Consider the following 115,343-nt stretch of genomic DNA (forward strand, 5'->3'; position numbering starts at 1 on the left):
ATTAATAATGCAGTTGCTGAGCTCACTAAATTAGGAGCATTATGGTGCTCAGCTATCCAGTATCGATCATAATGTAATGCTTCAAGGTTTTGCGCTAGTTTAACCATATCTTTAATAGCATCTTTGTCATCTTGACCTTCACGAATAGGCACTAAGTTTAGTGCAGAGAGTCTTACATCTTTCATTTTATTATTTCCTCCTCGGTGTTTCTAATATAAAGAAGTATAACAGTCGTTTTAAAACTTGCGTAAAATATTGCTCACTGTTATACTATATCCAAATTAAAACGTTAGGTGGCTTAAATTAGGACAATGGATAAAACTCATAAGATAAACAAATTAGAAACTAAAGCAAATATAAAATTATGGGATATGTCTATGTCTTAAACAGGCTCGTTATTATTAATAACAGAATAAGTAATGTAATTTTACTGTTGACATGTCATATCCATGAAAGTGGGGAATTGGTATGTCTTTTTATTTTACAGAAAAGCCATTTGAAAGGTTCGGCAAGACATTAATAGAAGAGGTTAATTTAAGTGTTGAACCAGGTGAACATATAGCAATTGTTGGTGATAACGGGGTAGGTAAATCAACATTACTTAATGCAATTTACAATAAATATAATGATTCAACGTATTTGATGGATCAAGAATTATCGAAGTATAAAAATGCAACGGCAATAAATTATATTATGTCGTGGTATCCAGAATTATTAGATATTAAACTTGCTATGCAAACTGATTATGAAAAAATTGGTGACTATATAGAACTTAATGGATATGAAATAGAAGAACAAATCATTTTACAAGCAAAGCAATTAAATTTAGAAGAGTCAGATTTAGATAAACAAATGGGGCAGTTAAGCGGCGGACAACAAACCAAAGTAGCATTAGTTCGAGCAATGATTTCAGAAAAAAATTTAATATTGTTGGATGAACCAACAAATCACTTAGATAAACAAATGATTCATATTGTCGTGGATTATATAAAGCAAGCAAAGCAAAGTATATTATACGTGTCACATCATAGAGGATTTATCGACGAAACTGCAACGCACATTATTGAAATTACACCACAAGCTACAAAAAAATTTACGGGTAATTATAGTCAATATAAATCCATTATAGATGTTGAAAGAGAAACTCAAAAAAAGGTATACGAGAAAAAGCAAAAAGAAATAAAAGCATTGGAAGCAACCGTAGATAGAGTTAAAAATTGGCATAAAACTGCGAATCAATCTGCAAGTGTTCGTAATCCGTTAGAGCAAAAGCGTTTGAGTAAATTAGCTCAAAAGGCAAAGGTTAAAGAATCACAAATAAATCAAAAACTTGAAAAGATTAAAGTCCAACAGCCTAAGTCGGATGATCGTCACTTCCATTTTGAGAATCAAGATGCGCTAAATAAAAAGTATTTAATGCAATTATATGATTTTAGCATCACTATTGATGGTAAGAATATTTATCAAAATGCAAATTTCGAAATTAAAGATAATGAAAATATTATACTTACTGGCCCGAATGGTAGTGGCAAATCATTATTAATCTCAATTATCAAGCAGTCAATAATACCAGATGAGGGTGATATTTATATAACGCCTTCTCTAAAAATAGCTTATTTTGACCAAAAAAATGACAATTTAAATTATGACAGCACAGCATTAACTATGTTATTAAACATGGAAGGTATGGAACGTAGTCAAGCACAAACGATATTGGCGTCATTTGGATTTGATAACCAAAAAATAAACCTTCCAATTTCTCAATTATCTATGGGAGAGAAAAGTAGATTACAGTTTGTATTATTATATTTCTCAAATCCACATTTATTAATACTCGACGAACCAACCAATTACTTCGATATTGCTACGCAAGATTTAATATTACAGATGTTAAAGCAATTTGCAGGACAAGTAATGATTGTGACGCATGATGAATACTTGAAATCTCAAATTACAGCGACTCATTGGACAATTAAAGATAAAAAGTTAATGAATTTAACATTATCAGAGAAGCATTCACCCAATATGGTGGATGATACATTAAAATTATTAGATGATTATAAGTCGATAGATGAATTCGGACATTTTGAAACAGACAACTAGAAAATTTAATTAGATGGTGCTATCATTGGAACATTGATAAAAATTTAAGGAGTGTCAAACATGGAAGTATATGCAGACTACGCTGCAACAACCCCTGTAAAGCAGGAAGTAATCGATAAAATGATGGATATTTATACAGGTCATTATGGAAATCCTTCATCTATTCATAGTTTGGGACGAGATGCACGAAAGTATTTAGATGAATCACGTAGAAATGTAGCCAAGATACTTGGCGCTAAACCGAGTGAAGTTATATTTACAAGTGGTGCAACAGAATCTAATAATACTGCTATAAAGGGTATTGCATATCAGTTACGTGAGCAAGGGAATCATATTATTACGACAAAAATTGAACACCATTCTGTACTCCATGTATTTGAACAACTTGAGCACGAGGGATTTGATGTAACATATCTAGATGTGAATAAAGAGGGAATAGTACAATTAGATCAATTAAAGGAAGCATTGACGCCATCAACTATTCTCGTTTCTATAATGTTTGTAAATAATGAAGTGGGTACTGTTCAACCAATGTATGATATTGATGCAATTGTTGCAGAGTCTAATGCACTCCTCCATGTTGATACAGTTCAAGCAATTGGTCATCTAGATATCAAGTTTAATGAGTTTGATATTGCGGCTATGAGTATTACAGCACATAAATTCGGTGGTCCAAAGGGTGTGGGTGCATTATTACTAAAAGAAAACACACCAATTCAATATACACAATTAGGCGGTGACCAAGAAGCGAAAAGACGTGCTGGTACAGAAAATTTACCACAGATTGTAGGTTTTTCAGAGGCCTTAACATTAGCTGATACACAACGTGATACAAATAATGTGCATTTGTTGAATTTGAAAAACTTATTTTTAGTATCATTGCAAGAGCGGTCAATACCATTTGAATTTAATGGATCAATGACTGACTCGACAGGTCATATTGTTAATTTATACTTCCCTTTTATTGATGTAGAAACATTACTTACATTATTAGATTTATCGAATATATATGTATCTTCTGGTTCCGCATGTACTGCTGGAACTACTACGCCATCGCATGTACTAGTAGCGATGTTTGATACAGATGAACGAGCGAAACATTCAGTGAGATTTAGTTTTAATGAATTAACTACAGAGCAAGAAGTTAAATATATAGCTACAGAAATCCATAAAATATACCATAAATTCAAGGAGGAAATTTAGTTGTCAAATAAAGATACACGAGTTGTAGTCGGCATGTCAGGTGGCGTGGATAGTTCCGTTACTGCTCACATATTAAAAGAACAAGGTTATGATGTCATCGGCATTTTTATGAAGAATTGGGACGATACAGACGAAAATGGTTATTGTACTGCTACAGAAGATTATAATGATGTTATAGCTGTATGTAATCAAATTGGTATACCGTATTACGCGGTGAATTTTGAACAGGAATATTGGGATAAAGTATTCACATACTTTTTAGATGAATATAAAAAAGGACGTACACCCAATCCAGATGTTATGTGTAATAAAGAAATCAAATTCAAAGCATTTTTAGAACATGCATTGAAATTAGGTGCCGATTATGTAGCTACAGGTCATTATGCTAGAATTCGCCGTCACGAAGATGGACATGTAGAAATGCTTCGCGGTGTTGATAACAACAAAGATCAAACTTACTTCTTAAATCAATTATCTCAAGAACAATTGTCTCATGTCATGTTCCCTATTGGAGATATTGATAAAAAAGAAGTACGTAAAATTGCTGAAGAAGCGGGGCTTGCAACAGCTAAGAAAAAAGATTCTACTGGAATTTGTTTTATTGGTGAACGTAATTTCAAAGAATTTTTATCGCAATATTTACCTGCACAAGCTGGCGAAATGCGTACGCTATCAGGTGAAAAGGTTGGTATGCATGCTGGATTAATGTATTATACGATTGGTCAACGTCATGGCTTAGGTATTGGTGGAGATGGAGATCCATGGTTTGTTGTGGGCAAAAATTTAGACGACAATATTTTATATGTTGAACAAGGATTCCATCATGATGCATTATACAGTGATTATCTTATTGCTTCAGATGCATCATTTATCAATGCGGTTGATTTAGAAAAAGGATTTGCTTGTACTGCAAAATTCAGATATCGTCAAAAGGATACACAGGTCTTTGTAAGAAAAGAAAGTGAAAATGCTATTCGTGTGACCTTTGATGAACCAGTAAGAGCCATTACACCTGGACAAGCCGTTGTCTTTTATGATGGTGATGTATGTTTAGGCGGCGCTACTATTGATGATGTATTTAAAGAATCAGGTCAGTTAAGTTATGTAGTTTAATATATCAAATAGATTGGCAATGATTTAATATCGCTAGTATACTATGTAGAAGATAGTTTCTAGCGATTTCTTTTTGGCAATGTAAATATATTTATGATGCCGCAATGTTATAATAAAATCTCAGAAATGAGGGTTACAATGGAGCAAGAACAAATTTATGAATTAATTAAAGAAGGAAAAATTGAAGAGGCCTTAGCTGCGTTATTTAACAATATTGAGCAAGATCCACAACAAGTTGAAAATTATATTAACGCAGGCATATTAATTGCTGAAGCAGGGGAAGTTGAAAAAGCAGAAAAATTCTTCCAAAAGGCGATTACAATTGATCCTGAAAATGGAGCTATCTACTACAATTTAGGTAATGTATACTACAATGAAAGTAGATTTAAAGAAGCAATCAAGCTTTATCAGCAAGCGTTAAAATATAACATCGATAAGGTAGATACAAATTATATGATTGGCATGTCTTTCAATCATTTAGAAGCTTTTAAAGAAGCAATGCCATTCTTAATGACAGCTGCAGAATTAGATGAACGTCAAGATGTTGAGGTTCAATTTCAGTATGGGTTAGTGTTGTGCCATTTAGAAATGTTTGATGCTGCAATCAAACAATTAGAGCATGTTGTTTCTGTAGAACCTACACATACGGATGCGTTATACAATTTAGGTTTGGCGACATACATGCAAACGGAAGATACATCAAAGGCTATTGCTTATTTTGAACAAGCAGTTGCCGTAAATCCAGAACATTTAATGAGTCAACATGCAATAAAGACATTTAAAGCTATTGCAGAGGAGGAGTAATTATGGAGGACCCTACATTATTTAATCAATCAATGATTAAAGGCACAGTAGATGCTATACTTTTTCAAAATAAAGAAAATTTCTACACCGTCTTAAAGGTCGATACGATTGAAACAAATGAAAATTTTGATTCGATGCCTACAATTGTAGGGTTCTTTCCAGATATTGCTGAAGGAGACGTATATACCTTTAAAGGTCAAATAGTGACGCACGCAAAGTATGGTAAGCAATTAAAAGCAGAAACATTTGAAAAGGAATTACCACAAACGAAAGAAGCGATAATTAGTTACTTGTCGAGTGATTTATTTAAAGGTATCGGAAAAAAAACAGCGCAAAGTATTGTTAATAAACTAGGTGAAAATGCAATCAATGATATATTGAATGATCCAACCATTCTAGAAAATGTGCCTGGTTTACCAAAAAAGAAACAAAAGCAAATAGCTGAACAAATTGCGAGTAATCAGGAAACAGAGCAAATCATTATCAGGCTACATGATTTAGGCTTTGGTCCCAAATTAGCGATGTCTATTTATCAAGCTTATCTTGGTGAAACATTGACGATAGTTGAACAAAAACCTTATCAACTCGTTTACGATGTTAAAGGAATAGGTTTTAATAAGGCGGATACTTTAGCAAGAAACGTTGGAATACAATTCAATGATCCTGAACGATTGAAAGCTGGTGTGCTTTATGTTCTAGAGGAAGAATGTATCAAACAAGGACATACATACTTGCCAACACAAACTGTGTTAGATATGACCAGTGACATGTTGTCGAATCAACCACAAGAAATAATTAACCACGAACAATTAGAAGAAGTCATGCAACAACTTGTAGATGCAGATAAGTTAATACGTCAAGACACTGAAGTTGCAATACCAAGTTTGTATTATTCTGAATTAAAAAGTGTCCAAAACTTGTATCGTAATTTTACTTATACTAACAAATTAAAGGAAATTGAACAGTCAGATCTATTGTTAGAGATAGGTGAAATTGAAACGAGAAATGATGTTAATTATGCTGAGTCACAACGAGAAGCGTTACAAACTGCAATTAATTCTAAGGTAATGCTGTTAACAGGTGGTCCAGGTACAGGTAAGACTACAGTAATTAAAGGTATTGTAGAATTATATGCTGAAATACATGGGTTATCTCTAGATTATGACGACTATAAAAATGATGATTATCCAGTTGTATTAGGTGCGCCAACTGGAAGGGCATCGAAACGTCTAGCAGATGCAACAGGACTTGAAGCTATGACGATTCATCGTTTGATAGGTTGGAATCAAGATACCCAACCTGAAGATATCTTGGATAACGAGATATCAGCCAAATTAATCATTATAGATGAAATGTCAATGGTTGATACGTGGCTATTTCACCAATTTATGAATGCTGTACCAATAGATGCACAAATTGTACTCGTAGGCGATGAAGACCAATTGCCATCAGTAGGACCAGGACAAGTATTTAAGGATTTAATTGACTCAAAAGTGGTGCCACGTGTGAATTTAACTGAAGTTTATCGCCAGCAAGATGGTTCAAGTATCATTGAATTAGCACATCGTATGAAATTAAACGAACCTATTGATATAAGCCAACGTTATCACGATCGTAACTTTATTAATTGTAGTACTGAACAAATTCCCACTGTAGTCGAAAAGGTTGTGGGCAGTGCAGTGAAGAAAGGCTATGACATGAGTGATATTCAAGTATTAGCGCCTATGTATAAAGGGTCAGCCGGTATTAAAAAGCTCAATACAGTGTTGCAATCTATACTTAATCCTAAACAAAAAGATTCTAGAGAAATAGAATTTGGTGATGTGATATTTCGTAAAGGAGATAAAGTATTGCAACTTGTGAATAGACCTAGCGATAATATTTTTAATGGTGATATTGGTGTTGTTGTAGGTATATTTTGGGCAAAGGAAAATGCCTTGAATAAAGACGTCTTAGTCGTTGATTTTGAAGGAAATGAAATTACATTTTCAAGACAAGATTTAATGGAGTTAACACATGCTTATTGTACTTCTATTCATAAGTCACAAGGGTCTGAATTTCCAATCGTCATTATGCCTATGGTCAAACAATACTTTAGAATGTTACAAAAGCCTATATTATATACTGGATTAACAAGAGCTAAACAGTCTCTTGTATTTTTAGGAGATCCACAAGCCTTTGAAATAGGATTGAACACACATGGACAAGTGCGTTTGACTCAACTTTGTTCATTTTTAAAGGATTATTTCAATAATGAAGAAGCGGATACAGAAGCACAACAAATAAATGAATATGTAGATGCCGATACGATTTTAACTGAAACAACAATGTTTAAAATTGACCCAATGATTAATATGGGCCAAATTTCGCCTTATGATTTTATAGAAGATTGACAATAAGGCGGAAAATAAATACAATATAACTAACGTTGCATAAAGATGAGTAAATTATGTTAAACCCTATAGAGATGTACTGGTTGCTGAGAAGTACAGTTAACATAATTGAACGCTACTTTATGTCAGTAAACATAAGAACTAATTGAGTGATAAGTGAGAATTGGTGGATTTTGATGATGTGATGCCATGTAGTCCGATTGATAACATGACTAAATATTATTAATTTACTAATTACTTATAACTAGGGTGGTACCGCGAAACGTTCGTCCCTTTTATGAGGATGGGCGTTTTTTATTTGCTGATTTATAGTATTACTGGAATTGTGCAGAACATGAGATGAGATGGAGGATATTTAAGGATGAAAAATCTAAAAGCAAGTGAAATTAGACAAAGTTTTATAGATTATTTTGTTGAAAAAGGACATATGGTTGAACCATCAGCACCTTTAGTACCAATTGATGATGATTCGCTATTATGGATTAATTCAGGAGTAGCGACTTTAAAAAAATATTTCGATGGCCGTGAAACACCTAAAAAACCAAGGATTGTAAATTCTCAAAAAGCAATTCGAACAAATGATATTGAAAATGTAGGTTTCACTGCAAGACACCATACATTCTTTGAAATGCTTGGTAATTTTTCAATTGGGGACTACTTTAAACGTGAAGCAATTACATTTGCTTGGGAATTTTTAACAAGTGATAAATGGATGGCAATGGAGCCAGAAAAACTATATGTCACGATTCATCCTGAAGATACGGAAGCTTATGAAATTTGGAATGAAGAGATTGGTTTAGAGGAAAGTCGAATCATTCGTATTGAAGGAAATTTCTGGGATATTGGTGAAGGTCCTTCAGGTCCTAATACTGAGATTTTTTATGATAGAGGAGAGCAATTTGGTGCTAATGACCCAGCAGAGGAAATGTATCCAGGTGGAGAAAATGAGCGTTATCTTGAAGTATGGAATTTAGTATTTAGTGAGTTCAATCATAACAAAGATCACTCATATACGCCGTTACCAAATAAAAATATTGATACGGGTATGGGATTAGAACGTATGGCATCAATAGCTCAAAATGTTCGCACGAATTATGAAACAGATTTATTTATGCCAATTATTAATGAAGTTGAACAGATTTCAGGAAAAAAATATTTAGAAGTTGAAGCCAACGATGTAGCATTTAAAGTTATCGCTGACCATATTAGAACGATTGCCTTTGCCATTGCAGATGGTGCTTTGCCAGCAAATGAAGGTCGTGGATATGTATTACGACGTCTATTACGTCGTGCAGTGAGATTCAGTCAAACTTTAGATATCAATGAACCATTCATGTATCGTTTAGTGGATATTGTGGCTGAAATTATGGAACCGTATTATCCAAATGTTCTTGAAAAAGCTGATTTTATTAAACGTGTAATTAAATCTGAGGAAGAGCGTTTCCATGAAACATTAGAAGAAGGTTTAGCAATTTTAAATAATTTAGTTGCAAATGCAAAAGAAGGCAACCATCAGATAAGCGGTAAAGATGCATTTAAATTATATGATACTTATGGTTTCCCTATTGAACTAACTGAAGAAATTGCACTACAAGAACAATTGTCAGTAGATATGGAAACATTTGATGCAGAAATGCAACAACAAAGAGATAGAGCAAGACAAGCACGTCAAAACACGCAATCTATGCAAGTACAAAGTGAAGTATTGAAAAATATTACAACACAAAGTAACTTTGTCGGTTATGATGTAATGGAGCAAGCTACAACAATAACTGATATACTATTTGACGGTGCATTAGTTGAATCTGTAGAAGCAGGTCAAAGCATTCACTTTATTTTAGAGGAAACACCGTTTTATGCGGTAAGTGGTGGTCAAGTTGCTGATAAAGGTACAGTTGGCAATGAACACTTTGAAATAGCTGTAAACGAAGTAACAAAAACGCCAAATGGTCAAAATCTCCACAAAGGTGAAGTTCAATTTGGTCAAGTTACAAAAGGTAGTCCTGTAGAAGCTAAAGTAAATCAAAAAGCACGTTTAGCTATTGAGAAAAACCATAGCGCAACGCATTTATTACATGCTGCCTTGAAAGAAGTATTGGGAGATCATGTTAACCAAGCAGGTTCGTTAGTAGAAAGTGATCGACTACGCTTTGACTTTTCACATTTTGGACCAATGAATGATAATGAAATTGCTGAAGTTGAACGTCGAGTTAACGAAGAAATTTGGAATAGCATCAATGTAAACATTAAAGAGATGTCAATTTCAGATGCAAAAGCAATGGGTGCAATGGCTTTATTCGGAGAAAAATATGGAGACGTTGTTCGTGTAGTCGATATGTCACCGTATTCTATCGAATTATGCGGAGGAACACATGTTAACAATACATCAGAAATTGGGTTGTTTAAAATTGTTAGTGAGTCAGGTACTGGTGCTGGAGTTAGACGTATTGAAGCGTTGACTGGTAAAGGTGCGTTCCAATATTTAGAAGCAGTTCAAGAAAAATTCAATGCTGTTAAAGATCTTGTGAAAGTGAAATCTGACGATCAAGTGCTTGATAAAGTGCAGCAAATGCAAGTAGACGAAAAAGAACTAACGAAGCAATTAGAACAACGTAATAAAGAAATTACGTCACTAAAAATGGGTGATATCACAGATCAAGTTGAAGAAATTAATGGACTTAAGGTATTAGCTACAGAAGTTGAAGTTGCAAATGCAAAAGCTATTCGTGAAACGATGGATGATTTCAAATCGAAGTTACAAGATACGGTAATTATCTTAATTAGTAACGTTGATGGAAAGGTTTCTCTTATCGCCACTGTACCTAAAGAACTTACAGGAAAAATCAAAGCTGGTGATATTATTAAGAATATGGCTCCACAAGTTGGTGGTAAAGGTGGCGGTCGTCCAGATATGGCTCAAGGTGGCGGAACTGAACCTGAAAACATCACAGAATCATTACGTTTCATTAAAAATTATATTAAATCACTATAACTTAAAACCATTGTCATGTAGAATGTAACTAAAGTATAGAAATTATTTGCGCGATTTAAGGAGTGTTTAACAATGGAAAACTTTGATAAAACAATGAAATTCAATTATGATGAAATTCCTAAAGAAGATGTCAAAACAGTATTGCAAAATGTCTACAAAACGTTAGAAGAAAAAAACTATAATCCTGTAAATCAAATTGTAGGTTATCTCTTATCTGGAGATCCTGCCTATATTCCGCGTCACAATGAAGCTAGAAATCAAATCCGTCGTATAGATCGTGATGATATTATGGAAGAATTAGTTTCAAATTATTTAACTGAGAATGATAAGTAAGCAATGCTAAAGCATAAAATAATAGGATTAGATGTAGGAAGTAAAACTGTTGGTATAGCAATAAGTGATTTAATGGGTTGGACAGCCCAAGGGTTAGATACACTCCAAATAGATGAAGCAAATGGCGATTTAGGTATAGCAGCATTAGTGAAAATAATAGAAAAAGAAAAAGTAGGCTCTGTTGTAATTGGATTGCCAAAGAATATGAATAATTCTATTGGATTTCGAGGCGAGGCTTCGTTACAATACAAGGAGCAACTACAAGAAGCATTGCCATCATTAGAGATTATTATGTGGGATGAACGATTGAGTACGATGGCCGCTGAACGTTCTTTACTAGAGGCAGATGTTTCAAGACAGAAAAGAAAAAAAGTAATAGACAAAATGGCAGCAGTATTCATCTTGCAAGGTTATTTAGATTCTATTCAATAATAAAGGAGCGTTATACAATGACAGAACATAATCATGATGCAGAATTACAAATTAACAACGAAGAGGAATTATTAACTTTATACGATGAAGAAGGTAATGAAGTCTTATACCGTAAAGTTTTAGAATTCTATCATCCAGAATTTAAGAAAGAGTATGTGATTCTTGCAGAAGAAGGCGCAGAATCTGATGACGATGATTTAGTAGAATTAATCCCAATGATTAATGAAGCTGATGAAAATGGTGACGGTGGTAAATTCTTACCAGTAGAAACAGATGAAGAATGGGATATGATTGAAGAAATCGTCAATACAGAAATGGATGATCATGACCACGATCATGAACACTAAATGATAATCTGATTTATTTTAGTCTGAACGATGATAATTAAATTAGTATGAGATTGGAAATCATCTTCCTACTCTCGAAAGCAAGCGAGTCAATCCTTAATTGGGTTGACTCGCTTTTTAATTGTAGAAACATAATGTGTTATACATTTTCCTATAACTGGTTGTTAAGTGTAACATTGGGTGGGAAGCATTTAGATTAAGGCGGTTATGTTATGTCAAAATATAGCTAATATAGTTTAATTCTTTATTTTTCAAGAACTTTAAAACGCAAGATGAAAAACAAGGTTTGCATTAACTCAAAGTGGTAACACAAATAATCTATTAAAAGTCAGTTAATCAACAGTCATTCAAACAATTTACACTTATAATATTCGTTACTTTATGGTAAAATATATAAAGTTAAATTTAAGTGGGAAATGATATATGCATGATTGTAATTGAATATTAAATGATGAAATCAGTTTAATTGTTATTAAAAACAAACATGTTAATTTTGATATCTTAAAGTAATCAGTCAGTTTAGAGGACTGATTTATTTTATTGAGAATTAAAGGGAATCATTTTGCCATAAAGGAAGTTATTACAATGGATAAAAATCAGTTGTATTTATTAGAATTACACAAACAAACTGATTCAAGAATAGAATCATTAAGATCTTATGCTGAACAGAATAATGTTCCAATCGTTGATCGTTTAACATTAGATATGATCAAACAATTAATTAGAATACATCAACCACAACAGATATTGGAAATTGGCACAGCAATTGGTTATAGCTCAATGCAATTTGCATCAGTCTCATCTGATATTCATGTTACAACAATAGAACGAGATGAAGCTATGTTGTCACAAGCAAAGAACAACAGAACGACATTTGGTTTTAATACGCAAATAAGACAAATTGTGGGTAATGCATTGGAACAATTTGAACAGGTAAATGATAGAGTTTACGATATGATTTTTATCGATGCAGCTAAAGCACAATCACAAAAATTCTTCGAACTTTATACACCATTACTAAAAGAAGGCGGTATGGTTATAACAGATAATGTGTTATATCATGGTTTCGTTGCAGATATTGACATAGTTAGAAATCGCAATGTACGTCAAATGGTTAAGAAAGTCCAGTCTTACAATGAATGGTTGATGAATAATGAAAATTACACTACAAACTTTTTAAATATCGATGATGGTTTAGCAATATCAATTAAAGGAGCTTCAAAATGACTGAATTATTAGTTACTCCAAAATCTGTAGCACATATAAGTACGCTAATTGATAAGGGTGCAGATGCCTTTGTTATTGGTGAACAGAAATTTGGATTAAGACTTGCAGGTGAATTTAATAGAACAGATATGGAAGAAGCTGTAAAGTTAATCCATAAACATGGAAAAAAAGCATATGCCGCAGTAAATGGTATCTTTCACAATTACCACTTAAACGCATTAGAATCATACATAGCATTTTTACATGAAATTCAAGTTGATAGAATTATCTTTGGTGATCCAGCAGTAGTTATGTATGTTAAAGCGCAACAGAATCCGATTCCGCTAAACTGGGACGCAGAAGCACTTGTAACGAACCATTTCCAATGTAATTATTGGGGACAAAAGGGTGCTAAACGTGCACAGCTTGCGAGAGAATTAAGCTTAGAAGAAATTTTAAATATTAAAGCAAATACTAACGTTGAGGTTGAAGTACAAGTTCATGGTATGACGTGCATGTTCCAATCTAAACGTATGTTATTAGGCAATTATTATACATTTCAAGAGCGTCAAATGAAAATTCAGAGAAATAAAGAGGCGAATGAACTCTTATTATATGATGAAGAACGAGATAACAAATATCCTGTATATGAAGATTACAATGGTACACATATTATGTCGCCAAATGATATTTGCTTGATTGAAGAATTAGATTCACTGTTAGAAGCAGGAATTGACTCGTTGAAAATTGATGGTGTTTTACAAACTGAAGCATATATTAACGTGTGTACTGAACAATATAGAGAAGCAATCGATTTATATCATGAAGATCCTGAAGCATATGAAGATGAGAAGTTTATGCTAGTTGATCCTATTGAGGCAATTCAACCGGAACATCGTCCATTTGACGAAGGATTCTTATTTAAACAAACGGTTTACTAAGGAGGGCTTAAGAATGAAAGTTTTAGAAAAAGAAAATGCACAACAACTACCTAAAATAAAAAAGCCTGAACTTCTTGCCCCGGCTGGAAATTTAGAAAAATTAAAAATTGCGGTTCATTATGGTGCGGATGCGGTGTTTCTTGGTGGACAAGAATATGGCTTGAGATCAAATGCTGATAACTTTACGATGGAAGAAATCAAAGAGGGTGTTGAATTCGCGAATCGTTATGGAGCAAAAATCTATGTTACGACCAATATCATTGCACATGATGAAAATATTGAGGGGTTAGATGAATACCTCAGAGCACTTGAAAAAACAGGCGCAACTGGTATTATCGTGGCAGATCCATTAATTATTGAAACGTGTAAACGCGTTGCTCCAAAATTAGAAATTCATTTATCGACACAACAATCACTTTCGAACTATAAAGCGGTTGAATTTTGGAAAGAAGAAGGATTGGACCGTGTTGTGTTGGCTCGTGAAACAGGTGCCATGGAAATGCAAGAAATGAAAGATAAAGTTGACATTGAAATTGAGTCATTTATACATGGTGCAATGTGTATAGCTTATTCAGGTCGTTGTACATTAAGTAACCATATGACAGCACGTGATTCTAACCGTGGTGGTTGTTGTCAAAGTTGTCGTTGGGATTATGACTTGTTAGAGGTTGATGAAGATGGAGAATTAGATCTTTACTATGACGGTGAGGGTGAAGTTACACCATTTGCTATGAGTCCTAAAGATTTAAAGTTAATTGAATCTATACCTAATATGATGGATATTGGTGTTGACTCTTTAAAAATTGAAGGTAGAATGAAATCAATTCATTATATTGCGACAGTTGTGTCAGTATATAGAAAGGTTATTGACGCATATGCCGCAGATCCACAAAACTTTAAAATTAAACCTGAATGGTTAATTGAATTAGATAAATGTGCCAATAGAGACACTGCTTCAGCCTTTATTGAAGGGACACCTGGCTTTGAAGAACAAATGTTTGGTGAGCAAGGTTCAAAGAAATCGCCATTTGATTTTTGTGGTTTAGTATTAGATTATGATGAAACAACACATATTGCTACGGTTCAACAACGCAATAATTTTAAACCGGGCCAAGAAATTGAATTCTTTGGTCCAGAAATCGAAACATTTAGACAAGTTGTTGATAAGATATACGATGAAGAGGGTAATGAACTTGATGCTGCACGTCATCCATTGCAAATCGTGCAAATTAAAGTAGATCATCCAATTTATCCGAACAACATGATGAGAAAGGAAATTGGATAATGAAAAGTACGACAATTATTGGTATTGCTGGTGGCTCAGGTTCAGGTAAAACATCTGTAACAAATGAAATTATGAAAAATTTAGAAGGTCATAGTGTTGCATTATTAGCGCAAGACTATTACTATAAAGACCAATCGCATTTAACATTTGAAGAACGTTTGGAAACAAATTACGACCATCCATTTGCTTTCGATAACGATTTGCTAATCGAAAATTTAAATGACTTGCGTAATGGTAAACAAATTGAAGTACCTACGTATGATTACACAAATCATACGAGAAGCGATGAAACGATTGCATTTGAGCCAAAAGATGTTATTATCGTAGAAGGTATCTTTGCATTGGAAAATAAAACATTAAGAGACTTAATGGATGTTAAGATTTATGTCGATACAGATGCAGACTTACGTATTCTAAGAAGACTTTTACGTGATACAGAAGAAAGAGGTCGTACGATGGAGTCTGTAATTAATCAATATTTAAATGTGGTTCGACCAATGCATAATCAATTTATTGAACCGACAAAGAGATATGCAGATATTATTATTCCAGAAGGTGGAAGTAATAAAGTAGCTATCGATATAATGACAACAAAGATTCAAACATTAGTAAGTAAACAATAGTATGTATATGTAAAGGAAGATGACACTATGGAAAATCAAAAACAATATCCAATGACACAAGAAGGATTTGAGAAATTAGAACGTGAACTTGAAGAATTAAAAACAGTAAAACGTCCTGAAGTCGTTGAAAAAATTAAAGTAGCACGTTCTTTCGGTGATTTATCTGAGAACTCCGAGTATGATGCTGCGAAAGACGAGCAAGGATTTATCGAACAAGATATCCAACGTGTTGAACATATGTTAAGAAATGCGTTAATCATCGAAGATACTGGTGACAATAATCAAGTACAACTTGGTAAAACAGTTACATTTATCGAATTACCAGGTGATGAAGAAGAAAGTTATCAAATCGTTGGATCTGCAGAGGCAGATGCATTTAAAGGTAAAATCTCTAATGAATCACCAATGGCTAAAAGTTTAATTGGTAAAAAATTAGAAGACGAAGTACGTGTACCATTACCAAATGGTGGAGAAATTAACGTTAAGATCGTCAACATCAAATAATTATAATCAAAATACTGTCTAAACTATTACTCATGTTGATAAAAGTATGAGCATAACAGGTCACTATTTGATTGTATAACATATAGTTTCAGAACAAGAACGACTCTAACATGTTTATAATGAATCTGGAACTTAAATACGTAGCATTAAGCCCATCAAAGGTCTAAAATCTTTGATGGGCTTATTATTTATTTCAATAATCTGTAATTTTATTGCTCACTTACCAAGGTGCTCGATCGAAATCGGTCTCGACACGCATACTACGCTCACAGTCATTCGCAAACAATATGAAGTTCTAATATGTTATTACTAAAAAAGTAGACATATACTTATAATTAAATTCATTCCACTAAACTAAATTGACGAGGTGTCTTATGTATAAAAATTAGAATATGTCTCAATTCACTCACCTATGGAAACAGAAAGGCTTATCATTAAAAACGATAGCGCACACATTGTAAAGAGCATTTAGTAGAAATTATTTCAGACATTGAAGTCGGCGAAGTGAACTATTCCTATGGTGTTTCTTCTTATTATCCTAAAATGATGTTAAAAATCATCCCTTATATATATATAAATCCAAGCGATTTTCTCCAAATGCAAAATCGAAAGTGCTTTAACTGATCGCATTCGAATGATAATGGTTAGCACAAAAACAAACTCCTGCTTATAGAACAATTAATCCTTTTAAAGTGAACTCAATTGAGCATGATGACATGACTAAAAAACAATTATATTTTTAGTTACATATTGAAGTATTCTCATATGACTAAAGTGCTATAAATTACAAAATTGAATTTTAGTAAATATGAATAGGTTATTTAAGGTGGGATTTTACACTTTAGCAAGAAATATCTATACGACAGCTGTGCGATTTGGTAAATTATTACTAATAATAAACTTTATTTTCTAAATTTTCTAAAAGTAAAGATTATTACAGGTTTAAGTTATATGATTAGGATAGGTTATTAACAATTATAATTTTTTGTAATTAAACATATAACTTAAATTGATGATATAATTAAAATGTTAAGCGTACAATTAAATATTTTACAAAAACGAATTGTTAATAACATAAAGGGGAGAATGTTTTTGGAATTTAAATTAATTAACGAGCAAACAATTATGATTTACTTTGAAAATCAAATTGATCCTAAAACGTTCGCAAAGGTACAACATGTGTCTCAATATATTAAGGATAAACAACTTCAGTCAATAACTGAGATAATACCTTCTTATAGAGCAATTATGTTATATGTTGATACTAATATTTCAACGTTGAACGAAGTATTAAATGACTTGGATTTGGAACAATTGGATATAAGTTCAATAAATGAGCAACAATTAAGAAATAAGACGATTCATTTACCTGTACTATATGGAGGGGAATATGGTCAGGATATTGAAGAAGTTGCAACTTACAATGATTTAACAACAGAAGAGGTTGTCAAAATACATAGCAGCAATAAATATTTAATTTATATGCTAGGTTTCATGCCAGGGTTCCCATTTTTAGGAGGCTTAGATGCTAATTTGCATACACCTAGACGCAAAGAGCCAAGGACAAAGATAGAAGCTGGTTCGGTAGGTATCGCAAATAATCAGACTGGATTATATCCGAAGCAATCACCTGGAGGTTGGCAAATTATTGGTCGAACACCTATCAATGTATTTGATATTAATCGTGAACCGATGTGTTTGTATGAAGCAGGAGATTCGATTCAATTTTATTCAATTGATAAAGACACTTATCAACAAATTGAACAGGAACAAACACAAGATGATTTTAATATTGAAAAGTGGGTGAAGTTTGATTATGAGCATTAAAATATTAAAACCAGGATTATTTAGTACCGTCCAAGATAAAGGTCGAGTAGGTTATCAGGATCAAGGATTTTCGTCTGCGGGTGCATTAGATGATAATGCACTTCGATTAGGTCAAGCGTTATTGAACCATGAAGGACCAGCAATTGAATATACAGTAATTGGACCTACTATAGAATTTTTAGCAGATAATGCTATTGTTATGACGGGAGCCCGTTTTAACGTTACCTTAAATAGCGACAATATTGATCAGAATACAGTCATTAACGTGAAAAAAGGTGATGTTTTAGAAATCGGTCAAGTAACGAAAGGTGCTCGAGGCTATTTAAATTTTGCTAATCCATTACAATTACCTAAAATCGCAGGTAGCTATTCGACACACACAAGAAGTCAAATTGGTGGTTATCAAGGTAGAACGTTAAAAAAAGATGACGTATTAACAACAGAAAAAGTGAAGAATTATACAACGCGCATTGGTCTAAGTGCAAATTACAATGAAGAGATATTCGACCAACAGATTATCCATATCGTTGAAGGGCCTCAGATCGATGCATTTTCAGAAACATCAATAAATGCGCTTACATCATCTGTATTTAAAATATCAGAGCAATCAGACCGTATGGGTTATAGACTACAAGGTGATAGTATTCCACCAATATCGTCGGCCGATATTATTTCTGAACCTGTAGCACTAGGAAGTATCCAAGTACCAAATGATGGTAATCCAATTATTTTACTTAATGATAAACAAACAGTAGGTGGATATACAAAAATTGCAACAGTTTGTGCCATGGATTTACAAGTTCTTGCACAAAAACAACCTGGATCTGACATTCAATTTGAATGGATATCTGTTGAACAAGCAACTGAACAATTAAAAGAGAAAGAACATAAATTTCTTCAAGAGTTAACAAACATAGAGCAAAAGCCAATATATGATTTGAAGCAATTAAGACCAACAGCTTCAAGAATTAAAAATTTATTAAAAGGGGAATAATGATGAATTTTGAAAAAATAGAGCAATTAATAAAACTTGTTAAAGATAATGACATGAAGAAATTTAAATATAAAGATTATGAGCAAGAAATTGAATTTGATTTTACAGACAATCAGATTAATCAAAGTGCGGGAAATGCGGCCACTCAACCGCAGAGTTCAGATTCACAACAAAGTACAAATCAACAGCAAACAGCATCAGATGAAAGCGTTGACTATGTGAAAGCACCGATGGTCGGTACATTTTTCTTACAAGATGAAAAGGAACTTACAAATCCTTTAGTCAATGTAGGAGATGAAATCAAGAAAGGCGATACAATTGGTTATATTGAAGCAATGAAAGTCCTAAATGAAGTGACTAGCGATGTAGAAGGTGTGGTTGATGAAATTCTAGTATCACACGGAACTAATGTCGAATATGATCAAGCCATTATCAAAGTCAAATAAATTTCTGAAAGGGGCGTTTGCATTGTATCGTTGTTTAATTGCAAACAGAGGTGAAATTGCTGTACGCATCATCCGTGCATGTAGAGAATTAGGAATCGAGACAGTTGCTATTTATGCCAAAGGGGATGAATCCAGTCTACATGTCAGCTTAGCTGATCAAGCAATTTGTATTGGAGAAGCAAATCCGTTAGATAGTTATTTAAATCAAGATCGAATTATTAGCGCTGCAGAAATAACCGGCGCAAATGCAATTCATCCAGGTTATGGATTTTTATCAGAAAGTCCGTCTTTCGCTAAAAAAGTTGAAGAAAATGATATCTATTTTATCGGACCAACATATAAAACAATGGAATTAATGGGTGATAAAATCACCGCAAGACAAACCGTTGATCAAGCTGGAGTACCTATCATTCCTGGTTCAACAGATGATGTGAAAACTGTTGAAGAAGTAAAACATATAGCTGAAGAAATTGGTTATCCACTTGTGCTTAAGGCAGCGAGTGGTGGTGGTGGTAAAGGTATTCGCATAGTAAAAGAAGCATCTGAACTACCAAAACTGTTTAAAGAAGCTAAAAGTGAAGGGAAAAAATACTTTGATGACGATCGTATCTATGTAGAGGCATTTATTCCTGTTGCGAAACATGTTGAAGTACAAGTGCTAGGTGATGGTCAATTTAACTATATACATCTTGGAGAACGCGATTGTTCTGTTCAGCGAAAAAATCAAAAGTTAATTGAAGAATCGCCTTGTGCAGCATTAACTGAAGAAAAAAGAACTGCAATCTGTAATGATGCAGTAAAAGTTGCCAAAGCATCAAACTATCGTAGTGCGGGAACAATAGAATTTTTAGTGACCGAAGATAGTTATTATTTCATTGAAATGAACGCACGTATTCAAGTAGAACATACCGTTACAGAAATGCGTGCAAATAGAGACTTGTTGCAAGCACAACTTTACCTGATGCAACATAATGAGTTGCCATTTAATCAGTCTGAAGTGCAATTTGATGGGCACGTTATTGAAGCGCGTATTAATGCAGAGAACCCAGAAAAGCAATTCCAACCTTCACCAGGTAAAGTAAATGCATTACATTTACCACAAGGGTTTAACGTAAGAGTAGATAGTCTGTTATACCCAGGCTATACTGTGTCACCAAATTATGATTCATTGGTCGCGAAGGTAATTGTAAAGGCTGACAATCGTGACTTAGCAATTCATAAATTGAAAGTAACATTAGATGAAATGGTTATTGATGGATTTACAACTACAGCTGACTTTTTATATGGAGTACTTTCATATCCGTTATATGCTGAAGGTGATGCAAGAGATGTTGATATAAAATTCTTAGATAGACATCAAATTATCAAGGGGGAATCATAATGCAAATCGACTTAAATTGTGATTTAGGAGAGGCATTTGGTAATTACTCATTCGGTGGAGATACAGATATTATACCGTTAATTACTTCTGCTAACATCGCTTGTGGATTTCATGCAGGTGATCAACACGTAATGAATGAAACGATTAAACTAGCTAAAGCAAATCATATTGGTATAGGTGCTCATCCAGGTTTACCTGACTTACAAGGCTTTGGCAGAAGAAATATGGATTTAACACCAGATGAAGTTTATGACGTCGTAGTGTATCAACTTGGTGCATTAAATGGGTTCTGTAAAATTCATGATGTGCAATTAAATCATGTTAAACCACATGGCGCTTTATATCAAATGGGTGCTAGAAACAAAGAAATTGCTAATGCGATTGCCCAAGCAGTGTATGACTTTGATAAAACATTGATTTATGTAGGTTTGTCCAATACTTTATTGATTTCAGAAGCACAAGCAGTTGGATTGAAAACGGCTTCTGAAGTATTTGCTGACAGACGTTATGAAGATGATGGTCAGTTAGTAAGTAGGAAAGATAATGACGCCTTGATAACAGATACTGAAGAGGCTATCAATCAAGTATTGAGAATGGTAACTGAGCAAAAAGTAATTACAAAGAACAAAAATGAAATAGACATACAAGCAGATACAATTTGTGTCCATGGGGATGGCGCACATGCATTGGAATTCGTATCTCAAATCAGAGAGCGTTTAACGAAAGAAGGTATTTCTATTACCAAAATAGGGGGATAAACAAAATGGGAGATAAATTAAAGCCGAAAGCAACAGAGGAAAGTTTCACAAAAAATCATAAAAGGTTACTGTTAGGATCAGTATTTTTAATGGCGACATCTGCAATAGGGCCCGCTTTCTTAACTCAAACTGCAGTTTTTACAGCACAATTCACTGCAAGTTTTGCATTCGCCATTTTATTATCAATACTAATTGATATTGGTGCTCAAATTAATATTTGGAGAATATTAGTTGTTACTGGAAAACGTGGTCAAGAAGTTGCCAACGAAATTTTAGGAGGCCTTGGCACTTTCATTTCAATATTAATTGGTATTGGAGGACTTGCCTTTAATATTGGGAATATTGCTGGAGCTGGTTTAGGATTAAATGCAATTTTTGGAATAGACGTTAAAATTGGTGCGGCAATCACAGCAGTACTATCAATTGCGATTTTCATTAGTAAAAGTGGACAAAAAATAATGGATGTTGTAACAATGTTCTTAGGTGTATTAATGATTGCTGTAGTAGCGTTTGTTATGTTTAAAGCAAACCCACCATATTTAGAAGCAGCAACACATATGGTAATGCCAGAGCAACCACTTGCATTAGTGTTACCAATTATTACCTTAGTTGGTGGTACTGTAGGTGGATACATTACCTTTGCTGGTGCACACAGAATCTTAGATTCAGGTGTAGAAGGAAAATCATTTTTGCCGTTTGTTAATAAAGCTGCAGTAGCAGGGATTTTAACAACTGGTGTATTAAGAACACTATTATTCTTAGCGGTATTAGGTGTTGTGGTAACAGGTGTAACTTTAAACTCTGAGAACCCACCAGCATCAGTATTTGAACATGTGTTAGGCCCGATTGGTAGAAACATATTCGGTATTGTATTATTTGCTGCCGCTATGTCATCAGTGATTGGCTCTGCTTATACAAGTGCAACATTCTTGAAAACTTTACACAAATCTGTAAATAATAAAACAAATATTATTGTTATCACGTTTATTGTTGTATCTACACTCGTATTCTTGTTCTTAGGTAAGCCCGTTACATTATTAATTGTAGCAGGTGCGTTAAATGGTTTAATCTTACCAATAACATTAGGAACAATCCTTATCGCAAGTAAACGTAAATCTATCGTTGGTGACTATAAACACCCGACATGGATGCTCGTATTTGGTATTATTGCAGTCGTTGTTACGATTGTAACAGGGGTGTTCTCACTGCAAGGTTTAACAGAATTATGGGGATCTTAAGATTTCTATAATGCATTAGTTAATTATCAAACAAACTCTATGCAATACTTTCAAAAAATGGATTGCAGAGGGTTTGTTTAGAACTTATAGACTGTCGACATAAAACCTATGTTGACAGTTTTTTTATTATTGAAAATTTAGATTGTGCAAAAAATCGACTGTTTAATTACATTTATAATTAGCTCAAACATTTAACTATTTTATTTAATGTAGTATATTATAAAATGTATTGCTAAAATAGAATGTATTATATTTTATAGCTATGTTTTCAATAGTAAGGGATGTTTGAGATGGAAAGAATTATAGATTTTGTAATTGTACTTATTATTGGTATTGTACTCATATCATTAGTTTGTATGGCAATGGCAAGTGTGATGCCATTATTACGAATGACATGGCACAGTGTATATGAAACACCGAGAATGTCTTATGAGTTTCCTCGAAGATACTACTAATGTTAGGGAACTTTTAATGTTAAGTAATGTAATTTGAATGAATATTTGACCAGTTTGCAAAGATGGTCTATACTTTTTAAATTAATAAATTTTTCGAGGCAGATAAAAAATTGTTTTTATCTGTTTTTTACTGTAAAAAATAAATTCGATTATATTAATACTGTATGGAGATGAATGTGACTGAAATTGCATGAAATCAGCGGAAATATTGTATCTAAGATCGAGCTATGAATATAAATATGGTAGAATAGCAAAGGCTAGGATTTTAAGATGAGGTGAATTATAATGATAGGTATCATAGGTGCTATGGAAGAGGAAGTAGCAATCTTAAAAAATAAAATTAATGCATTAGAAGAAATAAAAATAGCGCATGTTATTTTTTATAAAGGACAATTAGAAGGTAAAGATATCGTTTTAACGCAAAGTGGAATTGGTAAAGTTAATGTTGCGATTTCTACAACGTTATTAATCGAACAGTTTAAACCCGATTTAATCATTAATACTGGTTCTGCAGGTGCATTAGACAAAGCGTTAAATGTTGGAGATGTCGTTGTAAGTGATCGTGTAATGTATCATGATGCAGATGCTAGAGCATTTGGATATGAATTGGGACAAATTCCACAAATGCCAGCAAGTTTCGATAGTGATAGTAATTTATTACAGAAGGCAACTGAGGCTATTAAAGAACAGCAATTAACTGCCAAGATTGGACTTATTGTCAGTGGTGATAGTTTTATTGGTACATTTGAACAACGTGCGACTATTAAGGAGAACTTTAAAGATGCATTGGCTGCAGAAATGGAAGCGACTGCAATAGCACAAACATGTTACCAGTTTAATTTACCATTTATTATCACGCGAGCGATTTCTGATTTAGCTGATGGAGATGCAGGTATTACTTTTGATGCATTTTTAGAAAAAGCAGCAATTTCATCAAGTGAAATTGTCGAACGTTTAATTAAATCTATATAAAAAGGTGAAAAGAAAATGGGTATGATAAAAAAATATTTTATGCCAAATGAATATGTACAATCAATATTCCAAATAGATATACAAAAACTTGCTGACTCAGGTATGAAAGGTATCATTACTGATTTAGATAACACACTTGTTGGTTGGGATGAAGCTGAACCAACAGATGCAGTTAAAAAATGGTTTAAAGATGTTAATGAAGCTGGTATGACGATTACAATAGTATCAAATAATAACGAACGTAGAGTAGCAAGCTTTTCAAAATCATTAGAAGTTGATTATATCTTTAAAGCTAGAAAACCTAGAGGTCGTGCTTTTAACCAAGCGGCACAATCAATGCAACTTGATCCTGCTGAAATTGTTGTTATTGGAGATCAAATGATGACTGATGTCTTTGGAGGAAATCGTCGAGGATTATTTACTATTATGGTAGTTCCGGTAAAACATACAGATGGTTTTATTACTAAATTCAACAGACTTGTCGAACGTCGTTTATTACAACATTTTAGAAAAAAAGGCTATATCACATGGGAGGAAAATTGATTGACTGAGACTGAATTATTAAAATGTATCGGTTGTGGTGCACCATTACAATCAGAAGATCCTGACGCACCTGGCTATGTACCAGAACATAATCTATTTCGCGAGGATGTTATATGTAAACGTTGCTTTAGATTGAAAAATTACAATGAAGTACAAGACGTGGGTTTAGACAGTGAGGACTTTTTAAATTTATTAAATGGTTTAGCTGATAAAAATGGCATAATTGTCAATGTGGTAGATGTATTTGACTTTGAAGGATCATTTATCAATGCTTTGAAAAGAATCGTAGGCAATAAGAAGATTATTTTAGCAGCTAATAAATTAGATTTATTACCAAAGCAAATTAATAAGCGTCGTGTTAAAGAATGGTTGAAAAAAACCGCAAGAAAATACGGCTTGGAAGCTGATGATGTTGTCCTTATTTCAGCGATGAAGAATGAAGGGATTGAAGAATTGTTAGAATCAATCAATAGTGTTCGTAAAAATGATGACGTTTATATCGTTGGAACGACAAATGTTGGGAAATCAACTTTGATTAATAAATTAATTGAACGTAGTGTAGGAGAAAAAGATGTCGTAACAACATCACGTTTCCCTGGTACAACTTTAGATATGATAGATATTCCATTAGATGAAACATCGTTCATGTTTGATACACCTGGTATTATTCAAGCGCATCAAATGACACACTTTGTGAGTGACAAAGAGCTTAAAACGATTATGCCGAAAAATGAAATTAAGCAGCGTGTTTATCAACTAAATGAAGATCAAACGTTATTCTTTGGTGGTTTAGCACGTATTGACTATGTAAGTGGTGGCAAACGTCCGTTAGTTTGTTATTTTTCAAATGAGTTAAATATACACAGAACCAAGACTGAAAAAGCAAATGAGCTATGGAAAAATCAAATTGGTTCATTATTAGCACCGCCGAATGATCCAAAGCAGTTTGATTTACAAAATATTAAAGCTGTACGTCTCGAAACGGGTAAAGAAAAGCGTGATGTGATGATTTCTGGACTTGGCTTTATCACAATTGATAAAGGTGCAAAGGTTATTGTCCGTGTACCTAAGAATGTTGATGTTATTTTAAGAAATTCAATTATGTAAGGGGGTAAATTATGAAATACGCGGTTATCGGAAATCCAATAGATCATTCATTATCACCTGCTATGCATAATGCGAATTTTGAAGCACTACATGATGAAGATGCATCTTATGAAGCAATTGATATACCCCAAGAAAAATTTCATTTAATTAAAGAAATAATAACTGAAAAGGGTATAGAAGCATTTAATGTTACAATTCCACATAAAGAAAATATCATTCCATATCTTGATGAAATTGATAGTCAATCTGAAACTGTAGGTGCAGTTAATACAGTCAAAATAGTGAATGATAAATGGATTGGTTATAACACTGATGGAATTGGGTATGTAACTGGATTAAAGCAAGTGTATCCCGATTTAGAGCATGCTTATATATTAATGCTTGGTGCTGGTGGTGCGAGTAAAGGAATTGCAAATGAACTAACTAAATATGTTCAACCAAAACTAACGGTTGCTAATAGAACGATGTCTCGATTTGATAATTGGAATTTAGATATAAATAAAATTTCACTGATTGATGCGGAATCTGCATTATCTGAATTTGACATTATTATAAATACGACCCCAGCGGGTATGAAAAGTAACAAAGAAATTCCAATAAATCTTGATAATTTAGCAGAACACACATTAGTAAGTGATATTGTTTATATTCCATTTAAAACACCGATATTAGAAAAAGCAGAAGAAAATGGCAATCCAATCCATAATGGTTTAGATATGTTTGTTTACCAAGGTGCTGAAAGTTTCAAGATTTGGACAGGAAAAATGCCTAATATTAAAGTTATGAAAGAAGCAGTATTAAAAAGGTTATAGAGGAGAATTTACAATGTTAACAGGTAAACAAAAAAGATTTTTAAGAAGTAAAGCTCATAATGTGGATCCAACTTTCCAAATAGGAAAATCTGGAATTAGTGACAATATGGTAACGCAAATAAAGGATACACTTGAAAATAGAGAATTGATTAAAATACATGTGTTACAAAATAATTTTGAAGATAAAAATGATTTGGCGCAGAGTTTAAGTGATGCAACTAAAAGTGAAATTGTACAAGTAATCGGGTCAATGATTGTATTATACAAAGAATCAACGGACAATAAACAAATTCAATTACCATAATGACAAAATCTATTGTAATCTACGGTGGGCAATTTAACCCGATTCATATAGCTCACATGGTTGTAGCTAGCGAAGTTAATCATGCGATAAAGCCAGATAAATTTATATTTTTACCAAGTTATATGTCGCCATTAAAAGTACAAGATGAATATTTAGATGCGAAATTTCGAGTTGAAATGATTAAGCGTACAATCGATGAACTCGGTTTCGGTGAAATATGTTTAGATGAAATAGAACGTAAAGGTCAAAGCTATACATTCGATACGATTTTGCAAATGTTGGAACGATATCCAACAGCAAAATTATATTTTGTAATTGGCACGGATCAGTATGATCAACTTGATAAATGGTATAGGATTGATGAACTAAAAGCCAAAATCACTTTTGTAATTGTTAATAGAGGCCAATCAACACAGGATGTTGAAGATGGTATGGTAGCAATTAATATTCCACGCATAGATATAAGTTCAACATTAATTAGGGAGAATGTGAAACGCAAGAACAATATTCAAGTACTTGTACCCTCAAGTGTAGAACATTATATACGAGAGGAAGGGTTATATGAAAATTGATCAAGCAATAGACATTGTAAAGGAAAAATTGCCGCAAAAGCGATTTGAGCATTCACTGAGAGTTGCAGAAACTGCTGTGAAACTAGCGGATATATATGACGGAGATAAAGATAGAGCAGAATTAGCAGGTATTTTACATGATTATTCAAAATATGATGATTTAGGTGAAATGTATCAAATTGTTACAAAACACAATCTAGATAGTAAATTATTAAGCTACGGTTCGGAAATTTTACACGGACCAGTATGCGCTGTTATTATGAAGGAAAAATATGGTGTATACGATGATGAAGTATTAAGTGCGATTGAATATCATACGACGGGTAGAGCACAAATGACAAAAACGGAAAAGCTTGTTTTTGTTGCTGATTACATTGAACCTGGACGTAAGACCCCAGGCGTTGAAGAAATTCGTGATTTAGCATACAATCAAGGTAGCTTAGATAAAACAATTTATGAAATATCTAAGCGCACTGTTATGTATTTGATTGGTAAAGATATCAATGTATTTGACGCGACGATTGCATGCTTGAATTATTACAATTATAGTGACGAAAGAGTAAAGGATGATTAAATGAATTCAGATCAATTATTAAACATTGCTGTCGAAGCAACTGAGAGTAAAAAAGCAGAAGATATAATTTCGTTAAAAATGCAAGGTATTAGTGATATGACGGATTACTTTGTAATATGCCATGGTAATAATGAACGACAAGTTCAATCAATTGCACGTGCTGTCAAAGAAGCGGCAAACGAGGCAGACATCGAAGTGAAACGTATGGAAGGTTTTAATGAAGCGAGATGGATTCTGATTGATTTAGCTGATGTTGTAATCCATGTATTCCATAAAGATGAAAGAGACTATTACAATATTGAGAAATTATATCAAGATGCACCGTTAGAAACATATGGACAGGCTGTTTATTAATTATGGTTCAATATGAAGAAATGAGTTTGTTCTATGATCAACTTACATTAGATCAACCCTATGATGCATGGTTAGATATTGTTCAAACGTATGCTAAAGATAACGCATCTATATTAGATATTGGTTGTGGAACAGGCAGTTTTACATCACTATTATCAACTTATAATGATGTCACGGGCATGGATTTAAGCGTTGATATGTTAGCGATGGCTTCACAAAAATCAACACATGTGAATTGGCTTGAAGGAGATATGACAGATTTTGATTTCAACAGACAATTTGACGTGATTACTATTTTTTGTGATTCATTAAATTATTTACAAGACCAAGAGGATGTTATTGCTACATTTCAACATGTGAATAAGCATTTAATGGCTGATGGCGTGTTAATGTTTGATGTTCATACGACTCACAAAATGGATACACTTTTTAATAATCAGAGTTACATTGATGAGTCAGAAGATATTTATTTAGGATGGGAAGCTGTACAAGGTGAGGAAAAACATAGCGTATGGCATGATATGTCATTCTTTATTAAAAAAGAGAATGGACAATACGAACGCTTTAATGAATCACATTATCAAAGAACCTATTCTAAAAATGAATACATTGATATGCTAAAGCAAACTGGATTTACTAAGATAAAAACATTTGTAGACTTTGATATAAATAATAAAGATGATGAAAACGGGCACCGCTTGTTTTTTATTGTAAAAAAATAAAGTAAAAACACTCCTTGATACGTGTAATGTATTGAGGAGTGATTTTTTATGCTACCAATAATAGAACACATTAAATCGTTTGTATTAAAATACCGCTATTTCTTAATTTGTATTTGTGTATTGTGCGTAATCATTATATTTTTATTATTGAGTAACTTTAATAATCAACAAGATATTGTTGAACATAAAGGAGATAACATTGAACATTTTGCATCAAATGATCTTCATAGCAATCAAACTAAAAGTTCAAATAAAGACAAATCAACTGATGCTAAACAAACTACGACTGTTTTTGTAGATTTAAAGGGTGCTGTTAAAAGACCGGATTTATATGAAATGAAAAGCACGGATCGGGTTAAGCAACTATTAGAAAAAGCAGGTGTTCAACGTGATGCTGATTTAAGTCAAATTAATCTTTCGGAAAAATTAGTAGATCAAAAGTTGATTTATATTCCCAAAAAAGGTGAAGTCTCACAACCTAATTTATCGAAATCACAAAATGAAAATAATGTAAATAAGTCAACAAAAACTGACAATACAAAGATTAACTTAAATCTTGCTTCGGAATCAGAATTACAAAACGTCCCTGGAATCGGTTCAAGTAAAGCTAAGGCTATTATTGAGTATAGAAATGAAAAGGGTGCTTTTACTACAGTTGAAGATTTAAAGAAAGTAAATGGGATTGGCGTAAAAACATTTGAAAAGTTACAAGAATATTTTATCGTATAGATTTTTGTTGAAATCTGTCATAATAGAAATAAATCTATAATAAAATCGACATTGGAGGAAACATCATGGATCGCATAAAATGGGAAGAATATTTTATGGCACAAAGTCATTTGTTAGCTTTAAGGTCAACATGTGAACGTTTATCGGTTGGGGCAACAATTGTAAAGGATAATCGTATAATAGCAGGTGGGTATAATGGATCAGTGTCAGGAGAAGTACATTGTATAGATGAAGGTTGTCTTATTCAAGACGGACATTGTATTAGAACAATACATGCAGAAATGAACGCTTTACTTCAATGTGCGAAGCAGGGCGTTTCTACTGAAGATGCAACAATATATGTTACTCATTTCCCTTGTTTGAATTGCACAAAATCAATAATCCAAGCAGGAATTAAGACTATTTACTATGCGGAAGACTATCACAACCATGAATATGCATTAAAGCTATTAGATCAATCTGGTATTATTTATAAAAAAATTCCGTTTAATCAGCATCATGTAGCTCAATATTTAGTCAATAAATCATAATTTGATATATTATGCTATAGCGTATTTAGTTGGCGTATTATGGCTACATGTTAAGTTGATTTCGGTATTTCTATTTTTAATTTTATTGTTTATTGCTATTAATAAGAAGTTCAGCATTTTTAAAATAGTTATACTTATATTGATACCATTTGCTAGCTTTATTTTATTTTACAATCATTATGTACATAGCAAAGCCGAACATTACCAAATGTCCAATAAAAAACTAGAACATGACCAAGTCACTTTTCTTGGACATTTGTCACTTGATAATAAAAAAGTGACTGGTAAGTTACGCTATGACAACAAAGAATTTAAATTTTCATATTTTAATAACAGTGAAATAAATCCGATAAAATCAAATAGCATTGTGAACAAGACTTGTCGTATTAATGCAGAAATAAAGCCATTCAAGCATCACCTTAATCATAAAGCGCATATCCTTATTAAAAAAATAGACTTAGCAAGTTGTTATACTTCAAAGAACAAAGTTGTGACCAGTTTGCTAGATAACCATAAATTATTTTTAGAACAGAGGTTATCTAAATTACACTTTAAAAATACAGATCGTATTTTAGCATTAATTACTGGTGATACTACCATTATTAATGAACATTATTTAGAGAAATTGAAGGAAACTGGTATTTATCATTTATCTGCTGTTAGTGGTACACATATTGCTATTTTGATATTTGTCATAAGTTTTGTGTTAAAGCGATTGAAAATACCAATAATATTAATTAAAGTTACATTGATTGTTGTCTTGACTGGCTATTTATTTTATACAAATTTTATTCCAAGTGCGACGAGAGCAATACTGACAGCAATCATTGTAATTAGCCTTCCTAAGCGTGTTATTGACAACTCAATGGACATATTAGGGCTTGCTTTTATCGTATTATCAACGGTCAATCCTTCTTATATTTATAATATTGGCTTTCAGTTTTCATTTTTTATCTCATTTTTAATTTTATTTTCACTCCCTCTTTTAAAAAAATTATCTTTTTTAACTTCACTATTCACCTTGACCACCATTGCCCAACTTGGTGGAATGATCATCAGTATATTTAACTTTAACCAAATTCAATGGATTGGTTTAATTTCGAACTTAATTTTTGTTCCTTTCTATAGTTTTATTTTCTTTCCCTTTATAATACTCATATTTATAACACTTCACTTGCCTTTCCAATTTAATTTTATCTCCACTGTATTCAATGCAATAGTAATAGTCCATGATGTTATGTTAGACATATTTTATAAGTTAAATCGATTCAAATGGTATGTAGCTGATTTAAATGAAATTACTAAATTAATAGTTATTATACTAGTTTTGATGACTATAATACTGTTGGTCAATAAACGGTTTAAATATATTATCATTACACTAACTTTACTTTGTTTTATATTATCGAATATTCCATTCCAAAAAACAGACCAATTAACTATGTTAGATGTTGGTCAAGGTGATGCGATCCTTTTTGAAACATCTAAGAATAAAAATATATTAATTGATACAGGGGGGAATATTAATCAAGCTCATTCAGAATATAATTATCAAATATCAAAATATAAAGTACTTCCAATATTTAAAAAAAGAGGAATATCCCAATTGGATTATGTTATTATTACGCACCCACATTTAGACCATATGGGCGAGTTACCTTATTTGATAGAGACAATTAATATAAAGCATATAATTATAGATAAAAAAAGTTTTACGCGTCAGCAGCTCTCGAAGTTGGAAATGCAATGTCATCAATATAAAATTCAGCTTTTAGATTTTCGTCAACACCCACATTTATTTTTTGGAGATGTATCTATTAATCTGATAGATACAATTATAGATAATTCAGTTGATTTAAATGAGCACTCAATTATTACTTACATACGCGTTAATGGACATAGTATATTGCTAATGGGTGATGCAACGTCAAATAACGAAAGTATATTTTTGCAAAACTATAACATTTCAAATGTCGATATTTTGAAGATAGGTCATCATGGAAGTAAGACAAGTTCGACCGCTGCTTTTATTGACAAGATACATCCTAAAGTGAGCTTAATTTCAGCAGGTAAAAATAATATGTATTATTTACCTAACAAAGAGGTGGTTGATAGATTGAATGCCATACATACAAATTTATTTCAGACCAGTGAATCAGGTAATGTCACAATAACGTTACATGATGAATTGAAAATTTATACTGATGTAATCAAATAAATATCACTAGTTAGTAGAAAATTGACATGATATAATATTGAAATGTGTAATGGATAAGAAAGGAAGCTATAAATGAGTGAAAATATCGTAACGATATATGGTGAAGTATCAGAATTAATAGAAAAGAAATCTGCCGAGTTAATTGACCAGTATTTACAGCAACCTAAAGATGATTTTAATTTCGTGAAATTCAACTTATATGAGACTGATTTATCAGCCATTATTGAAGAATCATTAACAATGCCTTTCTTTTCAGATAAAAAAGTAGTTCTTGTACAAAATGCTTACGTTTTTACTGGTGAAAAACCACCTAAAGATATGAGTCCGAATATTGAGCAATTAATCGAATTTATTGAAAAATATGACGGTGAAACATTAATCATTTTTGAGGTATATCAAGGGAAATTAGATGAACGAAAAAAATTAGTGAAAACGTTAAAGAAAAGTGCACAAATAAAAAAGATAGAGCAAATGTCAGAAGATGAAATTAAGCAATGGATAAAAAATGAATTGCATGAAAATTATAAAGACATAAAGCAAGATGCTTTAGATTTATTTATCGAGCTAACAGGTATTCAATTTAATATTGTTAAACAAGAAATTGGAAAATTAGTGCTGTTTTTAGAAGATAGGCCGACAATTAATAAACAAGATGTAGATCAAATAGTAAATAGAAGTTTGGAACAAAATGTATTTTTATTAACTGAATATATACAGAAGAATAATAAAGCCAAAGCGATACAATTAGTAAAAGATTTAATCGCTATGAAAGAAGAACCAATAAAATTGTTAGCATTAATTACTAGCAATTATAGGTTGTTTTACCAAAGTAAGATTTTAAGTCAAAAAGGCTATAGTGGACAGCAAATTGCTAAAACGATATCTGTGCATCCATATAGAGTGAAACTTGCATTGAATCAAGCTAGACATTATCAGCTTGAAAGTTTATTAAATATTATGGATAGTTGTGCTGAAACAGATTACAAATTGAAGTCATCTTATATGGATAAACAACTAATATTAGAATTATTTATCTTATCTTTGTAGTGACGATTAAATCAGTAATCATTTAAGTACGAAAATAATCTTGTTTAAAATAGAATATAAAAAAAGTTCAAGCCGAGGCTTGAACTTTTTATTATTTACCAGCTGTCATTAATGATGATTTGATACGAGCAGCTTTGTTTTTGTGGATTAAGTTGCTTTGTGCAGCTTTATCTACTTTTTTCAAAGCGAAACTTACTAAGTCAGCTTTGTTATCAGCGTTAGCTTCTGTAGCTGATTTAGCTCTCTTAACTGCTGTACGCATTTCATTTTTTTGAGAAATGTTACGCTCCTCAGCAGTGTGAGTTGTTTTAACACGTTTAATTGCAGATTTAATGTTTGGCATGTGTGTCACCTCCTAAAAGTGATCTTCGCTATCAAATTTAATTTGATTACAACAAGAAATATTTTATCAAAATGACGCAGTTTCTGCAATCATTTATTTAGCAAAGTGCATAAAATCCCTGTTTATAAATAAGTTATCTACAAATATATACTTTGTAAGTCATATCATATATGCTATAAGTAAGTGACGCAAGACGTATTACAAATTAAAGAATAAGCTCTATACCTATATGAAGTTTGCAATTGTAAGCTAAAAACGTTATTATATCAAAGAATGTCATACATATTTACGGGCTAGAATTATGAAAGTGAGAAGGATAATACATGGATAAACAAGAACGTTTAGATAGACGTAAAAATATAAGAAACTTTTCTATTATCGCACATATCGACCATGGTAAATCTACGTTAGCTGATAGGATTTTAGAAAATACTAAATCGGTTGAAACAAGAGAAATGCAAGATCAATTGCTTGATTCAATGGATTTAGAAAGAGAACGTGGAATCACAATAAAATTAAATGCAGTTAGGTTAAAGTATGAGGCTAAAGATGGCGAAACTTATACCTTTCATCTGATTGACACACCAGGACACGTCGATTTCACATATGAAGTGTCAAGGTCATTAGCTGCTTGTGAAGGGGCTATTTTAGTAGTTGATTCGGCACAAGGTATCGAAGCTCAAACACTTGCTAACGTGTATTTAGCATTAGATAATGATTTGGAATTACTACCTGTAATCAATAAAATTGATTTGCCTGCAGCTGAGCCTGAAAGAGTTAAACAAGAATTAGAAGATGTCATTGGTATTGATAAAGATGAAGTCGTACTAGCTAGTGCAAAATCAAATATTGGCATTGAGGATATTTTAGAAAAAATTGTCGAGGTCATTCCACCGCCTGAAGGTGACCCTGAAGCGCCGTTGAAAGCATTGATTTTTGATTCGGAATATGACCCATATAGAGGCGTGATATCTTCTATCCGAGTAATGGAGGGTGTTGTAAAAGCTGGTGACCGCATTAAGATGATGGCTACTGGTAAAGAGTTTGAAGTAACAGAAGTAGGTATTAACACACCTAAACAACTGCCGGTTGAAGAATTGACAGTTGGAGATGTTGGTTATATTATTGCAAGCATTAAAAATGTGGACGATTCTCGTGTTGGTGATACGATTACACATGCAGAAAGACCAGCCGCTAATGCCTTACAAGGTTATAAAAAAATGAATCCAATGGTATTCTGCGGACTATTCCCAATCGATAACAAAGATTACAATGATTTACGTGAAGCTTTAGAAAAATTACAGCTTAATGATGCTTCATTAGAATTCGAACCTGAATCTTCACAAGCATTAGGTTTTGGTTATCGAACAGGATTTTTAGGTATGTTACACATGGAAATTATCCAAGAACGAATAGAACGTGAATTTGGAATTGAGTTAATTGCGACAGCACCATCTGTTATTTATCAATGTATAATGAAATCTGGTGAAGAGGTTGCAGTTGATAATCCTGCGCATATGCCTGAAAGAGATAAAATAGATAAAATTTATGAACCATTTGTTAGAGCTACAATGATGGTTCCAAATGATTATGTTGGTGCTGTTATGGAATTATGCCAACGTAAACGAGGACAATTTGTAAATATGGAATATATGGATGATATTCGTGTGAATATTATTTATGAAATCCCATTATCTGAAGTGGTATTTGATTTCTTTGACCAACTTAAATCTAATACAAAAGGGTATGCTTCTTTTGATTATGAATTTATTGATAACAAAGAGAGCAATTTAGTGAAAATGGATATTTTATTAAACGGTGATAAAGTTGATGCTTTAAGCTTTATTGTTCACAAAGACTTTGCCTATGAAAGAGGTAAGGCATTAGTTGAAAAATTAAAAACACTAATTCCACGACAACAGTTTGAAGTTCCTGTTCAAGCTGCAGTAGGTCAAAAAATTGTTGCACGAACTAATATTAAATCAATGGGTAAAAATGTACTCTCAAAATGTTACGGCGGCGACATCAGTCGTAAGAGAAAATTATTAGAAAAGCAAAAAGCCGGTAAAGCAAAAATGAAAGCAGTAGGTAACGTAGAAATACCTCAAGACGCATTTTTAGCTGTTCTTAAGATGGACGAAGATTAATAATAGATAGATTGGGGCCTTAAATCCAAACGATTTATGCCCCAGTTTTTTGTGTTCTTCACATAAGCTTGATAAATGAAAGAAGGTGAGCGCGTTATGGACGTTAAAAGTGCATATATTCACATTCCTTTTTGTGTGAGAATATGTACATATTGTGATTTCAATAAGTATTATATTCAAAATCAACCCGTTGATACGTATATTGATTGTTTAATCAAAGAAATGGAAAACAGTGAAGTGCGGGAATTAGAAACTGTTTTTGTTGGTGGTGGAACGCCAACGGCACTAAATATGCAACAATTAGATAGATTGTTAAAAGCAATAACTTCTATTTTTACAATAAAAGGGGAATTTAGCTTTGAAGCAAATCCGGATGAACTAACATTAGAAAAGGTGCAATTGCTAAAAGATTACGGCGTTAATAGGTTGTCGATGGGGGTTCAAACGTTCAAGCCAGAACTGCTAGACATTTTAGGTCGTACTCATAAGACAGAGGATATCTATCAATCTGTAGAAAATGCAAGGTCAGTTGGTATTGAATCAATAAGTTTAGATTTAATGTATCATCTACCAAAGCAAACTTTAGAAGATTTTAAAGATAGCTTAGAACGTGCACTTGCTATGGATATTGATCATATTTCTAGTTATGGATTGATTTTAGAGCCGAAAACCCAGTTTTATAACATGTATCGAAAAGGTCAATTACAGGTTCCTAATGAAGATATAGGCGAAGAAATGTATGAGTATCTATTAGAAAGAATGTCGAAATCAGATATGCATCAATATGAGATTTCTAACTTTGGGAAACGTAATCATGAATCTGAACACAATAAAGTTTATTGGAAAAACGAGGGATACTATGGATTTGGTGCAGGGGCAAGTGGTTATGTCAATGGCGAACGCTATAACAATGTGAATCCTGTGAATCATTATATAAAAAAAATAGAAAATAATGAGCGTCCTTTATTAGATTCTACTTTTCCAACTCAAACTGAACAGATGGAAGAGGAAATGTTTTTAGGTTTAAGAATGAATAAAGGTGTTAGCAAACAAAGATTTAATGAAAAATTTGACCAACCTATAGAACAAGTCTATGGTCAAACGATTAAAGATTTAATTTCAAAAGATTTACTATTTGAAAAGGATGGATATATAGCCATGACAGAGCGAGGTAAGGTCATTGGCAATACCGTTTTTGAGTCTTTTTTATTAAATGTATAAAAAATAATGCTTTAACATTGACTTACTTTGACCAATTTGATAAATTATAATTAGCACTTGAAACAAAAGAGTGCTAATGAGGTGAAAGCATGATTAGTGATAGACAATTAAGCATTCTTAATGCAATTGTTGAAGATTATGTTGATTTAGGACATCCAATTGGTTCAAAGACTTTGATAGAACGACACAAGTTAAATGTAAGTCCTGCTACGATTAGAAATGAGATGAAATATCTAGAAGACTTACAGTTAATAGAAAAGACGCACAGTTCGTCTGGTCGTTCACCATCTGAGGTTGGGATAAGGTATTATGTGAATCAATTATTGCAACAAACATCTCATCAACAACAAACAAAAATCCAACGTTTAAACGAATTATTAGTTAGCAATCATTATGATATTTCATCAGCGTTAAGCGCATTTGCAGATGAATTGTCAGTTGCATCACAATATACAACGTTGGTAATGCGTCCAAATCATAAAAAAGATATTATTAATAATATTCACTTGATTCGTGCCAATGACTATTTGATTATTATGGTTGTTGTGTTTACATCAGGCCATGTTGAACATCTACATTTAGCATCTCAAGTTCCATTAACAAATGATGAGTTAACTAAAATTTCTAATTTTGTGAGTGAGAAGTATCAAGAATGGAACAAGACTGAATTTGAAAATGAATTAAATAGTTTTGTTAAGACAACGCTAGAAAAAGAATTTATCAAGGATATGCTAAATACAATAGAAGTTCATTTTGATGATCAAAGTAATGGCATTTTTATGGGTGGAAAGGTTAAACTAATTGATGCATTAAATGAAACAAATGTTTCGTCAATTCAACCTATCTTACAATATATCGAATCAAATAAAATCGCTCAATTACTTGATGATATGACCAATGCTTCAATAAATGTTAGAATCGGTCATGAAATTGAATCATCTTTGAGTGATATATCTATTGTCACAAGTGAATATCACATTGATGATAGATTGAAAGGGAAGATAGCAGTAATTGGACCGACAGCGATGAATTACCAAAATGTTATCAGATTGCTTAACACAATTTGGTGATTTTTTAAATATGTATTGGAGGGCAGACAATGACAGAAAAAAATGAATCAGTCTTTGATCAAACTGAGGAAAAAGACCAAACGACTAATGATGAACAGTCAGTGGAAAATGAATCAGTTAATCAAACTGATGAGTCAACAGAACAGGCACAAGAAAATCTGCAGGATGACAATACAGAAGATACGAATACAGATGTAGATCCTAAAGATGAAGAAATTCAACAATTGAAAAAAGATGTGCAAGAAAATGAAGAAAAATATTTAAGATTATATGCAGAATTCGAAAATTATAAACGTAGAATTCAAAAAGAAAATCAAACAATGAGAACTTATAAATCTCAAGATGTGCTAAACGATATTTTACCTACGTTGGATAATATCGAACGAGCATTACAAATAGATGGTGAAGATGAACAATTCAAAGCACTGAAAAAAGGTGTAGAAATGGTTCATGAAAGTTTATTAAATGCTTTAAATAATAATGGTTTAGAAAAAATTGAAACAGAAGGTCAAACATTTGATCCAAATGTACACCAAGCAGTAGTTCAAGATGATAATCCTGATTTTGAATCAGGGCAAATCACTCAAGAATTACAAAGTGGTTATAAATTGAAAGATAGAGTGTTAAGACCTTCAATGGTTAAAGTAAATCAATAATATTTGATGAAAATACCCAATTTTATAAACAAACAGGAGGAAATTTATTATGAGTAAAGTAATAGGTATCGACTTAGGTACAACAAATTCATGTGTTTCTATTTTAGAGGGTGACGAACCTAAAGTAATCCAAAATCCAGAAGGTGCTAGAACAACTCCATCAGTTGTAGCATTTAAAAATGGTGAGACACAAGTAGGTGAAGTTGCTAAGCGTCAAGCAATCACAAACCCTAACACTATTCAATCTATCAAACGTCATATGGGTACTGATTATAAAGTAGACGTAGAAGGTAAATCATATACACCACAAGAAATATCAGCTATGGTATTACAAAACCTTAAAAGTACAGCTGAAGATTATTTAGGTGAAAAAGTTGAAAAAGCAGTAATTACAGTTCCTGCATACTTTAATGATGGTGAACGTCAAGCGACTAAAGACGCTGGTAAAATTGCAGGTCTAGAAGTTGAGCGTATTATCAATGAACCAACAGCTGCAGCATTAGCTTATGGTTTAGATAAAACTGAAACTGATCAAAAAGTATTAGTATTTGACTTAGGTGGCGGTACTTTTGACGTATCTATCCTAGAATTAGGCGATGGCGTATTTGAAGTACTTTCAACTGCTGGTGACAATAAACTAGGTGGAGATGACTTTGACCAAGTTATCATTGATTATTTAGTATCTGAATTCAAAAAAGAAAATGGCGTAGATTTATCACAAGATAAAATGGCGTTACAACGTTTGAAAGACGCAGCTGAAAAAGCTAAAAAAGACTTATCAGGTGTATCTCAAACTCAAATTTCATTACCATTTATTTCAGCTGGTGAAAGTGGTCCATTACACTTAGAAATCAATTTAACTCGTTCTAAATTCGAAGAGTTAGCTGATTCATTAATTAAGCGTACAATGGAACCGACACGTCAAGCAATGAAAGATGCTGGCTTATCAAGCTCAGATATTGATGAAGTAATCTTAGTTGGTGGTTCTACAAGAATCCCAGCAGTACAAGAAGCAGTTAAAAAAGAAGTCGGAAAAGATCCGCACAAAGGTGTTAACCCAGACGAAGTAGTAGCAATGGGTGCTGCAATACAAGGTGGCGTTATCACTGGTGACGTTAAAGATGTTGTATTATTAGACGTTACACCATTATCATTAGGTATTGAAATTATGGGTGGACGTATGAATACACTTATCGAAAGAAATACAACAATACCAACATCTAAATCACAAGTTTACTCAACAGCTGCAGATAACCAACCAGCCGTTGATATCCACGTGCTACAAGGTGAAAGACCGATGGCATCAGATAATAAAACATTAGGTAGATTCCAATTAACGGACATTCCACCAGCTCCACGTGGCGTACCTCAAATCGAAGTTACATTTGATATCGATAAGAACGGTATCGTAAATGTTACTGCAAAAGATTTAGGTACAAATAAAGAACAAAATATTACAATTCAATCAAGTTCTTCACTTTCTGATGATGAAATCGATCGTATGGTTAAAGATGCTGAAGACAATGCAGAAGCAGACAAAAAACGTCGTGAAGAAAGTGATTTAAGAAACGAAGCAGATAGCTTAGTATTCCAAGTTGAAAAAACAATCACTGATTTAGGTGAAAATATCAGCGAAGAAGATAAAACAAATGCTGAAGAGAAAAAAGACGCATTGAAAACTGCTTTAGAAGGCGAAGATATTGAAGATATCAAAGCTAAAAAAGAAGAATTAGAAAAAGTAGTTCAAGAATTATCAGCAAAAGTTTATGAACAAGCTGCTCAAGCACAACAACAAGCTCAAGGTGAAAGCGCAAATGCTTCTAATGACAGTGATGTTGAAGATGCAGAATTCAAAGAAGTTAAAGATGACGAAGATAACAAAAAATAATATTAATCTTTAATACATTCTAGTGCATCATATTAACTAAATATGAGACAATTGCTTAGCCAAAATAAGTCAAAGTCAATTGAACATTGGCTTTGACTTTTTCTTTTTTGCTATAAGTGATTTAACTATAAAGTAAAAGGAGAGAGCATAGTGGCCAAAAGAGATTATTATGAAGTCTTAGGTGTTAGTAAAAGTGCTTCAAAAGATGAAATAAAAAAGGCTTATCGTAAACTATCTAAAAAATATCATCCTGATATTAATAAAGAAGAAGGTTCAGATGAGAAATTCAAAGAAATTTCTGAAGCTTATGAAGTCTTAAGTGATGAAAATAAACGTGCAAATTATGATCAATTTGGTCATGATGGTCCACAAGGTGGCTTTGGTGGCCAAGGATTTGGCGGTCAAGACTTCAGTGGCTTTGGTGGCGGCGGATTCGAAGATATCTTTAGTTCATTCTTCGGAGGCGGACGTCAACGTGATCCAAATGCACCTCGTAAAGGTGATGACCTTCAATATACAATGACTGTTACATTTGATGAAGCTGTCTTTGGTGCTGAAAAGGAAATCTCAATCCGCAAAGATGTAACATGTCACACATGTGACGGTGAAGGTGCGAAACCAGGTACAAATAAAAAAACATGTTCTTACTGTAATGGTGCTGGTCATGTATCAGTTGAACAAAACACAATCCTTGGTAGAGTGAGAACTGAAAAGGTTTGTCCAGTATGTAGTGGTTCAGGTCAAGAATTTGAAGAGCCTTGTCCAACATGTAATGGTAAAGGAACTGAAAATAAAAACGTGAAAATAAGCGTGAAAATTCCTGAAGGTGTAGACAATGAGCAACAAATTAGATTAGCAGGCGAAGGTGCACCGGGAGAAAATGGTGGACCACACGGTGATTTATACGTTGTGTTCAGAGTGAAACCATCAGAAATATTTGAACGTGACGGTGATGATATCTATCACTCTCTAAATGTTAGCTTTGCGCAAGCAGCATTAGGTGATGAAGTAAAAGTACCTACGTTAAATGGTCATGTTATGCTGACAATCCCTGCTGGTACGCAAACTGCAAAACAATTTAGATTAAAAGATAAAGGTGTTAAAAATGTGCACGGATATGGTCACGGGGATCTATTCGTAAATATCAATGTGGTGACACCTACAAAAATTAGTGAAAGACAAAAAGAATTGTTAAGAGAATTTGCAGAAATTAGTGGAGAAGAAATTGAAGAACAACCTTCTAATTTTAGAGATAAAGCTAAGAGATTCTTTAAAGGAGAATAATATATGAATTGGACCGAAATATCAATTACTGCAAATCATGAAGTGTCGCCTATAATAACAAATATTTTAGAAAATGCTGGATCTAACGGGGTAGTGATTGAAGATTCTAAAGATTTAAATCATGATTTTGAAGATAAATTTGGTGAAATCTATAATTTGAAAGCTGACGATTATCCTGAAAAGGGTGTTAGATTAAAAGCTTATTTTAATGATATTAAATTCACTGAAGCATTTAGAGAACAATTAATTGAAAAAATTACAGCGATAGAATCTTTAGATAAAGAACTCTTCAAATTTGAGGAACAATCACTACAAGAACAAGACTGGGAAAATGAATGGAAAAACTACTTCCACCCATTTCGTGCGTCTGAAAAGTTCACGATTGTTCCAAGCTGGGAGCAATATGATAAGGAAGACACTAACGAATTATGTATCGAGCTTGATCCAGGTATGGCGTTCGGTACGGGAGACCACCCAACGACAAGTATGTGTTTGAAAGCAATCGAACAATATGTATCTCCTGCGAATTCAGTAATTGATGTCGGTACTGGTTCTGGTATTCTCAGTATTGCAGCACATTTAATAGGTGCTAAGCGTATTAAGGCACTCGATGTCGATGATTTAGCAGTAAAAGTTGCTAAAGAAAATTTTGCAAAGAACAACTGTGAAAATTATATCGAAGCAATGCCTGGAAATTTATTGCATGATGAAACAGAAAAATTTGATATTGTAATCGCAAATATTTTAGCTCATATTATTGAAGAAATGATTGAAGATGCTTATAATACATTAAATGAAGATGGTTATTTCATTACTTCTGGTATAATTGAAGAAAAACATGAAGCTATCCTTGAACAAATGGAGCGTGTAGGTTTTAAAATTATTTCTATTGATCATGATAACAGTTGGGTATGTATCGTTGGTCAGAAAGTGAGCGAGTAATAATGCAGAGATACTTTATTAACCAAAACGCTGATGAAAATCAGCGTTTTTTTATTGAAGATAAAGGTGATATTCATCATATTGCAAATGTAATGCGTCATCAAGAAGGCAATCATATAATTGTGACATTTAATAATCAAAGTGCATATACTTGTAAGATTATTGCAATTAACATAGATTCTATTGAAGTTGAGAGAGTGGAAAAATTAAATATTGATACTGAGCTACCTCAAAAAATAACTATCTGTAGTGGGCTTATCAAAGCTGATAAATATGAATGGATGTTACAGAAAGCAACTGAATTAGGTGCCAATGACTTTATAGCTGTGGGTATGCAACGGTCAGTTGTCAAATTGACTGATAATAAAGTGGATAAGAAACTTGAACGTTGGCAAAAGATCATTAAAGAAGCAGCAGAGCAAAGCTATCGTCTAGTTATACCAGAAATACAGTATAAGTCGAATTTAAAACTAATATATGATATTATTAATGAATATGATTATGTACTGATTGCCTATGAAGATGCAGCAAAAGATGGGGAAGTTAGCAATTTTAAAAAGCTAGTGCAAAATTTCGAGTCTGGTGATCGTGTATTAGTCATTTTTGGACCAGAGGGCGGCCTTTCTACAGAAGAAGTACAATTGTTTGATACAAATGCTTCACAGATTGGGCTTGGTCCTAGAATTTTAAGAGCTGAAACAGCACCATTATATGTATTAAGTGCTGTAAGCTATCAAAAAGATTTGTTGGGGTGATATTTATGGCAACAGTTGCATTTCACACACTTGGTTGTAAAGTGAATCATTATGAAACTGAAGCGATTTGGCAATTATTTAAAGAAGCAAATTATGATAGAGTTGATTTCGAAACGAATGCGGATGTATTCGTTATCAATACTTGTACGGTTACCAATACAGGAGATAAGAAGAGTAGGCAGGTAATCAGACGTGCAATTAGACAAAATCCGGAAGCAGTGGTTTGTGTAACAGGTTGTTATGCACAAACATCACCTGCAGAAATCATGGATATTCCTGGTGTTGATATTGTGGTGGGGACACAGGATAGAACGAAATTAATCGGCTATATAGATGAATTTAAACAAGAGCGCCAACCAATTAATGGTGTTGGTAATATTATGAAAAATAGAACTTACGAAGAGTTAGAAGTACCATACTTTACTGATCGTACGCGTGCTTCACTTAAAATACAGGAAGGCTGTAATAATTTCTGTACGTTTTGTATTATTCCATGGGCAAGAGGATTAATGCGTTCTAGAGAACCTGAAAAAGTTGTTGCTCAAGCAACACAACTTGTTGAATCTGGATATAAAGAAATTGTATTAACAGGTATTCATACTGGTGGATATGGACAAGACTTAAAGAATTATAATTTAGCACAACTATTACGCGATTTAGAAACAGTCGATGGTTTAGAAAGAATTAGAATTTCTTCAATAGAGGCAAGTCAATTGACTGATGAAGTCATTGAAGTTATTGCTAATTCAAATAAAGTGGTTAGACACTTACACATCCCTCTGCAATCTGGATCTGATACTGTGCTTAAACGTATGAGAAGAAAGTATACAATGGCACATTTTTCAGAGCGTTTAACACGCTTGCATGAAGTGTTACCCGGTTTAGCAGTCACTAGTGATGTCATTGTTGGTTTCCCTGGTGAAACAGAAGAAGAATTCCAAGAAACTTATGATTTCATAGTAGATCATCATTTTTCTGAGTTACATGTATTTCCATATTCACCAAGAATTGGAACACCTGCAGCAAGAATGGATGATCAAATTGATGAAGAAGTAAAAAATGAACGTGTACATCGTCTTATCAACTTAAGTGATCAACTTGCTAAAACTTATGCTTCTAAATTCGATCAAGATGTCTTGGAAGTAATACCTGAAGAGGTAGGAGATGAACCAAACACATTGGTAGGTTATGCTGATAATTACATGAAAATTCAATTTGCTGGTGATGAAACATTAATTGGTCAATTGGTTAAAGTAAAAGTAACAAAACCTGATTATCCAATAAATACAGGTGAATTATTACGTGTCGTTGAGCATGCTACAAATAAATCTGATCAAACAGTATTAGTCTAAGGTCTTTGAACAGCTTAAACTAAACAAAATATAGAATATAATTAATAAATGGCCGGCGTATCATTGTATGAAACGTTCGTGCCATTTTTAAAATGTTAAATAAATTTATGCAAGATTGAATGAGAGTGTTAACTATTCATTAAAAATAAATAAGCTTTATTTGATAGAACGCTGTTATAAAAGCCTTTATCATTATATTTTTGCTAATAATAGTTTATTTTTAATATGAAATCACAGATTGTGAAAAGTTGTTAAAAGCTTGATTTGACGCGGTTTTATTGTATATTTAGATTTAAAGTCTATAAAGGAGAAAATTTCCTAATTGACCACATTAATCAGATATATTATACTAACTTATACATGGTTTAATACCATGTAAATGATAATAAAGTTTCGTTGATATTTGGAGGGAGGGAAATACACATGTCTAAAACAGTAGTCAAAAATAACGAATCACTTGAAGATGCTTTACGTCGTTTCAAACGCTCAGTTTCTAAAAGCGGTACGATTCAAGAAGTACGTAAACGTGAATTTTACGAAAAACCAAGCGTAAAACGTAAAAAGAAATCAGAAGCTGCACGTAAACGTAAATTCAAATAATTAATTGTTTCGTTGACTCCCTCAACACCAACATTAATTATAAACAAAGCCTTAGCTGATAATTCAGCTAAGGCTTTTTAATTTGTAGAAATAAATATGCCATGCAATATAAAACGATTGTTTTAATTTGTAAAAAATGATAGAAATACTAGCAATGTAATCAATTTTCAAAATAAATAGGCAATTTTATAATTCTAATATCACTTAAATATTAGAGAAAATAAAATAAAACTAAATATTATGATACTATCCCTATAATCACATAATAATTTCATGTATAATTAAGAGGAGAGCGAGGTGATAGAGTGTTGTCTTCGAGTAGTTTACATACTAACTTTTTAACAGCTTTTGCTGGAAATGGTAATTGGATGAATCATTTGGCAGATTGGATAGTTAATCCAGTGATTGCACTTATTTTGACGTGTATCATTTTTATGGGTTTTCTATATCAACTGTATTCTAAACGGATTAACTTAATAGGTATATTAGCTACTTTAGCTTTACTTATCTTCTTTTTAGGTTTTTTCATAAAAGGAGATGTGAATTTCTATTCCGTTATATTGTTTGGAATTGGCGTACTATTTGTAATCATTGAGTTGTTCGTTGTAGGTGCAATTATAGGTATTATTGGTATAACGCTTATTGTCTTAAGTATTGTCACATTAGGTGATAATTTAATTTTTATGATTGCAAATGTTGTTGTTGCACTTATATTATCAATCATTGAATGGGTGGTACTTGTGAAAATATTCAAACGAAATATTCCATTTTTAGAAAAAGTTGTATTGAAAGATTCTACAAATGCAGAGGCTGGGTACACTTCACACGAAGATCGCTCTTATTTAGTTGGCCAAACTGCGACTACGTCAACTGATTTAAGACCAGCAGGTATTATTACATACAATAATGAACGTATTGATGCAGTTTCTGACGGATCATTTATTTTACGAAATAAGCAGGTCAAGATATTGGAAGTTGAAGGTACGCGTGTTGTTGTAAGAGAAATTGAATCATAAAGGAGAGAAACCATGATCGGATTATTAATTATTGCAGTCATAGTTATAATTGCTTTACTGTTATTATTCTCATTTGTTCCGGTTGGACTATGGATTTCAGCTATAGCCGCAGGAGTTAAAGTAGGAATCGGCACACTTGTCGGTATGAGATTACGAAGGGTATCACCAAGAAAGGTTATTGCACCATTAATTAAGGCGCATAAAGCTGGATTACAATTAACTACGAATCAACTTGAATCACACTATTTAGCTGGTGGTAATGTTGATAGAGTAGTAGATGCAAACATAGCAGCACAAAGAGCAGATATCAATTTACCATTTGAACGTGGTGCGGCAATCGATTTAGCTGGTAGAGATGTGCTTGAAGCAGTACAAATGTCAGTAAATCCAAAGGTAATTGAAACTCCATTTATTGCCGGTGTTGCTATGAATGGTATCGAAGTTAAGGCCAAAGCACGTATTACAGTTCGCGCTAACATTGCACGACTTGTCGGTGGTGCTGGTGAAGAAACAATTATTGCCCGTGTTGGTGAAGGTATAGTGTCGACTATTGGTTCAAGTGAACACCATACACAAGTGCTTGAAAATCCTGATAACATTTCTAAAACTGTATTAAGTAAAGGTTTGGATTCTGGTACAGCATTTGAAATCTTATCTATCGATATTGCAGATGTAGATATCAGTAAGAACATTGGTGCAGATTTACAAACAGAACAAGCATTAGCAGATAAAAATATTGCTCAAGCTAAAGCAGAAGAACGTCGTGCCATGGCGGTTGCACAAGAGCAAGAAATGAAAGCTAAAGTACAAGAAATGCGTTCTAAAGTTGTTGAAGCTGAAGCTGAGGTACCACTAGCAATGGCAGAAGCCTTACGTGAAGGTAATTTAGGTGTCAGAGATTACTATAATCTAAAAAATATTGAAGCAGATACTGGCATGAGAAATTCAATTAATAAACGAACAAATCAAGAAGATGACGAATCACCGGATAAATAATTTAGGGGTGGTTAAATGAGTATAGGTATTATCATTTTTGTTATTTCCGTTATTGTTACGATTATTAGTGCTATTAATGACAATAGTCATAAGGAAAGACAAAAGCAACAAAGACCAACCCATGGCCAACCACAAACCAAAAATGGCCAACCGCAAAAGCGTGGTTTCCTTGAAGAAGTTGGAAAGGCCTTTAAAGAAATTGAAAAACAATTGAATGAAGAGCCGACGACAACAGGGCCTAGACCTCAACCTTCAAAACCATCGGAACCAAGTTCGGAAAAAATGGAAACACCACAACCAACAAGACCAACTACAGTATCATCTAATGAACAAAGTGAAACGGAAGCCGAGAAAGAGAAACGTACACAAAATCAAAAAGATGAACAGTTAAGAAAAGAATTAGAACAAACACTAATGGGTGATTTACAAGATGTTAAATCTGAATTAGATCGTGAGAATGAAAAGAAATTGCAGCGAACAGAACGTAAAGCACGCGCTATTATTGCTGATAAAAATTTATCTGAGCGAACAAAACGTTATCGCTTGAAACAGTTGATTTACTCTCATAAAATGCAAAGTTCTAATGTAAATGGTCAATTTCGATTTGATAACGATGAAGTGGTAAATGGAATTATATGGTCAGAAATATTAGAAAAACCTAAACAATTATAAGCAAGTATAAGCTAGGAAATCAAACTTAAATTATATAGCCCTTAAATGTAGTTTTAGACTTCATTTGAGGGCTTCTTTATCTTTAAATTCAAGGTGAATTAGTATAAAAAATCAATAAATAAACTAACGATAATCAGGCGAGATTTAAGCGAATTATTTTATTAATAAATAATGCTTGTAGTGAAAATTTTGGTCTACATTAATACGTTTAAATAGATTAGTAAAAATCAACCTAAAGTACATTTGAAATGGATAGCTGGTACTTAACAACAAGTGTTATTAATCTATGTTTACAAGTCGTTAATTTAATTATTGTTAAGTGATACAACGCATTTTATTAATGCTATTTATTAAAGCAAAATAAGTTGTTTTATATTTTATGATACCGTTGATACTGTAATATTAAATTAAATTTGTTGATATAACGTAAAGTTTCATACAAAGGTAAGCAATTTAAATCGCTTTGAAATGATATAAAGATAATTCATGATATAATTGAAATGTAATAATTAGGTTGAATAGATAGCTATATTACAATAGTTAAGATGATTTTTTGAAAAATTATTTTTGTATCTTAAAATCTAATAAGATAAAATAAGTGTAAACGACAATGTTTGAAAAGGAGCAACTATATGCCTGGAATTATTCAAATTGATGACATCAATGAAGCACAAGCACTCATTGGTAATAATGATGAACACCTTAAAGCAATTGAGGAAGGATTTGATGTCATTGTACATGCTCGAGGACAAGAAATTGCTGTGAGAGGTACACAAATTGAGCATGTAGAACAAGCTGAATCAGTACTAATTAATTTATTGAAAGTCATACAACAAGGTGTTTCAATTTCTTTGAAAGATGTCGAAGCAGCAATTAAAATGGCTAAAAAGGGTACGATTCAATACTTACTTGATTTATATGATGATGAAATTACTAAAGATGCATTCGGCAAGACAATTAGAGCCAAAACGATGGGGCAACGTCTATATGTTAATGCAATGCATCATAATGATTTAGTATTCGGTGTAGGACCAGCCGGAACAGGTAAAACATTTTTAGCAGTAGTTTATGCTGCTAAACAGTTAAGAAAAGGTAATGTGAAACGTATTGTTTTAACTAGACCTGCAGTTGAAGCAGGTGAATCTCTAGGTTTCTTACCAGGAGATTTAAAGGAGAAAGTCGATCCATACTTAAGACCATTATACGATGGCTTGAATACAGTACTTGGTAGAGAACAAACTGCAAGATTTATTGATAGAGGAATAATTGAAATTGCACCATTAGCATATATGCGAGGTCGTACATTGGATGATGCTTTCGTTATTTTAGATGAAGCGCAAAACACGACACACGCACAGATGAAAATGTTTTTAACACGATTAGGATTCGGTTCGAAGATGGTAGTTACGGGAGATCATACACAAATCGACTTACCAAAAGGTGTTAAAAGTGGCTTGAAAGAAGCGATTAATAAGTTAAAAGATGTTAAAGGTTTAAGTATTCATCATTTAGATCAAAGTGATGTTGTACGTCACCCACTTGTCAGTAAAATTATTGATAAATACGAAGGAGATGAATAAATGTTTACGATTGATTTTAATGATCATACAGACTTAGTTAAAGATGAATGGTATGAGCAAATTGATAAATTGCTTACATTTGCAAAAGAGCAGGAACAAATTGAAGGTGAAGCTGAATTATCAGTTACATTTGTAGATAAAGATGAAATACAAGAAATTAATAAAACATATCGAGATAAAGATAAAGTTACAGATGTAATTTCATTTGCTTTAGAAGAAGATGAACCAGAAATAACGGGTCTTGATATGCCACGTGTATTAGGAGATATTATTATCTGTACTGATGTTGCAAATGAACAAGCGGAAAGCTATGGTCACTCATTCGAAAGAGAACTAGGCTTTTTAGCATTACATGGATTCTTACATTTATTAGGATATGATCATATGAATGAAACAGATGAGCAAGAGATGTTCGGAAGACAAGATCAAATACTTAATGCCTATGGATTAACAAGAGATTAATTGTATGAAAAGGTTTAAATACGCTTTTCAAGGTATGATGATACTATTCAAAAAAGATTCCAAGTTCTTAATGCATGTGTTAGTAGGTATTGTCACAATTATTTGTGGATGGTTCTTTCAGATATCTACACTAGATTGGCTGATGATTGTTATTGCAATTGGACTGGTACTTGCTTTTGAAGCAATCAATACAGCAGTTGAATATGTTGTAGATTTAGTAACTACTGAATATGATCCGTTAGCTAAACATGCAAAGGATGTCGCTGCATTTAGTGTGATGTTAGCATCCATTGTAGCATTAGTAATAGGTTTAGTTGTTTTTCTACCTTATTTGTTCTGAAAGTAGTGCAATTCTATAAAAATTGTTTATACTTAGAGAGCATACGTTTTATCTATCAAAACAATTGTAGTTGAATAGGGGAGAACATAAAATGGCATATCAACCACATTATTTTACAGAAGTTAGAGAAGCACAATCGAGAGCTTATGTACCATATAGTAAGTTTAAGGTAGGCGCATTTTTAAAAACCAAAGACGGACAGTCTTTTTACGGAGCCAATGTAGAAAATGCAGCGTATCCTATGACAATTTGTGCAGAAAGATCAAGTTTAGTATCAGCAATTTCACAAGGATATCGACCTGGTGATTTTGAGTCGATAACAATTACAGTAGATGCAGATGAACCATCCTCGCCATGTGGTGCTTGTCGACAAGTGTTGAAGGAACTATGTGATGATGACATGCCAGTGTATATGACGAATCAAACTGGTAAAGTGATAGAATCAACTGTGGAACAATTATTACCCTTAGGGTTTTCTGGAAAGGATTTAAATTAATGGCAGAACATAAATCAGGTTTTATATCAATAATTGGGAGACCAAATGTAGGCAAATCTACCTTTGTAAACCGTGTAATCGGACACAAAATTGCAATTATGTCTGACAAAGCACAAACGACAAGAAATAAAATTCAAGGTGTTATGACTCAAGATGACGCGCAAATCATCTTCTTAGATACGCCAGGGATTCATAAACCAAAGCATAAATTAGGAGATTATATGATGAGTGTAGCCAAAAACACACTATCTGAAATTGATGCAATTATGTTTATGGTTAACGTTAATGAGGATATTGGTCGCGGTGATGAGTATATCATGGATATGCTAAAATCTATCAAAACGCCAGTGTTTTTAGTGTTAAATAAGATTGATTTAGTACATCCAGATCAATTAATGCCAAGAATTGAACAATATAAACAATATATGGATTTTACTGAAATTGTCCCGATTTCAGCTTTAGAAGGTCTAAATGTTGAGCACTTCTTAGACGTATTGAAGTCTTATTTGCCAGCTGGACCAAAATATTATCCAGATGATCAAATTTCGGATCATCCTGAACAATTCGTAGTCGGAGAATTAATTCGTGAGAAGATTTTACATTTAACTAGTGAAGAAATTCCTCATGCAATCGGGGTGAATGTTGATCGAATGATAAAAGAAGATGAGGATCGAGTTAGAATCGAAGCGACTATTTATGTGGAACGTGATTCTCAAAAAGGTATTGTAATTGGTAAAGGCGGTAAGAAATTAAAAGAAGTAGGTAAACGTGCGCGACAAGATATTGAAAGATTACTCGGATCTAAAGTTTATTTAGAATTATGGGTTAAGGTCCAAAAAGATTGGCGCAATAAGGTGAACTTTATACGACAAATGGGCTATCTAGAAGATCAAGATTAAATTTGAGAGTCGGTGAGCTGCGATGTTACTCAAACAAAAAGGCATAATAATAAAGGCAGTGGATTATGGCGAATCCGATAAAATTATAACCATTTTAAATGAGCACGGTGCCAAGGTTCCATTGATGGTTAGAAAAGCAAAAAAGAGTAGAAGTGGACTACAAGCTAATACACAATTATTTGTGTACGGCTTGTTTATTTATTCTAAATGGAAAGGTATGGGTACATTAAGTACGGTTGACGTTATAGAACAAAACTATCATTTGAGGTTAGATATTTATGAAAGTAGCTTTGCTAGTTTATGTACCGAAGTCATCGATCGTTCCTTTGAATATGAAGAAGTTTCACAATATAGTTATGATTTGTTGCACTTTGTTTTAGAAAAGATTAAAGCAGGTGTATCTGCGCAATTAATGTCAGTTATTGTTTTATTAAAATACATGAGAAAGTTTGGATTTAATGCGATTTTTGATCGATGTGTAGTAACGAATGACCCAGACCAATCTAAATTAGTTGCATATAGTTTCAAATTTGATGGCGCGATATCAAATACTGTTATTGATCGTGATCCTCATGCTTTACAGGTATCTAATAAAACATTGTATTTATTGGATATTTTACAGAAATTACCATTTAAACAAATGAGTTCGTTAAGTATTCATGCTGAGGTAGTTGATGAAATGTCGACACTTGTCATACTACTGTATAAAGAATATGCAGGCATGTATTTTAAAAGTCAAAAATTAATCAACCAATTACATAGATTAGATCATCTATCATAATATACGGGTATTAATTACATTTGTAGCTACAGAATATGATTAAACTTTTTAAAATAAATAGTAATATAAAAACCGGTTAGTTACTGATAAGTTCAGCAACCAGCCGGTTATTTATTATATTAAATTAACTAAAATTTTGTTTTTTCAGCTAAGAAAGCTTCTAATTCAGAAATTGGCATACGTACTTGTTCCATTGTATCACGGTCACGTACTGTAACTTGTTGATCTTCTAAAGAATCGAAATCAAATGTTATACAATATGGTGTACCGATTTCATCTTGTCTACGGTAACGTTTACCGATAGATTGAGATTCATCAAAGTCAATTGAGAAAGTAGCACTTAAATTCTCGAATACTTTAATTGCTTCGCCTGATAATTTTTTACTTAATGGTAAAACTGCAGCTTTATAAGGTGCTAAAGCAGGGTGGAAACGTAATACTGTTCTTGCATCTTTACTTCCTTCTACACCTTCTTCTTCATATGCATCACATAAGAAAGCAAGTGTAACACGGTCAGCACCTAATGAAGGCTCGATACAGTATGGAATATATTTTTCGCCAGTTTCTTGATCGTGATATTGGAAATCTTCACCAGAATGTTCGCTATGTTTTTTCAAGTCGAAATCTGTACGGCTAGCGATACCCCATAGTTCACCCCAACCAAATGGGAAGCGATATTCGATATCTGTTGTTGCATTTGAATAGTGTGATAACTCATCTTCATCATGGTCACGTAAACGTGTATTTGCTTCACTTAATTTTAAATCTTTTAACCATTGGCTTGCGAATGTCTTCCAATAATTTTGCCATTCAATTTCTTCACCTGGTTTACAGAAGAATTCTAATTCCATTTGTTCGAATTCACGAGTTCTGAAGATGAAGTTACCTGGAGTGATTTCATTTCTAAATGATTTACCAATTTGTCCGATACCGAATGGTAATTTTTTACGCATCGTACGTTGCACATTCTTATAGTTAACAAAGATACCTTGTGCTGTTTCAGGACGTAAAAATATTTCATTAGTTGAATCTTCAGTAACACCTTGGAAAGTCTTGAACATTAAATTGAATTGACGGATATCAGTCCAGTTTGCAGTACCACTGACTGGACAAACAATACCTTCTTCATCAATTATACGTTTCATTTCATCGAAGCTTAAACCATCAGCAACAAAGTTTTCGTCACCTTTTTCATTAGCCATATAATCTTCGATGATTTTATCTGCACGGTAACGGATTTTACTGTCTTTGTTATCAATCATTGGGTCATTAAAGTTACCCAAGTGACCTGAAGCTTCCCATGTTTTTGGATTCATAAGAATAGCAGCATCAATACCAACATTATATGGTGATTGAGTAATAAACTTTTGCCACCATGCTTTTTTCACATTATTTTTTAATTCGACACCTAGTGGACCGTAATCCCATGTGTTTGATAATCCACCATAAATGTCACTACCTGGAAAAACGAAACCTCTATGCTTCGCTAGTTGTACAATTGTTTCCATATCTTTTGCCATTTACAAAATACACTCCTTTTTTACATAAAAACGCCCCAAGACAAAGAAATAAGCCTACAGCTTAAATCCTTATCTTGGGACGAGTTAATCACTTTTAATCACATTAAAATAAATGTGTTCTTATACTAGATAATTGTTAACCCGCGGTTCCACCCAAATTAGTGTGTACACTCGCTTTTAACTATAATTTAATTGTAGCCATTAATCATTGTTAAGCTCTCACTATCCTTAACTCGCTTTAAATATAATTTTAATGTATTGCATGTTTATAAGCAAGTAAATAGATGTATTTGTAGCAATTAATAATAGTATGTATAATTAAGGAGAATGAATAAAGGGGTGAAGACCTATAGAACTGAGTAAGAGACAACAACAAATTGTTGAAATAGTGAAAAGTAACGGTCCAATTACAGGGGAGCATATCGCAGAGAGATTAAATTTAACAAGGGCAACTTTAAGACCTGACTTAGCTATATTAACAATGTCAGGAATCTTGGAAGCTAGACCAAGAGTAGGTTATTATTATTCTGGTAAACCAAAAAATAAATTAATTGCTGACGAATTAAAGCAATATATTGTAAAAGATTATGCATCTCATCCAGTAGTAGTGAAAAATGAGATGTCTATATATGATGCCATTTGTACTCTTTTTCTAGAAGATGTGAGTACATTATTTGTTATTAATAAAAATGGAGATTTCATAGGTGTATGTTCAAGAAAGGATCTACTTAGAGCATCTATGATAGGTGAAGATATTCATACTATGCCTGTAGATATTATCATGACACGTATGCCGAACCTTCATTTTGTATTAGAAGATGAACGTGTCATCCATGCAGCTAACTTAATGATTGAGAAGGAAATTGATTCTTTACCAATCGTAATGAAAAAAGATAACGGTAAATATGAAGTAAAAGGTAGAATTTCAAAAACAACTATAAATAAAATATTTGTATCATTATTTAATGAATAGGTGGTAGTAATCATGGAAAATATAAAGATAATTGTTGCATCTGATTCAGTAGGTGAAACAGCTGAACTCGTTGCTAGAGCATGTATTTCGCAATTTAATCCAAATCAATGCGACAGTGAAATACATAGGTATCCATATATAGAAGCATTGGAAAATGTTGATGAAGTTATTCAAGTTGCTCGAGATACAGAAGCAATAGTAGTATATACGTTAGTTAAACCAGAAATTAGAAAGTATATGGAAGCTAAATTAAAAGAATATGCAATTAAATCAGTTGATATTATGGGACCTTTGATGAATATCTTATTGGATAAAATCGATGAACAACCTTATTTTGAACCTGGTTTAGTACACAGATTAGATGAAGCATACTTTAAGAAAATTGATGCGATTGAATTCGCAGTTAAATATGACGATGGCAAGGATCCAAAAGGCTTACCAAAAGCAGATATAGTATTGTTAGGAATTTCGCGTACTTCAAAGACGCCTTTATCACAATATTTAGCACATAAGAGTTATAAAGTAATGAATATACCAATAGTCCCTGAAGTTACGCCACCAGATGACCTATTTCAAATAGATCCAGCTAAATGTATTGCTTTAAAGATAAGTGAAGAAAAGCTCAATAAAATACGTAAAGAGCGATTAAAGCAACTCGGATTAGGAGATAGTGCAAGATACGCAACAGAACAACGTATAGCAGAAGAATTGAATTATTTTCATGAATTAGTTGAGAGGATAGGCTGTCCAGTACTTGATGTTTCAGATAAAGCAATAGAAGAAACAGCAAATAATATAATCAGCATTATTGAGCAAAATAGTTTCAAAAATAATTAAAAACATTTATACTATTATAATTAATGTTTAATAGGTGATATATTTGCGAATTGATCAAGCAACAATAAATGAAATTAAAGATAAAACTGACATACTAGATTTAGTAAGTGAATATGTGAAATTAGAAAAGAGAGGACGCAATTACATTGGTTTGTGTCCTTTTCATGATGAAAAAACACCTTCCTTTACCGTTTCCGAAGATAAACAAATATGCCATTGTTTTGGTTGTAAAAAAGGTGGTAATGTCTTTCAATTCACACAAGAGATTAAAGGTCTTTCTTTTACCGAAGCTGTTAAAGAATTAGGCGAAAGGGTAAATATAAAGGTAGACACAGGTAGTTCAACCTATGAGGCTGCAGAAGGTCATCAAGTTGCGTCAGATGATTTGAAGATGATTGAAATGCACGAATTAATGCAAGAATATTATCATTATGCATTGAAGAAAACAGTCGAAGGTGAAGCGGCGCTTAATTATTTAAAGGAACGCGGGTTTACAGAGGATTTAATAGATAGTAGAAAAATAGGTTATGCACCGAACAATTCTCATTTTTGTCATGACTTTTTACAGAAGAAAGGTTACGATATACAACTTGCATATGAGGCTGGTTTATTATCAAGAAATGAAGAGAACTTCAGTTATTATGATAGATTTAGAGATAGAATTATGTTCCCGCTAACAAATGCTCAAGGGCGTACTGTTGGTTATTCAGGTAGAACATATACAAATCAAGAACCTAAATATTTAAACAGTCCAGAAACACCTATTTTCCAAAAGCGTAAATTGCTATATAACGTGGATAAGGCACGAAGAGCGATCAGAAAGATTGATGAGATTATATTATTAGAAGGATTTATGGATGTTATTAAATCTGATCAAGCTGGATTGAAACACGTTGTGGCAAGTATGGGTACTCAGATTTCTCAAGAGCATATCACATTTATCAAAAAACTAACGTCGAATGTAACTTTAATGTTTGATGGTGACTTTGCTGGTAGTGAAGCAACATTAAAAACAGGTCAAATGCTCTTACAACAAGGATTGAATGTCTTTGTAGTTCAATTACCTAAAGATATGGATCCTGATGAATACATTGGTAAACATGGGGCTGAAGCTTTTAATTATTATGTAGAGCATGAGAAGAAAGCATTTGTTCTGTACAAAGTTAATTTGCATCAAGCAGAAATCAACAATAATGACCTTGCATACGAACGATATTTAAAAGAAGTGACAATGGATATTTCTTATGTTAAATCAGCAATTCAACGTAAAAAGATATTGCAAGAAGTGTCAGAATTGTTTAAAGTTAGCATGGATAGTCTAATTAATGAAGTAGGACATCAACAAGACAATAGTCAGCCCCAATTTCACCAAGTACCGTCATTACCTCAATTTAATAATTTAACTAAACAGGAAAAGGCGGAACGGGCACTATTAAGACATTTTATGAACGATAAAGATGTTTTTCTTAATTATCATCAATCACTTCAAACTGAAGACTTTACAAATCAATTTTTTAAGCGTATATTTAATGTTTTACGTGAGTTTTACTCAGAAAATGATACGTTCAATATTAGTGATGTGTTACAATACGTCGATTCCAATGAAATTAAAGAAGCATTGATATCATTAGATAACTATATGATCAATGAAGAACCGTATGAGCATGAAATTGATGATTATTTAAACACTATAATATCTAATAGAAATGAAGAAACAATTGAATCACTTAATCATAAGCTCCGGGAGGCTTCTAAATTAGGTGATATGGAATTACAAAAATACTATTTAGAAAAGATTGTAAATTTCAATAAAAATAGAATGAGTTAAATCAAAAATGAATATATTTGTATATTAATGCTATTGACAACATGTATATTGAAGTATTATTCTAAATTAGTTTCATTAATTTTTGTCTTTATAATATTTTAATATCTAGTTGATATTATATTCGGGAGGCCATTTCATGTCTGGAAATAGAGTTAAAATAAAAAAACAAACCATTGATCCATCTTTAACAATAGAAGATGTAAAAAAACAATTAATTGAAAAAGGTAAAAAAGAAGGACATTTAAGTCATGAAGAAATTGCTGAAAAAATGCAAAACTTCGAAATGGATTCAGACCAAATGGATGAATTCTTTGATCAATTAACTGACAATGATATTAGTTTAGTTAATGAAAAAGACAGTTCTGATACTGATGAAAAGTTAAATCCAAATGATTTAAGTGCCCCTCCAGGAGTTAAAATAAATGACCCAGTCCGTATGTATTTAAAAGAAATTGGACGTGTGAATCTTTTAAGTGCACAAGAAGAGATTGAATTGGCTAAAAAAATCGAACAAGGCGATGAAATTGCAAAATCTCGTTTAGCAGAAGCTAACTTACGTCTTGTAGTAAGTATTGCTAAAAGATATGTAGGCCGTGGTATGTTATTCCTTGATTTGATTCAAGAAGGAAACATGGGCTTAATTAAAGCAGTAGAAAAGTTCGACTTCAGCAAAGGGTTTAAATTCTCGACATATGCAACTTGGTGGATTCGTCAAGCGATTACACGTGCTATCGCCGACCAGGCAAGAACGATTCGTATTCCTGTGCACATGGTTGAGACAATCAACAAATTAATTCGCGTACAAAGACAATTATTACAAGATTTAGGCCGTGATCCAGCTCCTGAAGAAATTGGTGAAGAAATGGATTTACCACCTGAAAAAGTAAGAGAAATCCTTAAAATTGCTCAAGAACCAGTATCTTTAGAAACGCCAATAGGTGAAGAAGATGACAGTCATTTAGGTGACTTCATTGAAGACCAAGAGGCGCAAAGTCCTTCTGATCATGCTGCTTATGAATTATTAAAAGAACAATTAGAAGATGTGTTAGATACATTGACTGACCGAGAAGAAAATGTATTACGACTACGTTTTGGTTTAGATGATGGTAGAACGCGTACATTAGAAGAAGTAGGTAAAGTCTTCGGTGTTACTCGAGAACGTATTCGTCAAATCGAGGCTAAAGCGCTTAGAAAATTAAGACATCCAAGTAGAAGTAAACGTTTGAAAGACTTTATGGACTAATTTTTCAGCTCTTTTGTACAAAGTACAAAAGAGCTTTTTACATATCATGTGAGGAGAAACAAGATGATTCCATTAAATCAAAGACTTAAGAATGTAAGTAAGTATATTATTGGAGATTTATTAGCAGATATTGGTTCTGATCATGCATATTTACCAATTTTTGCTATTGAAAATAACTTAACAAAACAGGCTATAGCTGGAGAGGTAATTAAAGGACCGTTTGAAGCTTCTCAAAGAAGTGTTGCTGAGCATCAACTTGGGAAAGTAATTGATATAAGATTAGGTGATGGTTTATCTGTATTAGAGGACTCAAATAACGTCACGACAGTGACAATCTGTGGCATGGGCGGACCTCTAATTGCTAAAATTTTAAATGAAGGTCAGTTCAAACTTAATAATAAACCACGTTTGGTGTTACAGAGTAATGTGCAATCTAGTGCAATCAGAAAGTTATTACCTAATTTAGGATATACAATTACCAATGAAGAAATTTTTGAAGAAAAAGGACATATATATGAAATAATTGTTGCAGATTTTAGTGAGCATCCAGGTACAATGACTGAGCAAGCATTAAAATTTGGCCCGGTATTATTGTTGAATAAAAATGAATACTTTTATAAAAAATGGCAACACGAAAAGGATGCATTATTAAAAATTAAAAGTAATTTGAATGAGCAACAACATGCAACTCGATTGGATGAGATTAATAAAGAAATTAATTTGATTAATGAGGTGTTATAAATGAAAATAAGTGATTTATTAAAGGTAATTAATAATCATGTACCATTTACAACAGCAGAGTCGTGGGACAATGTTGGTTTACTTATTGGTGATGAAAACGCTGAAATAACAAGTATTCTCACTGGACTGGATTGTACTGTTGATGTAGTTAATGAGGCTATTGAATTAGGCGCAAATACAATTATTTGTCATCATCCATTAATATTCAAAGGTTTAAAACAAATCAATGAACAAGATGGTTATGGAGCAATTATTCGTAAAATCATTCAAAATAACATTAATTTAATTGCTATGCATACAAATTTAGATGTTTATCCAAAAGGCGTAAATGCTATGTTAGGAGAAAAGTTAGGTTTACAAAATATGCGAATTTTAAACCCTGAAGTGATAACCTATTATAAGGTACAAGTTTTTATTCCTGAAGCAAATCTAACAGATTTTAAAAGTAAATTGAGTAAGTATGGTCTTGCTCAAGAAGGTGACTATGAATATTGTTTCTTTCAAAGTCAAGGAACTGGACAATTCAAACCAGTTAATGGTGCGAATCCTTATTTAGGTACGATGAATGAAATTGAATCAGTTAATGAAATGAAATTAGAATTTATGATTACAGAGCAGCAGCAACAGTTAGCAATAGATTTAATTAACCAATATCATCCATATGAAACCCCAGTATATGACTTAATTCAACTTACAAGAGAAGCTGATTATGGATTGGGCATGATTGGTAAACTTACTCAATCTTACAACGTGCCAGACTTTGTACAATATGTAAAAGAACAATTAAATATGCCGAGTGTACGCTTTATAGGCAATAACCACTCACATATTGAAACTGTAGCAATTATTGGTGGTTCAGGTATTGGATATGAATATTTAGCTGCTAGTAAAGGGGCAGATCTATTTATTACAGGAGATATTAAACATCACGATGCATTAGATGCGAAAATTGATGGCGTGAATTTACTTGATATTAACCATTATAGTGAATATGTTATGAAAGAGGGATTAAAAGCATTACTAATAAATTGGCTTGCAGAACAAGATCAAACAGTGAAAGTAAATGTATCCCAAATTAATACAGATCCGTTTACTTATTATTAAATAATGTCGATTTAATAAATAAGTTTAACTATAATTAGCTTGACGGTTATGGTATTTTCAATATTTATTTAATTTTGTTCAAAATTACTAACGAATGCTTTATAATAGAAAAGATGAAGATTTAAGGAGGCCAAGACATGGCGAATCACCCATTTGAAAATTTTAAGTTAGAACCAAGTCTGATTGATGCTGTGAAGGATTTGAATTTTGATCAACCAACTGAAATTCAAACAAGAGTAATTCCGAAGATAATAAAACAATCAAACTTGATAGGTCAATCGCAGACAGGTACTGGTAAATCACATGCCTTTTTACTACCTCTGTTGAATAATATAGACATTAATATAAATGAACCACAAGCGATTGTAGTAGCACCTACAAGAGAATTAGCTCAGCAACTATTTGACGTAGCGAGTCACTTAGCAAAGTTTAAAGATCAAGTGTCTGTTAAATTGTTTATTGGTGGTACTGATATCGAGAAAGATAAACAACGTGCTAAGAATCAACCACAATTAGTTATTGGGACACCTACACGTATTAATGATTTAGCAAAGCATGGTGACTTACATGTACATTTAGCGTCATATTTAGTTATCGATGAAGCAGATTTAATGATAGATTTAGGATTAATTGAAGAAGTAGATCATATTGCTACAAGATTAGACGAATCTGCACATATTGCAGTGTTTAGTGCGACGATTCCTAAATCATTACATCCATTTTTAAATAAATATTTAGAAAATCCTGAATTTGTTGAGATTGAACATACACAGAAAAATAAAAAGAATATTGAATTTTATCTAATTCCAACAAAAGGTGAAGATAAGGTAGAAAAAACATTACGTTTAATTGATATACTTAATCCATATTTAAGTATCGTCTTTTGTAATAGTAGAGAAAGTGCGGATGAGTTAGCTGCACAGTTAAATGCTTCTGGAATAAAAGTGGGTATGATTCACGGTGGTTTGACACCGAGAGAACGTAAACAACAAATGAAACGTATTCGTAATTTAGAATTTCAATATGTTATCGCGAGTGATTTGGCTTCGAGAGGTATTGATATTGAAGGCGTAAGCCATGTTATTAACTTCGATGTTCCAAATGATATTGATTTCTTTACACATAGAGTGGGTAGAACGGGTCGAGGTAATTATAAAGGTGTTGCCATAACACTATATAGTCCAAATGAAGAAGATAATATTAGTTTAATTGAACAGCAAGGTTATCATTTTGAAAATGTAGACATTAAAGATGGCGAACTTAAACCAATTAAGGCACATAATACACGTCAAACACGTAAGAATAAAGATGATCATTTAACAAATGAATTAAAGCATAAAGTTAAAAGAAATAAGAAAAAGGTTAAACCTGGTTATAAAAAGAAATTCAAACGTGATTTAGATCAATTAAAACAAAAAGAACGTAGACAACACAGTAAACAACAAAGAAGACAAGAAAGAAAAAATAGAAAGGGGTAATTCAACTTATGTTATTAGGCTCACATGTTTCTATGAATGGTAAAAAAATGTTACAAGGTTCAGCAGAAGAAGCGACTAAATTAGGTGAATCTACTTTCATGATTTATACAGGGGCTCCTCAGAATACACGTAGAAAGCCGATTGAAGAATTAAATATCGAAAAAGGCCATGAAGTGATGCGTGAAAATGGGTTGTCAAATATTGTAGTGCACGCACCTTATATAATCAACATTGCAAATACATTAAAACCTCATGTATTTGAGCTTGGAGTAGAGTTTTTACAAAGCGAGATCGAACGTACACAAGCTTTAGGTGCTAAGGATATTGTATTGCATCCAGGATCACATGTTGGCGAGGGAGCAGATGTTGGTATTAAGAAGATTATCGAAGGGTTAAATGAAGTACTTACCAATGATAATGATGTTCGAATCGCATTAGAAACGATGGCTGGGAAAGGTTCTGAAATTGGTCGTAGTTTTGAAGAAATCGCACGAATTATTGATGGTGTAAACCATAATGAAAGACTATCTGTATGCTTTGATACTTGTCATACCCATGATGCTGGCTATAATGTCAGAGAAGATTTCGATGGCGTTTTAAATGAATTTGATAAGATTATTGGTGTTGACCGCATTAAAGTTGTCCATGTGAATGACAGTAAAAATGATATTGGCGCACATAAAGATAGACATGAAAATATCGGTTTTGGTTATATTGGTTTCGATGCATTAAATTATGTAGTACATCATGAAACATTTAAAGATATTCCAAAAATTTTAGAAACACCATTTGTCGGTGAAGATAAAAAGAATAAACGACCACCATACAAACATGAAATTGAAATGTTGAAAAAACAACAATTTGATGCTGATTTAAAAAATAAAATAATGAGCGAATAAACAGATGAACTACTTTTAATTCTATTGTGTAGCGATTAGAAATATATATTTTTGACGCAATTACAACTGATTAAAGGTAGTTTATTTTAATTCGTAAACATTACTATTTACATAATGTTTTTCACGTTGTATAGTATAGAACGAGGTGAAAACATGTCTACTCCTGTATTTGAATTGAATAATATTGATTACTATTTTGACAATAAACATGTATTAGAAAACATTAATATAAAAATAAATCGCGGTGAATTTTTAGCCATTGTAGGTCCAAATGGTGCAGGAAAGTCAACTTTATTAAAGATTATCCTAGGCCTTTTACCTATTCAAAAAGGTAAAATTTATGTTGATGGTATAGATTATAATGGTAAACAATCTATGTTAAAAATTAGTTATGTATCGCAGAAAGCACAAGCATTTAAGTCTGGCTTTCCAGCAAGTGTTAAAGAGGTGGTCCTAAGCGGATTAACCAAAAGAAAAAAATTATTTCAGCGCTTTAACAAAGAAGATGAAAAAAAGGTTGCAACTGTATTACAGCGTTTGAATATATCAAACTTAATTGATAAAAATATTGCTGAATTATCTGGTGGACAACAACAGCGTGTATTAATTGCTCGTGCATTAATCAGTGAGCCATCAGTACTAATATTAGACGAACCAACAAATGGTATCGATGCTAAACATGTAAGTGAATTTTATGAAACATTACAACGATTAAAGCAAGAAGGCGTTACAATTATCTTGGTAACACATGATATTGGTGTTGTTGCTGATACCGCAACTGAGGTTGCTTGTTTAAACAAACACCTTCACTTCCATGGTTCAACTGAAGAGTTTAAATCTTTAGATGAGGTAGAAATTTCAAAAATTTATGGTCATCCTATACAATTCGTAGATCACCAACATAATAGGGAGTGTTGTTCATCATGATAGAAGCGTTATTAAACTTCGATTTTATGCGCTATTCACTATTAAGCGGATTGCTAATAGGGTTTATTGCACCATTAATCGGTGCATTCATTGTTGTGAAGCGTTTATCACTTATTGCAGACGCATTGAGTCATGTGACTTTAGGTGGTATATCCTTTGGTATGTTTATCATTACAATCGCTCCGGTGTTAACGTTTATAAATCCAATTTGGTTTGGTATATTATTTGCTGTTATTGGCGCTATACTAATCGAGAAACTTCGTACGTCTTATAGTAATTATCAGGAAATTGCTATTCCTATTATTATGAGTACTGGTATTGCCTTAAGTGCGATTTTTATATCTTTAGCAGACGGGTTTAATCAAGAGGTCGTTGGACTATTATTTGGTTCTATAAGTGCCGTTACGAAAAGCGATGTACTTACGATTGTTGCAATTGTAGTCATTGTACTAGTGTTCATCATCTCTTTTTATAAGGAAATGTTTATACTCGTTTTCGATGAAGAATATAGTAAAGTGATAGGGATTCCAAAATGGATACAGTTGATGTTTATTGTCATTGTAGCAATGGTTATCTCTGCATCGATGCGTGTCGTAGGTATATTATTAGTTAGTGCATTAATAACATTACCTGTAGCTATCTCTATACGCATCACAAAAGGATTTAAACAATTAATTATACTAAGTATTATCATTGGTGAATTATCAGTTGTAGGTGGGTTAATACTTGCATTTTATATTAATATCTCGCCGGGTGGAGTCATTGTTGTCTTACTTGTATTAATGCTTGCTTTAACAATGCTTATTCAAAAATTAAGAATAAATTCTATGAAAGGATCTGTTGAAAATGAAAACTGATGACGCAATTAGTATTTTAAAAAAGAATGGACATAAATATACAGATAAAAGAAGAGAAATGTTAGATATTTTTGTCAAAGAAGATAAATATATAAATGCTAAGCATATTCAACAAAAAATGGATTACACATATCCAGGTATTTCTTTTGATACAGTGTATAGAAACCTGCATTTATTTAAAGAATTAGGCATCGTTGAAAACACAGAATTAGACGGAGAAATGAAATTTAGAATTGCCTGTACAAATCATCATCACCATCATTTTATTTGTGAAGTATGTGGGGACACTAAAGTAATAGATTTTTGTCCAATAGATGAAGTTAAATCATTCTTACCAAACGTAGAAATTCATACACATAAATTGGAAGTGTATGGAATTTGTGAAGCTTGTAAGCAAGCGTAATAATTATAATTGGTGTAATTTGACATTTATTTCTTAGATATACAATCAAATGAACAATAAAACATAGGTCATTAGTATGAATTAGTTTGAATTTTGAAAATAGTTGGTTTATGATGTTTAAATATTCTCATTTTGAGATATACTTATATTGTAACTAAAGATGACAAACATCATGCTATGACATTTATATTTTACTTTTAAAAGCAAATTAATTGTTGTCATTTGTATAAGTTGTTATGCTTTATTTAAAGATTAATTAGGAGGATGATTATTTATGGCTTTTGAATTACCAAATTTACCTTATGGTTTCGACGCGTTGGAACCTAATATTGACAAAGAAACTATGGAAATCCACCATGGTAAACACCACAACACTTATGTAACTAAATTAAATGCTGCAGTTGAAGGTACTGATTTAGAATCTAAATCAATCGAAGAAATTGTTGCAAACTTAGACAGTGTACCAGAAAATATTCAAACAGCTGTTAGAAATAATGGTGGTGGACACTTAAACCACTCATTATTCTGGGAATTATTAACTCCTAACTCTGAAGAAAAAGGTACTGTAGTTGATAAAATTAAAGAACAATGGGGTTCTTTAGATGCATTTAAAGAAGAATTTGCAGATAAAGCTGCAGCACGCTTTGGTTCAGGTTGGGCATGGCTAGTTGTAAATAACGGTAACTTAGAAATCGTTACTACACCTAACCAAGACAACCCTATTACTGAAGGTAAAACACCTATCTTAGGTTTAGATGTATGGGAACATGCATATTACCTTAAATATCAAAACAAACGTCCAGATTATATCAGTGCTTTCTGGAATGTTGTTAACTGGGAAAAAGTTGACGAGTTATATAACGCTGCAAAATAATTTATGTATGCGCTAATGACGGCCTTTATAAAGGTCGTCATTTTTTTTAGTAAAATAATAGAAATAATCTTAAATTTCATATATCATTTATTATGAGAACTTTTGAATAGAGGTATGTTATTGTGTTAAAAAGATTAAAAGAAAAATCGAACGATGAAAAGATCATGAATGTCATGAACAAAAGAATTGGCTTTATATTTGGAGTTATTGTATTCATCTTCGCAATAATCGTATTAAGGTTGGGTTACTTGCAAATAGCACAAGGTTCTCATTATAAGCAACTCATTAAAAATAGTGAAAATTTAACTATTAATGAGGCTGTACCCAGAGGACGCATATTAGACAGAAACGGTAAAGTACTAGTAGATAATGCGTCGAAAAAAGCTATTACATATACGCGTGGCAGAAAGACTACACAAGCTGAGGTGTTAAAAACTGCTAAGTCTTTATCCGACTTAATCAAGATGGATACGGATAAGATTACCGACCGCGATAAGCAAGACTATTGGATACAAATCCATCCGAACAAAGCTAAGGATTTAATGAAGAACGAACAGCAAATGCTTGACGATGGTAGTATTTCTCAAGATGATTATGATGAAACTTTGTATAAAAAAATAGGAAAAAAACAAATGGATTCATTATCTAAAAAGGATTTACAAGTATTAGCAATTTATCGTCAAATGATGTCAGGGTCTGCACTTGATCCACAAACAATTAAAAATGATGATGTATCAAACAAAGAATACGCAGCAGTTTCACAAAAATTATCTGATTTACCTGGTGTGAATACTACGACTGATTGGGATCGTACATATCCATATAAAAACACGTTAAGAGGTGTGTTTGGAGATGTTTCTACAACTGAAGAAGGGATTCCTAAAGAATTAACCGAAAAATATTTAGCTAAAGGTTACTCTCGTAATGATCGCGTCGGAAAATCATATCTAGAATATCAATATGATGATATTTTAAGAGGCAAAAAGAAAGAAATGAAGTACACTACTGATAAGTCAGGAGATGTCATTGATTCTAAAGTGGTTAATCCTGGGTCACGTGGTGACGATTTAGTATTAAGTATCGATATTGATTTGCAACGTAAAACTGAAAAGTATTTGGAGGAACAAATCCAAAAATTACGTAGTGAAGGTGCCAAAGATATGGACAATGCACTAATGGTTGTTCAAAATCCTAATAATGGTGATATCTTAGCTATGGCAGGTAAGCAAATTGATAAAAATGGTGATTTGACAGATTATGACATAGGAACATTTACATCACAATATGCTGTTGGTTCATCCGTTAAAGGTGGAACATTATTAGCAGGTTATCAGAATAATGCAATCAATGTTGGTGAAGAAATGGTCGATGAACCATTAAAATTTGCTGGCGGTCTATCTAAACATTCTTACTTCAACCAAGATGGTAAGGTAACGATTAATGATAAAGAAGCACTGATGCATTCATCTAACGTATACATGTTTAAAACAGCATTGAAGATGGCTGGTGCCCCTTATACACCTAATATGACACTACCTTCAGATATAACAACTGCAGGACAAAAATTACGTAAAGGTCTTAATCAGGTTGGACTAGGAGTTAAAACCGGAATTGATTTGCCAAATGAGACAAGTGGTCAAACCGAGCCTTTAACAAATAATCCTGGTAACTATCTTGATTTAGCAATTGGACAATATGATACGTACACACCATTACAGTTATCACAATACGTTTCTACAATTGGTAATAATGGCTATCGTATACAACCGCATATTGGTTTAGAAGTTAGAAAGGCAACAAACAAAGATTCATTAGGTCCAGTTAAATCTAAAATAAAAGGTACTGTGTTAAATAAAGTGAATAATAGCCAGAATGAACTTGACGAAGTAAAAGATGGTTTTTATATGGCATTTAACAAGCAAGAGGGTACTGGTTATCAAAGTTTCAAAAATACTGACGTACCATCAGCTGGTAAAACAGGTACTGCTGAAGTATTCCAAGACGGCAAACCTAGAGTAAATTCAACATATATTGGATATGCACCAGCTAATAACCCTAAACTTGCATTTTCTATCGTCTATACAAATCAACCTGTACCAGAGCCTTGGTTAAACGGTGGTGATTTAGGTAGAGATGTTATAAACTATTACTTCAAGAATAAGGATAAAGATTAAATTTATTACGATAAAATATATCTTAGACACTGTTATAATCGTCTTTAATAAAAAATAATACTTTTCAATTTTATAACTAAATGGTATGATAAATAGGTCGTATTTTGAAAAGGTAAGGAGGAATTAGCATGCGCGTAAACGTAACACTTGCTTGCACAGAATGTGGAGAAAGAAACTACATTACTAAAAAAAATAAACGTACTAATCCTGAACGTATTGAAATGAAAAAACACTGTGCTCGTGATAACAAACATACATTGCACCGTGAAACAAAATAATAATTATTTTAGACCAGATTCTATCTTTAGAATCTGGTATTTTTTTGTAAAATATGAATTTTATTCTTTTTAATAATTCACTTTAATGACATTATAATTCATTAACGTTATAATATTAACAGTATGTATTAGGGGAAGGTGTTCTAGTGAGTAAGAAAATATTACGCCATAGCAAATTAAGTACAATGAATGATTTCAAAACTAATGAAAACAAACCATCAATTGATAAAGAATTAGCCAAACGTTTATATGATACTGAGGAATATAAACAGGCCAAACGAGTTGGTATTGTTTTATCTATGGAACATGAAGTTGATACATATAATATAATTACAGATATGTTAAGAGATAATAAACACGTATTCGTACCCGAAACAGATTATATAAATAAAACAATGCATTTTAAGGCGCTATTAAATCTAGATAATATTGGTCCAGATGATAAAGGGATAAATCATGTCAAAGATGACACTGAAATTACTGATAATTTAGATTTACTTATCGTTCCAGGCGTAGTATTCAATCAGATGGGGTACCGAATCGGTTATGGCGGCGGTTATTTCGATAAATTTTTAAGTCGCAATAAGCAACAGACTATAAGTTTAATATATGATTTTCAACTGAGTAACTTTGAACCTGAAAACCATGACCAACCAGTTGAGAAATTAATAATTGCTACAACTAAATAACGGAGGCAAAAATGATTACTGAAAAGTATTTTTGGAAATGTATATATACTTGGGTGAAATATCTCGACTATCAAGTGATACATCAAAATACTGATGATAGCGAAATTTGGTTAGTCAATGAGAAAAAGTCATCAATTGTCGTTTATAAATATGGAGCGAATTCTGCTCAAGAAGTACGATTCGATAAAAGTAGAATCCAAGATCATAAAGCAGATATTACTTCATTTTTAGGCTTTACACCAAATAAATATGAATTATATATTTTTACAGAAAAAACCTTTACCGATGAAAATCTAGATGAATATGAAGATACAAAATTTAGAGTTAAAATCATCAGAGATAATAAAGAAATTGATAAATTATTGCCAAATATAGCAATAAAAACAGTTTTTAATAGACAGAATAAACAAACTAAAACATTTTATAAAAATAGAGCTTTAAATACCAATCCAGTCGAAAAGCACATGGTTAAATTTTCACCTGTCACATACGCATTAATAGCGATTAATGTCATTATTTGGTTATTGATGTTTTTAATATTAAATCGATTTTCAGATTTTAAATTACTTGATGTTGGTGGATTAGTACACTTTAATGTGGTACATGGTGAATGGTATAGGTTGATTACCTCGATATTTTTACATTTTAATTTTGAACATATATTAATGAACATGTTGAGCTTATTTATATTTGGGAAAATTGTTGAGTCAATCGTCGGTCATTGGCGCATGCTTGCTATTTATATCATATCAGGTTTGTTTGGTAACTTTGCTTCTTTATCCTTTAATACAGATACTGTGTCCGTAGGTGCCAGTGGTGCAATTTTCGGTTTAATTGGTGCAATTTTCGCATTTATGTATATTAGCCAACGATTCGATCGTAAGGTAATAGGACAACTTCTGATAGTCCTAGTTATTTTAATTGGCTTGTCACTATTTATGCATAACGTCAATATTGTTGCACATATTGGAGGTTTTGTTGGGGGCGTATTAATCACATTAATAGGTTATTATTTCAAGGAAAATAGAACCCGTTTCTGGATATTATTAATTATAATATTAATTTTATTTATAGCTGCACAAATCAGAATATTTACTATAAAAGAAGATAATATTTATAACACAATTATCAAAAATGAAATGAAAGATAATAATTATAAAGAGGCAAAAGAAATGGTTCAACAAACAATCGAAAAGAAATATGCCGACGATGAAACATATTATTTAAAGGGACTCATTATTGCAACAATTGATTCTAAAGCAGAGGGTGTGGCAACATGGGAAAGAGGATTGAGTTATTTCCCTAACTCAGGTATTTTAAATTATGAATTAGCCATTGCTAATAGATCACTCGATGATAATGAAAAAGCATTGAAATACATTAAAAAAGCGCTTAAAATTGACCCATCAAATGATGATTACGTCAACTTACATAAAGAATTGAGTGATCAAGATGATGAATCATAATTTATCAACTTTTTATGATGTACAACAGCTATTGAAAAAATTTGGCTTCATTATTTACTTTAAAGATAAAAATGATATGTATGAAATGATGGAGCAGGAAATTCACTCTCTATTTCAATATAAATTAATATCTAAGGATGAATATTTGAAGTCTAGATTAATTATAAATCAGAGAAGGAATGAATAAATAGATGAAGAAGATTATATTAGCAGCAGATATTGGTGGAACTACTTGTAAACTAGGTATTTTTGACGAAAATTTAGATCGTATTTCTAAATGGTCAATTGATACGGATACAACTGATACTACAGGATATTTATTGTTGAAAAACATTTATGATTCATTCGTAGATGCAGTTGCAAAAACTGAATACAATTTTTTAGATGTGTTAGGTGTAGGAATAGGTGTCCCAGGACCTGTTAATTTTGAAACTGGAATTGTACATGGGGCAGTTAATCTCTATTGGCACGGTGATGTTAATGTGAGAGAAATTTTCCAACAATTTGTTGATTGTCCAGTGTATGTAGATAATGATGCAAATGTGGCTGCACTTGGTGAGAAACATAAAGGGGCTGGCCAGGGCGCCGACGATGTTGTGGCAATTACTTTAGGAACTGGATTAGGTGGAGGTATTATTTCAAATGGTGAAATCGTACATGGTCATAATGGTTCAGGTGCTGAAATTGGTCACTTTAGAGTAGATCATGATCAACGTTTCAAGTGTAATTGTGGCAAATCGGGTTGTATAGAAACTGTAGCATCTGCTACTGGTGTTGTTAATTTAGTTAACTTTTATTATCCTAAACTCACTTTCAAATCCTCAATCTTACAATTGATTAAAGACAATAAAGTTACAGCTAAAGCTGTGTTTGATGCTGCAAAAGCAGGTGACCAATTCTGTATATTCATTACTGAACGTGTTGCGAATTATATTGCTTATTTATGCAGTATTGTAAGTGTTACGAGTAATCCTAAATATATTGTTTTAGGTGGCGGTATGTCTACAGCCGGCTTGATATTGATTGAAAATATTAAGACTGAATATCATAATTTAACATTTTCTCCAGCTCAAGAAGGTACTGAAATTGTTCAAGCACAATTAGGAAATGATGCAGGCATCACAGGCGCTGCTGGATTGATTTATACTTATATTATTGAAAAGGAAGGTGTTAAATAATGGCTATTGTTGATGTTGTAGTAATCCCAGTAGGAACAGAAGGTCCAAGTGTAAGTAAATATATAGCTGAGATTCAATCTAAATTAAAAGAATATAAAGCAGCAGGTAAAATTGACTATCAATTAACACCAATGAATACTTTAATAGAGGGAGATTTAAAGGATTTATTAGAAGTTGTACAAGTCATCCATGAACTACCTTTTAACAAAGGCTTAGACCGAGTATGTACGAATATTAGAATTGATGACCGTCGTGATAAATCTAGAAAAATGGGTGACAAGGTAACCGCTGTTCAAAAGCATTTAAATGATGGAGGCAAATAAAATGAGAATTTCAAGTTTGACTTTAGGTCAAGTATCAACAAATTGTTATTTTATCGAAAGTGACCAACATACATTAATTGTTGATCCAGCAGGTGACAGTGATTTAATTTTTAAAAAACTTAATCAAATTAACAAACCTGTTAAAGCAATTTTATTAACACATGCACACTTTGATCATATAGCAGCATTAGACGATGTCCTTGCTAAATATGATGTTCCTGTATACATGCATAAGTCAGAATTTGATTTTCTAACAGATGTTAATAAAAATGGATCTGCAGCATTTAAACAATACGGTTTACCTTCAATAACAAGCAATGCACAACCCAAGTCACTTGAGGAAGGTGAATTCAATATTGATGATTTTAAATTTAATATATTGCATACACCTGGTCATTCTCCTGGTAGTTTGACATATGTTTTCGATGAGTTTGCAGTCGTAGGTGATACTTTATTTAATCAAGGTATTGGACGTACCGACTTATACAAAGGAGATTACGAAACACTCGTTGACTCTATTTTAGATAAGATTTTTGAATTAGATGATGACTTACCATTATTCCCAGGACATGGCGAATATACTACAGTTGCAGATGAACAATTAAACCCGTTTTTACACGGCTAAAAAATTAAATTAAATAAAGTAAAAAAGACACCTTCTACGTGTATATATGTAGGAGGTGTCTTTTTAATTGCAATTATTATTTAATAATATTTTAGGTAAAGCCCTAACAAGAAAAGCTTCAGATATTCATTTTATTCCTAGTGACAAAGAGGTGATATTGAAGTTCAGAATTAATGACCAATTTATATTTATTGAAACGATACATCAGACGTTATATCAAAAGTTACTGACTTTCATGAAATATCAAGCTGGTCTTGATGTAGCAAACCATAATACAGCTCAAAGTGGTAGATATCTATATAAATTTAAACAATTATATTATTTGAGGATTTCTACGCTCCCATTATCTTTAGGAAATGAAAGTTGTGTTATTCGTATTATTCCACAATTTTTTAGTGAACCTAAACGATCAAGTGAATTATTAGATTTATATAGGTTAATGAACAAGAAACAAGGTCTAATATTATTAAGTGGTCCTACTGGATCAGGAAAAAGCACCTTGATGTACCAATTAGTAAAGTATGCTAAAGATAATCTAAATTTAAATATAATTACAATTGAAGATCCTGTCGAAACTTTAATTCAAGGTATAACACAAGTATCAATTAATGAAAAGGCAGGGATAAACTATGCCTCTTCATTTAAAGCTATTTTACGTTGTGATCCAGATATAATTCTAATTGGAGAAATAAGAGATGCGACGATTGCAAAGTATGTACTTCAAGCTAGTCTTAGTGGTCATTTAGTGCTTACAACAATTCATGCTAGTAATTGTAAGGGTACATTATTAAGGTTGCTAGAAATGGGGTGCAGTGCTCAAGAAATACAACAGTCTATATTAGCAATCGTCAATCAACGACTTATTACAACAAATAAACAAGATAGGTTACTAATATATGAAACTTTGTCTACTGCAGATATTGAATATTTTTTCAATCATGAACAAAAGTTACCTGTAAATTTTGAAAGTCTCCATTATAAACTACAAATGATGTCCAAAGAAGGTGTGATTCGTGAAGAAATACTTGATCGCTATAGTTAACAAAGTTACGTGTAAATCAATGAATGATAAACAACGTATTGACTTTGTTAAGAGGTTAAACATTTTATTAAGGCATGGTTTTACTCTGTCAGAATCACTAACATTCTTATTTGAGCAAGTTGAATTAAAATCAAGCACTTTAAAACAAGATTTATATGCTTCGGTAAAGAAAGGTTTTGGTTGTTCCGAAATCTTTGCAATTTTAAAATTTCCCAAATCTATTATAATGCTTGTTTATTTTTCGGAAATTTTTGGAGATTTAACACTCTATTTAAATAATGTTGAAGATTTTCTATTACGAAATTATAAAATCAAACAAAATTTCTATAAGACGGTACAATATCCATTAGTACTTTTAAGTTTTTTTATTATCATGATTATGATTTTAAATTACACGATAATTCCAGAATTTAAATCACTATATTTAAATATGGGTGTCGAACTTTCTGTCTTACAAATCATACTTACTTCAATTATCTTTAATTTACCTTTAATTTTATTGTTAATTGTAATAATAATTTCTCTGATTGTAATATTGTCTATTTGTTATTATCGATCGTGTTCAGTTGCGAAGAAAATACAATTTATAAGGAAACTACCAATCCTGAGAAAACTATTTATCAGGTATAAAACATTTAGATTAGCTACAGAGTTTTCGTTGTTTTATAAAAATGGTATTTCTTTACAAAGTATTGTCGAAATTTATGCTAATCAAGAGAGTGATCCGTACCTTAATTACCTGTCAAATATCATTAATTTAGGTTTGCAAAAGGGATTAAATTTGAGTGATGTTTTAAAAGAGACCGGCTGCTTCGAACCTGGATTAATTAAGTTTATAAAAGCTGGGGAAAAGGAGGGGAAATTAGAAATAGAATTAAAACTATACAGTGAAATCATTATTTCGAAAATAGAAAAGCAATTACAAACAATTATTAAGTTTATCCAGCCAATAATATTTATTATTCTAGCAGGATTGATTGTCATACTGTACTTGGTAATTATGTTACCTATGTTTGAACTAATGCAAACTATAAAATAGTTTAGGAGAGCGATAACCAATGTATAAACAACCGAAATTTAACTATAAAGATGCTTTCACTTTAATTGAAATGCTTTTAGTTTTATTAATCATAAGTTTATTACTTATATTAATCATTCCAAATATATCAAAACAATCTAAATCCATACAGGAAACAGGATGTGAAGCGCAATTAAAAATGGTAGATAGTCAAATTGAAGCTTTCGCATTAAAATATAATAAAAATCCAGACTCTATTGACGATTTAATTCAAAAAGGATATTTAAAAGAAAATCAAAAATATTGTAAATCTGGTGCAACAATTACTATAAATAATGGTGAAGCTATTGCCAACTAGCAGAGCTTTCACATTGTTAGAAATGCTACTTGTACTAAGTATTATAACTACTTTAATTATGATTCAATTTAAATTTATACCAATGGAACGATTAGATAGCATTAATGACGAAAACAAAATCAAAAATTTTATTATGAACTTAAATTATATTAAATCCATAGCAATAAAAGATAATCAACCCATAACTCTTCTTATAACACCAAACTCAACAGATATTGTTATTTTAGAGCAATATCATGAGACACGAAAACTTCAATTACCTCAAAATGGCTATATATATTATAGAACCAACCTCAAAACAATTACTTTTGAAAAAAACGGAAACACCAATAAGTTTGGAAGTATATTTATCAATTTAAATGAAACGGTTTATAGAATTATATTTCATTTAGAAAAGGGTAGAATTCGTTATGAAAAAGTATAATCTTCATTCATCACTCTTAATTGATGCACTTCTTTCATTATCAATAATCACTAGCTTATGTTTGTTTTATTTCCCGATGTTAAATCATATGTTACATCAACTAAATCACCAACAAAATCGAATCGAAATGAAGCGCATCCTTATGTCAACTTTAGTAAAGAATCCCAAAACGAATGGAAACAGTACATTTAATATTTATCGATATCAAATCACAGGCCTAAATGGTAAATATTGCATTATTGACAAGGAGAGTCATGATGAAATCTGTATATCTCAAAAAAATAAATAGTTTTACATATCTTGAGTTACTCTTTGTATTACTTGTTATTAGTATCATATGTGCACTGATACCTATTTTAATTAAATCCGTTTCAACATTTAATAAAATTGCTGATTTTGATGATGCGGAATTAATTTATCTAGCGAAGGATCTTACAGATGATCAAGTCGTACATAATGCAAAATATGTTTCAATAAATGATGTAGGAAATACTTTGACTTTAAAGCAAGGAAATCAGATTATTACGTATCGTTTTAGAAATAACAAATTAATTAAGACCGTTAACCATTCAGGTAATATAACGATGATAAACAATATTCGCAGTGTATATTTTCAAAAAGTTAACAACGATTTTATCAAGTTAAAACTTAAACTTTATATTAAGGGGGAATTGATTGAAAGACAAATTTATTTTTAGATTAAATGGTTATTTGTATCCTTTTGTAATGTGGATTTTTGTGCTATATTTAACTCTAATTAGCGCGTATTCAGCGCGGTTTATCATTCAGCTGAAAACGTTAAATAATATAGAAAGCTATTATGATAGACAATTAAATAGTTTTGACAAAAAGGGCGATACAATTGAAAACAAATAAAAAAGCACCACTTATCTTTATTGGCTTTATGGGTACAGGTAAAACTACATTAGGGGAGTATATCGCTTCAAACGATGGCTTGAATTATATTGACTTAGATGAGTATATTGTAAGCCAAGAGCAACGTTCTATCCCAGAAATTTTTGATAAAATAGGAGAAACAGGTTTTAGGAATTTGGAGTTTCTTTATTTACAACAATGTATAGAACAATATGATGTAATTTCAACTGGTGGGGGTATAGTCGAAGGACTTGATGCATTTAATCTATTGAAATCAAGACATAATGTAATTTGGCTAGATTGCGACTTAAATATTGTTTATGAAAGAATCAAAAATGATAGTAATCGGCCTAATGCAAATAATAAAAGTTTTTTTGAATTAAAAAGCTTGTATTCCTCAAGGGTTTCAAGATATAATGAAATCGCATTCACCAAATTGAATAGTAATCAGCCACTTCCAGAGTTATATCATATAATTCAAGAAATGGTTTTATGCGAATGACCAGTATTAGAGAGAATGAATTGTGAAAAATACAATTCATCGCCGAAGGTGCAAGTTTAACGAAACTCTCAGGCAAAAGGATAATATTGTGACGCATTCCTGGAGTGTTTTAACAGGGTAGACTTAATGTCTATCCTGTTTTTTTAATATAAAATTAGGGGGTTTCTTCATGTCAAACGAATTAAAGCAGACACCGTTATATCAGACTTTTGTAGATAGTGGTGCAAAAATTGTAGAATTTGGCGGATGGGCTATGCCTGTACAATTCTCAAGTATCAAAGAAGAACATAATGCAGTAAGGCATTCAGTAGGTTTATTTGATGTAAGTCACATGGGAGAAATTTTAATAAAAGGTTCCGATTCAAAGCAATTTGTACAATACCTACTTTCTAATGATATGGATACGTTAACTTCATCTAAAGCTTTGTACACAGCGTTGTGCAATGAAAATGGTGGAATTATTGATGATCTTATTATTTATCAACTTGCAGATCAAACTTATTTATTAGTCGTAAATGCAGGTAATACTGATAAAGATTTTGACTGGATTAATGCTCAAGCAACAGAATTTGATGTTTCTGTAGAAAATGTTTCAAGTGAATATAGTCAGTTGGCTGTTCAAGGGCCTAAAGCACGTGAAATAGTTCAAGCTAACACAAATGTCGACATTTCTGAGATGAAGCCATTTGAATTTAAACAAAATGTAGAATTTTTCGAAAAATCAGTCATTCTTTCTCAATCAGGATATACAGGTGAAGATGGTTTCGAAATATATTGTAAAGCAGAAGATGCCAAATATTTATGGGATAAACTTATCGGTTTAGATGTTGTTCCATGTGGTTTAGGAGCTCGTGATACATTAAGACTGGAAGCTGGATTACCGTTACATGGACAGGATTTAAGTGAGACTATTTCACCTTATGAAGCTGGAATCGCATTTGCTGCAAAACCGTTAATAGAGGCTGACTTTATTGGTAAATCAGTATTGAAAGATCAAAAAGAAAATGGTTCTGAACGTCGTGCAATTGGTTTGGAAATGATTGATAAAGGAATTCCAAGAACAGGTTATGTCATTTTTGATTTAGACGATAATGAAATTGGGGAAGTCACTTCTGGAACGCAATCACCTTCATCAGGTAAGTCTATAGGCTTAGGCTTAATTAAAAGAGAGCAATTTGAAATGGGTAAAGAAATACAAATTCAAGTACGAAAACGCAAAGTGAAAGCTAAAATTGTGAAAAAGAATCATATAACAAAATAATAAAGAGGTGTTAACGTGAGTCATCGATATATTCCTTTAACTGAACAAGACAAAAATGAAATGCTAAAAACGATTGGAGCAAGCTCAATTAAAGAATTATTTGGAGATGTTCCAGAAGATATTTTATTAAATAGAGAATTAGATATTGCTGACGGTGAAGATGAAACGATACTGTCAAAGCGTTTGAATCGAATTGCTAAGAAAAATATCACCAAAGAAACACATACATCATTCCTTGGCGCAGGTGTATATGATCATTATGCACCATCTGTAGTTGATGCGATGATATCAAGATCAGAATTTTATACTGCGTATACGCCTTACCAACCAGAAATTTCTCAAGGCGAATTACAAGCTATTTTTGAATTTCAAACACTTATCTGTGAATTGACAGATATGGATATTGCTAATTCATCTATGTATGATGGAATAACAAGTTTTGCTGAAGCATGTATTCTTGCTTTCAACCAAACAAAAAAGAATAAAATTGTTGTATCTAAAGGGATGCATTATCAAGCGTTACAAGTGTTAAAAACTTATGTAAAAACGCGTGAATCATTCGAAATAATAGAAGTTGATTTAGATGGTACGATTACCGACTTAACTAAATTAGAACAAGCAATTGATGATGATACAGCTGCCGTTGCAGTACAATATCCTAATTTTTATGGTTCAATCGAGGATTTAGAGCAAATTAAATCATTTATTAGTGATAAAAAAGCTTTATTTATAGTGTATGCGAATCCATTAGCATTAGGATTACTGACACCTCCAGGTACATTCGGTGCCGATATCGTAGTAGGTGATACACAGCCATTCGGAATCCCTGCACAATTTGGTGGACCTCATTGTGGTTTCTTTGCTACAACTAAAAAGTTAATGCGTAAAGTTCCTGGAAGATTAGTAGGTCAAACCGAAGATGCCAATGGTAATCGCGGTTTTGTGTTAACGTTACAAGCACGAGAGCAACATATTCGACGTGATAAAGCGACTTCAAATATTTGTTCAAACCAAGCGCTTAATGCGTTAGCATCATCTATAAGCATGTCAGCATTAGGAAAGCAAGGTATATATGATATAGCAGTGCAAAATTTTGAAAATGCCAACTATGCCAAAGAACAATTTAAACAAGCTGGTTTTGAAGTATCTGAAGACACTTCATTTAATGAATTTACTGTGATCTTTGATAAACCAGTTAAAGATATTAATGATGCATTAGTTCAAGAAGGTATTATTGGTGGGTTTGATATGAGCGAAGTATCAAAAACATTAAGCAATGTAATGTTAGTTGCAGTTACAGAGCTTAGAACTAAAGCAGAAATCGATTTATTTGTTGAGAAAGCAGGTGAAATAAATGGTAGTAAGTAAATCTAGTCCATTAATTTTTGAACGTTCTAAAAAGGGACGTTATGCGTATTCATTACCTAAAAAAGAAATAAATACGTATGCAGTCAATCAATTATTAGATGATAAATTCATTCGTAAGAATAAAGCCGAGTTACCTGAAGTTTCTGAGCTTGATTTGGTAAGACATTATACTGAGCTTTCTAATAAAAACTTTGGTGTAGATTCAGGTTTCTATCCACTAGGATCATGTACAATGAAATATAATCCTAAAATTAATGAAAAGATTGCTAGAATTCCTGGTTTCGCTGAATCTCATCCATTACAAGATGAGTCACAAATTCAAGGTTCTTTGGAAATAATTCATAGTTTACAAGAAGAGCTTAAAGAAATTACTGGAATGGATGAAGTTACTTTACAACCTGCTGCAGGCGCACATGGTGAGTGGACAGCATTGATGATATTTAAAGCATATCATCAAAAAAATGGAGAATCTCATCGTGATGAAGTAATTGTTCCTGATTCTGCACATGGTACAAATCCTGCATCTGCTGCATTCGCAGGTTTTAAATCGGTAACGGTTAAATCAAATGAACGTGGCGAAGTTGATATTGAGGACTTGAAGCGAGTTGTAAATGAAAATACTGCAGCGATTATGCTGACTAACCCTAACACGTTAGGTATATTTGAAAAAAATATTATGGAAATTAGAAATATTGTACACGAAGCAGGCGGCTTATTATATTATGATGGTGCAAATTTAAATGCCATAATGGATAAAGTACGTCCAGGTGATATGGGCTTTGATGCAGTACACTTAAATTTACACAAAACCTTTACTGGTCCACACGGTGGTGGCGGTCCAGGATCTGGCCCTGTTGGTGTAAAAAAAGAATTGGCAAACTTTTTACCAAAGCCTATGGTGGTTAAGGAAAATGGCGTATATAAATATGATAATGATATTGAACATTCAATTGGTAGAGTAAAACCATTTTACGGAAACTTTGGTATTTATTTACGTGCTTATACGTACATTCGATCTATGGGTAATAAAGGCTTAGAAGAGGTATCAGAAGCAGCAGTATTAAATGCCAACTATATTAAAGCTAGATTAAACGAGCATTTTGAAATTCCATATCCACAATATTGTAAACATGAATTTGTGTTAAGTGGTTCAAAACAAAAAGAATTTGGTGTACGTACCTTAGATATGGCTAAAAGACTGTTAGACTTTGGTGTGCATCCTCCTACTATTTATTTCCCACTTAACGTAGATGAAGGTATGATGATTGAACCTACTGAAACAGAATCTAAAGAAACGTTAGATTATTTCTGTGATACGATGATTAAAATTGCTACAGAAGCAAAAGAAGATCCAGACAAAGTATTAGAAGCACCACACACAACAATTATAGATCGATTAGATGAAACAAAGGCAGCACGACAACCAATTTTAAAGTTCGAAGGATTACGAGCTGAGAAAGAATAAATACAGCCTAATTAAATATTAAGTCAAAGATTTATTATTAAATATGAGGACTAATTCATCACAGTGACTTGTTCTCATCAAGTATACATCTGACCAATGTCAACTTGATGGTGCATAGTTTAGCTGATGGATTAGTCTTTTTGGTTGTCCTGTGTAAAATTAGATAAATTATGTTTCTTTAGTTAATCTTATATTTTTATAGCGCACCGTCTATTTGCAACGTCTGGCAACACAAGTATATAAACATATGAGGTAAAATAAAAGGTTTGAAAAATTTTACAGTGATAAAAATATATAAATAAAAAACTGTCGACAAAACCAATGATTTCGTCGACAGTTTATAAAGCAACACTGTTATTTGTTAGCTATTTGATTATTTCTTAGATTTGATTTTTCCAGTCCATTTTTTGTAACCGCCTTTTAGCATATAAATGTCTTTATAACCATTTTTCTTTAACGTTCTAGCGGCACGGTAACTCGAAATACCATTTGCATCACAAAGATAAATTGGTTGATCTACTCTTAAACCTTGATATCTCTGTTTAAACATAGTAATTGGTATGTTTCTCGCTCCGTTGATATGGCCATAATCATAATCTACTTTTTCCCTTACATCAATAACTTGAGCTTTGCGTAAACCTTTATGGAATTCATTTTGGTTTAATTCTGTGACTGCTCTTTTATTAAGAAGATAATTAATTAGCATATATGCTATTATAATAATTAAAACTGCTAACGCTATAAACCAAAAACTACTCATCTTGCATCCTCCCTAATTAACCGATATTATATATTATAAGACTGTTAGCACAATTTATCAAAATATTTTTACTAAGTTTTAGAAGGTGTTGCAAACATACTTATAAAATCATTGAAAACGATACCATACATGTATAATAATAACAATTTTTGATAGGAGTTTTTTAGAGTGACTGAAACATGGAATTTTATCAATACGGGAAGTAATGATCCATTTTATAATATGGCTTTAGATGAGGCGTTACTTAATTTTGTTTCAAGAGGAGAAATTGATCCAGTAATTCGTTTTTATACTTGGAATCCTGCAACGTTATCGGTGGGTTATTTTCAACGATTAACTAAAGAAATAGACATAGACAAAGTAAAAGAAAAAGGTTACGGCATGGTTCGCCGTCAAACAGGTGGTAGAGGTGTATTACATGATAAAGAGTTAACTTATAGTGTAATAGTTCCTGAATCGCATCCTGAAATGCCTTCAACAATAACTGAAGCTTACCGAGTTATTTCTGAAGGTTTATTACAAGGGTATAAAGAATTAGGTTTAGATGCTTATTTTGCTATCCCTCGTTCAAAAGAAGAGCGAGATAAATTAAAGCAACCTAGAAGTGCAGTTTGCTTTGATGCACCGAGTTGGTATGAACTTGTAGTAGAAGGACGGAAAATTGCTGGAAGCGCACAAGTTAGACAAAAAGGGGTTATTCTCCAACACGGTTCATTGCTTCAAGATGTTGATGTGGATGACTTGTTTGATATGTTTATATTTAAAAACGAGCGTTTAAAAGAAAAAATGAAGAAAGCTTTTCTAGATAAAGCTGTTGCTCTAAATGATATTTCTGATAAGAAAATCACTATAGCAGAAATGGAAGTAGCCTTTGAAAAAGGATTTAAAAAAGGTTTAAATGTTGATTTCAAACCTTTAACACTAACTGAAGCTCAACAAGCAGAAGTGAATGGATTAATAGAAAAATATAAATCAGACGATTGGAATTATCGAAAATAATAAAAGTAGTTAATACAAACTGCTTATGAAAATAGGGCTAATCTACTTTTGTAGATTAGCCCTGATTCTATTTGTAGAATTTAATTCGTTTAGAACAACAATTAATGATTATCCTATTTCTCAGTAAGTATTGTCTATTGTTATATTCTATATAGTGATGTTTCGTATACATACAAATAAATCGTTTACTTAGAAATTGCCATTGTTATAAAAATAAGGTGCCTCGTATAAAATAATTGTTACATCACTTTACACGGGGCACCTTTTAATTAATGTTACATGATATTATCAAATAAACCTTTAATTTTAATATACTATATTTCTAGTTTAGGAATTAACTCGATTATTTCTTTCTATTACGCTTTTTATATTTTCTTTGCGCTCGTTTATATTTCCTTTGATCCTCTGTTAAGAAAAAGAAATAATAGATAAGATATGCTATTCCAGCAAAAATTGCAATGCTAACCAACATTTTAACAAAGCTAAATATAAATGCGTCTAAATTTAGTACTAAACCAATGATTGCAATTGCAATTACTATATAAAATAATGCTTGTTTCAAATTGAACACTCCCAATAAATTCACTGCTTAACTACTTGTAATAGAAACAGAAGAAAGTAAATTTTGGCCTTTTGCAATTTTCTTCTTGTCTTTAGTAGTATAACCTTCTCTAATTTCTGTCATCGCCTTACTTAAATCTTTATTTAAACGTTTAATATCTTTGTCTTTTGATTTATCTGAATCGCTCATGCTTTCCTTATCAATCTGTGTTGTATAATCACTATACGCACTATCAATTTGGTTATTTATATCCGTTAATTTAGATTCAATGTCCTTATTGCCTTTATTCTTTGTAACATCATCGTCAATTTGATTGTAATCATCGATACGTTTGGCAACATTTTTATAATATGTAGATGAGGCCTTTAAATTTGTTGCTTTTTTCTTATTTTCTTTAGCTTGTTTCATATTTTTCTTGTCTTTATTTAATGAAGCAATTTTTTGATTTTCTTTACTTATATTTTGCTTTAGCTCTTGAATATTGCTCTTCAATTTATGGTTATCATCTCTTAGTTTGGTTGTTTTTTCTTCTAACGGTCCTAAGTTTTGACTGCCACAACCAGCCAATAAACATGTTGCACTTATGATTGCCACAATTTTTTTCTTCATTCGTCTACTCCTAATTTAAAAACTATAAATTTGTATATTAATTATGCTATCATTTTAATGTATATAACGAAAATGTACAAATCAATTGATGAGGGGGATTTTAAATGTCAAGATTAACAAAACTTAATCAGTCACTTAAAGAAAAGCATTTAGAAGCCGTAGTGATACTATCAGATTACAATAGACGCTATTTATCAGGCTTTACAGGGACAAGTGGTGCATTAATCATAACTGAATCCAAACAATTACTAATAACAGATTTTAGATATATTGAACAAGCTACTTCACAAGCACCTGATTTCACAATCATTAAGCAACAAGGTGCATTAATTGACGAAGTGAAGCAACAATTAGAACAATTAAATGTTCAAAACGTTGGATTCGAAGGGGATTTAGTAAGTTATGATACATATTTACAATTAAGTAAATCATATATCAGCTTAATAAGTATTTCAGGATTAGTTGAGCAAATTCGTGAAGTTAAAGACGAATCAGAAATTGCTATTATTCAAAAAGCTGCTGAAATAGTAGACCAGACATATGAATATGTTCTGGGAATAGCAAAAGCAGGTATGACCGAGCAAGAACTTAAAGCTAAGTTAGAAAGTAAAATGTTATCATTGGGAGCAGAAGGTCCTTCCTTCGATACAATCGTAGCTTCTGGTTATAGAGGCGCATTACCTCATGGTGTAGCAAGTGAAAAAGTCATTGAACAAGGAGAATTAATCACTTTAGATTTTGGTGCATATTATCAAGGGTATGCTTCTGATATTACTCGTACATTTGCGATTGGTGAACCTGATCCAAAATTAAAGGAAATATATCAAATCGTACTAGACGCTAACTTAAAAGCAGTAGCAGCAGCGAAACCTGGAATGAGTGGTAAAGCACTTGATGCGATTGCACGTGACTATATTACTGAACACGGTTATGGTGATGCCTTTGGTCATTCATTAGGTCATGGTATTGGTTTAGATGTTCATGAAGGCCCTAATTTATCAAGAAAATCTGAAAATGAATTAGTACCTAATAACTGTGTTACAATAGAGCCAGGTATTTATATCGATGGATTAGGTGGCGTACGTATTGAAGATGACATTTTAATTACAGAAAATGGCTGTGAATACTTTACTAAATCCACAAAAAACCTTATTATTTTATAGAAGACCTTATAATTTAGGAGGAAACTGAATGATTTCGGTGAATGATTTTAAAACAGGCTTAACAATTTCAGTAGATAATGGTATTTGGAAAGTTATTGACTTCCAACATGTAAAACCAGGAAAAGGATCAGCATTCGTACGTTCTAAATTAAGAAATTTAAGAACTGGCGCAATTCAAGAGAAAACATTCAGAGCTGGTGAAAAAGTTGAACAAGCTATGATTGAAAACCGCCGCATGCAATACTTGTATGCTGATGGAGATTCACATGTATTTATGGATAACCAAACATTTGATCAAACTGAATTATCAGCAGATTACTTAGAATATGAATTGAAATTCTTAAAAGCTAACATGGAAGTTCAAATTCAAAGTTATGAAGGCGAAACAATTGGTGTTGAATTACCAAAAACTGTTGAGCTGTTAGTAACAGAAACTGAACCAGGTATTAAAGGTGATACTGCAACAGGTGCTACTAAATCTGCTACTGTTGAAACAGGTTATACTTTAAACGTTCCTTTATTCGTTAATGAAGGAGATACACTTGTGATTAATACAGGTGATGGTAGTTATATCTCAAGAGCGTAATACGCCTTGCTAAATAGTTACACATTTGATTTCATAACGAATGTATTCAAACCTTTCCAATACATAATGTTTTGGAAAGGTTTTTGATGTTTAGATTAAATTAAAATCATCACTTCTATTCTTTTAAATTAGCTAGGCTATAATTTTATTTTTTAACCATCATACATAATTAACGTTAACGCTTACTTAATATAAACCCATAATGTTATAAATAGTGCGCTATGAATAATATTCTGTTTATTATAGAAAGTATGTATATGCTTGAATTGAAGAAATCACTAAAGTAAAATAAAATAGGTAAATGATAACAATCTAAAGGAGTCAGTATTTATGAATTTTAAAGAAATAAAAGAATTGATTGAAATACTTGATCAATCAAGTTTGACTGAAATTAATATCGAAGACAAAGGTAATGTCGTAAATTTAAAAAAAGAAAAAGAAACTGAAATTATAACTCCTCAAATAGGTCAACAACCTGTACAACAAGTGGCACCTCAACAAAGTGTGGCTGCTGCACCGACAGCAAATACTAATACTGAAGATGCAAGTGCAACATCATCAGATGACAATTTAAAAACAATTAATGCACCAATGGTTGGTACATTCTATAAATCTCCTTCACCAGAAGAAAGTGCATATGTCCAAGTAGGTGATTCAGTTTCAAACGAAACTACTGTATGCATATTAGAAGCTATGAAATTATTCAATGAAATTCAAGCGGAAGTTTCTGGAGAAATTGCTGAAATACTAGTCGAAGACGGTCAAATGGTAGAGTATGGCCAACCGTTATTTAAGGTGAAATAATGAATAAGATTTTAATAGCAAATAGAGGAGAAATTGCAGTAAGAATCATTCGTGCTTGTCATGACTTAGGATTACAAACTGTGGCTATTTATTCTGAAGGAGATAAAGACGCATTACATACTCAAATTGCTGATGAAGCATATTGCGTTGGGCCAACACAATCTAAAGATTCTTATTTAAATATTCCTAACATACTATCAATTGCAACATCTACAGGTTGTGATGCAATACATCCTGGTTATGGCTTTTTAGCTGAAAATGGTGACTTTGCTGAATTATGTGAAGCTTGTCAATTGAAATTTATTGGACCAAGCTATGAGTCTATTCAAAAAATGGGTATAAAAGACGTGGCGAAAGAAGAAATGAAACGTGCTGATGTACCGGTTGTTCCTGGTAGTGAAGGTTTAGTAGAAAATATTAAAGACGCTAAATCAATTGCAAACAAAATTGGATACCCTGTAATCATTAAAGCGACTGCCGGTGGTGGCGGTAAAGGCATTCGAGTTGCTCGTGATGAAAAAGAGTTAGAAACTGGCTTCAAAATGACTCAACAAGAGGCAGAGACTGCATTTGGTAACGGCGGACTATATTTAGAAAAGTTCATTGAAAACTTTAGACATATTGAGATTCAAGTCGTAGGTGATAGCTTTGGTAATGTCGTTCATCTTGGTGAAAGAGACTGTACAATCCAACGTAGAATGCAAAAATTAGTAGAAGAAGCACCATCTCCAATCTTATCCGATGAACAGAGAAAAGAAATGGGTAACGCAGCTGTAAGAGCTGCTAAGGCAGTTAAATATGAAAATGCCGGTACAATAGAATTTATCTATGATTTAAATACAAATGATTTCTATTTTATGGAAATGAACACACGTATTCAAGTTGAACACCCTGTTACTGAGATGGTTACAGGTGTAGATTTAGTTAAACTCCAACTTAAAATAGCGATGGGCGAACCATTACCGTTTAAACAAAAAGATATTAAGATAAATGGGCACGCTATAGAATTCAGAATCAATGCAGAAAACCCTTATAAAAACTTTATGCCATCACCAGGGAAAATTACTCAATATTTAGCACCAGGTGGATTCGGAGTAAGAATTGAATCTGCATGTTATACTAATTATACAATTCCTCCATATTATGATTCGATGGTCGCTAAGCTTATTGTGCACGAACCCACTAGAGATGAAGCAATTATGGCAGGTTTACGTTCATTAGGAGAATTCCTAGTATTAGGGATAGATACAACAATTCCATTCCATATACGCCTATTAAATAATGATATCTTTAGAAGTGGAGAATTTAATACTAAGTTTTTAGAAACTTATAATATTATGGATGAAGAAATTGAATAATTAGGAGGTATGTGACATGGTAAAGGTAACAGAAACATCACATTCCAACTTGGGTAGAATAGAAATTGCGCCAGAAGTATTAACTGTTATAGCAAGTATCGCTACATCCGAAGTGAAAGGGATTCGTGGACACTTTAAAGAATTGAAACAAACTAATATTGAACAAGTGAGTAAAAAGCAACTGCATAAAGGGATAAAAGTAGATGCTAGAGAAGACGGTATATTTATTGATGTATACTGTGCCTTAAGTTATGGCGTGAATATTTCAGAAACAGCTCGCCATATCCAACAAGCGATCTTCAACTCATTAACAACGATGACAACGATTGAACCAAGTCAAATCAATGTTCATATTACAAATATCGAACCCGAAAATTAAAATTTAATAAAACAAGAGCACAGTTAATCTCAATAGTTAAATTAGCGGAATGTATGATGTTCAAATTAGTATACATACTTTCTGCTAATTTATATTAAGAAAATGATGCTTGAAGGAGTTTAAAATGAGTCGAAAAGAATCAAGAACACAAGCCTTTCAAACTCTATTTCAACTTGAAATGATGAATACTGATTTATCTATTGATGAGGCAATCAGTTTTATCAAAGATGATAATCCCGATTTAGAATTTGAATTTATAAATTGGTTAGTTTCAGGTGTGAAAGATCACGAAAGTGTATTGGACCAACAGATACAACCGCATTTAAAAGATTGGAAATTAGAAAGATTACTTAAAACAGACAGAATTATTTTAAGAATGGCTACATTTGAACTATCTAACAGTTCAACACCAAAGAAAGTTATCATCAATGAAGCGGTCGAACTAGCGAAACAATTTAGTGATGATGAACATTATAAATTTATTAATGGTGTATTGAGCAATATTGAATAAAATGAGTGATATAAATGGCTGAATATTTAAGTATTACTGCGTTGACTAAGTATATCAAATATAAATTTGATCAAGATCCTCACCTACAATCTGTGTTAATTAAAGGAGAGTTATCAAACTTTAAAAAACATAGTAGTGGGCACCTTTACTTTAATGTTAAAGATAACAATAGTTTAATTAATGCAATGATGTTTAAAGGGAATGCATCAAAGCTCGATTTTGAACCGAAAGAGGGCGACGAAGTATTAATAGAAGCTAGGGTTTCCGTTTTTGAAAAGCGAGGAAATTATCAAATTTATGTAAATAAAATGCAATTAGATGGTGTAGGTAACCTATATCAAAAATTAGAACAATTAAAGAAAAAACTTACTAAAGAAGGCTTTTTTAATCAAGAATATAAAAAGCCCATTCCAAAATATCCTAAGAAAATTGCAGTTCTGACTGCTGGTACAGGCGCTGCAATCAGAGATATTCACAGTACGATCAATAGTCGCTATCCGTTAGTTGAACAGATACAATTAAATACATTAGTTCAAGGTGCACAAGCAGAAAAGGACATCATAGATAAAATTCAACAAGCGGACCAATTGGGTGTGGATACGATTATCATTGGCCGTGGTGGAGGATCTATCGAAGACTTATGGAATTTTAATGAAGAAACGGTAGTTAAAGCAATTTTTGATTGTCAGACACCAATTATTTCAGCTGTTGGTCATGAAACTGATTTTACACTGAGTGATTTTGTAGCGGATGTTAGAGCTGCTACACCTACACAAGCGGCAGTGATTGCTACACCTGATCAATTTGAATTACGTCAGTACTTAACACAAACAAAGCTTTCACTCACACGATATATTAAACAACATATTCAACAACAGCAAAAATATTTGGATCATGTTTCATCTTATTATAAATTTAAAACACCAACATTATTGTATGATCAACAAATCCAAAAACGTGATGAGCTTGAAAGACAACTGAATTTAATTATTGATTTAAAACTAAAGCGTGAATCTCAATCACTACAGTTATTAGCTAATCGACTTAATTTAAAAAATTTCAAACAACATATTACAAGTGAGCAACAAAAGCTGAGTCAACAACATGATAAATTAAATAAACAAATTAATGCGCTACTTACGACATTCAAGAATGATTTAGGTAGAAAGTTAGAAAGCTTAAACAATTTAAGTCCGACAAACACGATGTTACGCGGTTATACAATTGTTAATAAAGATGATAGTGTTATCACCAGCACACAAGATTTATCTGCTGGTGATAATATTGAATTAACTATGAAAGATGGCGTAGTGGACGCACAAGTTAAGAAAGTTAGGTGTAAAGATGAGTAATGAAAATAATCAAAGTTTTGAAGATATGATGACTGAATTAGAAGGCATCGTGCAAAAGCTTGATAATGAAAATGTTTCTTTGGAAGATTCTTTAAGTTTATATCAAAGAGGTATGACATTATCTGCTAAATGTGATGAAACATTGAAAAATGCTGAACAAAAAGTAAATGATTTAATGTCTAACGAAAAGGATGTCGCTGAAAATGAATCCAAAGATGAATAATTTACAACTTGAAATCAATCAATTACTCTCAGAATCAATTCCAAATTCTGCTCTTAACACTAACTTGGAAGAAAGTATGCTATATTCATTAAATGCTGGTGGCAAACGCATAAGACCGGTAGTGTTGTTATTAACTTTAGAAATGCTTAGTGGCGATTACAAGAAGGGGATATCATCAGCAATTGGTCTGGAAATGATTCATACATACTCTTTAATTCACGATGATCTTCCAGCAATGGATAATGATGATTATCGTAGAGGAAAGCCTACAAATCATAAAGTATATGGTGAGTGGAAAGCAATATTATCTGGTGATGCGCTGTTAACCAAGGCTTTCGAGCTTATTTCAAATGATCAAGCATTAACTGACTTAACAAAGATTAAATTAATTCAACGTCTTTCTAATGCTAGTGGTCATCTTGGAATGGTTGGTGGCCAAACTTTGGATATGCAAAGCGAGGGTACACCAGTTGATTTAGAAACCTTGGAACAAATTCATAATGCTAAAACGGGTGCATTACTTAAGTTTGCAGTCATGGCAGCAGTCGATATCGCAAATCCAAGTTCAGATGTAGCTAATAATTTAGAACTTTATAGTGAACACTTAGGTTTAATGTTCCAAATTAAAGATGATTTGCTCGATATTTATGGTGATGAAACTAAATTAGGTAAAAAAGTAGGCAGTGATCTTGCTAACGATAAAAGTACATATGTATCATTGTTAGGTAAAGAGGGTGCCGAAGAAAAATTAGCATATCATACGCAAGCTGCTTATGATTGTTTAGCAAATTTACCCGATAATTATGATACAACACAACTAGATGCCATAATAAAATTATTTAACGACAGAGAATCGTAATTATAAGCAATCACTCAAATTTACATTTGAAACAGTATCGCTTTGTGAATATATTAGATTTATTAGGACATGTAAAAATATTATCTTCCGTTATTATTTTTGTATGTTATAACGGGAACAAATTTAAAAATGGTATTGTCTAAATACCAACAAGTCATTAACTATCAATTGAAATCGGTAAGAGCGGGAACATATATTTATAAAGCATAAACGTCAACTTCTATTATCTCATAATTGAAGTTGACGTTTTCTTTATTTAATTCATTGACGTATATATTCTGATTTTGCATAAATAACTTATAAACAATTTTATAATTATTCATTATGAAAGTTTATTTCATTCTATCCAATTACAATTAAATCAATCAAATTCATTTAATCACAATGATTATCTCGTTCAAATTTAGCGTGGTTATGGTGTTTAATTGGGTAAAATTACTAAATAACTTTAGTAGTCGTATTTCTATGCATGTGTTAAACTTGTTGTATAAATATTCGTTTACAGAGGTGTAAGTTATGGCTAAAAAATCAGTAAGACATATTAAAATACGTGAAATCATATCTAATGAAAAAATAGAAACTCAAGATGAATTAGTAAGACGCTTGAATGAATACGAACTCAACGTTACTCAAGCGACAGTATCTAGAGATATCAAAGAACTTCAACTTATTAAAGTCCCCACGCCAACAGGTCAATATGTTTATAGTTTGCCAAATGACAGAAAATATCACCCGTTAGAAAAGCTTGGCAGATATTTAATGGATTCATTTGTGAATATTGACGGAACAGGTAATTTGTTAGTGTTAAAAACATTGCCCGGTAACGCCCAATCAATTGGTGCCATATTAGATCAAATTGACTGGGATGAAGTGTTAGGTACAATTTGTGGTGACGATACATGTTTAATTATATGTAGAGATGAAGAAGCTGGTGAAACAATCAAGACACGTATCTTTAATTTACTATAATTTTAAGGAAGTGAGTAAACATGCTACAAACTTTATCAATAAAACAATTTGCAATTATTGATGAATTAGAGGTTCATTTTGGTGATGGGCTAACTGTTCTCAGTGGAGAAACAGGTTCAGGTAAATCAATTATAATTGATGCAATTGGACAACTTATTGGTATGCGTGCTTCTTCAGATTATGTAAGACATGGTGAAAAGAAAGCCATTATTGAAGGTATCTTTGACATAGACGATAGTAAAGAAGCATTGACTCTATTAAGTGAGTTGTCAATCGACAGTGATGAGGACTTTTTGTTAGTTAAAAGAGAAATATTTAGCTCAGGCAAAAGTATTTGTAGAATAAATAATCAAACAGTAACATTACAAGATTTGAGAAAAGTAATGCAAGAATTGCTTGATATCCATGGACAACATGAAACACAAGCATTATTGAAACAAAAATATCACTTACAACTTTTAGATAATTATGCTGAAGATACTTATGCGAAGTTGTTACAACAATATATTGATACGTTTGATCGATATCAAGCAAAGAAAAAGGAACTTGAAGAATTAGAAACAGCTGATCAAGCATTACTACAAAGGTTAGATTTGTTAAAATTTCAGCTAGATGAAATTAAAGAGGCACATTTGAAAGACGGCGAAGTAGAACAACTTGAAACAGACATTAAACGTATCCAAAACTCTGAAAATTTGAGTCTTGCTTTAAATAATGCTCATCTAACACTAACTGATGAACACGCAATAACTGATCGATTATATGAATTAAGTACACAATTAGAATCGATTGGGGAAATTTTACCGGATAAATATGATAAATTAAAGGATGAAGTAGATCAATTTTACTATACGCTTGAAGATGCTAAACACCAAATTTATGATGAATTAACAAACACAGAATTTGATGAACAATACTTAAACGAATTAGAATCTAGAATGAATTTATTAAACAGTTTAAAGCGCAAATACGGTAAAGATATTACTGAATTAATCATTTATCAAGAGAAATTAGAATTAGAAATTAATAAAATAGAAAACTACGAAGAAAGCACTTCACAATTACGTGAACAGATTAATGAATTATATCAACGTGTATTGGATTTAGGAGGCCAATTATCTAAAGAAAGACGTAAAGTGGCTCAACAACTAAGAAACCATATCGTTGATGAAATTCAAAATTTACAAATGAAAGATGCTAACTTAGAAATTTCCTTTAAGCCATTAGATAAACCTAATCGTGAAGGTATTGAATTTGTTGAATTTTTAATTAGTCCTAATAAGGGAGAACCTCTTAAAAGTTTAAATAAAATTGCTTCGGGTGGAGAACTATCAAGAATCATGCTGGCACTTAAGACAATATTTGTTAAGAGTAGAGGTCAAACAGCAATATTATTTGATGAAGTTGATTCAGGGGTTTCTGGCCAAGCAGCTCAAAAAATGGCAGAAAAGATGAGAGATTTAGCTCAACATATTCAAGTTATTTGTATCTCTCATTTACCACAAGTTGCAACAATGAGTGACTATCACTTATTAATAAGTAAAGCTTCAAACGACGATAGGACGACTACTCAGGTCAAAGAACTAACCGGTGATGAAAGAGTAGATGAAGTTGCACGTATGATTTCAGGTGCTAGTGTTACAGAACTTACACGTCAAAATGCTAAGGAAATGATCGAACAAAATCATGCTACAAAGCAATAATTTATTATTGTTAAAAATTGTATTAAATCGTGCGATTAATAATAGAAGGGCGTTGATGTAATGCAATACAAACATTTAGTTGAGCCGAACCAAACATTAAACGGCAAGGTAGCAGTTTTATTTGCTAATGATGAAAAAATAATCTCTGTATTATTAACAGTGTTAGAACAAACAGATATAGAACTTTATTTATATGATATTGAAGATCCTACAGAGTTAATTCGGTCATACAACATTGATAGTACACTGATCAATAGAGTTCATATTTATCAATTCGATTCAGAACAAGCATTGTACAACACTTGTTCGAATGATTTGGCCCAAGGCAAAGTTACAGTGTTAATGAAAGGCAATATTGAAGATAGCAAGATGTTTTCATTTATTTTAAGCAATCGACAATTTATGGAAAACTATGGTTATTTAAATCATGTAGTATGTTTAGATTTGCCACATTATCATAAACATCTAATGATGAGCGATGTGTATTTTAATGTTGCGCCTACGGTAGAAGAAAAGAAGCAAATAATTAAAAACTTGCAAAATTTTGCACAGGCAATTGGTTATAAACAACTAAAACTAGCATTATTATCTTCTGTTAATAATCCGAATAAAAAAATTTTTTCTGCTACCGAAGCCGAAAAAATAAAACTCACCTTTGAACGCATTGGCAACAATGATTTATTAATTGAAGGACCACTAACATTTGAAAATGCTACAGATATGGAAAGTGTTATAAAAAATAATCTTAAATCTGAAATTGCTGGTGATGTGGATGCTATTGTAGTCGCTAATAAGGATGTTGGAGATCCTTTATATAAAGCGCTCAAATTATTTGGTCAAGCAAGAATTGCAAGTCTAATTATTGGTGCGAAGTTTCCAATTGTTTTTAGTGAAAGATCCGCATCCAAACAAAGTAAAATAGACTCACTGATATTAGCATTAAAAATTAATTCTTAGACGAACTATTATCACTTTGTAAATTTAATTAAAAGATATCAGAATAGGTTTTTAATTTTATAAACAGTTTATTTGATGTAAACTGTAATAGGAAGCAAATATAATGTTTGCTAAAATGGTCAATTATTGACCCGAAATTTTGTTATGTAACATGTTGACTATTCATGTTTTGGGACATTCTATGGTAAAGTATTAAGTGGCCATAAAATAAGTATCTTATAGATGCAATTCAAAATGCGGTTTTTTATAATATAAATTAGTAGCAGGTTATAAAAATCAGCGATTGGCATTAACCTTCTTAATATAAAGAAATAATTTTATGTTCGTGATGAGAAATTATATTTCGTTTATATGTTCTTTTTAAAATAACTTTCATACTTCAAAATTCATTTGAACTATGAAAGTTATATTAATTGGCACATCAAAATATATGACCACATAAACTCACACAGAAAGATAGAAAATTCGCTAAATATATTAGAGGTTTAATGTCGTATAATGATTCGCTAAATGGTATGTCATTATTTTAATGCACATATTAACGGCGAAAACATATAGTTAGGAGTTAAAATATGTCAGAACAACAATATGATGTAGTTATACTAGGCGGAGGTACAGCTGGTTATGTATCTGCAATTAGAGCTTCACAATTAGGTAAGAAAGTTGCACTTGTTGAACAGGCACTTTTGGGTGGTACATGCTTACACAAGGGGTGTATACCTACTAAAGCATTATTAAAATCAGCCGAAGTGATGCACACTATTACACATGCAAGTGAATATGGTGTTGATGTTGATGATTTTAAGTTGAATTTTTCACGCATTCAAGAGCGTAAAGCTGAGGTAGTAAATCAAATGTTTAACGGTGTAAATCATTTGATGAAGTATAATAACATCGATGTATTTAATGGTATAGGACGCATCTTAGGCCCATCTATCTTTTCACCACAAAGTGGTACGATTTCAGTAGAATTTGAAGATGGAGAATCAGAGCTAATTCCTAATAAAAATGTATTAATCTGTACTGGGTCAACACCAGTCTCATTACCATTTCTACCATTTGATCATGAAGTAGTACTTTCAAGTGATGATATATTAAAACTTGAACAATTACCTAATAAGTTAGCAATCATTGGTGGTGGCGTGATTGGATTGGAGTTTGCATCGATGATGACTGATTTCAATGTAGAAGTAACTGTAATTGAAGCAGGTGAGCGTATCCTTCCAACGGAGTCTAAGCATATCGCTAAATCATTGAAAAAGGAACTAACAGCTAGAGGTGTTCAGTTCTTTGAAAATACACATTTAACAGAGAATGATGTTAAGGTCATGGATAATCATATAGATATTACTATTAATGACAAGACATATACATATGATAAGTTATTGGTATCTATAGGTCGAAAACCGAATACAGATGATATTGGATTAAATAATACTAAAATCAAGCTATCTGAAAGTAACCATATTTTAGTAAATGACTTCCAACAAACTGAAGATAGCCATATCTATGCGGCTGGTGATTGTATCGGCAAACTACAATTGGCACACGTTGGGTCCAAAGAAGGTATAACAGCTATTGATCATATGTTTGAACAACAACCACTTCCCGTTGATTATATGACTATGCCAAAATGCGTTTACACCCAACCAGAAATAGCAAGTATAGGCATGCATTTAGATGAAGCAAAAGCGCAAAATATTAAGGCCCGTACTTATAAAGTGCCATTTAAAGCAATTGGAAAAGCCGTAATTGAGGACACAAACAATCAAAATGGCTTTTGCGAAGTAGTAATCGATCAAGATAATGATACCGTAATAGGTTTAAATATGATTGGACCACATGTTACTGAATTAATAAATGAAGTATCATTGTTCCAGTTTATGAATGGATCAACATTAGAACTAGGTTTAACAACACATGCACATCCGTCACTTTCAGAAGTGTTAATGGAACTAGGCTTGAAGGTTGAAAACAGATCGATTCACGTTTAATTAAGGAGGAAATAGCATGTTTGACTATAAATCAGTAGGTTTAGATAAAACAGACCTACAAACGATGTACAAATGGATGGATTTAGGACGTAAAATAGATGAACGTATGTGGCTATTAAATCGTGCTGGTAAGATACCATTCGTTATTAGTTGCCAAGGACAAGAAGCAGCTCAAATAGGGATGGCATATGCCATGCAAGAAGGGGATATTTCTTCACCTTACTATAGGGATTTAGCATTAGTAACATATTTAGGAATGACACCTTTAGAGTCTATGTTAGCTGCTTTTGGTAAAAAGGATGATATCAGTTCTGGTGGTAAACAAATGCCTTCTCATTTTAGTAAAAGAGAAAAAGGTATTCTATCACAAAGTTCACCTGTTGGTACGCAGATTATCCATGCTGTTGGGGCGGCATTATCCCTAAAAATGGATGGCAAATCAAATATTGCAATGACAACTGTAGGCGAAGGTAGTTCTAACCAAGGTGATTTCCACGAAGGCTTAAACTTTGCTGGTGTTCACAAATTACCTTTTATTTGTGTTATTGAAAATAATAAATATGCTATTTCTGTACCAGATTCATTACAATATGGTGCCGAAAAATTATCAGATCGTGCAATTGGGTATGGTATGCATGGTGAAACAGTAGATGGCAATGATCCTATTGCAATGTATAAAGCAATGAAAGAAGCACGTGAACGTGGTTTAAACGGTGGTGGTTCAACATTAATTGAAGCCATGTGTACACGTCTAACAGCACATTCTTCTGATGATGATGATAAATACCGTTCAAAAGAGGAAAGAGATGAACTTAAATCTTTAGATTGTAATATCAAATTTAAGGAATTCTTACTCGAAGAAGGCGTTATCGACAACAACTGGTTAGATGAAATCGAAAAAGAACATAAAGAAATTGTAAATAAAGCAACAAAAGAAGCTGAAAAAGCACCTTATCCATCGCCAGAAGAGACATATACACATGTTTATGAAGAAGGGAGCTTAAATAATGGCTAAATTATCATATCTAGAAGCGATTCATCAAGGTTTAGATCAAGCGATGGAAAGAGATAAAGATGTATTTGTATTAGGAGAAGATGTCGGTAAAAAAGGTGGCGTTTTCGGAGTCACTTTAGGCTTACAAGCAAAGTATGGCGAAGCACGTGTGCTTGATACACCTTTAGCTGAATCAAATATAGTAGGTACAAGTATTGGTGCATCAATGCTTGGAAAACGACCAGTTGCTGAAATTCAATTTGCCGAATATATTTTACCAGCAACGAATCAAATTATGAGTGAAGCCGCTAAAATGCGTTATCGCTCAAATAACGACTTCCATTGTCCTATCACGATACGTTCACCATTTGGCGGTGGAATTCACGGTGCATTATATCACTCTCAAAGTGTTGAATCTATATTTGCTTCTACACCAGGTTTAACAGTTGTTATACCTTCAACACCATATGATGCAAAAGGATTATTATTAGCTTCTATTGAAAGCAATGATCCAGTACTTTACTTTGAACATAAAAAAGCTTATCGACTATTAAAAGAAGAAGTACCAGAATCATATTACACTGTGCCTATCGGTAAGGCAGATGTTAAACGTCAGGGTGACGATATTACAGTGTTCACTTACGGTTTATGTGTAAACTATTGTATCCAAGCAGCTGATATGTTAGAAGAAGAAGGAATTAATGTAGAAGTTGTCGATTTGCGTACAGTTTACCCATTAGATAAAAAAACAATTATTGAACGTGCAAAACTAACTGGTAAAATTTTATTAGTTACAGAGGATAATTTAGAAGGTAGTGTAATTTCAGAAGTTGCTGCGATTATTTCAGAAAATTGCTTATTTGATTTAGACGCACCGATTATGCGACTTGCTGGTCCAGATGTACCTTCAATGCCATTCGCACCAACACTCGAAGATGAGTTTATGATTAATCCAGATAAAATAAAAACAAAAATGCGTGAACTTGCAGAATTTTAAGGAGGCACAATCATGGAAATAAAAATGCCTAAACTGGGTGAAAGTGTACATGAAGGAACAATTGAACAATGGCTTGTTTCTGTAGGTGATACTGTAGAAGAATATGATCCACTTTGTGAAGTCATAACTGATAAAGTTACAGCAGAGGTACCATCTTCTTATTCCGGAACAATTAAAGAAATCTTAGTAGAAGAAGGCACGACAGTTCAAGTAGATGAAACAATTTGTATATTAACAACTGATGATGACTCCGAACATACATCAGTAGACACGACAGCTACAGAAACTGTCCCTGACTCTAGTTCATCTACAGAATCAGAAACACCCGTTAATAGACAAGAACATCAAGAAAGAGATACTTCGAATGAAGAACAACCGAAAAATAACGGGCGTTATTCACCAGTTGTCTTTAAACTTGCTTCGGAAAATCAAATCGATTTATCACAAGTTGTCGGTACAGGTTTCGAAGGTCGAGTGACTAAAAAGGATATTCAAAAAGCAATTAAAGAAGGTGTAGGTAATAAACAAGAAACAGTAATTGCACCTAAAGATTCGCCAAAAGTCATTCAACAGGCAAAATACAATGAACCTTCACCAGGTTCTTCAATTCCTGTGAACGGCGTAAGGAAACAAATTGCTCAAAATATGGTCAACAGTGTCAATGAAATTCCTCATGCATGGATGATGGTTGAAGCAGACGCTACCAATTTAGTGAAAACTAGAAACTATCATAAGAACAGTTTTAAAGAGAGTGAAGGATACAACCTGACATTCTTTGCATTTTTTGTGAAAGCTGTTGCCGAAGGGCTTAAAGCTTATCCGTTATTAAATAGTAGCTGGCAAGATTCTGAAATTATAATGCATAAAGATATTAATATTTCAATTGCTGTGGCAGATGAAGATAAATTATATGTTCCAGTAATTAAAAATGCAGATGAAAAATCAATCAAAGGTATAGCCAGAGAAATAAACGACTTAGCTCAAAGAGCCAGAAATAAAAAATTACGTTCTGAAGATATGCAAGGTGGCACATTTACAGTAAACAATACAGGTACATTTGGTTCAGTTTCATCTATGGGTATTATTAATCATCCTCAAGCTGCAATTTTACAAATCGAATCTGTTATTAAAAAGCCTGTTGTTATTGATGATATGATTGCAATACGAAATATGGTTAACCTTTGTATCTCAATAGACCACCGTATTTTAGACGGATTACAAGCTGGTAGATTTATGAACTTTGTTAAATCACGTATAGAGCAATATTCTATTGAGCATACTAGTATTTACTAGAGTGTATGTAATATGAGTGTTATACATTTAAAGTAGTGAAGTATATTCATGATTAATAAATACACATTAAACAAAAACACTTTCGATAAATTTTCGAAAGTGTTTTTGTTATTTATAAAATTGAGTCCATTAAATATTTAATTGCAATATTTAGTGATGTGAAATTAAGTAACACAAAATTTTCGATATCAAGTTATTTCAATTGCGAAGATTATAGCAAAATTCACTAAAGTTATAAAATATTCAATTTTTAAAATACTATAAACACAGCTGTTGAAGTATAATAGATATATATGTAGAATATAAGTACTTAATTTGAAATGAAAGGTGACGTTAAAAATGGATTTAAATTTTGATTTATATATGACAGATGTTGTTAATCAAGCAAGAAATGAAATTGAGGCAGCAGGTTATGAACAATTAACAACTGCTGAAGAGGTAGATAGTGTACTACAACAAGATGGTACAACATTAGTAATGGTGAACTCAGTGTGTGGATGTGCAGGTGGCATTGCTAGACCAGCAGCAGCACATGCACTACATTATGATAATTTACCTGATCGCTTGGTTACAGTATTTGCAGGTCAAGATAAAGAAGCTACACAACAAGCGAGAGATTATTTTGAAGGTTATGCTCCATCAAGTCCTTCATTCGCACTTATTAAAGATGGCAAAATCACTAAAATGGTAGAACGTCATCAAATTGAAGGTCATGAAGTAATGGACGTAATCAACCAATTACAATCTTTATTCGATACTTATTGCGAAGAGAAATAGAGGAATATTCATGTCACGTTTAAATCCATATCGAATCGGATTTAGAACGATTAAGACAGCGATTGGGATGGCACTTGGTATAATAATTGCTAAACTAATTGGGCTTGATAATTTTGCTTCAAGTGCTATATTAGTAGTCTTATGTATTAAACATACGAAGGTTCATTCGCTTCAAGCAATCGTGTCCCGTTTTGTATCTTGTTTTATGATTCTAATTCTTGGTTCAGTCATATTTAGTTTGTTAGGACAAAATGCAGTAGTATTAGGTTTAATTGTATTATTATTTATTCCTTTGACTGTGGTATTTAAAGTCCAAGAGGGTGTTGTGACAAGTTGTGTCATTTTATTACATGTTTTTAATGCCAAAACAATTGATGTGCATTTATTTGTTAACGAAATTCTGTTACTTATTGTAGGTTTAGGAATTGCCTTCTTAATGAATTTAATCATGCCAAGTCTGGATGGTACGTTAAAGCATTTCAAAAAGCAAATCGAAGATCAATACACTCAAATTTTTGAAACATTTAGTGAAAAGTGTAAAGTACCTAATCAAACATTAAATATCCCGTTTGATGATTTACAATTAACGATACAAAAAGCAAAATCAATCGCCTTTAGAGACGTCAAAAATCATTTTGTCAGAAATGAAAATTCTTACTATCACTATTTCGATATGCGAGAAGAACAATTAGATTTAATGCGTAGAATTGCATTAATGATTGAAAGTATTGAAATGAAAGATTGCTTACTGGATCAATTATCACAACTCTTAGCTGAAGTTGCGCACAATGTGAATAGTAATGATTATACGGCATTACGTTTACATTCACTTTATGAGATTAGGATAGAGTTAAATCAGTTGGATTTACCTACATCTAGAGAAATGTTTAGAACGCGCGCTAGTTTATTACAATTATTAAATGAATTAGAGGAATACTTAGTTGTAAAATCGCAGTTTGGTTCGTTAAAATACCACAATGGTACGAACACTGTCACTAACTAAATAATTAAATTTCATAACTATAAATAAATTACAAATTATTATTGTTACATTAAAAAGCCTCCACAACAGCGATCTCTATGAATAAATACGCTTATGGAGGCTTTTTATCGTGCTGATTTTTGTATAACTGCGAACTTGCTATCTTTAAAATTTATGATTTGATATATTACTTTATGATTTATTATCAAAAATGAAGAAAACAAAAACCATAAATAGCACAGTTTATAAAGGCTGTATTATTTATGGCTTTAATAATAAAAAATATATAAAACAGATAACGCTAATGATTAATTTACTAATGGTACGACACTAGTTAATATTAATGCAAGCACAACAGCAATTAGCATCACAATAATAATAACTCTTAACACTTTATTGTTACTCACTATAATTCCTCCAAATATATTGTATTAACTCATATTTTATCCAAATATACGAAATTCTACAATACTTAACAACTATATTATATGTACTTTTCAAAACCGAAAATGATACAAACAATCATATTTGTTTTGCAAACCGAAATAATTCGTTACACTTAACTATATAAATTATTAACATACATAAAAAATGTATTAAATGACAGGTAGGGGATATTTATGGTTAACGAACAAAGATTATTAGATACATTTTTAGAACTTGTTCAGACTAATTCTGAAAGTGGTAATGAAGGGCATATTCAAGCTCAATTAAAAGGTAAGTTTGAAGCACTAGGTTTATCAGTCGTTGAAGATCAAGCGAGTCAAAATCAAAACTTAGGCGCAAATAATCTGATTTGTACACTACCAAGCACAATCGACAATAAAGAAATTGATAAGGTGTACTTTACAAGTCATATGGATACTGTAGTCCCAGGTATAGACATTAAACCTCAAATAAAAGATGATGGCTATATCTATTCAGATGGTACTACCATTCTTGGAGCAGATGATAAAGCAGGATTAGCTGCAATTTTAGAAGCACTAGCTGTTATTCATGAAAATAAGCTACCTCATGGACAACTTCAATTTGTAATCACTGTGGGAGAGGAAATTGGATTAGAAGGAGCTAAAGCATTGCCTGCAGATTTATTAGATTCAAATTTTGGATACGCAGTGGATGCCAGTGCACCTGTTGGAACTACAGTTGTAGGTGCTCCAACACAAATGAAATTTGATGCGACGATTTATGGAAAAACTGCGCATGCTAGTGTACCTGACAAAGGAATAAGTGCAATTAACATTGCTGCTAAGGCAGTAAGTGACATGAAATTAGGTAGAATAGATGAAGTAACAACAGCTAATATTGGTCGATTTGAAGGTGGCTCTGCTACAAATATTGTTGCCGATAAAGTTACATTAAAAGCAGAGGCACGTTCTCATTCAGATGAACGCATTGCACAACAAATTGAGCATATGAAATCAGTAGTTGAAAATACCGTTAAACGTTATGGTACAAATGCTGATATAGAGATTACAAAAAGTTATCCAGGATTTAAAGTAGCTGAAGATGCTAAAGTAACAGAGATTGCTAAAGAAAGTGCAATTCAATTAGGATTAGCTGCAGATACAATCATTGCAGGCGGTGGCTCTGACGGGAATATTATTAATGGTTTAGGTATACCTACTGTGATATTAGGCGTTGGATATGAAAATATACACACAACATCAGAACGTATGCCAATAACTTCATTAAATCAATTGAGCCAGCAAATATTAAAAATTATAGAAATAGTTACAAATAACAAATAAATCTGAAAACTGATTTAGTGATTATTATATATGCTTTATGATACAATGAACTAGAAAACTTTGTAAAAGAGAGGTAAGTAAAATGGCACAACAAATTGGTGTAGTAGGTTTAGCAGTAATGGGTAAGAACCTTGCTTGGAATATTGAATCTCGTGGTTATAATGTTGCAGTATATAACCGTTCTTCTGAAAAGACAGAAGGGATGGTTAAAGAATCTGAAGGCAAGAACATTCACCCAACATATTCAATTGAAGAATTTGTAAATTCATTAGAAAAACCCCGTAAAATTTTATTAATGGTTAAAGCTGGTCCTGCAACTGACAAGACAATCGACAGTTTATTACCATTATTAGATAATGATGATATCTTAATCGATGGTGGTAACACAAATTATCAAGATACTATCCGTCGTAATACAGCACTTGCAGAAAGTGGCGTAAACTTTATCGGAATGGGCGTATCTGGTGGAGAAGTCGGTGCCTTAACTGGACCTTCATTAATGCCAGGCGGTCAAAAGGAAGCATTTGATAAGGTTAGCGATATTTTAGAAGCAATTTCAGCAAAAGCCAAAGATGGCGCTTCATGTGTTGCATACATTGGACCAAACGGTGCAGGTCATTATGTGAAAATGGTACATAATGGTATCGAATATGCAGATATGCAATTAATCGCTGAAAGTTATGCTATGATGAAAGATTTACTTGGTATGTCACACGAAGAAATCGCTAAAACATTTAAAGATTGGAATGCTGGAGAACTTTCTAGTTATTTAATAGAAATTACTGGTGACATCTTTGGTAAATTAGATGATAAAGGTGACGGTCCTCTTGTTGAAAAGATTTTAGATACTGCTGGCCAAAAAGGTACAGGTAAATGGACTTCAATTAACGCTTTAGAATTAGGTATTCCATTAACAATTATTACGGAATCTGTATTTGCTCGCTTCATTTCTTCAATTAAAGAAGAACGAGTTAATGCATCTAAACAATTAAATGGTCCAGCTTCTCAATTTGATGGTGACAAAGAAGAATTCTTAGAAAAAATCCGTAAAGCTTTATATATGAGTAAGATTTGTTCATATGCACAAGGATTTGCACAAATGAGAAAAGCAAGTGATGATAATGAATGGAACCTTAAATTAGGCGACTTAGCTATGATTTGGAGAGAAGGTTGTATCATCCGTGCACAATTCTTACAAAAAATTAAAGATGCTTATGATAATGATGAATCATTACGTAACTTATTATTAGATCCATACTTCAAGGATATTGTTACAAATTATCAATCAGCATTACGTGACGTAGTTGCTACAGGTGTACAAAATGGTGTACCAACACCTGGTTTCTCAGCTAGTATTAACTATTATGATAGTTACCGCTCTGAAGATTTACCAGCAAATTTAATCCAAGCACAACGTGACTACTTCGGTGCGCACACTTACGAACGTAAAGACATTGAAGGTGTGTTCCATACACAATGGATTGAAGAATAAGCACTTTATTAATTTAATATACTGCGATGTTATTATAGAACATAATAAAGTAACTGAATAATTGTATTCATTAATAACTTTGCGGTAAATAAATAAACGCCAATTCCTATTTAAAGCTAATAGGGATTGGCGTTTTAATTATTTTAAATGGAAATAATCACTTAATAATATACAAAATCAGTTATAAAAATATCATGTCAATGCGCAAACGTTTGCACAAATCTTTTGACATTGTTCACATAAATACAATAAAATAAGATTATACATGTAAGCGTTTCAATTAGGGATAGGAGTGTTGTGATGGCAACAATCAAAGATGTGGCTATAATGGCTAATGTTTCACCTTCAACAGTGTCTAGGGTTATCAAAGGTAATACTCGTATAAGTAAGGAAACTACTCAAAAAGTGCATGATTGTATGAGAGCATTAAATTATGTTCCTAATCAAATGGCACGCTCTTTAGTTACAAAGCGTTCTAAAACCATTGGTATTATACAAAAAAGTGGTGGTGATTCAATTAAACAGAACCCATTTTTACTTGATGTACTAACCGGTATACATCGTTATAGTGATAATCACGCTTATTTAACAATAGTGACTACAAGTACAACTGAGCAGGAATTAATGATAGAAGTCCAGCGTTTAATACAGTCGCAATATATTGAAGGCTTTATCTTATTATATTCAAGAAAAAATGATGTAATTGAACAATTATTAATTGATAAACAATGTCCTTATGTAATAGTAGGAAAGCCATTAACAAGTGAAAAAACTTTATATGTCGATAATGATAATATTGCTGCAGCTGAAGATTTAACACAGTATTTGGTTAATAAAGGACATGACAAGATTTTACTTTTAACTGAACAAAGTGATTATGAGGTCTTTAAGGATCGTATAAAAGGATATCGTCAAGTTATGTTTCATGAACATTTAACACCTCATGTTCATAAAATAGACTTGGATCGAACTGCAATTAAATTAAGTTTAATCGAACTTTTTAAAATGCATGAATTCACTGCAATCATTACTACTGATACTATGCTCAATATGATGATTATTAGTGTTTTATATGAATTAAATATACGTATACCAGAAGATATTAAAACAGCAACATTTAATGATTCATTTCTAAATGCCTATGCATCTCCGCCACAAACAGCTGTTGACGTCCTCCCAGAACAATTAGGGCAAACAGCGGTACGGCTGTTAACGAACAAGCTAGAAAACGTTAATCGTTATCAATGTCAAAATATAATACCTACACGAATTGTACAACGTTATTCAACAAACTAATAAAAGGAGAATGTAAATGATGAAAAATTGGTGGAAAGAAGCAGTAGCTTATCAAGTATATCCAAGAAGCTTTAACGATTCAAATAATGATGGGATTGGTGATTTACAAGGTTTAATTGCCAAGTTAGATTATTTACAAGATTTAGGCATCGATGTTATTTGGCTAAGTCCAATGTATAAATCTCCAAATGATGATAATGGTTATGATATCAGTGATTATCATGAAATTATGGACGAATTTGGAACAATGGCAGATTTTGATGAATTACTCGCAGCCATACATCAACGTGGTATGAAATTAATCTTAGATTTGGTTGTAAATCACACTTCTGATGAGCATCCGTGGTTTATTGAATCTAAATCTAGCATAGATAATCCTAAAAGGGATTGGTATATATGGAAAGATGGTAAACCAGATGGTACAGAACCAAATAACTGGGAAAGTATCTTTAATGGTTCAACTTGGGAATATGATGACTCAACACAGCAATACTATTTTCACCTGTTTAGTAAAAAGCAACCTGATTTAAATTGGGAAAATAAAGAAGTACGCGATGCAGTATTTAAAATGATGAACTGGTGGTTTGATAAAGGCATAGATGGATTTAGAGTAGATGCCATTACACACATCAAGAAATCATTTGAAGCAGGTGATTTAACAGTGCCTGCTGGTAAAACGTATGCACCAGCTTTTGACGTTGATATGAATCAACCAGGTATACAATCGTGGTTACAAGAAATGAAAGAACAGTCTTTAGATAAATACGATATCATGACTGTTGGAGAAGCAAATGGTGTAGATCCAGATAATGCTGAACAATGGGTTGGAGAATCAGAAGGTAAATTTAATATGATTTTTCAATTTGAGCATTTAGGATTATGGAATACTGGCGATGTACAGTTTGATGTTTCTTCCTATAAGCAAGTACTATCGAATTGGCAGTACAAATTAGAAAATGTAGGTTGGAATGCTTTATTTATTGAAAATCACGATCAACCTCGACGTGTTTCCACTTGGGGAGATGATCAACAATATTGGTATGAATCGGCAACAAGTCATGCTGTTGTATATTTTTTACAGCAAGGGACGCCTTTTATTTACCAAGGACAAGAAATCGGTATGACCAATTATCCTTTTGAATCAATAGAAACATTTAACGATGTAGCTGTAGTAAATGAATATAATATTGTTAAATCACAAGGTGGTAACGTAGAAGAGCTACTACATAAACATAAAATGGAAAACAGAGACAACTCTAGAACACCAATGCAATGGGATGATTCTACCAATGCAGGCTTTTCTGAACATAAACCATGGTTTCCAGTCAATCCAAACTATACAACTATAAATGTTGCACAACAACAGCAAGATAAAGATTCCATATTAAATTTTTATAAGCAACTCATTCAATTAAAAAAATCTGATGAATTATTCACATATGGCCAGTTTAAACTGGTTGATGTAGATAACCCTGATGTTTTTGCTTATTCAAGAATTTATAATAATAAAAAAGTTATTGTCATTGGTAACTTAACTGATCAAACAACTTCTGTGACTTTAACGACTGATGTTACTGAATGGGAAGTGTTATTACATAATTATAAAGAACACAGCCTTAATTTTGCTCAGTTAAGACCTTACGAAGCATGTGTAATTGAAGTAAAATAATAAAGAAACATTTGCAGTTGAAACACAATACTAAAAATGCAGGCTAGACACAATAAATATGTCTTTGCCTGCATTTTATTTACGTATTCATACACATCACTAACCAAGGGCATAAATTTATCAGTTTGTTTAGGCTAACAGTTTAGAGTATTGTAAAGCAGCGGAAATAAATTAACAAATGATATAGCTATAATTTTGATTTGATTTTTAGTTTTAACAATTAGAATGTTTTAACACGCTACAACAAAGTTAATAAAATTCATTATCTTGATCTACTGGCATCCACAATTGAACCTTCGTAAATGGGTCATCAAAAGAAATATCAAAAGGATACACTTCAACATACAAACTATTAAATTCATAGGGTAGTGACATTTGCATTGTTGTTTCAATATAATGCCATGCCTCATTTACCACGTAGTCAATTTCACCTTGTAAGTTAAAGGTCGCATATTGACGAGATGGCAAAAACCGACTTTCCAAATGCGCTGGATATCGTTCACTAGGAACGCCTACAAAAATTTCCATACCATAATCTAATGGACAGTTCACGACATATAGTTCATGTGGCCCAACATCATTATATCTTTGTAATTCTTTAATGTGGCCTTCTACTAGTAAATCTTCTAAAAAATCAGGTACTTTATATGGATTTTCAAGCTCATTTGCCGGTATAAATTTAGCATAACCCACCAAGGATAGTTCTGGTGTATTCTCTAATCTATACGGATATGGCGCTTTATCAGTCGTTGTTAATTTAATATACAATCTCGGAACTAATTTTAATTCCTCACGCTTCGTATTCACTTGAATAGGGGATATACCGTGAAAGTCACTAAAATCATTAGCAAAAGCATTTGTATCGGTATAATGATATTTTTTAGCAATATCGACTAACCGAGCAGAACCATTTAGTAACTCTTTGGCTGCTACGGTCATTTTTCTCGCTTTTGAATATTCACTTGGCGACTGTCCTACAATCATCTTAAATGATTGATCTAGATGATATGGTGAAAGACCAACGTAATCACTAAGTTCTTGCAAATGAAAAGGCTCTAGCAAATGATCTTCAATATAAACAATTGCCTGTTGTATTTGCTTGATAACGTCCAAAAACTTTCACTCCTAATTCCCAATTAACTATTTGCACTTTCTTAAATCATTTGTTTATTCTTTTTAAATAAAACACATGTACTTTAATACTTATATTTTACATCATTATTTGTATACTTACATCTTAAAAATTTTAAATAGGGTAAAATGTAATTTAAAAGGACAGTTTATATAAACTTTCTCAATAGACTAAATCATAACACATTATATATTGAATAAAAAAGCAACAACCTATATGAAATTTTACATTAACATAATAGCTCCTAAAGCATATCCATGAATTTATGTAATATAAAAAAGCAGTTCAAACTTAAATAAATTTGAACTGCTTTTATTAACTCTTTATCAATCTTTTAATGGATATCGTCCCACCAATGGAAACCGTCTCTGCTTAACAATAAGTCGCTTTCTAAAGGACCATTTGAACCAGATTTATAGTTAGGGAATTCCGGTTCATTTTGATTCCATTCTTCCTGAATTGCATCAACAAATTTCCATGTTGATTTTAATTCTTCCCAATGTGTGAAGTTTGTCGCATCACCATTTAAACAGTCAAACAATAAGTTTTCATAAGCATCAACTGTATTCATTTTATCTTGTGCACTCATTGCATATGATAATTGTACTGGTTCTGTTTCAATGCCTTGAACGTTTTTCTTAGCATTAAGATGTAGTGATACGCCTTCATTTGGTTGAATATTAATCACAAGTAAATTTGAGTCTAATTTTTTCTCAGTTTCATAATAAAGATTCATTGGTACTTCTTTAAATTCTACTACGACTTGAATTGTTTTACTCTTCATACGTTTACCTGTTCTAATATAGAATGGAACTCCTGCCCATCTGAAATTATCAATTGTTAATTTACCAGATACGAAAGTAGGTGTTGTAGAATCACTAGCAACGCGATCTTCGTCACGATAACGTTTAACATTTTGACCTTCAATTACACCTTCATCATATTGTCCACGGACAAAGTTATGGCGCACTTCTTCAGCTTCTAATTTACGTAATGATTTAAGTGCTTTGACTTTCTCTGCTCTAATATCAGCACTATTTAAACTGATCGGTGCCTCCATTGCAAGTAGCGCTACCATTTGTAGCATATGGTTTTGTACCATATCTTTGAGTGCACCACTAGATTCATAGTAGCCACCTCTATCTTCTACACCTAATACTTCAGAAGAAGTAACCTGTATATTTGAAATATACTTATTATTCCATAATGGCTCAAACATAGCGTTAGCAAATCTTAATACTTCTATATTTTGCACCATATCTTTACCTAAATAGTGGTCAATTCGATAAATCTCTTCTTCTTTAAATGAACGTCGTAATTGTTCATTTAGTTTTTCAGCTGACTCTAAGTCTGTACCAAATGGCTTTTCAATTACTAAGCGTTTAAAGCCTGAAGTGTCAGTCAAGCCTGAAGATTTTAAGTAATCAGAAATTACACCAAAGAAATTTGGTGCCATTGCAAGATAGAAGAGTCTGTTACCTTGTAAATTAAACTCATTATCCAAGTTATTACTTACTTCTAATAATGATTGGTAACTCGCTTCGTCACTTACATCGTGTTTATGATAAAAAACATGTTCCATAAACTTATCAAGATGTTTTGTATCTTTAACGTGTTCTTGAATTGACGATTTCACTTGACTACGGAAATCATCATTCGTTAATTCTCTTCTTCCAATTCCAATTATAGCAATTTGTTCATTTAAGTTATCTTGTTGGTACAAATGGAATAATGATGGAAATAATTTTCTGTGACTAAGATCACCAGTTGCTCCAAAGATAGTTATTAAGCATGGAATGTCTTTATTTCTAGTATTCAAGTTCAAAACCTCAATTCTTTTTATAAATCTGATTTCATTATAGAACAATAATTAACAATGTTCATACATTTTTGCTTAAAAGCATTCAAAAATTATTATATTTTTTTATCTTTTCTATGATAAAATGTGAACAAGAAGAGGAGGCATATGCATGGAAATAACATTTTTCGGCACAAGTGCAGGTCTACCAACGAAAGAAAGAAATACTCAAGCCATTGCACTAAATCTAGAACCATATTCAAATAATATTTGGCTATTTGATGTAGGTGAAGCTACACAACATCAAATACTTCACCATTCAATTAAATTAGGTAAGGTAGATCATATCTTTATAACGCATATGCATGGTGACCATATTTTCGGATTGCCTGGATTGCTATCCAGTCGTTCATTCCAAGGCGGAGAAGGACTACCACTTACTGTCGTAGGTCCAAAAGGAATTAAAGAATTTGTAGAGACGACATTACGATTATCAGAATCCAGATTAAACTATCCGATCACTTACATAGAAATTGAAAATCATCTTTCATACCAGCATAATGGATTCAATGTTGAAGCACATTTATTAAATCATGGTATTACTTCTTTTGGCTATAGAGTAGAAGCACCATCTACACAAGGGAAAATTGACGTTCAAGCCTTGAAATCAATTGGATTAGAACCAGGTCCAAAATATCAAGAAGTAAAAAATAATGAGACGTTTGAATATAATGGAAAGATTTATGATTCTAGTCAATTTAAAGGTGATGAAAAACAAGGACCTGTAGCTGCCATATTTGGAGATACAATGCCATGTAACAACGAGTTACTTATAGCACGTAATGCAAATGTTATGGTTCACGAAAGTACTTATATAGAAGGGGATAAAAATTTAGCCAATAATTATCATCATAGCCATATTGATGATGTCTTTGATTTAATTAAAGAGGCAAATGTGGAGTATAGTTTAATCACGCATATAAGTAATAGATACACACAAGAAGAAGTTGAATCAATTAGTGAATTATTAAAGACTAAAAGTGATACACCACCATTTAAATTTGTTAAAGACTTCGATACTTGGTCATTCTAATTCACAATAAGAATAATTGATTCAATCGTTATAGCATATTTAGCAAAACAAATATAATGCTTTACAATAAGATTAACTCAAGTAAAACAGACCCTAACTAGTAAAAAGCAATAGTTAAGGTCTGTTTTCTACTATAGGGAATTAAATGTCTTAGCGATCTGTAGCGATCTGTTCTTTAACTATCTATAATACATTTCTGAAATGATTCAATATGTACAGAATTGCTTTACAAAGATAATTTACTCGTCCAATTAACATTGATACATATGATGTGTCATTACTCAATATGTATTATTTATTATCGGCGAAGCACTGGACAGGGTAGTATAAGAGACAAAGTAACGATTCATCGCATTACATTAGGTAAACAAACTATAAATATATGGCTTCAATAGTGCAATTGATTACAATTGTAACAAGTTTTAAATACGGCATCAAAAGCTTTATTTTTATAATGATCATCACATATCAATACAAAATTATTGAATAAAAACAACCAACCAAAAAGTTTTCACTTTCGAGTTGGCTGCTATTAAGGAATATATCCCGATAGAATTATTTTTATTAAATCAATATTAAAATCGATTACTTAAAGATAAAGCAAATAAATAATAACTTGCTAACTTATCGATAGAATTGATGTAAGGATTAATCATCATCTTGATTTGATAGTTCTACACTTCTATCAACGGCAGCTCTTAAACAATCCTCAAATACACTTTCTAAGTCGTATTTAGATAACGCATTTAAACCTGCCTGTGTTGTACCACCTTTTGAAGTTATATTTTTTCGTAATTGTTCCATACTTAAATCAGAACGTTCAATCATTTTACTTGTCCCAATAATTAAGTTTCGAATAGATTCTTCGACTTGTGATTTCTCTAATCCAAGTCTAGTACCAGCTGTCACATATTGTTCAAATACATGGTATAAAAAGGCCGGTCCACTACCAGTAATCGCTGTTACTTGATGTAGATTATCTTCAGAAACTTCAATTGCTGAACCAAATGAGTTAATTAAATCATCAACTTCAGTTTTAGATTTTGGATCAAAATTATTTGAAAAACTGATACCTGTCACAGAATGACCAACATGTGCGTTCGTGTTTGGCATGATTCGAGCAACAGGGTTTTCTGTATTAAGTTGTTCTCTAATATAACTAATTGGTAAACCTGCCATAATTGAAATAAATTTATTACTATCAGTAACATATGGTTTAATTCGTTCTGCTAAATTATCAAAATCATATGGCTTTGTTCCTAAGAAAACATAATCCGCTTCCTTTAACAATGCTGCGTCATCATAACTATAATTGACACCTAATTCATCAGCATATGATTTCAGAGCATCCTCATTTGATCGATTTGTTAAATAAATATCGTTTGAGTCTATTACTTTTGAGTTAACGATTCCTGTAAAAATTGCATGAGCCATATTACCGGCACCATAAAATACAAGTTTCATGTAAAATTCCCACTTCCTCTTTGTTTTATGTAATCATATTAACATAGTTTAGAATTATGGCTAATCATTTAATTATAATAATGACAGAAAATATTATAATCATTTATACTATTTATAAAGACAAAAACAGGTAGGGATAAACGATGCAAGGGAAACATTTTATATTAACAGGAAGTACAAGCGGCTTAGGTAAAGCATTATTAAAAAAGTTATTAGCTAATGATATCAATGTAACTGTACTGGTTAGAAATCCCCAAAAATTAAATCAGTTTGTCGCTCAATATCATACAGATCGATTATCAATCATACAATGTGATTTACAGTCTGAGAAAGAAATTTATCATATTACGCAAAGTCTTCAACAACAAAAAATTGATGGTTTAATTTATTGTTCTGGACTAGGTTATTTCAAATCAATTGAAGCACATCGAACTGAAGAAATGCTTGAGACATATCAGCTTAATATTATAAGTTTCAACATTTTGTTAGAAGTAATTAGACCATTTTTCAATAAATATCCAATCATCGTAGGCATAGGTAGTCAAGCTGCTTTTGTTACACAAGCTAATGCAGCACATTATGGTGCATCAAAAGCAGCATTTTATCAAACATTAAATGCCATTCGATTAGAACATCCCAATTACCATGTTTTAACGGTAAATACTGGACCAATCAATACACCATTTCACCAAAAAGCGGATCCTTCACTAAATTATGCGAAACG

General features: G+C 32.3%; 117 protein-coding genes and 1 riboswitch (2 of these 118 only partly in view). Of the genes, 107 read left to right on the forward strand and 10 right to left on the reverse strand.

Going from position 1 to position 115,343, the window contains the following annotated elements:
• A protein-coding gene (locus tag JN168_RS06205) for an LLM class flavin-dependent oxidoreductase (RefSeq protein WP_279526238.1) crosses the window boundary here: on the reverse strand, positions 1-185 show its start. Its footprint begins 829 nt before the window's first position; the window shows 185 of its 1,014 coding nt (coding positions 1-185); its start codon is at positions 183-185; its stop codon lies off the left edge, out of view.
• A gap of 283 nt (positions 186-468) precedes the next feature.
• Between JN168_RS06205 and sal(D) the strand changes: the two genes are divergently transcribed.
• The 34 genes from sal(D) (at position 469) to holA (ending at position 33,862) form a co-directional block, all read left to right on the forward strand.
• A complete protein-coding gene (sal(D), locus tag JN168_RS06210; RefSeq protein WP_279526239.1) occupies positions 469-2,103 on the forward strand; it encodes an ABC-F type ribosomal protection protein Sal(D) in 1,635 nt (544 codons plus the stop codon).
• A gap of 60 nt (positions 2,104-2,163) precedes the next feature.
• Entirely contained in the window at positions 2,164-3,306 is a 1,143-nt protein-coding gene (locus JN168_RS06215; RefSeq protein WP_107511914.1) for a cysteine desulfurase family protein, read from the forward strand.
• Positions 3,307-4,419 (forward strand): tRNA 2-thiouridine(34) synthase MnmA, encoded by a 1,113-nt coding sequence (gene mnmA / locus JN168_RS06220; protein WP_042738518.1) that lies wholly within the window; start codon positions 3,307-3,309, stop codon positions 4,417-4,419. It begins immediately after the preceding gene.
• Between the two features lie 138 nt (positions 4,420-4,557).
• Positions 4,558-5,223: a tetratricopeptide repeat protein gene (locus JN168_RS06225; RefSeq protein ID WP_042738519.1), complete on the forward strand. Its 666-nt coding sequence runs from the start codon at positions 4,558-4,560 to the stop codon at positions 5,221-5,223.
• A 2-nt stretch (positions 5,224-5,225) separates the two neighbouring features.
• On the forward strand, positions 5,226-7,616 hold the full coding sequence (gene recD2 / locus JN168_RS06230; protein ID WP_042738520.1) for an SF1B family DNA helicase RecD2: 2,391 nt from the start codon (positions 5,226-5,228) through the stop codon (positions 7,614-7,616).
• Between the two features lie 361 nt (positions 7,617-7,977).
• Positions 7,978-10,608 (forward strand): alanine--tRNA ligase, encoded by a 2,631-nt coding sequence (gene alaS / locus JN168_RS06235; RefSeq protein ID WP_279526240.1) that lies wholly within the window; start codon positions 7,978-7,980, stop codon positions 10,606-10,608.
• 72 nt (positions 10,609-10,680) lie between these two features.
• Positions 10,681-10,941 carry an IreB family regulatory phosphoprotein gene (locus JN168_RS06240; RefSeq protein ID WP_107527555.1) on the forward strand — a complete coding sequence of 87 codons (261 nt, stop codon included), beginning with the start codon at positions 10,681-10,683 and terminating at the stop codon, positions 10,939-10,941.
• A gap of 3 nt (positions 10,942-10,944) precedes the next feature.
• Positions 10,945-11,373, forward strand: a complete 429-nt coding sequence (gene ruvX / locus JN168_RS06245; protein WP_042738523.1) for a Holliday junction resolvase RuvX — start codon at positions 10,945-10,947, stop codon at positions 11,371-11,373.
• Positions 11,374-11,390: 17 nt separating this feature from the next.
• Entirely contained in the window at positions 11,391-11,720 is a 330-nt protein-coding gene (locus tag JN168_RS06250) for a DUF1292 domain-containing protein (protein ID WP_042738524.1), read from the forward strand.
• A 585-nt stretch (positions 11,721-12,305) separates the two neighbouring features.
• Positions 12,306-12,947 (forward strand): O-methyltransferase, encoded by a 642-nt coding sequence (locus JN168_RS06255; protein WP_229367253.1) that lies wholly within the window; start codon positions 12,306-12,308, stop codon positions 12,945-12,947.
• Positions 12,944-13,867: a peptidase U32 family protein gene (locus JN168_RS06260; protein WP_107580188.1), complete on the forward strand. Its 924-nt coding sequence runs from the start codon at positions 12,944-12,946 to the stop codon at positions 13,865-13,867. Before JN168_RS06255 ends, JN168_RS06260 begins: the two co-directional genes overlap by 4 nt.
• 13 nt (positions 13,868-13,880) lie before the next feature.
• Entirely contained in the window at positions 13,881-15,152 is a 1,272-nt protein-coding gene (locus tag JN168_RS06265; protein WP_042738527.1) for a peptidase U32 family protein, read from the forward strand.
• Positions 15,152-15,775, forward strand: coding sequence for a uridine kinase (udk, locus tag JN168_RS06270; RefSeq protein WP_042738528.1), 624 nt, complete (start codon positions 15,152-15,154; stop codon positions 15,773-15,775). The genes JN168_RS06265 and udk overlap by 1 nt, the downstream gene beginning before the upstream one ends.
• A 27-nt stretch (positions 15,776-15,802) precedes the next feature.
• A complete protein-coding gene (gene greA, locus JN168_RS06275; RefSeq protein WP_042738529.1) occupies positions 15,803-16,279 on the forward strand; it encodes a transcription elongation factor GreA in 477 nt (158 codons plus the stop codon).
• 1,092 nt (positions 16,280-17,371) lie between these two features.
• Complete coding sequence (gene pxpB / locus JN168_RS06280; RefSeq protein ID WP_279526241.1) at positions 17,372-18,106, forward strand: 5-oxoprolinase subunit PxpB; 735 nt, start codon at positions 17,372-17,374, stop codon at positions 18,104-18,106.
• Positions 18,096-19,100 carry a 5-oxoprolinase subunit C family protein gene (locus tag JN168_RS06285; RefSeq protein WP_279526242.1) on the forward strand — a complete coding sequence of 335 codons (1,005 nt, stop codon included), beginning with the start codon at positions 18,096-18,098 and terminating at the stop codon, positions 19,098-19,100. Before pxpB ends, JN168_RS06285 begins: the two co-directional genes overlap by 11 nt.
• A gap of 2 nt (positions 19,101-19,102) precedes the next feature.
• On the forward strand, positions 19,103-19,546 hold the full coding sequence (locus JN168_RS06290) for an acetyl-CoA carboxylase biotin carboxyl carrier protein (protein ID WP_232161608.1): 444 nt from the start codon (positions 19,103-19,105) through the stop codon (positions 19,544-19,546).
• 22 nt (positions 19,547-19,568) lie between these two features.
• Complete coding sequence (locus JN168_RS06295; protein ID WP_042738532.1) at positions 19,569-20,927, forward strand: acetyl-CoA carboxylase biotin carboxylase subunit; 1,359 nt, start codon at positions 19,569-19,571, stop codon at positions 20,925-20,927.
• Positions 20,927-21,685: a 5-oxoprolinase subunit PxpA gene (gene pxpA / locus JN168_RS06300; RefSeq protein ID WP_042738533.1), complete on the forward strand. Its 759-nt coding sequence runs from the start codon at positions 20,927-20,929 to the stop codon at positions 21,683-21,685. The genes JN168_RS06295 and pxpA overlap by 1 nt, the downstream gene beginning before the upstream one ends.
• A gap of 5 nt (positions 21,686-21,690) precedes the next feature.
• A complete protein-coding gene (locus JN168_RS06305) occupies positions 21,691-22,923 on the forward strand; it encodes an NRAMP family divalent metal transporter (RefSeq protein WP_232138620.1) in 1,233 nt (410 codons plus the stop codon).
• A gap of 290 nt (positions 22,924-23,213) precedes the next feature.
• The gene (locus tag JN168_RS06310) at positions 23,214-23,378 is read left to right on the forward strand and encodes a hypothetical protein (protein WP_157946391.1); all 165 of its coding nucleotides are present in this window, start codon (positions 23,214-23,216) and stop codon (positions 23,376-23,378) included.
• A gap of 285 nt (positions 23,379-23,663) precedes the next feature.
• On the forward strand, positions 23,664-24,350 hold the full coding sequence (mtnN, locus tag JN168_RS06315) for a 5'-methylthioadenosine/S-adenosylhomocysteine nucleosidase (protein WP_042738535.1): 687 nt from the start codon (positions 23,664-23,666) through the stop codon (positions 24,348-24,350).
• 15 nt (positions 24,351-24,365) lie between these two features.
• Positions 24,366-24,893, forward strand: coding sequence for a YqeG family HAD IIIA-type phosphatase (locus tag JN168_RS06320; protein WP_042738536.1), 528 nt, complete (start codon positions 24,366-24,368; stop codon positions 24,891-24,893).
• Positions 24,894-26,000, forward strand: coding sequence for a ribosome biogenesis GTPase YqeH (gene yqeH / locus JN168_RS06325; protein ID WP_042738537.1), 1,107 nt, complete (start codon positions 24,894-24,896; stop codon positions 25,998-26,000). It begins immediately after the preceding gene.
• Positions 26,001-26,011: 11 nt separating this feature from the next.
• Positions 26,012-26,812: a shikimate dehydrogenase gene (aroE, locus tag JN168_RS06330; protein WP_279526243.1), complete on the forward strand. Its 801-nt coding sequence runs from the start codon at positions 26,012-26,014 to the stop codon at positions 26,810-26,812.
• Between the two features lie 13 nt (positions 26,813-26,825).
• Positions 26,826-27,116, forward strand: coding sequence for a ribosome assembly RNA-binding protein YhbY (gene yhbY / locus JN168_RS06335; RefSeq protein ID WP_042738539.1), 291 nt, complete (start codon positions 26,826-26,828; stop codon positions 27,114-27,116).
• Complete coding sequence (gene nadD, locus JN168_RS06340) at positions 27,116-27,688, forward strand: nicotinate (nicotinamide) nucleotide adenylyltransferase (RefSeq protein WP_107512985.1); 573 nt, start codon at positions 27,116-27,118, stop codon at positions 27,686-27,688. The genes yhbY and nadD overlap by 1 nt, the downstream gene beginning before the upstream one ends.
• A complete protein-coding gene (gene yqeK, locus JN168_RS06345) occupies positions 27,678-28,262 on the forward strand; it encodes a bis(5'-nucleosyl)-tetraphosphatase (symmetrical) YqeK (RefSeq protein ID WP_232138622.1) in 585 nt (194 codons plus the stop codon). The genes nadD and yqeK overlap by 11 nt, the downstream gene beginning before the upstream one ends.
• Complete coding sequence (gene rsfS, locus JN168_RS06350; RefSeq protein ID WP_042738542.1) at positions 28,263-28,616, forward strand: ribosome silencing factor; 354 nt, start codon at positions 28,263-28,265, stop codon at positions 28,614-28,616.
• Positions 28,617-28,618: 2 nt separating this feature from the next.
• Positions 28,619-29,338, forward strand: a complete 720-nt coding sequence (locus tag JN168_RS06355; protein ID WP_279526244.1) for a class I SAM-dependent DNA methyltransferase — start codon at positions 28,619-28,621, stop codon at positions 29,336-29,338.
• Positions 29,339-29,386: 48 nt separating this feature from the next.
• Positions 29,387-30,067: a helix-hairpin-helix domain-containing protein gene (locus JN168_RS06360; RefSeq protein WP_279526245.1), complete on the forward strand. Its 681-nt coding sequence runs from the start codon at positions 29,387-29,389 to the stop codon at positions 30,065-30,067.
• Positions 30,068-30,132: 65 nt separating this feature from the next.
• Positions 30,133-30,597 carry a ComE operon protein 2 gene (locus tag JN168_RS06365; RefSeq protein ID WP_042738545.1) on the forward strand — a complete coding sequence of 155 codons (465 nt, stop codon included), beginning with the start codon at positions 30,133-30,135 and terminating at the stop codon, positions 30,595-30,597.
• A gap of 139 nt (positions 30,598-30,736) precedes the next feature.
• Positions 30,737-32,815, forward strand: a complete 2,079-nt coding sequence (locus tag JN168_RS06370; RefSeq protein ID WP_279526246.1) for a DNA internalization-related competence protein ComEC/Rec2 — start codon at positions 30,737-30,739, stop codon at positions 32,813-32,815.
• 72 nt (positions 32,816-32,887) lie between these two features.
• Positions 32,888-33,862: a DNA polymerase III subunit delta gene (holA, locus tag JN168_RS06375; RefSeq protein ID WP_042738547.1), complete on the forward strand. Its 975-nt coding sequence runs from the start codon at positions 32,888-32,890 to the stop codon at positions 33,860-33,862.
• A 91-nt stretch (positions 33,863-33,953) separates the two neighbouring features.
• Here holA and rpsT read toward each other — a convergent pair whose 3' ends face one another.
• Entirely contained in the window at positions 33,954-34,205 is a 252-nt protein-coding gene (gene rpsT, locus JN168_RS06380; protein ID WP_042738548.1) for a 30S ribosomal protein S20, read from the reverse strand.
• Positions 34,206-34,528: 323 nt separating this feature from the next.
• Between rpsT and lepA the strand changes: the two genes are divergently transcribed.
• From lepA to recO, 19 genes are all read left to right on the forward strand, one after another.
• A complete protein-coding gene (lepA, locus tag JN168_RS06385) occupies positions 34,529-36,352 on the forward strand; it encodes a translation elongation factor 4 (protein WP_042738549.1) in 1,824 nt (607 codons plus the stop codon).
• A 96-nt stretch (positions 36,353-36,448) separates the two neighbouring features.
• Positions 36,449-37,573, forward strand: a complete 1,125-nt coding sequence (gene hemW / locus JN168_RS06390; RefSeq protein WP_107512989.1) for a radical SAM family heme chaperone HemW — start codon at positions 36,449-36,451, stop codon at positions 37,571-37,573.
• A gap of 89 nt (positions 37,574-37,662) precedes the next feature.
• On the forward strand, positions 37,663-38,643 hold the full coding sequence (gene hrcA / locus JN168_RS06395) for a heat-inducible transcriptional repressor HrcA (RefSeq protein ID WP_232155032.1): 981 nt from the start codon (positions 37,663-37,665) through the stop codon (positions 38,641-38,643).
• 29 nt (positions 38,644-38,672) lie between these two features.
• Positions 38,673-39,299, forward strand: coding sequence for a nucleotide exchange factor GrpE (gene grpE, locus JN168_RS06400; protein ID WP_232155031.1), 627 nt, complete (start codon positions 38,673-38,675; stop codon positions 39,297-39,299).
• Positions 39,300-39,348: 49 nt separating this feature from the next.
• Complete coding sequence (gene dnaK / locus JN168_RS06405; RefSeq protein WP_042738553.1) at positions 39,349-41,187, forward strand: molecular chaperone DnaK; 1,839 nt, start codon at positions 39,349-39,351, stop codon at positions 41,185-41,187.
• A 150-nt stretch (positions 41,188-41,337) separates the two neighbouring features.
• Entirely contained in the window at positions 41,338-42,471 is a 1,134-nt protein-coding gene (gene dnaJ / locus JN168_RS06410; RefSeq protein WP_042738554.1) for a molecular chaperone DnaJ, read from the forward strand.
• 3 nt (positions 42,472-42,474) lie between these two features.
• Positions 42,475-43,413 carry a 50S ribosomal protein L11 methyltransferase gene (gene prmA, locus JN168_RS06415; protein WP_042738555.1) on the forward strand — a complete coding sequence of 313 codons (939 nt, stop codon included), beginning with the start codon at positions 42,475-42,477 and terminating at the stop codon, positions 43,411-43,413.
• Between the two features lie 2 nt (positions 43,414-43,415).
• The gene (locus tag JN168_RS06420) at positions 43,416-44,168 is read left to right on the forward strand and encodes a 16S rRNA (uracil(1498)-N(3))-methyltransferase (RefSeq protein WP_042738556.1); all 753 of its coding nucleotides are present in this window, start codon (positions 43,416-43,418) and stop codon (positions 44,166-44,168) included.
• Between the two features lie 5 nt (positions 44,169-44,173).
• Positions 44,174-45,520: a tRNA (N(6)-L-threonylcarbamoyladenosine(37)-C(2))-methylthiotransferase MtaB gene (gene mtaB, locus JN168_RS06425; protein WP_279526247.1), complete on the forward strand. Its 1,347-nt coding sequence runs from the start codon at positions 44,174-44,176 to the stop codon at positions 45,518-45,520.
• Positions 45,521-45,943: 423 nt separating this feature from the next.
• Positions 45,944-46,120 (forward strand): 30S ribosomal protein S21, encoded by a 177-nt coding sequence (gene rpsU / locus JN168_RS06430; protein WP_042738558.1) that lies wholly within the window; start codon positions 45,944-45,946, stop codon positions 46,118-46,120.
• Between the two features lie 305 nt (positions 46,121-46,425).
• Positions 46,426-47,136, forward strand: a complete 711-nt coding sequence (locus tag JN168_RS06435; RefSeq protein ID WP_042738559.1) for an NfeD family protein — start codon at positions 46,426-46,428, stop codon at positions 47,134-47,136.
• A gap of 12 nt (positions 47,137-47,148) precedes the next feature.
• Positions 47,149-48,132 (forward strand): flotillin-like protein FloA, encoded by a 984-nt coding sequence (gene floA, locus JN168_RS06440; protein WP_042738560.1) that lies wholly within the window; start codon positions 47,149-47,151, stop codon positions 48,130-48,132.
• 15 nt (positions 48,133-48,147) lie between these two features.
• Positions 48,148-48,804, forward strand: coding sequence for a hypothetical protein (locus JN168_RS06445; RefSeq protein WP_042738561.1), 657 nt, complete (start codon positions 48,148-48,150; stop codon positions 48,802-48,804).
• A 632-nt stretch (positions 48,805-49,436) separates the two neighbouring features.
• Complete coding sequence (locus JN168_RS06450; protein ID WP_042738562.1) at positions 49,437-50,384, forward strand: PhoH family protein; 948 nt, start codon at positions 49,437-49,439, stop codon at positions 50,382-50,384.
• Positions 50,385-50,846 carry an rRNA maturation RNase YbeY gene (gene ybeY / locus JN168_RS06455; RefSeq protein ID WP_042738563.1) on the forward strand — a complete coding sequence of 154 codons (462 nt, stop codon included), beginning with the start codon at positions 50,385-50,387 and terminating at the stop codon, positions 50,844-50,846. It abuts the gene before it with no gap.
• A gap of 4 nt (positions 50,847-50,850) precedes the next feature.
• A complete protein-coding gene (locus JN168_RS06460) occupies positions 50,851-51,186 on the forward strand; it encodes a diacylglycerol kinase family protein (protein ID WP_042738564.1) in 336 nt (111 codons plus the stop codon).
• A 91-nt stretch (positions 51,187-51,277) separates the two neighbouring features.
• Positions 51,278-51,682: a cytidine deaminase gene (gene cdd, locus JN168_RS06465; RefSeq protein ID WP_042738565.1), complete on the forward strand. Its 405-nt coding sequence runs from the start codon at positions 51,278-51,280 to the stop codon at positions 51,680-51,682.
• Positions 51,682-52,581 carry a GTPase Era gene (gene era, locus JN168_RS06470; RefSeq protein ID WP_042738566.1) on the forward strand — a complete coding sequence of 300 codons (900 nt, stop codon included), beginning with the start codon at positions 51,682-51,684 and terminating at the stop codon, positions 52,579-52,581. Before cdd ends, era begins: the two co-directional genes overlap by 1 nt.
• 22 nt (positions 52,582-52,603) lie before the next feature.
• On the forward strand, positions 52,604-53,362 hold the full coding sequence (recO, locus tag JN168_RS06475; RefSeq protein WP_042738567.1) for a DNA repair protein RecO: 759 nt from the start codon (positions 52,604-52,606) through the stop codon (positions 53,360-53,362).
• A gap of 128 nt (positions 53,363-53,490) precedes the next feature.
• Here recO and JN168_RS06480 read toward each other — a convergent pair whose 3' ends face one another.
• Entirely contained in the window at positions 53,491-54,882 is a 1,392-nt protein-coding gene (locus tag JN168_RS06480) for a glycine--tRNA ligase (protein WP_042738568.1), read from the reverse strand.
• 349 nt (positions 54,883-55,231) lie between these two features.
• On the opposite strand from JN168_RS06480, the gene ccpN reads away from it, so the two are divergent.
• The 29 genes from ccpN (at position 55,232) to gcvPB (ending at position 82,093) form a co-directional block, all read left to right on the forward strand.
• On the forward strand, positions 55,232-55,855 hold the full coding sequence (gene ccpN / locus JN168_RS06485) for a transcriptional regulator CcpN (protein WP_082039184.1): 624 nt from the start codon (positions 55,232-55,234) through the stop codon (positions 55,853-55,855).
• Positions 55,856-55,867: 12 nt separating this feature from the next.
• Positions 55,868-56,692, forward strand: coding sequence for a pyruvate, water dikinase regulatory protein (locus JN168_RS06490; protein WP_042738569.1), 825 nt, complete (start codon positions 55,868-55,870; stop codon positions 56,690-56,692).
• Between the two features lie 43 nt (positions 56,693-56,735).
• Positions 56,736-58,520 carry a DNA primase gene (gene dnaG, locus JN168_RS06495; RefSeq protein WP_232138628.1) on the forward strand — a complete coding sequence of 595 codons (1,785 nt, stop codon included), beginning with the start codon at positions 56,736-56,738 and terminating at the stop codon, positions 58,518-58,520.
• A 136-nt stretch (positions 58,521-58,656) separates the two neighbouring features.
• Entirely contained in the window at positions 58,657-59,763 is a 1,107-nt protein-coding gene (rpoD, locus tag JN168_RS06500) for an RNA polymerase sigma factor RpoD (RefSeq protein ID WP_042738571.1), read from the forward strand.
• Positions 59,764-59,826: 63 nt separating this feature from the next.
• Positions 59,827-60,504: a tRNA (adenine(22)-N(1))-methyltransferase gene (locus JN168_RS06505; RefSeq protein ID WP_042738572.1), complete on the forward strand. Its 678-nt coding sequence runs from the start codon at positions 59,827-59,829 to the stop codon at positions 60,502-60,504.
• Positions 60,505-61,608 (forward strand): Nif3-like dinuclear metal center hexameric protein, encoded by a 1,104-nt coding sequence (locus JN168_RS06510; RefSeq protein ID WP_042738573.1) that lies wholly within the window; start codon positions 60,505-60,507, stop codon positions 61,606-61,608. It begins immediately after the preceding gene.
• 137 nt (positions 61,609-61,745) lie between these two features.
• A complete protein-coding gene (locus JN168_RS06515; RefSeq protein WP_042738574.1) occupies positions 61,746-63,086 on the forward strand; it encodes a DEAD/DEAH box helicase in 1,341 nt (446 codons plus the stop codon).
• An 8-nt stretch (positions 63,087-63,094) separates the two neighbouring features.
• A complete protein-coding gene (locus JN168_RS06520; protein ID WP_042738575.1) occupies positions 63,095-63,985 on the forward strand; it encodes a deoxyribonuclease IV in 891 nt (296 codons plus the stop codon).
• Positions 63,986-64,138: 153 nt separating this feature from the next.
• Entirely contained in the window at positions 64,139-64,912 is a 774-nt protein-coding gene (locus JN168_RS06525; protein ID WP_042738576.1) for a metal ABC transporter ATP-binding protein, read from the forward strand.
• Positions 64,909-65,769, forward strand: coding sequence for a metal ABC transporter permease (locus JN168_RS06530; protein WP_042738577.1), 861 nt, complete (start codon positions 64,909-64,911; stop codon positions 65,767-65,769). The genes JN168_RS06525 and JN168_RS06530 overlap by 4 nt, the downstream gene beginning before the upstream one ends.
• Positions 65,759-66,172: a Fur family transcriptional regulator gene (locus JN168_RS06535; RefSeq protein ID WP_042738578.1), complete on the forward strand. Its 414-nt coding sequence runs from the start codon at positions 65,759-65,761 to the stop codon at positions 66,170-66,172. The genes JN168_RS06530 and JN168_RS06535 overlap by 11 nt, the downstream gene beginning before the upstream one ends.
• Positions 66,173-66,446: 274 nt before the next feature.
• Positions 66,447-67,046 (forward strand): superoxide dismutase, encoded by a 600-nt coding sequence (locus tag JN168_RS06540; RefSeq protein WP_042738579.1) that lies wholly within the window; start codon positions 66,447-66,449, stop codon positions 67,044-67,046.
• 122 nt (positions 67,047-67,168) lie between these two features.
• Positions 67,169-69,220, forward strand: coding sequence for a peptidoglycan D,D-transpeptidase FtsI family protein (locus JN168_RS06545; protein ID WP_042738580.1), 2,052 nt, complete (start codon positions 67,169-67,171; stop codon positions 69,218-69,220).
• A gap of 128 nt (positions 69,221-69,348) precedes the next feature.
• Positions 69,349-69,498, forward strand: coding sequence for a 50S ribosomal protein L33 (gene rpmG, locus JN168_RS06550; RefSeq protein ID WP_042738581.1), 150 nt, complete (start codon positions 69,349-69,351; stop codon positions 69,496-69,498).
• Positions 69,499-69,644: 146 nt separating this feature from the next.
• The gene (locus tag JN168_RS06555) at positions 69,645-70,187 is read left to right on the forward strand and encodes a 5-formyltetrahydrofolate cyclo-ligase (RefSeq protein WP_042738582.1); all 543 of its coding nucleotides are present in this window, start codon (positions 69,645-69,647) and stop codon (positions 70,185-70,187) included.
• Between the two features lie 11 nt (positions 70,188-70,198).
• A complete protein-coding gene (locus tag JN168_RS06560; RefSeq protein ID WP_229367242.1) occupies positions 70,199-71,653 on the forward strand; it encodes a rhomboid family intramembrane serine protease in 1,455 nt (484 codons plus the stop codon).
• A complete protein-coding gene (locus tag JN168_RS06565; protein ID WP_042739023.1) occupies positions 71,643-71,840 on the forward strand; it encodes a YqgQ family protein in 198 nt (65 codons plus the stop codon). Before JN168_RS06560 ends, JN168_RS06565 begins: the two co-directional genes overlap by 11 nt.
• Before the next feature lie 4 nt (positions 71,841-71,844).
• On the forward strand, positions 71,845-72,831 hold the full coding sequence (locus JN168_RS06570) for a glucokinase (protein WP_279526248.1): 987 nt from the start codon (positions 71,845-71,847) through the stop codon (positions 72,829-72,831).
• Positions 72,831-73,154 (forward strand): MTH1187 family thiamine-binding protein, encoded by a 324-nt coding sequence (locus JN168_RS06575; RefSeq protein ID WP_042738585.1) that lies wholly within the window; start codon positions 72,831-72,833, stop codon positions 73,152-73,154. Before JN168_RS06570 ends, JN168_RS06575 begins: the two co-directional genes overlap by 1 nt.
• A gap of 1 nt (position 73,155) precedes the next feature.
• Positions 73,156-73,779, forward strand: coding sequence for an MBL fold metallo-hydrolase (locus tag JN168_RS06580; protein WP_279526249.1), 624 nt, complete (start codon positions 73,156-73,158; stop codon positions 73,777-73,779).
• 67 nt (positions 73,780-73,846) lie between these two features.
• Positions 73,847-74,821: a competence type IV pilus ATPase ComGA gene (gene comGA, locus JN168_RS06585; protein ID WP_229367240.1), complete on the forward strand. Its 975-nt coding sequence runs from the start codon at positions 73,847-73,849 to the stop codon at positions 74,819-74,821.
• A complete protein-coding gene (gene comGB, locus JN168_RS06590; RefSeq protein ID WP_279526250.1) occupies positions 74,793-75,860 on the forward strand; it encodes a competence type IV pilus assembly protein ComGB in 1,068 nt (355 codons plus the stop codon). Before comGA ends, comGB begins: the two co-directional genes overlap by 29 nt.
• Positions 75,861-75,879: 19 nt before the next feature.
• The gene (gene comGC, locus JN168_RS06595; RefSeq protein WP_042738587.1) at positions 75,880-76,197 is read left to right on the forward strand and encodes a competence type IV pilus major pilin ComGC; all 318 of its coding nucleotides are present in this window, start codon (positions 75,880-75,882) and stop codon (positions 76,195-76,197) included.
• Complete coding sequence (comGD, locus tag JN168_RS06600) at positions 76,175-76,621, forward strand: competence type IV pilus minor pilin ComGD (protein ID WP_042738588.1); 447 nt, start codon at positions 76,175-76,177, stop codon at positions 76,619-76,621. Before comGC ends, comGD begins: the two co-directional genes overlap by 23 nt.
• Before the next feature lie 257 nt (positions 76,622-76,878).
• Complete coding sequence (locus tag JN168_RS06605; RefSeq protein ID WP_042738589.1) at positions 76,879-77,319, forward strand: competence type IV pilus minor pilin ComGF; 441 nt, start codon at positions 76,879-76,881, stop codon at positions 77,317-77,319.
• 206 nt (positions 77,320-77,525) lie between these two features.
• Entirely contained in the window at positions 77,526-77,999 is a 474-nt protein-coding gene (locus JN168_RS06610) for a shikimate kinase (RefSeq protein ID WP_279526270.1), read from the forward strand.
• A riboswitch (glycine riboswitch) is annotated at positions 77,996-78,093 on the forward strand. (Overlaps the previous gene by 4 nt.)
• Before the next feature lie 75 nt (positions 78,094-78,168).
• The gene (gcvT, locus tag JN168_RS06615; RefSeq protein WP_279526251.1) at positions 78,169-79,260 is read left to right on the forward strand and encodes a glycine cleavage system aminomethyltransferase GcvT; all 1,092 of its coding nucleotides are present in this window, start codon (positions 78,169-78,171) and stop codon (positions 79,258-79,260) included.
• A gap of 15 nt (positions 79,261-79,275) precedes the next feature.
• A complete protein-coding gene (gcvPA, locus tag JN168_RS06620) occupies positions 79,276-80,628 on the forward strand; it encodes an aminomethyl-transferring glycine dehydrogenase subunit GcvPA (protein ID WP_279526252.1) in 1,353 nt (450 codons plus the stop codon).
• A complete protein-coding gene (gene gcvPB / locus JN168_RS06625) occupies positions 80,615-82,093 on the forward strand; it encodes an aminomethyl-transferring glycine dehydrogenase subunit GcvPB (RefSeq protein WP_279526253.1) in 1,479 nt (492 codons plus the stop codon). The genes gcvPA and gcvPB overlap by 14 nt, the downstream gene beginning before the upstream one ends.
• Before the next feature lie 373 nt (positions 82,094-82,466).
• On the opposite strand, the gene JN168_RS06630 is transcribed toward gcvPB, so the two are convergent.
• On the reverse strand, positions 82,467-82,853 hold the full coding sequence (locus JN168_RS06630) for a rhodanese-like domain-containing protein (RefSeq protein ID WP_042738594.1): 387 nt from the start codon (positions 82,851-82,853) through the stop codon (positions 82,467-82,469).
• Positions 82,854-83,021: 168 nt separating this feature from the next.
• On the opposite strand from JN168_RS06630, the gene JN168_RS06635 reads away from it, so the two are divergent.
• A complete protein-coding gene (locus JN168_RS06635) occupies positions 83,022-83,852 on the forward strand; it encodes a lipoate--protein ligase family protein (RefSeq protein WP_279526254.1) in 831 nt (276 codons plus the stop codon).
• 343 nt (positions 83,853-84,195) lie between these two features.
• Here JN168_RS06635 and JN168_RS06640 read toward each other — a convergent pair whose 3' ends face one another.
• Both JN168_RS06640 and JN168_RS06645 read right to left on the reverse strand, forming a co-directional pair.
• Positions 84,196-84,414 (reverse strand): SA1362 family protein, encoded by a 219-nt coding sequence (locus tag JN168_RS06640; RefSeq protein ID WP_042738596.1) that lies wholly within the window; start codon positions 84,412-84,414, stop codon positions 84,196-84,198.
• 27 nt (positions 84,415-84,441) lie between these two features.
• Entirely contained in the window at positions 84,442-85,023 is a 582-nt protein-coding gene (locus JN168_RS06645) for a hypothetical protein (RefSeq protein WP_107512980.1), read from the reverse strand.
• Positions 85,024-85,127: 104 nt separating this feature from the next.
• Between JN168_RS06645 and JN168_RS06650 the strand changes: the two genes are divergently transcribed.
• The 18 genes from JN168_RS06650 (at position 85,128) to JN168_RS06735 (ending at position 102,945) form a co-directional block, all read left to right on the forward strand.
• Positions 85,128-86,186 (forward strand): M24 family metallopeptidase, encoded by a 1,059-nt coding sequence (locus JN168_RS06650; RefSeq protein WP_279526255.1) that lies wholly within the window; start codon positions 85,128-85,130, stop codon positions 86,184-86,186.
• 28 nt (positions 86,187-86,214) lie between these two features.
• Positions 86,215-86,772, forward strand: a complete 558-nt coding sequence (efp, locus tag JN168_RS06655) for an elongation factor P (protein ID WP_042738599.1) — start codon at positions 86,215-86,217, stop codon at positions 86,770-86,772.
• A gap of 330 nt (positions 86,773-87,102) precedes the next feature.
• Positions 87,103-87,576 carry an acetyl-CoA carboxylase biotin carboxyl carrier protein gene (gene accB / locus JN168_RS06660; protein WP_042738600.1) on the forward strand — a complete coding sequence of 158 codons (474 nt, stop codon included), beginning with the start codon at positions 87,103-87,105 and terminating at the stop codon, positions 87,574-87,576.
• Positions 87,576-88,934 carry an acetyl-CoA carboxylase biotin carboxylase subunit gene (gene accC / locus JN168_RS06665; protein WP_042738601.1) on the forward strand — a complete coding sequence of 453 codons (1,359 nt, stop codon included), beginning with the start codon at positions 87,576-87,578 and terminating at the stop codon, positions 88,932-88,934. The genes accB and accC overlap by 1 nt, the downstream gene beginning before the upstream one ends.
• Positions 88,935-88,950: 16 nt before the next feature.
• Complete coding sequence (locus tag JN168_RS06670) at positions 88,951-89,313, forward strand: Asp23/Gls24 family envelope stress response protein (protein ID WP_042738602.1); 363 nt, start codon at positions 88,951-88,953, stop codon at positions 89,311-89,313.
• Between the two features lie 124 nt (positions 89,314-89,437).
• Entirely contained in the window at positions 89,438-89,824 is a 387-nt protein-coding gene (nusB, locus tag JN168_RS06675; RefSeq protein ID WP_042738603.1) for a transcription antitermination factor NusB, read from the forward strand.
• Positions 89,825-89,838: 14 nt separating this feature from the next.
• The gene (gene xseA, locus JN168_RS06680; protein ID WP_107513289.1) at positions 89,839-91,176 is read left to right on the forward strand and encodes an exodeoxyribonuclease VII large subunit; all 1,338 of its coding nucleotides are present in this window, start codon (positions 89,839-89,841) and stop codon (positions 91,174-91,176) included.
• A complete protein-coding gene (locus JN168_RS06685) occupies positions 91,169-91,399 on the forward strand; it encodes an exodeoxyribonuclease VII small subunit (RefSeq protein WP_042738605.1) in 231 nt (76 codons plus the stop codon). Before xseA ends, JN168_RS06685 begins: the two co-directional genes overlap by 8 nt.
• Positions 91,380-92,258: a polyprenyl synthetase family protein gene (locus tag JN168_RS06690; RefSeq protein WP_279526256.1), complete on the forward strand. Its 879-nt coding sequence runs from the start codon at positions 91,380-91,382 to the stop codon at positions 92,256-92,258. Before JN168_RS06685 ends, JN168_RS06690 begins: the two co-directional genes overlap by 20 nt.
• 516 nt (positions 92,259-92,774) lie before the next feature.
• Entirely contained in the window at positions 92,775-93,227 is a 453-nt protein-coding gene (gene ahrC, locus JN168_RS06695) for a transcriptional regulator AhrC/ArgR (protein ID WP_042738607.1), read from the forward strand.
• Positions 93,228-93,247: 20 nt separating this feature from the next.
• A complete protein-coding gene (gene recN / locus JN168_RS06700; RefSeq protein ID WP_042738608.1) occupies positions 93,248-94,930 on the forward strand; it encodes a DNA repair protein RecN in 1,683 nt (560 codons plus the stop codon).
• Positions 94,931-94,990: 60 nt separating this feature from the next.
• Positions 94,991-95,887, forward strand: a complete 897-nt coding sequence (locus tag JN168_RS06705) for a phosphate acyltransferase (RefSeq protein ID WP_232138630.1) — start codon at positions 94,991-94,993, stop codon at positions 95,885-95,887.
• Between the two features lie 572 nt (positions 95,888-96,459).
• Positions 96,460-97,881 (forward strand): dihydrolipoyl dehydrogenase, encoded by a 1,422-nt coding sequence (gene lpdA, locus JN168_RS06710; RefSeq protein ID WP_042738610.1) that lies wholly within the window; start codon positions 96,460-96,462, stop codon positions 97,879-97,881.
• Between the two features lie 16 nt (positions 97,882-97,897).
• Positions 97,898-98,896 carry a thiamine pyrophosphate-dependent dehydrogenase E1 component subunit alpha gene (locus JN168_RS06715; protein WP_042738611.1) on the forward strand — a complete coding sequence of 333 codons (999 nt, stop codon included), beginning with the start codon at positions 97,898-97,900 and terminating at the stop codon, positions 98,894-98,896.
• Positions 98,889-99,872: an alpha-ketoacid dehydrogenase subunit beta gene (locus tag JN168_RS06720; RefSeq protein ID WP_229367235.1), complete on the forward strand. Its 984-nt coding sequence runs from the start codon at positions 98,889-98,891 to the stop codon at positions 99,870-99,872. Before JN168_RS06715 ends, JN168_RS06720 begins: the two co-directional genes overlap by 8 nt.
• Positions 99,873-99,884: 12 nt before the next feature.
• Positions 99,885-101,165, forward strand: coding sequence for a dihydrolipoamide acetyltransferase family protein (locus tag JN168_RS06725; protein ID WP_229367234.1), 1,281 nt, complete (start codon positions 99,885-99,887; stop codon positions 101,163-101,165).
• A gap of 339 nt (positions 101,166-101,504) precedes the next feature.
• Positions 101,505-101,942: a bacilliredoxin BrxB gene (gene brxB / locus JN168_RS06730; protein WP_042738614.1), complete on the forward strand. Its 438-nt coding sequence runs from the start codon at positions 101,505-101,507 to the stop codon at positions 101,940-101,942.
• 10 nt (positions 101,943-101,952) lie between these two features.
• Positions 101,953-102,945 carry an aromatic acid exporter family protein gene (locus tag JN168_RS06735; protein WP_042738615.1) on the forward strand — a complete coding sequence of 331 codons (993 nt, stop codon included), beginning with the start codon at positions 101,953-101,955 and terminating at the stop codon, positions 102,943-102,945.
• 287 nt (positions 102,946-103,232) lie between these two features.
• On the opposite strand, the gene prli42 is transcribed toward JN168_RS06735, so the two are convergent.
• Entirely contained in the window at positions 103,233-103,331 is a 99-nt protein-coding gene (gene prli42 / locus JN168_RS06740) for a stressosome-associated protein Prli42 (protein ID WP_157946403.1), read from the reverse strand.
• A 213-nt stretch (positions 103,332-103,544) separates the two neighbouring features.
• Here prli42 and JN168_RS06745 point away from each other — a divergent pair, with 213 nt between their 5' ends.
• From JN168_RS06745 to JN168_RS06760, 4 genes are all read left to right on the forward strand, one after another.
• Entirely contained in the window at positions 103,545-104,675 is a 1,131-nt protein-coding gene (locus tag JN168_RS06745) for a M20/M25/M40 family metallo-hydrolase (protein ID WP_042738616.1), read from the forward strand.
• An 82-nt stretch (positions 104,676-104,757) separates the two neighbouring features.
• The gene (gene gndA, locus JN168_RS06750) at positions 104,758-106,167 is read left to right on the forward strand and encodes an NADP-dependent phosphogluconate dehydrogenase (protein WP_279526257.1); all 1,410 of its coding nucleotides are present in this window, start codon (positions 104,758-104,760) and stop codon (positions 106,165-106,167) included.
• A 300-nt stretch (positions 106,168-106,467) separates the two neighbouring features.
• Positions 106,468-107,463: a LacI family DNA-binding transcriptional regulator gene (locus tag JN168_RS06755; RefSeq protein WP_107642349.1), complete on the forward strand. Its 996-nt coding sequence runs from the start codon at positions 106,468-106,470 to the stop codon at positions 107,461-107,463.
• 16 nt (positions 107,464-107,479) lie between these two features.
• A complete protein-coding gene (locus JN168_RS06760; protein ID WP_229367229.1) occupies positions 107,480-109,132 on the forward strand; it encodes a glycoside hydrolase family 13 protein in 1,653 nt (550 codons plus the stop codon).
• A gap of 249 nt (positions 109,133-109,381) precedes the next feature.
• Here the strand turns inward: JN168_RS06760 and JN168_RS06765 are convergent, their stop codons facing one another.
• Complete coding sequence (locus JN168_RS06765; RefSeq protein ID WP_042738620.1) at positions 109,382-110,245, reverse strand: AraC family transcriptional regulator; 864 nt, start codon at positions 110,243-110,245, stop codon at positions 109,382-109,384.
• 353 nt (positions 110,246-110,598) lie between these two features.
• Positions 110,599-112,083, reverse strand: coding sequence for a glucose-6-phosphate dehydrogenase (gene zwf / locus JN168_RS06770; RefSeq protein WP_042738621.1), 1,485 nt, complete (start codon positions 112,081-112,083; stop codon positions 110,599-110,601).
• 151 nt (positions 112,084-112,234) lie between these two features.
• Here zwf and rnz point away from each other — a divergent pair, with 151 nt between their 5' ends.
• Entirely contained in the window at positions 112,235-113,155 is a 921-nt protein-coding gene (gene rnz / locus JN168_RS06775; RefSeq protein WP_042738622.1) for a ribonuclease Z, read from the forward strand.
• 648 nt (positions 113,156-113,803) lie between these two features.
• Here the strand turns inward: rnz and proC are convergent.
• Positions 113,804-114,619: a pyrroline-5-carboxylate reductase gene (gene proC, locus JN168_RS06780; RefSeq protein ID WP_042738623.1), complete on the reverse strand. Its 816-nt coding sequence runs from the start codon at positions 114,617-114,619 to the stop codon at positions 113,804-113,806.
• 143 nt (positions 114,620-114,762) lie between these two features.
• Here proC and JN168_RS06785 point away from each other — a divergent pair, with 143 nt between their 5' ends.
• On the forward strand, positions 114,763-115,343 hold the 5' portion of the coding sequence (locus JN168_RS06785) for an SDR family NAD(P)-dependent oxidoreductase (protein WP_279526258.1). The gene runs 178 nt beyond the window's last position; 581 of the gene's 759 nt are visible here — the first part of the coding sequence; its start codon is at positions 114,763-114,765; the stop codon falls past the right edge of the window.

This window comes from Staphylococcus gallinarum (assembly GCF_029774255.1).
GTDB classification, from domain to species: Bacteria; Bacillota; Bacilli; order Staphylococcales; family Staphylococcaceae; genus Staphylococcus; species Staphylococcus gallinarum.

Coding starts and splice junctions, on each gene's coding strand:
- rpoD (WP_042738571.1), top strand. CDS start 58,657: ATGTCTGGAAATAGAGTTAAAATAAAAAAACAAACCATTGATCCATCT.
- comGC (WP_042738587.1), top strand. CDS start 75,880: ATGTATAAACAACCGAAATTTAACTATAAAGATGCTTTCACTTTAATT.
- JN168_RS06450 (WP_042738562.1), top strand. CDS start 49,437: ATGCCTGGAATTATTCAAATTGATGACATCAATGAAGCACAAGCACTC.
- JN168_RS06290 (WP_232161608.1), top strand. CDS start 19,103: ATGAATTTTGAAAAAATAGAGCAATTAATAAAACTTGTTAAAGATAAT.
- efp (WP_042738599.1), top strand. CDS start 86,215: ATGATTTCGGTGAATGATTTTAAAACAGGCTTAACAATTTCAGTAGAT.
- JN168_RS06530 (WP_042738577.1), top strand. CDS start 64,909: ATGATAGAAGCGTTATTAAACTTCGATTTTATGCGCTATTCACTATTA.
- JN168_RS06520 (WP_042738575.1), top strand. CDS start 63,095: ATGTTATTAGGCTCACATGTTTCTATGAATGGTAAAAAAATGTTACAA.
- proC (WP_042738623.1), bottom strand. CDS start 114,619: ATGAAACTTGTATTTTATGGTGCCGGTAATATGGCTCATGCAATTTTT.
- recD2 (WP_042738520.1), top strand. CDS start 5,226: ATGGAGGACCCTACATTATTTAATCAATCAATGATTAAAGGCACAGTA.
- JN168_RS06540 (WP_042738579.1), top strand. CDS start 66,447: ATGGCTTTTGAATTACCAAATTTACCTTATGGTTTCGACGCGTTGGAA.
- JN168_RS06565 (WP_042739023.1), top strand. CDS start 71,643: ATGAATCATAATTTATCAACTTTTTATGATGTACAACAGCTATTGAAA.
- nadD (WP_107512985.1), top strand. CDS start 27,116: ATGACAAAATCTATTGTAATCTACGGTGGGCAATTTAACCCGATTCAT.
- JN168_RS06505 (WP_042738572.1), top strand. CDS start 59,827: ATGATTCCATTAAATCAAAGACTTAAGAATGTAAGTAAGTATATTATT.
- ybeY (WP_042738563.1), top strand. CDS start 50,385: ATGTTTACGATTGATTTTAATGATCATACAGACTTAGTTAAAGATGAA.
- JN168_RS06355 (WP_279526244.1), top strand. CDS start 28,619: ATGGTTCAATATGAAGAAATGAGTTTGTTCTATGATCAACTTACATTA.
- JN168_RS06460 (WP_042738564.1), top strand. CDS start 50,851: ATGAAAAGGTTTAAATACGCTTTTCAAGGTATGATGATACTATTCAAA.
- JN168_RS06265 (WP_042738527.1), top strand. CDS start 13,881: ATGAAAGTTTTAGAAAAAGAAAATGCACAACAACTACCTAAAATAAAA.
- gndA (WP_279526257.1), top strand. CDS start 104,758: ATGGCACAACAAATTGGTGTAGTAGGTTTAGCAGTAATGGGTAAGAAC.
- gcvPB (WP_279526253.1), top strand. CDS start 80,615: ATGGTAGTAAGTAAATCTAGTCCATTAATTTTTGAACGTTCTAAAAAG.
- JN168_RS06490 (WP_042738569.1), top strand. CDS start 55,868: ATGGAAAATATAAAGATAATTGTTGCATCTGATTCAGTAGGTGAAACA.
- aroE (WP_279526243.1), top strand. CDS start 26,012: ATGAAATACGCGGTTATCGGAAATCCAATAGATCATTCATTATCACCT.
- JN168_RS06310 (WP_157946391.1), top strand. CDS start 23,214: ATGGAAAGAATTATAGATTTTGTAATTGTACTTATTATTGGTATTGTA.
- JN168_RS06690 (WP_279526256.1), top strand. CDS start 91,380: ATGAATCCAAAGATGAATAATTTACAACTTGAAATCAATCAATTACTC.
- ahrC (WP_042738607.1), top strand. CDS start 92,775: ATGGCTAAAAAATCAGTAAGACATATTAAAATACGTGAAATCATATCT.
- JN168_RS06580 (WP_279526249.1), top strand. CDS start 73,156: ATGAGAATTTCAAGTTTGACTTTAGGTCAAGTATCAACAAATTGTTAT.
- JN168_RS06255 (WP_229367253.1), top strand. CDS start 12,306: ATGGATAAAAATCAGTTGTATTTATTAGAATTACACAAACAAACTGAT.
- JN168_RS06305 (WP_232138620.1), top strand. CDS start 21,691: ATGGGAGATAAATTAAAGCCGAAAGCAACAGAGGAAAGTTTCACAAAA.
- JN168_RS06365 (WP_042738545.1), top strand. CDS start 30,133: ATGGATCGCATAAAATGGGAAGAATATTTTATGGCACAAAGTCATTTG.
- era (WP_042738566.1), top strand. CDS start 51,682: ATGGCAGAACATAAATCAGGTTTTATATCAATAATTGGGAGACCAAAT.
- JN168_RS06360 (WP_279526245.1), top strand. CDS start 29,387: ATGCTACCAATAATAGAACACATTAAATCGTTTGTATTAAAATACCGC.
- recO (WP_042738567.1), top strand. CDS start 52,604: ATGTTACTCAAACAAAAAGGCATAATAATAAAGGCAGTGGATTATGGC.
- JN168_RS06250 (WP_042738524.1), top strand. CDS start 11,391: ATGACAGAACATAATCATGATGCAGAATTACAAATTAACAACGAAGAG.
- JN168_RS06760 (WP_229367229.1), top strand. CDS start 107,480: ATGATGAAAAATTGGTGGAAAGAAGCAGTAGCTTATCAAGTATATCCA.
- mtnN (WP_042738535.1), top strand. CDS start 23,664: ATGATAGGTATCATAGGTGCTATGGAAGAGGAAGTAGCAATCTTAAAA.
- JN168_RS06525 (WP_042738576.1), top strand. CDS start 64,139: ATGTCTACTCCTGTATTTGAATTGAATAATATTGATTACTATTTTGAC.
- accC (WP_042738601.1), top strand. CDS start 87,576: ATGAATAAGATTTTAATAGCAAATAGAGGAGAAATTGCAGTAAGAATC.
- JN168_RS06445 (WP_042738561.1), top strand. CDS start 48,148: ATGAGTATAGGTATTATCATTTTTGTTATTTCCGTTATTGTTACGATT.
- gcvT (WP_279526251.1), top strand. CDS start 78,169: ATGTCAAACGAATTAAAGCAGACACCGTTATATCAGACTTTTGTAGAT.
- JN168_RS06670 (WP_042738602.1), top strand. CDS start 88,951: ATGGTAAAGGTAACAGAAACATCACATTCCAACTTGGGTAGAATAGAA.
- JN168_RS06725 (WP_229367234.1), top strand. CDS start 99,885: ATGGAAATAAAAATGCCTAAACTGGGTGAAAGTGTACATGAAGGAACA.
- JN168_RS06510 (WP_042738573.1), top strand. CDS start 60,505: ATGAAAATAAGTGATTTATTAAAGGTAATTAATAATCATGTACCATTT.
- JN168_RS06630 (WP_042738594.1), bottom strand. CDS start 82,853: ATGAGTAGTTTTTGGTTTATAGCGTTAGCAGTTTTAATTATTATAATA.
- comGD (WP_042738588.1), top strand. CDS start 76,175: ATGGTGAAGCTATTGCCAACTAGCAGAGCTTTCACATTGTTAGAAATG.
- mtaB (WP_279526247.1), top strand. CDS start 44,174: ATGGCAACAGTTGCATTTCACACACTTGGTTGTAAAGTGAATCATTAT.
- xseA (WP_107513289.1), top strand. CDS start 89,839: ATGGCTGAATATTTAAGTATTACTGCGTTGACTAAGTATATCAAATAT.
- hrcA (WP_232155032.1), top strand. CDS start 37,663: ATGATTAGTGATAGACAATTAAGCATTCTTAATGCAATTGTTGAAGAT.
- JN168_RS06735 (WP_042738615.1), top strand. CDS start 101,953: ATGTCACGTTTAAATCCATATCGAATCGGATTTAGAACGATTAAGACA.
- JN168_RS06645 (WP_107512980.1), bottom strand. CDS start 85,023: ATGAAGAAAAAAATTGTGGCAATCATAAGTGCAACATGTTTATTGGCT.
- JN168_RS06535 (WP_042738578.1), top strand. CDS start 65,759: ATGAAAACTGATGACGCAATTAGTATTTTAAAAAAGAATGGACATAAA.
- rsfS (WP_042738542.1), top strand. CDS start 28,263: ATGAATTCAGATCAATTATTAAACATTGCTGTCGAAGCAACTGAGAGT.
- pxpA (WP_042738533.1), top strand. CDS start 20,927: ATGCAAATCGACTTAAATTGTGATTTAGGAGAGGCATTTGGTAATTAC.
- greA (WP_042738529.1), top strand. CDS start 15,803: ATGGAAAATCAAAAACAATATCCAATGACACAAGAAGGATTTGAGAAA.
- JN168_RS06320 (WP_042738536.1), top strand. CDS start 24,366: ATGGGTATGATAAAAAAATATTTTATGCCAAATGAATATGTACAATCA.
- JN168_RS06745 (WP_042738616.1), top strand. CDS start 103,545: ATGGTTAACGAACAAAGATTATTAGATACATTTTTAGAACTTGTTCAG.
- udk (WP_042738528.1), top strand. CDS start 15,152: ATGAAAAGTACGACAATTATTGGTATTGCTGGTGGCTCAGGTTCAGGT.
- alaS (WP_279526240.1), top strand. CDS start 7,978: ATGAAAAATCTAAAAGCAAGTGAAATTAGACAAAGTTTTATAGATTAT.
- dnaK (WP_042738553.1), top strand. CDS start 39,349: ATGAGTAAAGTAATAGGTATCGACTTAGGTACAACAAATTCATGTGTT.
- JN168_RS06605 (WP_042738589.1), top strand. CDS start 76,879: ATGAAATCTGTATATCTCAAAAAAATAAATAGTTTTACATATCTTGAG.
- JN168_RS06610 (WP_279526270.1), top strand. CDS start 77,526: ATGGGTACAGGTAAAACTACATTAGGGGAGTATATCGCTTCAAACGAT.
- grpE (WP_232155031.1), top strand. CDS start 38,673: ATGACAGAAAAAAATGAATCAGTCTTTGATCAAACTGAGGAAAAAGAC.
- JN168_RS06240 (WP_107527555.1), top strand. CDS start 10,681: ATGGAAAACTTTGATAAAACAATGAAATTCAATTATGATGAAATTCCT.
- lepA (WP_042738549.1), top strand. CDS start 34,529: ATGGATAAACAAGAACGTTTAGATAGACGTAAAAATATAAGAAACTTT.
- nusB (WP_042738603.1), top strand. CDS start 89,438: ATGAGTCGAAAAGAATCAAGAACACAAGCCTTTCAAACTCTATTTCAA.
- JN168_RS06285 (WP_279526242.1), top strand. CDS start 18,096: ATGAGCATTAAAATATTAAAACCAGGATTATTTAGTACCGTCCAAGAT.
- yhbY (WP_042738539.1), top strand. CDS start 26,826: ATGTTAACAGGTAAACAAAAAAGATTTTTAAGAAGTAAAGCTCATAAT.
- ruvX (WP_042738523.1), top strand. CDS start 10,945: ATGCTAAAGCATAAAATAATAGGATTAGATGTAGGAAGTAAAACTGTT.
- JN168_RS06575 (WP_042738585.1), top strand. CDS start 72,831: ATGGCTATTGTTGATGTTGTAGTAATCCCAGTAGGAACAGAAGGTCCA.
- JN168_RS06650 (WP_279526255.1), top strand. CDS start 85,128: ATGTCAAGATTAACAAAACTTAATCAGTCACTTAAAGAAAAGCATTTA.
- JN168_RS06260 (WP_107580188.1), top strand. CDS start 12,944: ATGACTGAATTATTAGTTACTCCAAAATCTGTAGCACATATAAGTACG.
- lpdA (WP_042738610.1), top strand. CDS start 96,460: ATGTCAGAACAACAATATGATGTAGTTATACTAGGCGGAGGTACAGCT.
- rpsU (WP_042738558.1), top strand. CDS start 45,944: ATGTCTAAAACAGTAGTCAAAAATAACGAATCACTTGAAGATGCTTTA.
- rnz (WP_042738622.1), top strand. CDS start 112,235: ATGGAAATAACATTTTTCGGCACAAGTGCAGGTCTACCAACGAAAGAA.
- JN168_RS06715 (WP_042738611.1), top strand. CDS start 97,898: ATGTTTGACTATAAATCAGTAGGTTTAGATAAAACAGACCTACAAACG.
- JN168_RS06705 (WP_232138630.1), top strand. CDS start 94,991: ATGCAATACAAACATTTAGTTGAGCCGAACCAAACATTAAACGGCAAG.
- JN168_RS06480 (WP_042738568.1), bottom strand. CDS start 54,882: ATGGCAAAAGATATGGAAACAATTGTACAACTAGCGAAGCATAGAGGT.
- JN168_RS06420 (WP_042738556.1), top strand. CDS start 43,416: ATGCAGAGATACTTTATTAACCAAAACGCTGATGAAAATCAGCGTTTT.
- JN168_RS06215 (WP_107511914.1), top strand. CDS start 2,164: ATGGAAGTATATGCAGACTACGCTGCAACAACCCCTGTAAAGCAGGAA.
- hemW (WP_107512989.1), top strand. CDS start 36,449: ATGGACGTTAAAAGTGCATATATTCACATTCCTTTTTGTGTGAGAATA.
- JN168_RS06515 (WP_042738574.1), top strand. CDS start 61,746: ATGGCGAATCACCCATTTGAAAATTTTAAGTTAGAACCAAGTCTGATT.
- rpsT (WP_042738548.1), bottom strand. CDS start 34,205: ATGCCAAACATTAAATCTGCAATTAAACGTGTTAAAACAACTCACACT.
- JN168_RS06570 (WP_279526248.1), top strand. CDS start 71,845: ATGAAGAAGATTATATTAGCAGCAGATATTGGTGGAACTACTTGTAAA.
- JN168_RS06685 (WP_042738605.1), top strand. CDS start 91,169: ATGAGTAATGAAAATAATCAAAGTTTTGAAGATATGATGACTGAATTA.
- brxB (WP_042738614.1), top strand. CDS start 101,505: ATGGATTTAAATTTTGATTTATATATGACAGATGTTGTTAATCAAGCA.
- floA (WP_042738560.1), top strand. CDS start 47,149: ATGATCGGATTATTAATTATTGCAGTCATAGTTATAATTGCTTTACTG.
- holA (WP_042738547.1), top strand. CDS start 32,888: ATGAGTGAAAATATCGTAACGATATATGGTGAAGTATCAGAATTAATA.
- yqeK (WP_232138622.1), top strand. CDS start 27,678: ATGAAAATTGATCAAGCAATAGACATTGTAAAGGAAAAATTGCCGCAA.
- prmA (WP_042738555.1), top strand. CDS start 42,475: ATGAATTGGACCGAAATATCAATTACTGCAAATCATGAAGTGTCGCCT.
- JN168_RS06755 (WP_107642349.1), top strand. CDS start 106,468: ATGGCAACAATCAAAGATGTGGCTATAATGGCTAATGTTTCACCTTCA.
- JN168_RS06560 (WP_229367242.1), top strand. CDS start 70,199: ATGATTACTGAAAAGTATTTTTGGAAATGTATATATACTTGGGTGAAA.
- recN (WP_042738608.1), top strand. CDS start 93,248: ATGCTACAAACTTTATCAATAAAACAATTTGCAATTATTGATGAATTA.
- accB (WP_042738600.1), top strand. CDS start 87,103: ATGAATTTTAAAGAAATAAAAGAATTGATTGAAATACTTGATCAATCA.
- JN168_RS06225 (WP_042738519.1), top strand. CDS start 4,558: ATGGAGCAAGAACAAATTTATGAATTAATTAAAGAAGGAAAAATTGAA.
- cdd (WP_042738565.1), top strand. CDS start 51,278: ATGGCATATCAACCACATTATTTTACAGAAGTTAGAGAAGCACAATCG.
- JN168_RS06720 (WP_229367235.1), top strand. CDS start 98,889: ATGGCTAAATTATCATATCTAGAAGCGATTCATCAAGGTTTAGATCAA.
- rpmG (WP_042738581.1), top strand. CDS start 69,349: ATGCGCGTAAACGTAACACTTGCTTGCACAGAATGTGGAGAAAGAAAC.